Origin of the sequence: Pseudomonas fluorescens (genome assembly GCF_902497745.1) — a bacterium.
In the GTDB taxonomy this organism is placed as follows: Bacteria; Pseudomonadota; Gammaproteobacteria; order Pseudomonadales; family Pseudomonadaceae; genus Aquipseudomonas; species Aquipseudomonas fluorescens_BM.
In genome coordinates, this window is the sequence record NZ_CABVHJ010000021.1 from 1 (window position 1) to 113951 (window position 113951).

The following is a 113951-nucleotide window of genomic DNA, read 5'->3' on the forward strand; positions in this document are numbered from 1 at the left end:
GGCCGGGGGTGCGCTAGGTGTGGCTGGTGCGGCAGGCGCCGCGGGTTGCGCCGGAGCGGGCGGCGCTTTCGGCGGCTCGACCTTCTTTACCGGTTTCGGCTTCTCGACCGGTTTCGGTTTTTCGATCGGCTTGGGCTTCTCCACCGGTTTCGGCGGTGGCTTGACCGCGTCTTCGTCTTCCACCGGTTGTTCAGGTTCCGGCGGCGGTGGCGGAGGGGGCGGCGGTGGCGGTTCCGGGGTGGGCGGTGCCGGTGGCGTCGGGCTGGTCAGCTCGACGGTCATTTCCGGAATCTGCGGCGGCGTTGGCAATGGCTCTGTTTTGGATTGCTGGAGAAACCACCAGGCGCCGCCATGTATCAGCGCCGACACAGCGACCAGCAACACCATTTGCTGTTTATTCAGGCTGCCGGGTTGCGAGGTATTGGCTTTGAATGCCGGCTTGCCCGGTGGCGGCGGGACTGGCGCTTCGCGCAACGGCCCCGGCAGGGATCTGTGCTTTACCGCATCGTTCATTAAAGCTCCCTCGGGTTGATGAAGGGCAATAAGGTGCCGTCCGAACATCCAGGGGATATTCGAGTGGGTGGGTGCAACTTTCTTCAAGGTGTGCAGAAGCCGATAGTTCAACTATCCGGTTAACAAGGCTTGTGCAAACTTACTGGCTTAGCGTCAGCGACTTCGAGTGTTCATTGGCCATTCCCTGGTTGTTCTTCTATTACGTGAGTGCACTGTCGGTGTCTCATGCTTGTTACATATAGCAACCGCTGTGCCACATGTTGCTGAAATGTAGAGTGCGTATTTCATGAGTGTTACCCATGTCGCATTTATATAAGTTTTACCCTTGTCGTGGTTTTTCCATGGCGCGCAGATTGCCGTTACTCCGGTTGAGGGAGCTTTTTCACAGGCGAGTCAGGCTGTGCGCCATATCACGCGGGTTGGCGGGATAGAGCGGCTGCGCAACTGGCGGCCAAGGCACTTGCTGGTGCGCGGCGGACTGAATTGGTGCGGGTCAATGTTTTAGCGGCTCACGGGGCATGTTCCTTGTTGTTGTTTAAATGAAATCACTGTTTTAAGTATTGAATAGTGCAAGCCCGTGGAGCAGTTTTGGTGCACTTGCAATGGCACTAAAAGTTATTGTTCGACAATCCTGCTGTCGTTCGATGCACACTGCATTTGTGCAATAACTGCCCGAGTCTTATTTAAAAAATAAATAGCACGCTGCCGTCGGCCAATAACTCATTGCCGAACGCAGTGCGCTGTCGAGGTGTCAGGTAATAAAGTAAGAGTGAAGGTAGCCGGGACTGTTCGGATGAACTCGGCGGCGAACGGATAAATGCAAAGAGGCTGTGATGCGGCAGAGCGTTTGAAGATTCACGCGGTGAACTCCTTGTTGCCAGCTCGGATACGCGAACTTTTGGTTCGGTATCGCACCTTACAAGAACGCGGATAACGTTCGATGATTGCTCTTGGTGCGGGATGGGCACCGCCAGCACTGTTTTGCGAGGTTTGAATTCGCAAGTCGCGAGTGCATGGGAAAACCGTGCCAAAACCGATACACAGACAGATTTTTTCTACACCCACGCTACAGCCATCTACCCTGTGGCAATGGTCTTTTCGGGGGGATTGGATATGTACCAGCTCTACGGGCACAGAAATTCAGGCGCAGCCGCCATCGAAGCGGCGCTGGAGCTGTGCCAGATCGCTTACCGTTTCATTGATATCGAGGCCAGCAGCGAAGCCGCCGAGGCGCTGGCCCAGCTCAATCCGCTCAAGCAGATACCGACCTTGCAACTGCCCGATGGCAGCGCCATCACCGAGAGCGCGGCGATCCTGATTCATCTGGGCCTGACGTTTCCCAAGTCCGGCCTGCTGCCGGCCAAGGCGAATGATCGTGATCAGGCGATTCGCGGTCTGGTCTACATCGTCAGCAACTGTTACGCGGCGATTGGCGTCATTGATTATCCAGAGCGCTGGCTGCTGATGCCTGACGAAGCCTCGCGGCAGAATCTGATCGCCGGAGCGCGTGAGCGATTGCACTGGAGTTGGGAGGTGTTTGCCGACCAGTTTTCTGCCGAGCTGTATCTGGATGACGAAACACCCGGTGCGCTGGATGTGCTGGCGGCCGTGGTGACACGCTGGGCGGGCAGTCGCGAGCATTTGCGTCAGACGCGACCGGGGTTTTATGCGTGGTTGCAGCGGATTGACCGGCACCCGGTGCTGGCACCGGTGTTCGCCCGGCATTGGCCCGCCTGAATTCACCACAAAACCAAATGTGGGAGCGAGCCTGCTCGCGAAAGCGTCTTGTCAGTCGCAGCATTTTTTACTGACAGACCGCTTTCGTCGGAACGCCGCCCGGAGCAGGCTCGCTCCCACAGGGGGTTGGGGGGAACTTGAGGGGTTATTCCCCGCGAATGTACTGCTCCAGCTGTTTGATCAGCTCCGCCTGCTCGGCAATCGCTTCCTTGACCAGGTCACCGATCGACAGCAAGCCAATTAACTTGCCGTTCTCTACCACCGGCAAGTGGCGCAGGCGTTTGTCGGACATGATGCCCAGGCAGGTGTCGACGGTTTGATGGGTGTCCACGGTGATCACGTTCGCCACCATGATGTCGCGCACCGGCGTGCCCACGGATGAGCGGCCATGCAGCACCAGTTTGCGCGCGTAGTCGCGTTCGCTGATGATGCCGACCACTTTTTCGTCTTCGACCACCAGCAAGGCGCCGACGTTTTTCTCGGCCATCTTCATCAGCGCTTCGAGCACCATGTGATCAGGCTTGATCTGGTGCACTTCCTGATTTTTCTGATCTTTGAGCTTGAGCAGTTGGGCGACGGTCTTCATGGCGGTTACTCAGGTGTTGTCGTTGTTATCCAAGCATCGTAGACGCAAGCACGCAGGGCAAGGTGGCAAAGCGGCAGATAACACGCAAAAAACGTCATTTACCGAATTTTTCCGTGGCTGGCGGGTATTTATCGCCAGAGTCATCCCAGGCAATGCCGCGTAGAATGCCCCTCTGATTCAATTCCTGAGGTTGCAGTGGTGGATCTACCGCAGGGCTTCGTCCTGACCCGGCATTGGCGCGATACCCCGGCCGGCACCGAAGTCGAGTTTTGGCTGGCGACTGACGCCGGGCCGCGCCGTGTGCGTTTGCCGCATCAGCCGTCGGTGGCGTTTATCCCCGCTGAGCAGCGCGAAGCGGCCGAACGCCTGCTGCATGGCGAGAAGAATGTCGAACTGCGCCCGCTGGCCCTGCAGGATTTCGAGCATCGCCCGGTGCTCGGTCTGTATTGTCAGCAACACGGCCAATTGATGCGCCTGGAAACCGCGCTCAACCGCAACGGGGTCGACGTCTTCGAAGCCGACGTACGCCCGCCGGAGCGCTATCTGATGGAGCGCTTTATCACCGCGCCGGTGCGGTTCAGCGGCACGCCTGATGCCGACGGCGTATTCCTCAACGCGCAGCTCAAACCTGACCCCGATTACCGACCGAAGCTGCGCTTGGTTTCGCTGGACATCGAAACCACCGAAACCGGAGAGTTGTATTCGATCGCCCTCGAAGGTTGCGGCGAGCGTCAGGTATACATGCTCGGCGCGCCGAACGGCGACGCCAGCCTCGTCGATTTCGATCTCGAATATTGTGACTCGCGCACGGTCATTCTGAAGAAACTCAACGACTGGTTCGCCCGCCACGACCCCGACGCGATTATCGGTTGGAATGTCGTGCAGTTCGATTTGCGCATCCTCCACGAACACGCGCGGCGCCTCGGTGTGCCGCTGAAAATCGGCCGTGGCGGCGAAGAGATGCAATGGCGCGAACACGGCAGCCGCAATCACTACTTCGCCTCGGCAGCGGGGCGACTGATCATCGATGGCATCGAATCCCTGCGTTCGGCGACCTGGAGTTTCCCTTCGTTCAGTCTGGAAAACGTCGCGCAGACCCTGCTCGGTGAAGGCAAGTCCATCGACAACCCGTACCAGCGCATGGACGAAATCAACCGCATGTTCGCCGAGGACAAACCGGCGCTGGCCAAGTACAACCTCAAGGACTGCGAACTGGTCACGCGGATTTTCGCCAAGACCGAGTTGCTGACCTTCCTGCTCGAGCGCGCCAGTGTCACCGGACTGCCGGCCGATCGCAGCGGCGGCTCGGTGGCGGCGTTTACTCATCTATATATGCCGTTGATGCACCGCCAGGGTTTTGTCGCGCCGAACCTCGGCACCAATCCGCCGCAGGCCAGCCCCGGCGGGTTTGTCATGGACTCGCAACCGGGGTTGTACGAATCGGTGCTGGTGCTCGATTACAAGAGTCTGTATCCGTCGATCATTCGTACGTTTCTGATCGACCCGGTGGGGTTGATCGAAGGTTTGCAGCATCCGGACGATGCCGACTCCGTGCCGGGCTTCCGAGGTGCGCGGTTCTCGCGTACCCGGCATTGCTTGCCGTCGATTGTCTCGCGGGTTGCCGAGGGCCGCGAGACCGCCAAGCGCGAGCACAACGCACCGCTGTCGCAGGCACTGAAAATCATCATGAACGCCTTCTACGGCGTACTCGGCTCCAGCGGTTGCCGCTTCTTCGATACGCGGCTGGCCTCATCGATCACCCTGCGCGGCCACGAAATCATGCTGCGCACGCGCAAGCTGATCGAAGAAAAGGGCCACGCGGTGATCTATGGTGACACCGACTCGACGTTTGTCTGGCTGCGTCGCCCGCACGGACAGGAAGAAGCGGCGAATATCGGTCATGCGCTGGTCAAGCACGTCAACGACTGGTGGCGCGCGCATGTGCGCGATGAATATGGGCTGGAAAGCGCCCTGGAGCTGCAATTCGAAATTCACTACAAACGCTTTCTGATGCCGACCATTCGCGGCGCGGAGGAGGGCAGCAAAAAACGTTATGCCGGCCTCGTCACCCGCGCCGACGGCAGCGATGAAATGGTCTACAAAGGCTTGGAGACCGTGCGCACCGATTGGTCGCTGTTGGCCCGGCAATTTCAGCAGGAACTCTACGAGCGGATTTTCCAGCGCAAGCCCTATCAGGATTACGTGCGCGACTATGTGCGTAAAACCCTCGCTGGCGAATTCGACGATCGACTGGTCTACCGCAAACGCCTGCGCCGCACTCTCGACGACTACGAACGCAACGTGCCGCCTCATGTGCGCGCCGCACGGCTGGCCGACGATTACAACGCGCAACACGGGCGACCGCGGCAATACCAGAACGGTGGCTGGATCAGCTACGTCATCACCCTGGCCGGCCCGGAACCGCTGGAAGTGCGCCGCGCCGCCATCGATTACGACCACTACATAACCCGGCAGCTGCAACCGGTGGCGGACGCGATTCTGCCGTTTGTCGACGACGATTTCTCAACCCTGATCGGGGGGCAACTGGGCCTGTTTTGAGTCGAGCAACTGCAGCGTCCATTCATCGAGAATTCCGTGAAAGTAGCGCTCCAGCGCTTGCGTGAACACACTGTCTTCAGCGGCAAACTGGGCGAACAGGGTCATCGAGGAATGAAATTTCAGGTCATCGGGATGGCCGAAAATCTCCGCGATCGAGCGCTGTTGCACCTTCAGCACTAACTGCGTGCAGGTACGCAGGCGCGCGCCGAGCAGCTCGTGGGCCAGATAAGCCCGGGCCTCCTCAGCCGAACCGATGGCGTAGCGCCGGGACATTTCACTGCCGCCCAGGCCCGCGAATTGCGGAAAGACAAACCACATCCAGTGGCTGCGTTTGCGGCCCTCGTCGAGTTCGCGTTGCACGCGCTCGAACACCGGTTCCTGGGCCTGGACAAAACGTTGCAGGTTGAACGGGTCGTACTGATCAGTGCTTCTCATCGCGAAGCCCTCGCCAGCCGCTGGCTCAGACCATGGCCAGCCGCTGCTTGCGTTGTGGCGCTTGAAACACCTGGTCCAGCGCCGCCAGATCCCCGGCCTCCAGTTGCAGTTGCGCGGCTTGTGCATTGAGTTGCACGTGTTCCGGCCGCACAGCCTTGGGAATCGCAATCACACCATCCTGACGCAGAATCCACGCCAGCGAAACCTGCGCGGGGGTTACGCCATGACGAGCGGCAATGTCTTTCAATACAGGCTCGGCGAGCATGGCACCGCCCTGGCCGATCGGACAGTAGGCCATCAGCGGCATGCGCTGATGTTGGCACCACGGCAGCAGATCGAATTCGATACCGCGCTCTTCGAGGTTGTAGAGCACCTGATTGGTCGCGCAGGCCGAACTGGAGAGCTCTTCGAGATCGTCGACATCGAAGTTCGACACGCCCCAACGGCCGATCTTGCCGTCCTCGCGCAGGCGTTCGAAGGCTTCGACGGTTTCTTCCAGCGGATACTGGCCGCGCCAATGCAACAGATAGAGGTCGATATAGTCGGTGTCGAGCCGCCGCAGACTGCGCTCGCAAGCTTGCGGGATGCCTTTGCGGCTGGCGTTGTGCGGGTAGACCTTGCTCACCAGAAAGACCTGATCGCGCAGGCCGGCGATGGCCTCGCCGACCACGGTTTCGGCACCGCCCTCGGCGTACATTTCGGCACTGTCGATCAGGGTCATGCCCAGCTCGATCCCCGTGCGCAGCGCCGCCACTTCACGCTTGTGCGCCGAGCGGTCTTCGCCCATGCGCCAGGTGCCTTGGCCAATGACTGGAACCTGGACGCCGGCCAATTCGAGGGTACGCATGCAAACCTCCTTGCTGAATGTGTCGATACCTTTTAGTGGGCAGCAGGATAGCTCAGGGGTTCAAAAAGCAAAGAGATCGCAGCGTGCCGCAGCTCCTACAGGAAAACGCTTAACTGTAGGAGCTGCGGCACGCTGCGATCTTTTGATCTTCGTTTTTACTTGGCGGAGAACTTCAACACCACGCTGTGGCTGTAGGTCTGCCCCGGATCAAGCCGAGTACTCGGGAAATCCGGCTGATTCGGCGAGTCAGGATAATGCTGAGTCTCCAGGGTGAACGCGCCCCAGTGCGGATACACCTTGCCACCCTTGCCCTTGACCGTACCGTCGAGGAAGTTGCTGGTATAGAACTGCACCCCCGGCTCCGTGGTGAACAGTTGCAGCACGCGCCCGGACTGTGGATCGCTGACCTCCGTGGCGACTTTCTTGATATCGCCCTTGGTATCCAGCGCCCAGTTGAAATCGAAGCCACCCTGTTTCGGTTCGGCAAATTTCAACTGCGGATGATCAGCCTTGATGTGCGTGCCAATCGCGGTCGGCTTGGTGAAGTCCATCGGCGTGCCAGCCACGGGTGCCAGTTCGCCGGTCGGGATCAGTTTGGCGGTGACCGGGGTGTAATGGCTGGCGTGCAGGGTGGCGACCTGTTTGAGAATGTCGCCATTGCCGGCGCCGGCGAGGTTGAAGTAGCTGTGGTTGGTCAGGTTGAGCACGGTCGGTTTGTCGGTGCTGGCCTTGTAGTCGATGCGCAGTTCGTTGTTGTCGGTGAGGCGATAGGTCACTTCGGTGGTGAGGTTGCCGGGAAAGCCCATTTCACCGTCCGCCGACAGATAGGTCAGGGTCACGCCGACTGAGTCCTTGTCCTTGGTTTCCTGGGCTTTCCAGACTTTCTTGTCGAAGCCCTGCGTGCCGCCGTGCAGTGCGTTGGTTTTGTCGTTCTGCGGCACTTGATAGCGCTTGCCGTCGAGTTCGAACGCGCCTTCGGCGAGGCGATTGCCGAAACGGCCGATGGTCGCGCCGAAGTAGGCGGTGCCTTTCTGATAGCCCTGCACATCGTCGAAGCCGAGCACGACGTCGTCGAGTTTGCCGTGCTTGTCCGCCACTTTCAGCGATTGCAGGGTCGCGCCGTAGGTGATGACGGTGGCTTGCATGCCGTGGCTATTGCGCAGGATGTATTGCTCGACGGGCGTGCCGTCATTGGTTTTACCGAAGGCTTTGTGTTCGGCGCTGAGGCCGGCCGCGTTGGCGGAGAGGGTGGCGATCATCAGGGACAGTCCGAGGCCGGAGAGCAGGTGACGGGATTGAAGCATGGTTGACCTTCCTTTTTGTTGTTGTTTTCAAATTGCTGCTGACCCTGTGTAGGAGCTGCCGGAGGCTGCGATCTTTTGATCTTGCTTCTAAACCCTAACGTCAAAAGATCGTCCGAACGTGGCCCGAGCCTTCGGCAGCTCCTACACGGCAACTAGTCATTCTATTTGTGGTTTGGAAGAAAATTTATAGCTGATTAGTCGTTTATTTCAACCATAAAGACAGACTAATTGGTTGGGGAGGCATTGCCGAAGGTCGGCTGGTCGTGCGCACCACTGCACTTTTTCGCAATCGGCGGCTCTATCCATGGCCAGGATGCGGTGACTCCCGCCGCACAGGAATGTGCCTGTTCGAGATTTCATGCCGAGAGTTTTTGCCCTGATCGCTGCTTTTTTCCGCCGCCCGTGCCTGTTGCTGGCCTGTTTGTCGTCGCTGCTGTTCAGCGGTTGCAGTCACCAGGACGGCAACGGCTTCTTCAATCAGATGCGTGACGGTCAGCCACAGGAATTCCTGCAGACCAGCGTCGACCGCATGGCCACGTTGGCGATGCGCGACAACCTCAGCAGTCTTTACCGCTTGCAAGCCAAGCTGTACTTGCGCAACCCGGACGAGCTGCGCAAGTCAGGCTTTCTCAACATCCATGCCGCTGTGAAGCAGGTGCGTATGGCCATCGAGCAGCAACAGCCGCTGCCGGTGTTGGGTGGTCGCAAGGACCTGGCGGCGCTCAGCTATGCGATGAGCCCGGAGTTTCTCGGCGATCGCGTCGGCGCGTTCATTTATGCGATCGGCAGCATGCTGGTCACCGCCCACGGCAATCGCACCGAGTTCTATATGACGGACGCGATCAACCCGACGTTCGTTCACAACGCTGCACGCAATATCGAAAAAGCCACGTGGATTTTGTCCCAGCGACAGAACAAGGAAGGTCAGCCGCTGCTGTTCTCCAATGAGATCTCGGAGGAGGGCACCAACCTGAGCTTCGCCACCGAGTTCAGCAAGATCGTTGCGCGCCTGGATCTGCTCACGCAGATGCTTGACGAGCGTTACCGGCGGATCGGCCTTAACTACGCGCAGAGTTTGCTGTTCCTGAATTTCTTGCCGGTGCAGTGAATTTGATGGGGCGGTGATGACGATCTATGCAGCTTCCACAATGGTTTGTGGTGTGCAGAGATCCAATGTGGGAGCGAGCCTGCTCGCGAATGCGGTCCTTCAGGAGCTGAAGTGTTGACTGAACTAGCGCATTCGCGAGCAAGCTCGCTCCCACATTGTTCGAATAGTGGAGGTTGTTTTTGTATACAATCCGTCACCGCTATTGATCAAAAAGGAGCCGCCCCCGTCATGACCGACCCCGCCAGCGCCGATTTCAGCCGCGTCGACCGCACCGCCCGTGTGGACAAACTGCCCTATGCCGCGTTGCTGGCGTTCGCCATGACCGGCTTCATCGCCATCCTCACCGAAACCCTGCCGGCCGGGCTACTTCCGCAAATCGGTGCCGGGCTCAATGTCAGCGAGGTGCTCGCCGGACAACTGGTGACGCTGTATGCGCTCGGTTCGATTGTCGCGGCGATTCCGCTGACCGTCGCCACGCGCGGCTGGCCTCGGCGCCGGGTGTTGTTGATGACGGTTGGCGGGTTTCTGATATTCAACACTGTCACCACATTCTCCAGCCATTACGGCCTGACCTTGGCTTCGCGCTTCCTCGCCGGGATGGCGGCGGGGTTGTCGTGGGGGATCATGGCGGGGTATGCGCGCGTAATCGTGCCGGTGCATCAACAGGGGAGGGCGCTGGCGATTGCCATGCTCGGCACGCCCGTAGCGTTGTCGCTGGGCACGCCGGCGGGGACGTGGCTGGGCAATCTGATCGGCTGGCGCGCGTCGTTCGGGATCATGTCGGCGCTGGCGCTGGTGCTTGCAGCGTGGATTGTTATCGCGGTGCCGGATCGTCCGGGGCAGGCCAGTAATGAGCGTCTGCCGTTGCTCGAATCAATGCGCCTGCCGGGCGTGCGGCCGGTGTTGTTCGTGGTACTGACGTGGATGCTCGGGCACAACATTCTCTACACATACATTGCGCCATTTCTGATGCAGGCCGGGCTGGCTGACCGGGTCGATCTGGTGCTGCTGGTGTTTGGCCTGTGTTCGCTGGTGGGGATCTGGATCATCGGCATGCTGGTGGATCGCTGGCTGCGCTGGCTGACGCTGATCAGCCTCGCGGTGTTTGCGCTGACGGCATTGGTGTTGGCGCTGGCGGCGCCTTCGCCGCTGATTATTTATGCCTGCATGGCGGTGTGGGGATTGTCGTTTGGCGGCTCGGCGACGTTGCTGCTGACCTCGGCGGCGGACTCGGCCGGTGATCACGTCGACGTGGTGCAGGCGATGCTCACGACGTCCTGGAACGTGGCGATTGCCGGGGGCGGGTTGTTTGGTGGCTTGCTGCTGGATCGGGCAGGGGCGATGTCGTTTCCGTGGGCATTGCTGATTCTGTCGCTGATTGCCCTGGCCACGGTGTGGATCAACAAAACCCACAGCTTCAAACCGGGACGGCGAGTGCACTGATTCATCAGCCACCCCACGACCCCTGTGGGAGCGAGCCTGCTCGCGAATGCGGTGGAACATTCAACTCATCTGTCGACTGACACACCGTATTCGCGAGCAGGCTCGCTCCCAAGTGATATGGGTTGATGAGTTCGATATGGCATAACGATAGACCGCATCGATATATGTGGTTATAAGAAAAATCGCTATGCTGCGGGCCAGATTTTTCCTGTCGTTTTTCTGGACGTGTTAATGGAATTGGCGAATTTCGGCCTGGTGATTGCCGGGCTGGTGGTGGGTTTTATTGTCGGCATGACCGGTGTCGGCGGTGGTTCGTTGATGACGCCGATTCTGCTGTGGTTCGGCATCAACCCGGCAACGGCGGTGGGCACTGACCTGTTGTACGCCGCCATTACCAAATCCAGCGGCGTCCTCGTTCACCGCAAGAACAAAAACATCGACTGGGCCATCACTGGCTGGCTGACCCTCGGCAGCGTGCCGGCGGTGGCCATGACCTTGTGGTTCCTCAGCACCCTGCACACCGCGCCGGACGCGATGAACGCCATCATCAAACAGGCGCTGGGCTTCGTCCTGTTCGCCACCGCGTTGGCGATCTTCTTCAAGAAGCGCTTGCTCGAATTCGCCCACAAACGCGCCGGTGGCAACTACAACCCGAGCGGTTCACGGTTGAACATGATGACCGTCATCACCGGTCTGATCCTCGGCACCATGGTTGCCTTGACCTCGATCGGTGCGGGCGCCCTCGGCACTGTCGCGTTGTTCATCCTTTATCCGCTGCTGCCGACCCGTCGCTTGGTCGGCACTGAAATCGCCCACGCCGTGCCGCTGACCCTGGTCGCCGGTCTGGGCCACGCGAGCATGGGCAACATGGATTGGGGTGTGCTGGGCTTTTTGCTGGTGGGTTCGTTGCCAGGCATCTGGCTCGGCAGCCACCTGACCGGGCGCATTTCCGATGAAGTACTGCGCCCGTGCCTGGCGACGATGCTGGTGCTGATCGGTTACAAACTGGCGTTTTAAGTGGTGTATTTCATCACCGTCACCGGCAAGTCCTCGTACACCAGTTCCTCAACCACTTCCCAGCCCAGCCGTGCATACAGCGACTGCGACGTGTCGGTGTACAGATACAACTCGGGCACGCCCAGCGCCGTCGCTTCTGCAACCACTCGATTGACCAGTTGCGAAGCAATCCCGCGATCGCGTTCCTCAGCCTTGACGTAAACCCCCGCCAGCCATGGCGTCAGGTTCGGGCGCAGCTTCAGATCATTTTCGATCAGCAGCGCGCCGCCCAGCAGTCGCGAACCCTCCAGCGCTACCACGACACTCGGCACTGCACCTTTGCCGCAGGATTCGCGCATGTGTTCGATACGGTCCTCGACGGTTTGTCCGGGACGGAACTCGCCCCATTCCTCGAAGTTGAGCGTGGCCAGTTCTTCGATCAATTCGGGGTGATCGCACAGGTAATCGATGTGCATGCGGGTGAACTCCATTTCATGGGCAGAACCACCACCCTAATGCGCTCATAAAAGGTAATCAAATCCGGGTTGCGATCACGTCGGCGATGTTGCGCAATGTCGTGCCTGTCCTAAGCTTCTGTACAGGCGATACCCATTTGCCGGGTTGTCCCGGAACAATCGCCACGATGCGCAATCAGTAGTGCGTGGATATCAAAAGGAGATGCGCATGCTCATCAGGTCACTGACCCTGACACTCTTGCTGGCGATCGCCGGCCCCTTGTTCGCCGCTGACAACGATTCGCCCATCGCCGGGGATATGGGCCGCGCCCGACCGCTGATCGTGATCGCACAAAGCACGGTCGACCCCGTGTGGGTAGCCCTGAAAAAGTCGCTGGAGGATCCCGCCAACAAAAAGGGCGTCACCGATCGCAACATCAAGGTCTACACCATCCTCAACATGGCCGGCCAGCTCGACGGCAAGGACATGGGCCAGCAAGACACCATGGCGCTGCTGCGCTCGCTGAAGCTCGGCGCCGGGGCGTATCCGAAAGTGTTCCTGGTGGGCAAAGACGGCGAGACCAAGCTCTCGGCCTCCGGGGATGAAGCGAAAGCAGTGGACTTGAAGAAAATCTTCGACACCATCGATGCCATGCCGATGGCCGAGAAGGAAGCGGCCGCTGCGGCGCAGGCGCCAGTTGCTGCTACGCCGGAACCTGCCAAAGGCGCGAAGAACGCCAAACCCGCCAAGCCTGCGAAACCAGCCAAGCCGCCGGAAATGCCGGATGACTGATTGGTTGTTGTAGAGACGATTTCACGTCAAAAGGGGCGAGAGGATTCAATCTTCTCGCCCCTTTTTTATTTCTGAATGCTCCGGCGCAATGCCCTTCAAACTCGTCGGATTTTTCCTGCAAGTCGCGGCGGCGGTGGTGAACTGGTGGGCTTGGGGGAGGAGGGATAGTCTTCTTTGGCCGCTGCAAAAAGCAGTGGTCGGACGTGGAAGTCCGGTTGTCGGTTACATCCATCAATGTCTCAAAAGCGTATGTCGACGTTATTTATGTCAACATCGCCGCGTTTTTGGCGGCTGTGCGCAGGGGCACTTTCGAGTGCGCCGGGTTTTGGTGGATTGGCCTGGTCTTCCACACCTGCGTACAGCTGCCACCCTCATGTGGAAGTGAGAAAGGTAGTTTTTCCTACAGTTCACTACGGTACTTCATACATGAAAAAACCAACGCCAAACCCTCCCGAATCCCCCATGGATTCAGGATCCTTCGACGCCCACAACCCCCGATTACGCAACCCGCATCACCCCGATCCCATCAGCCATCTCTTCACCATCCTCCCTGATATCGATACCCCCACGCCGCTCTGCCACGCTTGCGAAACCCTCGCTTCACTCAATGTCCTGACTACCGATCTGGCTGCAGAACTGCAAGGTTCACCGCGCAGTCTCGCCTTGTCGATTCAGCAGTTGGCCGTGCTCGGCGAGTTGCTGGTCAACCGCGCGCTGGACAATCTCGATCCACCTGCGGCGACGCAACATTGAACAGGGAGGTTCAAACATGACGCGATATATTCCGCTGACCGGGATTGACTGCAAGATTCCCGCTCTGCTGATCGACCGCGAAGCACCGGTAGATGTGCTGCATGGCACAGCGGCTTACCGTTTGCGCTGTGTCACGCAACTGATGGAGACACTGGCGCTCGGTGACGGCAAGGGCCACGACACCTTGCTGCTGCAGGATTTCGCCCGGGTGATAGCGATCCCGTTGCGCGATAGCTGCGACTTGATGGATGTCATCGGCTGGAAGTTGTAGGCTCAGCTTTAAAGGCTGAAACGAAAAGATCGCAGCCTGCGGCAGCTCCTACATCGACCGAGTGGAAACCCGATCCTGTAGGAGCTGCCGCAGGCTGCGATCTTTTGATTTTCAGTCAGTGACAGCGCTGAGGATTTTGTGGGCTATTTTCACCCGCTCAGGAATCAGGAAGTTCTTGTTGGCCATGATCACGATGCCAACGTCCTTGCTCGGCACAAACGCCACGTAAGTCCCGAAACCACCCGTCGAACCGGTCTTGTTGATCAACACCTCTTCCGGTTGCGGTTGCGGCGGATTCAGCCACTGCACCTTGTGCGCCTGCATGGCCATTTCCGTCGAGTTGCCCGCCAGCAAGCGATTGAGGTTGATCGGGTAGCGGTACATTTCCCAACCCAGACCTTGGGTCATGTCGCCAACCGTGTAGTAGCCGGTGTGGGTGTTGGCGATGGTTTTTTGCAGTACCGCTTCCAGCGTTTCAGGCTTCAGGTTGGCTTGCACGTAACGCAGCATGTCCACTGCACTGGTTTTCACGCCATAGGCCTGCGAATCCAGGGCGCCGGACGTGACGCGCACCGGTTTGCCGTTCTTGTCATAGCCTAGCGCATACAGTTCCATTTGCGCGGCAGGCACGCTGAGGTAGGTGTGCTGCAAGCCGAGTTTCGGCAGCAGGGTTTGCGTCATCGCCTGATCAAACGGCTGGCCGAGGCTTTTCGCGGCCAGATAACCGAACAGGCCCAGACTCGGGTTGGAGTATTGGCGATGGCTGCCTGCCGGATACACCGGTTTCCACTGTTGGAAATAGCCGAGCATCTTGTCAGACGAATCCGCGTTGTCCGGGAATTGCAGCGGCAAACCGCCAGCACTGTAGGTGCCCAGTTCCAGCACGCTGATAGTGTCGAAGGCGCTGCCTTTCAATTCAGGCCAGAGCTGACTGGCCTTGGTCGACAGATCGAGTTTGCCGGTCGCTTGGGCGTAACCGGCGAGGGTGGCGGTGAAGGTTTTGCTCACCGAGCCGATTTCGAACAGGGTGTTTTCGCTGACTTTCTGCCCGGTGTCTTTGCTGGCGACGCCGTAGTTAAAGTAATGCGCCTTGCCGTTGATGGTCAGCGCTACGGTGAGGCCGGGAATGTTCTGCTGCTGCATCACGGGCGTTACCGCGTCGTTGACCAGTGCTTGCAACTGCGCATCGTCGGGTACGCCGGCGAGACAGGATGTGGCGCCAAAAAACAGGCCGAAAGCAGCGCAGGAAATGACTTTGCTCGATTGAATGGATGACATGAATGAACCACTCTCCATGAGTGTTGATGACGTTATCCCGCTACACTGCGGGCGATTTCTTCGTTGGGCAACTGATCAGCGCCGCCAATCTAGTCAGCGCGACGCCAATCGACAAACGACGAAAACTCGCACGAGCCATTAGAAAAATTTGGGACTGGGCATGATTCGACCGCAATTGCCGCTCAACGCTCTACGCGCCTTTGAAGCCTCCGCACGTCATTTGAGCTTCACCCGCGCAGCCGTGGAGCTGTGCGTTACCCAGGCTGCTGTCAGCCATCAGGTGAAAAGCCTTGAGGCCCAACTTAACGTAACCCTGTTCAAACGCCTGCCCCGTGGGCTGATGCTGACCAGTGAAGGCGAAACCCTGTTGCCGGTGCTGAGCACCTCGTTCGATCACATCGCGCAGATTCTCGAACGCCTCGCCGGTGGTCAGTATCGCGAAATGTTGACCGTTGGTGCGGTGGGTACATTCGCCGTGGGCTGGTTGTTGCCGCGGCTGGCGGACTTCTGCGCGAAACATCCGCTCATAGATTTGCGCCTGTCGACCAACAACAACCGCGTGGATGTGGCGGCAGAAGGGCTGGATTACGCGATCCGCTTTGGTGCCGGGGCGTGGCATGGTATCGAGGCAACGCGGTTGTTCGATGCACCGCTGTCGGTGTTGTGCGTGCCGGAGATCGCCCGGCAATTGCATTCGCCGGGGGATCTTTTGCAGCAAACACTGCTGCGCTCCTATCGCACCGATGAATGGCCGGAATGGTTTCAGGCTGCCGGTCTGGCGACGCAGGCAGCACCGCCGCAGAGCATCGTTTTCGATTCATCGCTGGCGATGATGGAGGCGGCGTTGCAGGGCAGCGGGGTGGCATTGGCGCCGCCGCTGATGTTCGCCCGGCAACTGGCGGCGGAGGCGATTTGTCAGCCGTTTGCGATTGAGATTACGACGGGGAGTTACTGGTTGACGCGGTTGCAGTCGCGGCCGGAAACGGCGGCGATGATGGCGTTCAAAACCTGGCTGCTGCAACTCCCTGGTTAATACATAACCCCTGTGGGAGCGAGCCTGCTCGCGAAAGCGGTGTGTCAGTCGACAAAAATGTTGGCTGTTACATCGTATTCGCGAGCAGGCTCGCTCCCACAGGGGAGGGTGGTGGATGGAAGAGAACCTGTTACCGCACCAGACACGGCCGCTTGTTATCGAACTTCCAACCCGGAATCAAAAACTGCATCGCCACGCTATCATCCCGCGCGCCGAGGCCCATGCCTTTATACAGTTCATGAGCCTTGGCCACTTGATCCATATCCAGCTCGACACCCAGCCCCGGCTTCTCCGGCACCTGCACCAGACCATCGACAATTTGCAGCGGCGCTTTGGTCAAACGTTGGCCGTCCTGCCAGATCCAGTGGGTGTCGATCGCGGTGATCTCGCCCGGTGCGGCAGCGGCGACATGGGTGAACATCGCCAGCGAGATGTCGAAGTGGTTGTTGGAGTGCGAGCCCCAGGTCAGGCCCCATTCATGGCACATCTGCGCCACGCGCACCGAACCCTGCATGGTCCAGAAGTGCGGGTCGGCCAGTGGAATATCCACCGACTGCAACTGGATCGCATGACCCATCTCGCGCCAGTCAGTGGCGATCATGTTGGTAGCGGTTTTCAGGCCGGTAGCTCGGCGGAATTCGGCCATGACTTCGCGGCCGGAATAACCGTTTTCCGCACCGCACGGGTCTTCGGCATAGGCGAGCACATGATGCTGGTCGCGGCATAAGCGAATGGCCTCTTTCAGTGACCACGCGCCGTTCGGATCGAGGGTGATGCGCGCATCAGGAAAGCGTTCGGCCAGCGCTGTCACCGCTTCGATTTCCGCATCGCCGCTGAGCACGCCGCCCTTGAGTTTGAAGTCCTTGAAACCGTATTTCGTGTGGGCCGCTTCGGCGAGGCGCACCACGGCTTCGGCAGTCATGGCTTTTTCGTGACGCACGCGGAACCAGTCGTTGTCGGCGTCTGGTTCGCTGCGATAGGCGAGTCCGGTTTCGCGCTGATCGCCAACGTAAAACAGGTAACCGAGCATCTTCACTTCATCGCGTTGCTGCCCTTCGCCGAGCAATGCCGCCACCGGTACATCGAGATGCTGACCGAGCAGGTCGAGCAGCGCGGCTTCAAGGCCGGTCACGGCGTGAATGGTGATGCGCAGATCGAACGTCTGCAGACCACGACCGCCGGCATCGCGGTCGGCGAAGGTCTGGCGCACTTGATTGAGGATCTTCTGCCAAGTGCCGATCGGGCTGCCGACCACCAGGCTGCGCGCGTCTTCCAAAGTCTGGCGAATACGCTCGCCACCGGGAACTTCACCGACGCCGGTGTGACCGGAGTTGTCCTTGAGGATAACGATGTTGCGGGTGAAAAACGGCCCGTGGGCGCCACTCAGATTGAGCAGCATGCCATCGTGGCCGGCCACTGGAATGACTTGCATGTCGGTGATGATCGGGGCTTTGGCGGTGTCGTGTGCGGTCATGTTCTTATCCTTAATACGCAATCTTAAAAATGGACGTCAGGCGTGTTTCGGCGCGGTCTCGACCACGGCGATGTCGGCAGCAGGTTTCGGTGTGGTGCGGGCGAAGAAGACAATGATCGCGGCAATGATCGAGGTCGCGGCCAAGCCATTGAGGCCGCCCTGAATCGAGCCGGTGTGTTCTTCGAGCAGGCCGAACGTGGTCGGCGCGACGAAGCCGCCAAGGTTGCCCACCGAGTTGATCAACGCGATCACCGCTGCGGCGATGCGTGCATCCAGATAGGCCTGCGGAATCGGCCAGAACAGCGACGACGCGGATTTGAAACCCAGAGCGGCAAAACAGATCGCGACGAAAGCGAAGATTGGCCCGCCGGTGGTGGACATGAACATCCCCGCAGCAGCGATCAACAGTGCAGTGGCGACCCACGCCTGTTGGTGTTTCCACTTGGCCGAGAACGAAGCGAAGGCGTACATGCCAATGATCGACAGTAACCACGGAATCGAGTTGAACAGGCCGACCTGGAAGTCGCTCATCTCGCCCATTTTTTTGATGATGCTCGGCAGCCAGAAGGTTGCCGCGTAGATGGTCAACTGAATGAAGAAGTAGATCAGGCAGAACAGGATGATCTGGCGGTCCTTGAGCAGTTTGCCCATTGATGGCCGGATTGGCGTCGCGGCTTCGCGGGCCTTCTGTTCAGCGTCGATAGCGTTGACCAGTGCATCCTGTTCGGCGCGGCTCAGCCATTTCGCGTCGTGGGGTTTGGCGTCGAGCCAGAACCAGACAAATACGCAAAGGCACACCGAGAACATCCCTTCAATGAAGTACATCCATTGCCAGCCATGCATGCCCAGCCCGTTGATCTGCAGGAGCAGACCGGACAACGGCCCGGAGATCAACGAAGCCACGGCGGAGCCGCTGAGGAAGATCGCAATCGCCTTGCCGCGTTCGGCACCGGGCAGCCAACGGGTGAAGTAGTAGATCACCCCGGGAAAGAACCCGGCTTCGGCAACGCCGAGCAAAAAGCGCAGCACATAGAAGTGGGTTTCGTTCTGGATGAACGCCATACCGGCAGCAACCAGGCCCCAGGTGAACATGATGCGAGTCAGCCAGATGCGTGCGCCGACTTTCTGCAGAAGCATGTTGGAGGGGACTTCGAACAGCGCGTAACCGATGAAGAACAGACCGGCGCCGAAGCCATAAGCGGCGGCACTAATACCGAGGTCGTGTTCCATGTGAGTGCGGACGAAACCGATGTTCACCCGGTCAATGTAATTGACGATGAACATGATCACGAAAAGCGGCAGGACGTGGCGTTTCACTTTCGAGATGGCGGACGCGAGTGTCGAATCGACGCCCTCGTTCATCCCGGAGACGGAGGTTTTCACTTGGTTTTCTCCCACTGATTATTTTTATGCGGGGTAGGGCAGGTGCTGCGTTGTTGATAGACATCATACAACTGAGAATTTTTGTCCTACAAGTGGGGAGGAGTGATTAATTTTCTCTGAGAGGTCGGGTTTTTATGCTTTTTCGTATTCTTATCCAGTATTTGCTAGGGTTTGTGGCGGGCGGTACGTGATTTGTTTTTACGGTATACCGGTTCGGATCGCCAGAAAGATATGGAACTATTGCGCTCTGAATTGAGTGTTGTCATACAAGTTGCGGCGCTAGAATCAATCTCGTCAGCGCTCGCACAGTGCTACGATTCGCAAGCCCCGATCACCGGAACCGACCATGCAAGAAGACCTCGACGCTCCCGCTCGCAAACGTGCGCACAACCTCGCCCATGACCTGGTCGAGAAGCTCACGCAAAGCATCCTGCTCGGCCAGTTGTCGCCCGGCGACAAACTGCCGTCGGAGAATTCCATCGTTCAGGAGCACGGCGTCAGCCGCACTGTGGTGCGCGAGGCGATTTCCAAGTTGCAGGCTTCGGGACTGGTGGAGACGCGCCACGGCATCGGCACGTTCGTCATCGAGCGTGCGCCGGAACAGGGCTTGCGCCTGAATGTCGATACCGCGCTCGGTGTGCGCAGCATTCTTGAACTGCGCCTGGGCCTGGAAACCCAGGCAGCGGCACTGGCGGCGCAGCGGCGGAGCGAACAGCAATTGCTGCAAATGCGTCAGGCGCTGGATGACTACCAGCGGTTACTGGACAACAACGACAGTTGCGTCGAAGCCGATCGACGTTTTCATCTGCTCATCGCCGAGGCCACCGGCAACGTCTGCTTCAGTGAAATCATGCAGCACTTGGGCAGTGCGATGATTCCGCGCAACCGGCTCAACGCCGCCGAACGCGGCGCTGCGGATCTGAGCAAGCTCGGGCAACTGGCTCATCTGGAGCACGAGGCGATCTTGAATGCGATCAAGCGTCAGGATGCGGATGCCGCACGGGCGGCGATGTGGCTGCACCTGACCAACAGTCGCGACCGCTTTTCCGCTCAGGGTTGAATGCCGTTGGTCTGTTCGATAGCACGCCGTGTACTGGGCTGATTCAAAGTTGTACGGCCCGGGTATTCCGGACCTCCTGAGTGAGGTGCGTCATGGCTAACGATTTGCTGTTTCAGGGTGGTGTGCTGCCAACCGATCCAACCCGGCCGCTGCCCGGTACCGATGAACCGACCTTGGCCGATCATGATGCACCGCCGGGCATGAATCCTGGGCGTGATCCGTTGAGCGATGGTGATCGGCCGGAGGATTGGCAGGATCCGCCGGCTGATGATGAGGATGTGCCGCCCGCAGATGAGCCGACGCCGTTGTCGGATGATCGGCGCTGAATCCTGGTTGTTGTGCTGGATTTACCGGCCCCTTCGCGAGCAGGCTCGCTCCCACATTGGAACGCATTTCCCTGTGGGAGCGACGGTGCGACGACTCGACTTGCTCGCGAAGACGGCATACGCTTCAAAACAGATTTCAGATCAGATCCGGGCTGCCCTGACCACCCCAACCCGCCGCTCCAGATTCAACGCCAACACGCTGATCAACACCACCACCGACCCCACCAACACCAGCAACGTCGGCCGCTCGCCCAAACCAAACGAAGCAATCCCCATCGCCGTCGGCGGTATCAAATACAACGTCATCGTCGCCCGGCTCAAATCCACATGCTTGAGCACAAAGCCCCACGCCAGATAGGCCAGTGCACTGGGAAAAACGCCCAAGGCCAACACCGCCCACTGCACCCGCAACGGCGCATTCAGCACAGCTTGACCCAGCCCCGGCAGATAAATCAGCAGCAACAACGTCCCCGACCACACTGCGTAATACGCCAGACTGAAGCCGTCGTAACGCCGTGCGTGATGTTTTTGCAGAGCGAAATAGGCACTCCATGAAACTGCCGCCAACAGGATCAGCAGTGCATGCGCATCGATATCGCCCAAACCCTTATCGCCGCTGACCACGATCACCACGCCGACAAAACCAAGCAACACACAGCCCCAACGCCAGGCGCTGACCTGATCCTTGAACACAAACCGCGCCAGCAACGTGCTGAACAACGGGCTCGATTGCGCCAATACGCTGGAAGCGCCGGCACTGACGCTTTGCTGGCCGATGTTCAGCGCAACGTGATGCAGGCTGACGGCGAAGAAACCCAAGGCAAACAACAGCGGCACGTCGCGCCAATGCGGCAGGCGAATGCCCTTGAACGCGGCGATCAACGCCATGAACAACGACGCCAATAGAAACCGCAGCAACGCCAGATGCCCGGGTTCGTAAGCTTGCAATCCGATGTGAATGCCGGTCGGCGAATACGCCCAGCAAGCGACGACGAAGGCCATCGCCAAGAGGATTTTCAACGGGGAAGGGTGCGGCATGATCAGGCGCTCGGTGGTGTCGATGCGCCGAGTATCCGGGCGCGCAATCATTCGCCACAACTGACTTATACTGCGCGTAATGTTCACTCAGAGTGATGGGTATGGAGCTGGCACAAATCCGTATGTTCAAGACCGTGGCCGAGGTAGGCAGCATCGCTCGGGCGGCGGAAAAGCTGTTTTGCGTACCGTCGAACATCACCGCGCGGATCAAGGCGCTGGAGGCAGAGTTGGGTGTTGCGCTGTTTCTGCGCGAGGGCCGCGGGTTGCGCATCAGCCCGACGGGGCAGACGTTTCTCGCCTATGCGGAAAAGATTCTGGCGCTGACCGCTGAAGCGAAACGCGCGGTTGACCCTTCGGCCGAACCGTCCGGGCCGTTGCGCATTGGCGCGATCGAATCTTCGGCGACCGGGCGCTTGCCGCGATTGCTGGCGAAGTTTCACAAACGCTATCCGCAGGTGGCGCTGGAACTCACCACGGGCACTTGGGCGCAGTTGCTCGACGACACCGTCAGCCATCGCCTCGACGGCGCGATCGTCGCGGTGGATGTCGAGCGTTCACAGCTCAAACGCACGCCGATGTATCGCGAAGAACTGCTGCTGATCGCGTCGACGTCGTTCGGGCCGGTGCGTGGCATCGATGATCTGCAGGACAAAACCGTGTTCATGTGGCCGCAGGGTTGTCCGTATCGGGCGGCGCTGGAGCATTGGTTGTTGCGTCAGGGGTTGTCGCTGCCGATTGTAAGCCTGGCCAGTTATGGCGCGATTGTGGGTTGTGTGAGTGCCGGGGCGGGGGTGGCGCTGGTGCCCAAGGGCGTGTTTGAGCAGTATGCGAAAGGGGCTGGGTGTGTGGGGTATGAGTTTGCTGAGCTGACCGCCGTCGATAACTTGTTTTACTGGCATGAAAACGCCGGGGTGCATCCGGCGCGGGAGGCGTTTGTGGCGATGTTGCGGGAGGAGTTTAGTGTGTAGGAAAAGCTGACCCTCACCCCAGCCCTCTCCCAGAGGGAGAGGGGGCCGACCGCGGTGTCTCAGGTTATACGCCGACCTGAACAATCGAGTCGATTATGGATTCAGCCAAGCTGAACAATCGAGTCGATTATGGATTCAGCCAAGTCCAGTGTGCTTGATCGGAAGAGTTGATTATGGATTCGGCGCAGCACGGTCAGGTCGGTGAACTTCTCCAATATCCCCCAATCGGTTCCCTCTCCCTCTGGGAGAGGGCTAGGGTGAGGGGGCCATTTCAGGCAACACCGATATCCCGCATCAACAACCCAAACCGCAAATCCACAACCTCCGGAATCGGCAGATACACCGTATGCCCATCCCCCGGTGCCAAGTCGATCGCCTCACCCTTAACACTCTGCAACTCATGCAGATCAAAATGAAAATTGCCCGCGGGCGTCATCAACTCCAGATGATCACCCACGGCAAAACGGTTCTTCACCTTGACCTCGCACAGCCCCTCACGCCGCTCACCAGTCAGCTCACCCACAAACTGCTGACGCTCCGACACCGAACTTCCATTCTGATAATTCTGATACTCGTCATGCACATGCCGACGCAGAAAACCTTCGGTGTAGCCACGCTGTGCGAGTGACTCAAGATCGGTCATCAGGCTGCGATCAAACGCGCGCCCGGCCACGGCATCATCAATCGCCCGGCGATAAACCTGGGTAGTGCGCGCGCAATAGAAGTGCGATTTGGTCCGGCCCTCGATCTTCAATGAGTGCACGCCCATGCGCGTCAGGCGCTCGACGTGCTGCACCGCGCGCAGGTCCTTGGCGTTCATGATGTAAGTACCGTGCTCGTCCTCGAATGCCGGCATTAGCTCGTCGGGACGATTCGCTTCCTGCAGTAGAAACACCTGATCGGTGGGCGCGCCCAGACCCAGGGTCGGCTCAGGCTGGAACGTCTGGACGATCTCGCCGAGCTGGTTTTCCGTGGCTTGCTGCGCTGAGTATTTCCAGCGACAGGCGTTGGTGCAGCTGCCCTGATTGGCGTCGCGTTTGTTCATGTAACCCGATAGTAGACAGCGCCCGGAATAGGCCATGCACAGTGCGCCGTGGACGAATACTTCCAGCTCCATGCCCGGCACCTGTTCGCGGATTTCGCCGATTTCCTCCAGCGACAATTCCCGCGACAGAATGATCCGGCTCAAGCCCTGTTGCTGCCAGAACTCGACGCTCGCCCAATTCACCGTGTTGGCCTGCACCGACAGGTGAATCGGCATCTGCGGGAAATGCCGGCGCACCAGCATGATCAGGCCCGGGTCGGACATGATCAGTGCATCCGGCGCCATCTCGATCACCGGCGCCAGATCCTTGAGAAAGGTCTTCAGCTTGGCGTTGTGCGGGGCGATGTTGACCACCACGTAGAAGCGCTTGCCCTGCGCCTGCGCTTCGCGAATGCCCAGTGCCAGATTGGCGTGATCGAATTCGTTGTTGCGCACCCGCAGGCTGTAACGCGGCTGGCCGGCATAGACCGCATCGGCGCCGTAGGCGAAGGCGTAACGCATGTTTTTCAGGGTGCCGGCGGGGGCGAGCAGTTCGGGGGCGGCGAGGATCGAGGTCATGGCAGTGTCGGTCGCAAAAGCGCGGCAGGGTAATGCAGATCCGGACGGGATTTATTGATCTGGATCTATGCCCAGTTGCCGGTTTTATAACTGGCTCGTGCCGATCCGCAACTATGCTCCATGAATAAAGATGGCACTCGTGCGCGCCGCGGCTGACTAAGGAGCGGGGCGTGCATGACGCCTGACTGACATGGACCGGACATGAACGAAAAAAGCCTTCAATTCAAATCTCTGACCGTGCTGCTGGTGCTGGTCACGGTGGCCTTTATCTGGATCCTGTTGCCGTTCTACGGTGCGGTGTTCTGGGCGGTCATCCTCGGCATTCTGTTTGCGCCGATGCAACGCAAGTTGCAGGCGAAATTCGGCTGGCAACGCAACCTGACCTCGCTGTGTACGTTGAGCATCTGTCTGGTCATCGCGATTTTGCCGGTGATCATCGTCAGCGTGTTGCTGGTGCAGGAGGGGGCGACGGTTTACAAGAATATCGAAAGCGGTGAGCTGGACATTGCCGCGTATCTGGCGCAGTTCAAGCACAGCCTGCCGCCATACTTTCAACACCTGCTCGACCGTTTCGGCATGGGGGAACTCAATGGCCTGCGCGAGAAAATCGTCAAATCGGCGATGCAGGGTAGCCAGGTCCTGGCCACTCAAGCGTTCAGTTTTGGTCAGGGTACGTTCGAGTTCGTGGTGAGTTTTTTCATCATGCTGTATCTGCTGTTTTTCTTTCTGCGTGACGGCGCCGAACTCGCGCGCAAGGTGCGGACGGCCGTGCCACTGGAGGAAGGCCACAAGCGGCGCTTGCAGTTGAAGTTCAACCGCGTGGTTCGGGCGACGGTGAAAGGCAACCTGGTGGTCGCGGTGACTCAGGGCGCATTGGGCGGGGCGATTTTCTGGTTTCTCGACATCCCCAGCGCGTTGCTGTGGGCGGTCTTGATGGGGTTCTTGTCGTTGCTGCCAGCGGTGGGCGCGGGGATTGTCTGGGCGCCGGTGGCGGTGTATTTCCTGCTCAGCGGAATGATCTGGCAAGGCGTGGTGCTGGGCTTGTTCGGGGTTTTCGTGATCGGTCTGGTGGACAATGTGCTACGACCGATTCTGGTGGGCAAGGACACCAAAATGCCCGATTACTTGATTCTGATCTCGACCCTTGGCGGTCTGGCAGTGTTCGGCCTCAACGGTTTTGTGATCGGGCCGCTGATCGCGGCGTTGTTCATGTCGAGCTGGGCGTTGTTCGCCGAGACCAAGCCCAAGGTGCAACTGCCTTAAGCGTGGAACGGCTCGCTGACGATCTTCTGCGACAGTGCCTGCGCAGCGGGCAGGGAAGTGAGCGGGCCGCTGATCGCTTCACCGTCGCGCATCAGATACCAGCAGGCGAGCAAGCCCGATGCTCTGAGCGAGGCGGGAACGGCGCTGCCGATAACGGACATGATTTGGACCTGAGCCATGACGAGTACCTCCATCTATCAATGGAGCTACCTTAGAGATTCGCCGCTTCTACGGACAATCAACGCTTTCGATAGTGGTCATTGACGCCGTTGAGGGCTGGCTCAATCGACCACTTGATCGAGCATGTGCATGACTTCGCGCTCATTGAGCAAACCTTTGTGCACGAGGTTTTCCGCCAGCAGCGAAAGGAACTTGGCGCAGCGATGGCCTTCCAGGTGCTTGAGTTCGGTCAGCGCGCTGTACACCTTGCTGGAGGTGCACAGGCCGACGATGCGGTGCGGGTTTTGTGTTGGCATACAGTCGTCCTTGTTCTTATCAACCTGTTGTTTACGGACGGATTCAGATTGCGGTTCCGTCATGACAAATAAATGACCGTTTTGTGGAATGTACATAACGGTCACTCAATCATGCCGACTTTAGCCGGTGAAACTGTCCTCACAGCGACCTTGGCGAGATTTTTTCAGACGCTGGCCGACCAACGGTCATAAAAAAGCCCCGCTATAAAAGCGGGGCTCTGGGTGGCGATTACCAGCGTGGCCCGCCGTAATAGCCATGTGGCCGGCCGTAATAACCGCGAGGCGGGCCGTAGTAGACGGGGGCCTGTTGAATGTACACCGGTTGCTGCACATACACCGGCGCCGGCTGGTAGTAGACCGGTGGTGGCGGCTGCTGCACGTAGACCGGTTGCGGCTGAACATAAACCGGCTGTTGTTGCACATACACCGGCCGATCCTGGTTGATCAGTGCCGAGCCGATGATGGCCGAGCCGACGATCGCGCCAAACACCGCAGGGCCTTGCCAGCCGTGGCCACCACCGGCTTCTGCCTGACCTGTGACAGCGAGTGCGCCAATCAGCAAGGCCAGAATGGGGAGTTTACGAATCATGATAAGTCCTCGGTTCTTCGACCCGGCGGCAGGGCCTGCACCAGGCCCACAGTTGTCGCGGGGATACTTCTAAGACAGCGAAATTCTGAAAATCAGCACAGCCGCTGGGTAAATTTTGTGTAAGGTCTGTACCGGCTTCTTTACCGGGCCAGGCAAGGGCCAAAAGACACCTTTAAAACAGGCCTCAATGATCGTTCAGAACCCGATGGGCTGGCTAATCCCGTCTATCCGAAAGTGCGTTTGAAGGAGAAGTTTCATGCAGATGAACCCGAACAAAGACACCCAACTGTGCATGTCCCTGTCGGGGCGTCCAGGCAATTTCGGTCTGCGGTTTCATAACCATTTGTATGAACAACTGGGCCTGAATTTCTACTACAAGGCATTCAGCAGTAAAGACCTGACCGGCGCAGTCGGCGGCATTCGCGCCTTGGGCATTCGCGGCTGCGGCGTGTCGATGCCGTTCAAGGAAGCGTGCATTGCGCTGGTCGATGAGCTGGATGCGTCGGCGGCAGCGATCCAGTCGATCAACACCATCGTCAACACCGACGGCCATCTCAAGGCTTACAACACCGATTACATTGCTGTCGCGCAGTTGCTGGAAACCCACGCGGTGCCCAAGGATTCGACCTTCGCCCTGCGAGGCAGCGGCGGGATGGCCAAAGCGGTGGCCAGTGCCTTGCGTGATGGCGGTTACAAAAACGGTTTGATTGTCGCCCGCAACGAGCGCGCCGGGCGTGCATTGGCGGATTCACTGGGTTATCGCTGGCAGGCGGAACTGGGCGAGGAGCGTCCACAGATGCTGATCAATGTGACGCCGGTGGGCATGGATGGCGGGCCGGAGGCGGGGCAACTGGCGTTCGAACCTCAAGTTATTGCTGCGGCTGAGACGGTATTTGACGTGGTCGCGATTCCGTCGGAGACGCCGCTGATCGTGCGCGCTCGGGCCGAAGGCAAAAAGGTGATTACCGGGCTTGAGGTGATTGCGATTCAGGCGCTGGAGCAATTTGTCTTGTACACCGGCGTGCGCCCGAATGAAGCTCAGTTTGCGGCGGCGGTGGCGTTTGCCCGGAGCTGATTCTTTGGTTTTGTGTTGATCTGGCGGGCCTCTTCGCGAGCAAGCTCGCTCCCACATTGGAATGCGTTCCCCTGTGGGAGCGAGCTTGCTCGCGAAGGCCGCGACTCGGTTTCAAACTTCGATTGCCTATACTGCCTCCCCAGCAAGCACAGACTTGCCCATTCCACAAAAACCGTGACCGAGGCCCCCATGCACCCACCCATCCTCAATCTGCATCAGGTCGAACTCGAACCCCTGCCCGAAGCCCTGGCCCCGGAAGGCGAAACCGCCGGTCGCTATCAGCAGCGCATGGCTCGTGTCGGCCAGCAAGTGGGTTCGCAGAAACTCGGTTATCGCCTGTACGCGTTGCCGCCGGGTATGCGCGGCAGCCCGTTTCACAGTCATCGGGTCAACGAAGAGATGTTTTATGTGGTGGCCGGGGAGGGTGAGGTGCGTCTTGGCGCCGAGCGTTTTCCGATTCGTGAGGGCGATGTGATCGCTTGCCCCCCGGGTGGCCCGGAGAAGGCCCATCAGATCATCAATACCAGCCAGGCCGAACTGCGTTATCTGGCGGTGAGTACCCAGCAGCAGCCGGAAATTTGCGAATATCCGGATTCGAACAAATATGCGGTGATGGATAATTTCAACGTCGATGCCGAGGGCAATGCCTCGGGTTTTGTGGCGGTGGCACGGCAGGCGGATGGGGTGGATTACTGGGATGGTGAATAACCCCAGATTTTGAAACCTGATGAATAACCCCTGTGTGCGAGCCTGCTCGCGAATAGGCCGTGTCAGTTACATCATCGTTGAATGACACACCGCGTTCGCGAGCAAGCTCGCTCCCACAATGTATTTGTGGTGATTATTCGAGGCGGGCCAGGCGTTCTTCCAGCGCGGCGATTCGCGCTTCGAGCTCTTCGATGCGCTCGATCGAGACGCCACTGCTTGCACCGCGATCCGATGGATTCTGCCGCGCCGCCAGGATGACCTCGATATCCGCTGGATCACCCAGCGCATGGGTGTAACGATCTTCACGTTGCCCGGCCTGGCGCGGAATCAACACCGCCAGCCCCCGCGCAATCAAGCGCTCAAGCTGATGCACCACTTGCTCGGCATCTTCGAAATCATGCATGCGCCCGCTCCGGGTCAGCAGTTCATTGACGGTCTGCGGGCCACGCAAAAACATCAAACCGCTGAGAATCACCTGCGCCGGCACCAGTTCCAGTGCCTTGTCGACCTTGTGCTCCCAGCGGTCAGCGCGACTGCCCATCACCAGTTTGGCGAAACCGCGACCTTCCAGGGCGCGCAAACTCTGCCCGACCTGACCCTGAGTCAGGTTCATCACCGGTTCGCGGCTGGTTTTCTGGTTGCACGCCGTGACCAGCGCATTAAGGGTCAGCGGATAGGTTTCCGGACTGGTTGCCTGTTTCTCGATCAACGAGCCGAGGATGCGGATTTCCGTGGCATTGAGCCGTGGTTCGTCGAAGGTGGATTCTGGTTCAGTGGTCATCGCGCGTTCCCTTTGCAGTCGAAGGCGCCTAGCCTAATCCTTGCCAAACAAAAGGCAAGCCGTGTGGTCATCAAGCATGGCTATAATCGCCTCCTTGTTCCACCCAGCCACTACTCGAGATCGCCATGACCATTTCCCTGTACGCCGCATCCGTCCCGGTTTTTCAACAGATGCTCAACGCCCTGAGCGATGTACTGAAAAAGGCTGAAGCCCACGCCACCGAGAAAAACATCGACCCGAACGCCTTCCTGCAGGCACGTCTGTACCCGGACATGTTCCCGCTGACCCGCCAGGTGCAGATCGCTGTCGACTTCGCCAAGGGCGTTTCCTCACGCCTGGCTGAAGTCGAAGTGCCGAAGTACGACGATACCGAAACCACCTTCGCCGAGCTGCAAGCCTTGATCGCCAAGGTGCTGGCCTACATTGGCGAGATCAAGCCAGAGCAGATCGATGGCAAGGAAGGCATCGAAATCGTCACCCGTCCGGGCACGCCGAAAGAGAAGCGCTTCAGTGGCCAGTCGTACCTGCTGACTTACGGCTTGCCGCAGTTCTTCTTCCACGTCACCACCACCTATGCGCTGCTGCGTCATAACGGTGTTGAAGTGGGCAAGCGGGATTACATGGGCGCGTTCTAAATCGCCAGAAGCCCCTCCCCCAAAGGGAGAGGGGACTGACCGAGTTGTCTGTTCGAGATACGCCGACCTGAAACATCAAGTCGAACTCAGGTTTTGAACAGCACTCGGTCTGCCCCCTTTCCCCCTCGCCCCCCTTGGGGGGAGAGGGTTGGGGTGAGGGGGGAAAAGATCTCAGCCACAAAAAAGCCCGCCAAGGTTCACACCATGGCGGGCTTTTCATTTCATTACAGCGAATATCAAGCCGTGCGTTGGGCTTTCGCTTCTTCACCCAGACACGCCGCTGCGGTAAACAACACGTCAGTCGACGAGTTCAGCGCCGTCTCTGCCGAATCCTGCAACACGCCAATGATGAAACCGACCGCCACCACCTGCATGGCGATCTCGCTCGGAATGCCGAACAGGCTGCACGCCAACGGAATCAACAGCAATGAACCACCGGCCACACCCGAAGCGCCACAGGCGCAAATGGCGGCGACAACGCTGAGCAGAATCGCCGTCGGAATGTCCACGGCAATGCCCAGCGTATGCACCGCAGCCAGGGTCAGCACGGTAATCGTGATCGCCGCACCGGCCATATTGATAGTCGCGCCCAGCGGGATCGACACCGAGTAAGTGTCTTCATGCAGGCCCAGACGCTTGCTCAATTCCAGATTCACCGGAATATTCGCCGCCGAGCTGCGGGTGAAAAATGCAGTGATACCGCTTTCACGCAGGCACTTGAGGGTCAGCGGGTACGGGTTGCGACGCAGCTTCCAGAACACGATCAGCGGGTTCATCACCAGCGCCACGAACAGCATGCAGCCGAGCAACACGGCCAGCAGGTGCGCGTAACCGATCAGTGCGCCGAAACCGGAGGTGGCCAGTGTCGAAGCCACCAGACCGAAAATGCCCAGCGGTGCAAAGCGAATCACCACGCGCACGATCAAGGTCACGCCGTTGGACAGATCCCCCAGCACTTCGCGAGTGGTGTCGCCGGCATGGCGAATCGCGACGCCCATGCCGATCGCCCAGGCCAGAATGCCGATGAAGTTGGCCTCGATCAGCGCCTTCACCGGATTGTCCACCACGCTCAGCAGCAAACTTTGCAAGACATCACCAATGCCGCCCGGCGCCGTTACCGAGACGTTTTCAGTGGACAGCACCAGATGCGACGGGAATGCCATGCTCGCAACGACGGCCACCACCGCTGCGGCGAAGGTGCCCAGCAGATAGAGGAACAGAATCGGGCGGATGTGGGTTTCCTGGCCGTGCTTGTGGTTGGCAATCGAGGCCATGACCAACACGAACACCAGGATGGGTGCCACGGCTTTCAGCGCTGAAACAAACACCTTGCCGATAAACGCAGTGTCTTTCGCCACTTGCGGGGCAAACAACGCCAGGGCGATACCGGCAATCAGGCCGATCAGGATCTGTGCGACCAGGCTCAGGTTCTTCAGGCGTTGCAATAGAGAAGGGGATGAAGCAGTCATAACGGCATCTCTGATTTTTTATAGGGTGCGAGGTGGCGTGAGGGCGGTGGACATCGGGGGCAGACCACCGTCACGCACCGAAAGGGCTGACGCGAGATCAACGCCAATAAACCGGTCGTTGAATAAGCTGTACGTTTTTCAGGGCGCGGACTTTATCACAGCGTAGGCCTTATCCTTCAGGCCTGTGACGATCTGCCACCGGATCAGGCAACAAAGTCGACAGGTTTGTGCAAGTCAGCCCGGACACACTCTGTTAAGATTGCGCATCCTAATTTTCAAGTCATGCCAGCGGGCCTCCGGGTCAACGCTGGTGTCGTCGTTTTGCTGGAGTTGCGCATGCTGTTGCCCATTCTTCTGTTGTCCGCCGCCGGGTTCACGGTGCTGACCACGGAATTCGTCATCGTCGGCCTGTTGCCGGCGATTGCCCGAGACCTCGCAGTCACCATCCCGCAGGCCGGGTTGCTGGTGACACTGTTCGCTTTCACCGTAGCGATGTTCGGGCCTTTCCTGACCGCATATTTCGCCCGCTTCGAGCGGCGCAAACTGTTTATCAGCATCCTGATCATGTTCGGTTTGGCCAATACCGTGGCGGCGTTGGCGCCGAACATCTGGGTGATGGCGATTGCCCGCTTGATTCCGGCGCTCGGTCTGCCGGTGTTCTGGGCCTTGGCCAGTGAGACTGCCGTGGACATCGTCGGCCCGGATTTCGCCGGTCGCGCGATCGCCAAGATCGGCTTCGGCATTGTCTGCGCCACGGTGTTCGGCATTCCGGTCGGCACGCTGATTTCCGACGCCTTCGGCTGGCGCAGTGCCTTCGGCATTCTCGCGGTGATCGCATTTGCCAAAGCCTTGCTGCTATTTGTTTACCTGCCGAAAACCAGTCTGCACCAGCATCAGGTCAGCTTCCGCTCACAGTTCAAGATCCTGCGCAGCCCGTTGATGATCGGCCACATTGTGCTGTCGATCCTGGTGTTCAGCGGCATGTTTACCGCTTACACCTATCTGGCCGACATTCTTGAGCGCCTCGCCGGATTCAACGGTACTGTGGTCGGTTGGTGCCTGATGGCCTTCGGCGCGGTCGGGTTGATCGGCAACTCGCTAGGCGGCCGCGCGGTCGACCGGCATCCGCTGGGGGCGTCGGTGTTGTTCTGTGCGTTCATGATTTCCGGCATGGTCTCGCTGGTGCCGAACATTCATTCGCCGCTGGGGCTGGCGGTGGCGATGGGGATCTGGGGCATCACCCAGGCTGCATTGTTCCTGGTCAGCCATGTGCGCCTGATGAAAGCCGCGCCGGAGGCGCCGGCCTTTGCTGCTTCGCTGAACATCGCCGGGGCCAATCTGGGGATTGGTCTGGGCGCCATCGTCGGTGGCCGGGTCATCGACAGCGCGGGTCTGGGCTTCCTTGGCTTTGCCGCCGCCGGCTTCATTCTGCTGTCGGTGTTCCTCGCCATGGTGTTGATGACGCTCAAGCCGCGCGAAATGTGCGCCGAGGCCTCATAACGCGGTAAACAGCTCGCGTCGGGCACCTTCGGTAATCGCAACGATGCCGGGGTGCTTGACCTTGCGCTCCACCGAAATGGCATAGAACGACTCGGTCACCGCGTCGGTCTGGCCAATCAGCTCGACGCCGTACTGGCGCTTCACTTCATCGGCAATCACGCTCGGGCCGATAAAAATCCCGCTGCCGGATTGGCCGAACGCCTGCATCAAGGCACTGTCATCAAATTCGCCGACGATTTGCGGCTGGATCTGCTGCTCGGCAAACCAGCGCTGCAAGCGGCTGCGCACCACGGTTTCCGGTCCGGGAATCAACAGCGGCGCGCCATGCAGGCTGCGCGGGAAGTCCTGACCGTATCTGGCTGCCAGTACCGGGGTGGCGAAGAAACTGATCCCGCATTCGCCAAGCTTCTGGCTGTAGCCCTTGATATCGAGGTGCGACGGCATCGGGCTGTCGGAGATCACCAGGTCCAGGCGCTGGATGGCCAGATCTGCGAGCAAGCGCTCGAGTTTGTCTTCGCGGCAGGTAATGCGCAGCGGCTCGTTCAATTCCATGGTCGGTGCGATCAGGCGATAGACGATGGATTTCGGCACCACGTCTGCCACGCCGACGCGGAACAGAATCTGCTGTTCGTTGGGTTGGGCGCGTAGCATCAGTTCCAGTTCGCCGCCCAGTTGAAACATTTGCTCAGCGTAGGGCAAGGCTTGTCGGCCAGCCTCGGTCAATTCGAGTTGCCGGCCAACCCGTCTGAATAATTCGATGCCGTAAGTTTGTTCGAGCAAAGAAATCTGCCCGCTGATGGTCTGTGGCGTCAGGTTCAGTTGCTCGCAGGCGCGCACGATGCTGCCGGTCTTGGCCACGACCCAGAAGTAATGCAGTTGTCGGTAGTTGAGCATGACGGTCTACAGTTCGTGAAAACCGAAGTATAGCCGCTAAAAATACGAATTTTCCTGAAGTGTTTGTCTCCCTAGAATGCCCAGCCATCGACGGCCGGTCTGTGAGCCTGTCTGTTCATTCGAAGGAAACCTTATGAAATATACAATTCCAGCATTGATGTTTACGTCTTTACTGCTTCTTGCCGGTTGCGATCAGGCTGAAAAAAGCGCTCAGCAACTGATGGGCAAAGCCGCCGAAAGCGCCAAGCAAGCGATTGACGACACGCATAAAGCTGCCGAGCAGGCACTCAGCGATGCCACCGGCGGGTTGATCGAGAAAAAAGAAGTACCGGAAAAAGACACGGAAAAATCCGAATCTTCCTCCAAGACCATCTAATTCGTCTTACACAGAGTCAGGACTGACCCATGGAATATCTGTTACAGCTCGCCGCCAGCCCCACCGCTTGGGTTGCTTTGGCCACATTGGTGGTGATGGAAATCGTGCTCGGCATCGATAACCTGATCTTTATCTCGATCCTGACCAACAAATTGCCTAAGCAATACCAGCAGAAGGCGCGCCGCATCGGTATCGGCATGGCGTTGATCCTGCGTCTGGCGCTGTTGAGCACCATCGCCTTCATCGTGCAACTGACTGCGCCGGTGATCGAAATCCTGGGTCAGGCGTTCTCCTGGAAGGACATGATCCTGATTGCCGGTGGTCTGTTCCTGGTCTGGAAAGCCACGACCGAGATCCATCACAGCATGGACCCGGCACCGGAGGATCCGAAGTCGGCGACCTCGACGGTTACCCTGGGTTTCGCTGCCGCTATCGGCCAGATCCTGATGCTCGACATGGTGTTCTCGATCGACAGCATCATTACTGCCGTCGGCATGACTGAACACTTGCCGATCATGATCATCGCGGTGGTGGTGTCGGTATTGGTGATGTTGTTTGCTGCTGAGCCGCTGGCCAAGTTCATCAACGACAACCCGACGGTGGTGATGCTGGCCCTGGGCTTCCTGATCATGATCGGTATGACCTTGATCGCTGAAGGCTTCGGCGCCCATGTACCGAAAGGTTATGTGTACGCGGCCATGGCGTTCTCGGCAGCGATTGAAGTGCTAAACATGATGTCTCGCAGGGCGAGGCAGAAGAAGCTGGCTGAGCAGGCGTAACTGCTGAAAGTACAAAAAACCGCCTGAACTCTTAGAGGTCAGGCGGTTTTTTTTGATTCAAGATTTGCCGTGTGGAATAGAACCCGCCCCTCACCCCAGCCCTCTCCCGAGGGAGAGGGCGCCGATTTTTGTGGTTTTCAAACTTGAGTTCAGCTCGGTATTTCAGGTCGACGTAATTCGAGCATGCCACTCGGTCAGTCCCCTCTCCCTCTGGGAGAGGGCTAGGGTGAGGGGCTTTTCGCTTTTGACGTTAATCCTCAATGCGCGGCGGCGTGTCGTACCCGGTGCTTCTCGTTTTTCTCAACCGCAGCAGGCTGAACCGGATGGTGATGGTGGCGCCGCGAAACCCGCAGCACACCCCACAACATGGCAGCGGCCACGGCCAGCCAGCCGGCAATCAACATTACGATGGTCATGGTCAGGCTCATCAGTGCCTCCTCTTCGCCCTGCATCGGGCGCACACTTTTTCAATTCGCTCTGTTTCAGTGACAGTCTAGACAATGGGGTGTTTCAGACTATTGACCAAAGGTCGATTGCGACCAATCAGTTTGCTCTATGCAATCGGCGTGTCTGCCGCTTAAGGCTATACCGCAGCCGGGCGCGGCCCTATGATCGCAGGCGTTGCCGGAGCACGATGACCGGCGTCTGAACAGAGAGTGATGATGGTGCAGGTATTTTCTCGAATTCGTGCGGCGCTGCTGGTGGCCGGTTGCGCGGCGGTGTTGGCCGGATGTGCAGGCAGTGTGGCGCCCGAGGTCAAGCGTCTGCCGGAGCGAGTTGAACTGAGCGGTACGTTCTATCGCGGCGAAGCCAATCAGAGCGGGCCGCAAGTGCTGGCCAGTCTCCTGTCGCAGCAAGGCATCGTGATCACCCCGGGCTTGCTGGAAAAACCACTGCGCCTGCCGGGCGCCGAAGACAAACTGCAGCAGAATATCCAGCACCTTGCCCGCGACTACGGCATGGTGGTTTATCCCCTGGACAGCAATCTGCCGGCGCTGTTGACGCAAGTGGCGGCGGGTTATCCGGTGATGGTGCGCTTCAGTGAGGGTTCTGCATTCTGGGCCGAGCCGCGTTACGCGATTCTCTCCGGCTATGACCGCAATAAACAGAAGGTTCTGCTGCGTGCCGGGATGAACCGCCGCGAACTGATGAGTTTCAGCTCCTTTGAGTCGGCCCTGGAAAAGTCCGGTGGCTGGGCTGTGCTGATTCAGAAACCGTCGCAGATTCCGGCCGCCGTCGACCGTCAGCGCTGGCTCAAAGCAGCGGATGAGCTGGCTCAGGCCGGGCAGGAAAACGAAGCGGCGCAGGCGCGCAAGGCGCTGGCCGCACACTGAGTTTTCCGTTCGTCATCTGCCGGGCACGACGGCGCCCGGCAAGCCTCCTATTTATACATCCCGTGTTTTGCGGGTGAATCAGGAGGCGATATGAAAGATTCCCCAGCAGCGAAAGGCCCGCATTCCTCTGAGCATTCCTCGGGAGACGATTTGGGGTTCGATCCGGACTCGCCCGATCTTGATGATCCGCAGGTCGATCCTGTCGGCCCCGCCAAGGCGCCTCTCGACGTCGAGCCCGGCGAGGATGCCAAGAAGCCGGCCAAGCCTTATGACCCGTTAGCCAATCTGAAACCTTGATGCGAGGTGCGTATGAGTACCGATTCAAGCTTCGATGACCAAAAACCTGACAGTGTGCCAACCACGCCAGAACCGGATATTGATCCGGTGCTGGACCCGGAGAGCCCGCTGCGCGATCCGATGGCCCGGCCCAATGTGTTGACGCCGGAGCCTGCGCGGGATCCAAGTGCGGGGGATGGCATCCCCGATGACGACAAGATGCCGCTGCCCAATGACTGAAATGCAGGCGAAAAAAAGCCCCGAGGATTCGGGGCTTTTTCTTGGGTGGCGGGTTACTTGGACGCTTCAACCACGCCGCTCTGGCGCGATTTCAGGTTTTTCTGCGCCTTGTATTGCTGAGCCACAGCAGGAACGTTGGCGCTTCGGCCGGTTTCCACCCAGCTGCGAATGCGGCTGGCGTCGGCAAAATGGGTGTATTTGCCAAACGCATCGAGAATTACCAGTGCGACCGGACGATTACCCATTCTCGTCACCAGGACCAGGCAATGACCTGCCGGATTGGTGAAACCGGTTTTGGTGATCTTGATGTCCCAGTCGGCTTTATTGACCAAGTGATCGGTGTTGCGGAAACCCAGGGTGTAATTGGGTTTGCGGAACGACACGGTCTTTTCCTTGGTGGTGGTGAGTTCGCTGAGAAGCGGGTACTTATGCGCGGCCACCAGCAGCTTGCTGAGGTCACGGGCGGTGGAAACGTTACGCTCCGACAGACCTGTCGGCTCGACGAAGTGCGTACTGGTCATGCCCAGTGCCTTGGCCTTGGCGTTCATCGCCGCGATAAAGGCGGCATAGCCTCCGGGATAGTGGTGGGCGAGGCTGGCGGCTGCGCGGTTCTCCGAAGACATCAAGGCGATCAGCAACATCTCGCGACGCGGCAGTTCACTTTTGAGTTTGACTCGGGAGAACACGCCCTTCATTTCCGGTGTGTTGCTGATATCGACATTGATCCATTCGTCCATGTTCTGCCGGGCTTCAACCACTACCAAACCGGTCATCAACTTGCTGACAGAGGCGATCGGCACGATCACGTCAGGGTTGCTGGAGTAGATGACTTTGTTGGTCTGCATATCCATGAGCAGGGCGCTGCCGGAGGCGATCTTCAGGCTCGAAGCGTCACGTGGGGCAGCGGTGGTTTCCGCAGCGTTGATCGTTGGCGTGATGAAAGTGCCTGAAACTGCAAAAAACAGGCTCAGAATCGAAAGACGAATTTTCACGCGGGCGAACTCATAAAAGTTGGATATTCCGTTAGTTTGTAACGGGTTATTTCTTCAAAGCGTCGCATTCTAGGAGTATGGCTGAAGATCTGTCGATGGTTGTTTGAGTGACCTGAAAATCTCGTGAAAAGGCCTGTAAAAAGAGGGGTTTCCGGCGAACGGTTACAGTTTTTTCTCAGGCATGAAAAAACCCGCACAAGGCGGGTTTTTCTTATTGCTGAAAGTACCGATCAAGCGTGCAGGGTTTCTGCCGCATACAGGGTGTTTTCCAGCAGGCAGGCACGGGTCATCGGACCAACGCCACCCGGCACCGGCGTGATCCAGCCAGCGCGGGGCAGGGCGGTTTCGTAAACAACGTCACCGACCAGTTTGCCGTCGTCCTGACGGTTGATGCCGACGTCGATCACGATCGCGCCTTCCTTGATCCACTCGCCTTTGACCAGGCCCGGCTTGCCGGCGGCCACGACCACCAGATCGGCACGACCGACGTGGCCGGCCAGATCCTTGGTGAAGCGGTGAGTCACGGTCACGGTGCAACCGGCCAGCAGCAGTTCCATCGCCATCGGGCGACCGACGATGTTGGAAGCGCCGACGACCACTGCGTCCATGCCATAAAGATCAGCGCCAGTGCTTTCCAGCAGCGTCATGATGCCTTTAGGCGTGCAGGGACGCAGCAGCGGAATGCGCTGGGCCAGGCGGCCGACGTTATAAGGATGGAAACCGTCGACGTCTTTGTCCGGGCGGATACGCTCCAGCAGTTTGGAGGCGTCCAGGTGCTCGGGCAGCGGCAACTGAAGCAGGATGCCGTCGATTGCAGGGTCGTCATTGAGGCGATCGATCAGATCGGTCAGCGCGTCTTGCGTGGTGTCGGAGGGCAGGTCGTAGGCTTGAGAGAGGAAGCCAACCTCTTCACAGTCTTTACGCTTGTGCGAGACATAAACCTGAGAGGCAGGATCGCTGCCGACCAGGATCACCGCGAGGCCGGGAGTGCGCAGGCCTTGCTGGCGACGCTCGGCAACTCGTTGGGCGATCTGCTGGCGCAGGCTGGCGGCGATCGATTTGCCGTCGATTAGTTGTGCAGTCATTGCGCGTGATTAACCATCGAGAGGGGAAAAAATGAGAGCGCATTCTCGCATGTCGAGCGGTGAGGGCAAAGGCGCTTGGTCAGCAAATTCTTCTAACTCCTTTAATTAAATGAATTTTTTTCAAAAAGGATTTGACGACCTTCGGAGCGCTCTATACTATTCGTCGCACTTGTCGGGCACAGCCTAGCACTGGTTAAGAAGGTGAGGCGGAATCAAGGTTCTGCGACACTGGAAAGCACTTAGTTTGTAGTCCTTTAAGAGTACAGATTAACAAGGCGCCCGTAGCTCAGCTGGATAGAGCATCCGCCTTCTAAGCGGATGGTCGCAGGTTCGAGTCCTGCCGGGTGCGCCATTAGGCAGCTTTGGCACAAGTAACGCGATATGGTGGGCGTAGCTCAGTTGGTAGAGCACGGGATTGTGACTCCCGTTGTCGTGGGTTCGATCCCCATCGTCCACCCCATATTTCGAAAGGCGCCAGATGTAACAGTCTGGCGCCTTTGCTTTAAAGCTTCACCTGCGGATGTGGTGGAATTGGTAGACACACTGGATTTAGGTTCCAGCGCCGCGAGGCGTAAGAGTTCGAGTCTCTTCATCCGCACCAATTAAAGCTTCATTCATGTCTTCGGGCTGGTGAGGTTTCAACAAAGAAGTTGTTTGGCTTTTTTGTTACGCAATATGGTGGGCGTAGCTCAGTTGGTAGAGCACGGGATTGTGACTCCCGTTGTCGTGGGTTCGATCCCCATCGTCCACCCCATATTTCGAAAGGCGCCAGATGTAACAGTCTGGCGCCTTTGCTTTAAAGCTTCACCTGCGGATGTGGTGGAATTGGTAGACACACTGGATTTAGGTTCCAGCGCCGCGAGGCGTAAGAGTTCGAGTCTCTTCATCCGCACCAATTAAAGCTTCATTCATGTCTTCGGGCTGGTGAGGTTTCAACAAAGAAGTTGTTTGGCTTTTTTGTTACGCAATATGGTGGGCGTAGCTCAGTTGGTAGAGCACGGGATTGTGACTCCCGTTGTCGTGGGTTCGATCCCCATCGTCCACCCCATATTTCGAAAGGCGCCAGATTTAACAGTCTGGCGCCTTTTTTGTTTTAGCGGTTCTGAAAACCGGCGATTGTCGGTTTCGGGGCGCAGGGGCAGGGCGCTTCGTCGTATTTATGTTGCTCGATGATGCTGCGCTGCTCGCCGGGCTTGCTTGCAAGAACGGCCGTCAGGGCGTGATTGGCAGTCTCTTCTATATATAGAAGCGGTTGGCGCAGAGCCCTGGCGAGGTTGGTTGTATTCGCCTGTGGGGCGCGCTGCACTAGTGTGGCGGTCCCGATAAAATGCCTGCTGTTTTTTTACCCGTTTTCAGTAGGGTGACTTCTTGAGTTTGACCCACTAGAATGCATGCCCTTGATTCTGGGGTCGGAAACGGCCGGCTAACGTCTGTGCAACGAGGAATATCCATGCAAGTTTCTGTTGAAAATACTACTGCTCTCGAGCGCCGCATGAGCGTCACCGTGCCGGCTGAGCGCATCGAGACTCAGGTCAACAAGCGTCTGCAGCAGACTGCCCAAAAGGCCAAGATTGCTGGCTTCCGTCCAGGCAAAGTGCCAATGAGCGAAATCAAGCGCCGTTTCGGTGCTGATGCTCGCCAGGAAGCTGTAGGCGACGTGATCCAGTCCTCCTTCTACGAAGCTGTGGTTGAGCAGAAGCTGAACCCTGCTGGTTCGCCATCGATCGAGCCCAAGTCGCTCGAAGCTGGCAAGGATCTGGAATACGTTGCTGTATTCGAAGTGTTCCCTGAGTTCACCGTTGCCGGTTTCGAAGGCATCACCGTTGAGCGCCTGAGCGCTGACGTGGCTGACGCTGACCTGGACAAAATGCTCGACATCCTGCGCAAGCAGAACACTCGTTTTGAAGTGGCCGATCGCGCTGCCCAGAACGAAGACCAACTGAACATCGATTTCGTTGGCAAGGTTGACGGCGAAGTCTTCGCTGGTGGCTCCGCCAAAGGCACTCAGCTGGTACTGGGTTCCGGCCGCATGATCCCGGGCTTCGAAGAAGGCCTGGTTGGCGCTAAAGCTGGCGAAGAGCGCGTTCTGAACCTGACCTTCCCTGAGGACTATCAGAACCTGGACCTGGCTGGCAAAGCCGCCGAGTTCACCGTGACCGTCAACACTGTGTCCGAGCCTAAGCTGCCAGAGCTGAACGAAGAGTTCTTCGCTCAATTCGGCATCAAGGAAAGCGGCATCGACGGTTTCCGCACCGAAGTTCGCAAGAACATGGAGCGTGAACTGCGTCAGGCGATCAAATCCAAGGTCAAGAATCAGGTAATGGACGGTCTGCTGGCCACCAACCCGATCGAAGTGCCTAAGGCTCTGCTGTCCAACGAAGTTGACCGTCTGCGCGTGCAGGCTGTTCAGCAGTTCGGCGGCAACATCAAGCCTGATCAGCTGCCGGCCGAGCTGTTCGAAGAGCAAGCCAAGCGCCGCGTTGTGCTGGGTCTGATCGTGGCCGAAGTGGTCAAGCAGTTCGACCTGAAGCCTGACGAAGCTCGCGTTCGCGAAATGATTCAGGAAATGGCTTCGGCTTACCAGGAGCCTGAGCAGGTTGTGTCGTGGTACTACAAGAACGAGCAGCAACTGAACGAAGTGCGTTCGGTTGTGCTGGAAGAACAAGTTGTGGATACTGTTCTGCAGAAAGCTAGTGTGACCGATAAAGCGGTCTCTTACGAAGAAGCAGTCAAGCCGGTAGAAGCTCCAAAAGCCGACTGATTGATTCCGCGTTAAGAAGTACACACCATAAGCCAGCTCTCGAGCTGGCTTATGCGTATTCAAGACATAACTATTTGGGAGCGACTGCAGAGCATGTTCCGTAATTCTTATATTCAGCAGAACTCTGATATCCAGGCCGCCGGCGGCCTGGTCCCGATGGTTGTCGAGCAATCTGCTCGTGGCGAACGCGCCTATGACATCTATTCGCGCCTGCTCAAGGAGCGAGTGATCTTTCTGGTTGGTCCGGTAGAGGACTACATGGCCAACCTGATCTGCGCGCAACTGCTGTTCCTTGAAGCGGAAAACCCGGACAAGGACATCCATCTCTACATCAACTCTCCGGGCGGTTCGGTGACAGCGGGCATGTCGATCTACGACACCATGCAGTTCATCAAGCCGAACGTATCGACCACCTGCATCGGTCAGGCTTGCAGCATGGGCGCGTTCCTGCTGACTGCAGGTGCCCCGGGCAAGCGTTTCTGCCTGCCGAACTCGCGCGTGATGATTCACCAGCCACTGGGCGGTTTCCAGGGCCAGGCGTCGGACATCGAAATCCACGCCAAGGAAATCCTCTTCATTCGCGAGCGTCTGAACACGCTGATGGCCAAGCATAGCGGGCGTACTCTGGAAGAAATCGAGCGCGATACCAATCGCGACAACTTCATGAGTGCAGAAGCTGCGAAGGAATATGGCCTGATCGACGAAGTGATCAACCAGCGCCCAGCTTAAAATAAGCAGCTCAAAATAGGCTTGGTCGGCTTGTCTGATCAGCGGCGGGCTTGAAAAAGCCCGCAATAGCCTTCATCTTGTGTTGCAAGCCTATCGGATTTGGATCGAACGAATGACTGACACCCGCAACGGCGAGGACAACGGCAAGCTGCTCTATTGCTCCTTCTGTGGCAAAAGCCAGCATGAAGTGCGCAAATTGATTGCCGGCCCCTCGGTCTTTATCTGCGACGAGTGCGTCGACCTGTGCAATGACATCATCCGTGAGGAGGTGCAGGAAGCCCAGGCCGAAAGCAGCGCGCATAAATTGCCTTCGCCTAAAGAAATCAGCGGCATCCTTGACCAGTACGTCATTGGTCAGGAACGTGCGAAAAAGGTTTTGGCCGTAGCGGTGTATAACCACTACAAGCGCCTGAACCAGCGTGACAAAAAGGCTGACGACGTCGAACTCGGCAAGAGCAACATCCTGCTGATCGGCCCGACAGGCTCCGGTAAAACCCTGCTGGCCGAAACACTGGCCCGCTTGCTGAACGTTCCGTTCACTATCGCTGACGCAACCACCCTCACCGAGGCGGGTTATGTAGGTGAAGATGTCGAGAACATCATTCAGAAGCTGCTGCAGAAGTGCGATTACGACGTAGAGAAGGCCCAGATGGGTATTGTCTACATCGATGAAATCGACAAGATTTCCCGCAAGTCCGACAACCCGTCGATCACCCGGGATGTTTCCGGTGAAGGCGTGCAGCAGGCCTTGCTCAAGTTGATCGAAGGCACGGTCGCTTCCGTACCGCCGCAAGGTGGCCGCAAGCATCCGCAGCAGGAGTTCCTGCAGGTCGACACCCGTAACATCCTGTTCATCTGCGGTGGTGCGTTCTCCGGTCTGGAAAAGGTTATTCAAAACCGTTCCACCAAGGGCGGCATCGGTTTCAACGCAGAAGTGCGCAGCAAGGAAGAAGGCAAGAAAGTCGGTGAATCCCTGCGTGAAGTCGAGCCTGACGATCTGGTCAAGTTCGGTCTGATCCCGGAATTCGTCGGTCGTCTGCCGGTCCTCGCGACGCTGGACGAACTGGATGAGGCTGCGCTGATGCAGATCCTCACCGAGCCGAAAAATGCTCTGACCAAACAGTATGCCAAGCTGTTCGAGATGGAAGGCGTGGATCTGGAGTTCCGCACAGACGCGCTGAAATCGGTCGCCAAGCGTGCCCTGGAGCGTAAAACCGGTGCCCGTGGCCTGCGTTCGATTCTCGAAGGTGTACTGCTCGACACGATGTATGAAATCCCCTCGCAGTCCGAGGTGAGCAAAGTCGTGATCGATGAAAGCGTGATCGAAGGCAAGTCCAAGCCACTGTATATCTACGAAAACAGTGAGCCGACGGCCAAGGCAGCGCCGGACGCGTAAGCGTCCAGTCTGCTGGAATAAAGAAGGGGCCTTCGGGCCTCTTTTTTTTTATGTCATTTTTTACATCCGCTTTGCGCTTGTTTTTTTTCAAGGCAGCCCCCATCTTGGTTTCAAGCTCAATTCCATCTGATTACGGCCATATGGCCGCCGTAGAGGCGAAATCATGAAGACAACCATCGAATTGCCTCTCCTGCCATTGCGTGATGTCGTGGTTTATCCGCACATGGTTATCCCGCTGTTCGTGGGGCGCGAGAAATCCATCGAAGCCCTCGAGGCCGCGATGACGGGCGACAAGCAGATCCTGCTGCTGGCCCAGAGAAACCCGGCTGACGATGATCCCGGTGAAGACGCTCTCTATCGCGTAGGTACCATCGCCACTGTTCTACAGCTGCTCAAGCTGCCTGACGGCACCGTCAAGGTGCTGGTCGAGGGTGAGCAGCGCGGCACCGTCGAGCGCTTCAGCGAAGTCGACGGCCACTGCCGTGCCGAAGTCTCTTTGATCGAAGAAGTCGACGCTGCCGAGCGCGAATCCGAAGTATTCGTGCGTACACTGCTGTCGCAATTCGAGCAATACGTACAGTTGGGCAAGAAAGTCCCGGCTGAAGTCCTGTCGTCGCTCAACAGCATCGATGAGCCGGGTCGACTGGTCGACACGATGGCAGCGCACATGGCGCTGAAAATCGAGCAGAAGCAGGAAATCCTCGAAATCATCGATTTGTCGGCTCGTGTCGAACACGTTCTGGCTTTGCTGGACGCCGAGATCGACCTGCTGCAAGTCGAAAAACGCATTCGTGGTCGCGTCAAAAAGCAAATGGAGCGCAGTCAGCGCGAGTACTACCTGAATGAGCAGATGAAGGCCATTCAGAAAGAACTCGGCGACAGCGACGAAGGCCACAACGAAATCGAAGACCTGAAAAAGCGTATCGACGCTGCCGGTCTGCCGAAAGACGCGTTGGCCAAAGCCACTGCCGAGCTGAACAAGCTCAAGCAAATGTCACCGATGTCCGCTGAGGCCACCGTGGTGCGCTCGTACATCGACTGGCTGGTGCAGGTGCCGTGGAAGGCTCAGAGCAAGGTACGCCTGGACCTGGCGCGCGCAGAAGACATTCTCGATGCCGATCACTACGGTCTCGAAGAGGTCAAGGAACGTATCCTTGAATACCTCGCCGTGCAAAAACGCGTGAAGAAAATCCGTGGCCCGGTGTTGTGCCTGGTCGGTCCTCCGGGCGTGGGTAAAACCTCGCTGGCCGAGTCGATTGCCCACGCTACCAACCGCAAATTCGTGCGCATGGCCCTCGGTGGCGTGCGTGATGAAGCGGAAATTCGTGGTCACCGCCGGACTTACATCGGTTCGATGCCGGGAAGATTGATTCAAAAGATGACAAAGGTGGGTGTGCGCAACCCGCTGTTCTTGCTCGATGAAATTGACAAAATGGGCAGCGACATGCGTGGCGACCCGGCGTCGGCGTTGCTGGAAGTGCTCGATCCAGAGCAAAACCACAACTTCAACGACCACTATCTGGAAGTCGATTACGACCTATCCGATGTGATGTTCCTGTGCACGTCGAACTCGATGAACATTCCGCCGGCGCTGCTCGACCGGATGGAAGTCATTCGTCTGCCGGGCTACACCGAAGACGAGAAGATTAACATCGCTGTCAAATACCTCTCGCCAAAACAGATCGCCGCTAACGGTCTGAAAAAGGGCGAGTTGGAATTCGACGCTGAAGCGATCCGTGACATCATCCGTTACTACACCCGCGAAGCCGGTGTGCGTGGCCTCGAACGTCAGATCGCCAAGGTTTGCCGCAAAGCGGTCAAAGAGCACGCGATGGAAAAACGCTTCTCGGTGAAAGTGACAGCTGACCTGCTGGAACATTTCCTCGGTGTGCGCAAATTCCGTTATGGTCTGGCCGAGCAACAGGATCAGATCGGTCAGGTGACCGGCCTTGCCTGGACTCAGGTGGGCGGCGAATTGCTGACCATCGAAGCCGCTGTTGTGCCGGGTAAAGGTCAGTTGATCAAGACCGGTTCGCTGGGCGACGTGATGGTCGAATCGATCACTGCCGCGCTCACCGTCGTGCGCAGCCGCGCCAAGAGCCTGGGCATTCCTCTGGACTTCCACGAGAAGCGCGACACGCACATCCACATGCCGGAGGGGGCGACGCCGAAAGACGGCCCTAGCGCCGGTGTAGGCATGTGCACGGCATTGGTGTCGGCATTGACCGGCATTCCGGTGCGCGCTGATGTCGCGATGACGGGCGAGATTACTCTGCGTGGTCAAGTACTGGCGATTGGTGGTCTGAAGGAAAAACTGCTGGCGGCTCACCGCGGCGGAATCAAGATTGTGATTATTCCGGAAGAGAACGTGCGCGATCTGAAGGAGATTCCTGACAATATCAAGCAGGATCTGCAGATTAAACCGGTTAAATGGATTGACGAGGTCCTGCAAATTGCGCTGCAATACGCGCCGGAGCCCTTGCCGGATGTGGCTCCGGAGATAGTTGCCAAGGACGAAAAACGTGAGTCTGACTCTAAGGAAAGAATTAGCACGCATTAATATGCTTTTGCCTGGGGGGCTTCCTTGACAGTTTTTTAGAGCCCTTGTTATAAAGCGGCTCTTAAGTGTCTGTAGGCCATTCAGCACTCGTTTTTGCTTTCACCAAAAAACTTAGAATCATCTCAAAATAGATATAAGGGGACTTAGAGTGAACAAGTCGGAACTGATTGATGCTATCGCTGCATCCGCTGATATCCCGAAAGCTGCTGCTGGCCGTGCGCTGGACGCTGTAATCGAATCCGTCACTGGCGCTCTCAAGGCTGGCGACTCCGTTGTTCTGGTTGGTTTCGGTACTTTCTCCGTGACTGACCGTCCGGCTCGTACCGGTCGTAACCCTCAGACCGGCAAGACTCTGGAAATCCCGGCTGCCAAGAAGCCAGGTTTCAAAGCCGGTAAAGCACTGAAAGAAGCTGTTAACTAAGTTTTCAGGTTTTTACCCATCCGGGTCGGGGTCATGCCTGACTTGGCAGCGGAGCGGTAGAGCAGGTCGCTGAAACAGTGGCCTGTAACGCCGGGATCGAGGGTTCGAGCCCTGTCCGCTCCGCCAGTTACGAGAAGGCGCATCCTCGGATGCGCCTTTCTTCTATCCGGATTCTACCCACGCTCCACGGTTGCCTAATTTTGAAGTTCAACCGTTTCTGGGGGACGCATGCTGCAGAATATCAGGGACAATTCACAAGGCTGGATTGCCAAGACCATTATCGGGGTCATCGTTGCACTGATGGCTCTGACCGGTTTCGACGCCATTTTCCAGGCCACGACTCACAAGAATGAGGCGGCCAAGGTCAACGGTGAAGAAATCAGCCAGAACGAACTGAGCCAGGCCGTTGATATGCAACGCCGTCAGTTGATGCAACAACTGGGCAAGGACTTCGATGCTTCCTTGCTCGACGAGAAAATGCTGCGCGAATCGGCCCTCAAGGGGTTGATCGATCGCAAGCTGCTGCTGCAAGGCGCCGAGCAAGCGAAGTTCGCTTTCTCCGAAGCCGCACTGGACCAAGTGATCCTGCAGACGCCTGAGTTCCAGGTGGACGGCAAGTTCAGCTCCGAGCGTTTCGACCAGGTAATCCGTCAACTGGGTTACAGCCGTATGCAGTTCCGCCAGATGCTGGCTCAGGAAATGCTGATCGGCCAACTGCGTGCCGGCGTGGCAGGCAGCGGTTTCGTCACCGACGCTGAAGTGCTGGCATTTGCCCGTCTGGAAAAACAGACCCGCGATTTCGCCACCCTGAACGTCAAGGCTGACCCGGCAGCGGTCAAACTGACCGACGACGAAGTCAAGGCGTACTACGACGAGCACGCCAAAGAGTTCATGACTCCGGATCAAGTGATCATCGATTACGTAGAACTGAAGAAGTCTTCGTTCTTCGATCAGGTTGCGGTCAAGGACGAAGACCTGCAGGCGGCGTATCAGAAAGAGATCGCCAACCTGTCGGAACAGCGTCGTGCCGCGCACATTCTGATCGAAGTGAACGACAAGACCACCGAAGCTCAGGCCAAGGCGAAGATCGACGAAGTCCAGGCGCGTCTGGCCAAGGGCGAGAAATTCGAGGCGCTGGCCAAAGAGTTCTCGCAGGATCCGGGTTCGGCCAACAATGGCGGTGACCTCGGTTACGCAGGTCCTGGCGTTTATGATCCAGCGTTCGAAAAAGCCTTGTACTCCCTGTCGAAAGACCAGGTGTCCGAGCCGATTCGTACTGACTTCGGTTACCACTTGATCAAGCTGTTGGGTGTGGAAGCGCCTGAAGTGCCGACCCTGGCCAGCCTGAAAGACAAGCTGACTCGCGAGCTGAAAGCCGCGCAGGTCGAGCAGCGTTTCGTCGAGGCGACCAAGCAACTGGAAGACTCGGCGTTCGAAGCGTCTGACCTGGCTCAGCCAGCGGCGGATCTGAAGCTGACCGTGCACACCTCCAAGCCATTCGGCCGTGAAGGTGGCGAAGGTGTTGCGGCCAACCGTGCCGTTGTCACCGCTGCGTTCAGCACTGAAGTGATCGACGAGGGTGCCAACAGCACCGCCATCGAACTGGATCCGGAAACCGTGATCGTGCTGCGCTCCAAGGAGCACCTCAAGCCTGCGCAATTGCCATTGGAAAGCGTGAATGCGGCAATTCGCACGCAGCTGACCAAAGAGCATGCCAGTGCTGCAGCCAAGACCAAGGCCGAGAAGCTGATTGCTGATCTGCGTGACGGCAAGGCGCCGTTGGACAAGGCGGTTGACGGGCAGAACTGGAAAGCTACCGAAGCGGCCACCCGTGGTCAGGAAGGTGTTGATCCGGCGGTGCTGCAAGCGTTGTTCCGTATGCCGAAGCCGGCTGCGAAGGATAAGCCGACGTTCACAAGCGTGACGTTGGCGGATGGCAGTCTGATGATCGTGCGTCTGAATGGCGTTAACGAAGCGGCTGCGCCGACGGATGAAGAGAAGGTTCAGTACCGTCGTTTCCTTGCTTCGCGTGAGGGGCAGCAGGACTTTGCGGCGTATCGCAAGCAGTTGGAAGCTCAGGCTGAGATCAAGCGGTTTTGATGTTTGATTGAGCTTTGATGTGATGTGATGTGAAAGCCCCGGCCTGTATAGGTCGGGGCTTTTTTTTGGGCGTTGGGTCGTGGCGGCCTTTGGGCCGACCATGTTCTTGGGGGTTTTTGGGGTATATCCGTTGCTTCGGGTGTTGCTGCTGGCGGTTTCGCCCTTACGGCGAGGCACTTTTTCCAGACGCCGAAAAAGTACCCAAAAAGGCTTGTCCCAACGTTCGGCCCGCTCGCTGGGGCTCGGGGTTCCTTCGCTCCGGGATTCATCCGGGGGCATCGCCTACGGTTTGCTTCGCTGCACCTCCTCTCGATGTGTTCGACTTCGTCGAACGGTCGCTACGCTCCCACCCCCGGATAAATCCCTCCACTCAGCCTGCCGACGGGACCGGTGGATCAAGATCAAAAGCTGCAGCCGAGCTAACGCTCATCCTGTTGAGTGGGGCGGCTTCGCCGCGTGGGCGGTACACAAATTAACTGTGGGAGCGAGCTTGCTCGCGAAGGCGGCCTGACAGCCGACCAATCTTCTGTCTGATGTACTCAGTTCCACTGTAGGAGCGAGCCTGCTCGCGATGGCGGCCTGCCAGCCGACCAATCTTCTGTCTGATGCACTCAATCCAATTGTGGGAGCGAGCTTGCTCGCGAAGACGGCCTCCCAGTCGGCCAATTTTTTGTCTGATGTACTCAATCCAATTGTGGGAGCGAGCTTGCTCGCGAAGACGGCCTGCCAGCCGACCAATCTTCTGTCTGATGCACTCAATCCAATTGTGGGAGCGAGCTTGCTCGCGAAGACGGCCTCCCAGTCGGCCAATTTTTGTCTGATGTACTCAGTCCAATTGTAGGAGTGAGCCTGCTCGCGATGGCGGCCTGTCAATCGACCGGTTTCCAGTCGTCTGGCCTCAATCCAACAGCTCATTCGGTCTCATTCGGCTCTGGGAAAACCGTGGCTCCGAGCTTTGGTCGTTACTGACAGAGTCAATACCAGCAATCCTGCAACAATCCACGGGAATGCCCCCATCCCAAGGTTGCCCAGCAACAAGCCTCCAACCAAACCACCCCCCGCAATCCCGACATTCCACAGCGTAACCAGCATCGATTGCGCCGTATCGGCGGCCTTTTTCGCAGTTTTCGCCGAGGCGGTTTGCAGCAGCGACGGCATTGCACCAAACGCCAGTCCCCACACAGCGGTGGCGATGTACACCACGCTCGGCGAGTCGCGCCACAGACCCAGTGCTATCGCTGACAACATGAACAACCCGGCACTGATCAACACCAGTTCGCGCAGCCAGCGATCAATCAGGCTGCCGACGATCCACAGGCTCAGCACTGAAGCGAGGCCGAATACCAGTAGAACGCGGTCGACACTCGCATCTAGTCCGGAGGGTTGCAGGAAAGGCGCGATGTAGGTGTACAGCAGATTGTGCGCAACGACGTAAGTGAGGGTGACAAACAATACCGATCGCACGCCCGGCAAGGTAAACACCTCACGCAGCGGCAGGCGGTTTCCCTCGCGTTCTCCGGCGAAGTCCGGTACTTGCCAGCGCACCCAGATCACCAGCACAACGGTCAGCGCGGTCATGATGGCAAAGCTCAAGCGCCACCCGACGAGGGTGCCGAGCAGGGTGCCTGCCGGTATCCCTAATGACAGCGCAAGCGGCGCGCCGAGCATGGCCACGGTAATGGCGCGGCCTTGCAAGTGAGGCGCGACCATTCGGCTTGCGTAACCTGCCAGCAGCGCCCACAGCAACCCGGCAAATACTCCGGCGATAAAGCGTGCGATCAAGGTTAGCCAGTACAGATCCGACAGGGCGGTGATGCTGTTGGCAATGGCAAAGCCACTGATGGCGGTCAGCAGCAGCGGTCTGCGTCGCCAGCCGCGGGTGGCGATCGTCAGCGGTATCGCTGCCAGGATCGAGCCGATCGCGTACAGCGTGACCAATTGCCCGATCAGCGCCTGGGAAACGTTCAGGCCGCTGCTCATTTGTGGTAACAGACCGGCGGGCATGGCTTCGGTCATGACCGTAATGAATCCGGCGGTGGCCAGTGCCAGGAGCGCGGCGAGGGGTAATCGCTCGCGGCGATCTGCGGGTTGTTCAAGTGCGGGGCAACTGAGTTGGGCATCGTTCATGAGCCGGCATCCTTGTGCAGTGTTGACGAGGAGCACAGGGTAGGGCGCTGCACATCGGCGAAAAACGGGTTAAGGTTCCGAACATATCGGACACGGATGTCAGCAATGGGAGGGTGGTATGGATAGCCTGGGCAGTATTTCGGTGTTTGTTCAGGTCGCCGAGACGCGCAGTTTCACTGAGGCTGGCCGGCTGCAAGGGGTGTCATCGTCGGCGGTGGGCAAAAGCATTGCGCGGCTGGAAGCGCGACTGGGCGTGCGTTTGTTTCAGCGCACCACCCGCAGCGTCACGCTGACCAGTGAAGGGGCGCTTTTTCTCGAACGCTGTCGCAAGATCCTCGCGGAAGTCGAGGCGGCGGAGTTCGAACTGTGCGATGCCGCTGCCAAACCCCACGGCAAATTGCGCATCAGCCTGCCGCAGGTGCATGGTTTGGTGATGCCGGTCATGACTGAGTTCCTGGCCTTGTACCCGCAGATCGAGCTGGATCTGGATTTGACCGATCGCATGGTCGATGTGGTTGAAGAAGGTTTCGACGCCGTTATCCGCACCGGCAAGCCGCGGGATTCACGACTGATGGCGCGACCGTTGGGCGAGTTTCACATGGTGCTGGTGGCCAGCCCGGCTTATCTGGCGCAACGCGGTGTGCCGCAGACGCCCGCCGATCTGGCGGCTCACGCGTGCCTTCGGCATACGTTTCATGCCACCGGCAAACTGGAAACCTGGCCGTTTATCCGCGAGGAGGGCGCCGCTGAGCCGACGTTGCCGACCCGCTTGGTCAGCACGTCGATCGAAGCGGTGAGTCATGCGGCGCTGGCCGGTATGGGCATTGCCTGTCTGCCTGATTTCATGACGCGTGAGGCCGAGGCGCAAGGCCGCTTGCATCGGGTGCTCGACGCGCATCTGGAGCACACCGGGCAGTTCTGGGTGCTGTGGCCATCGAGTCGCCACGCCACGGCGAAATTGCGCGTGTTCATCGATCATCTGGCGTTGCGACTTTTTCCCGCAACGCGCGGTCGATAGAGTTGTAACTGCTTTAAGACACTAATCCATGCGCAGCGCGGCAGCGATCTGTTGCACAATACGCCCCGGACTGTTTTCTCTCAGGATGTTCAATGTTGATTTCCACTCCCATGCGTGTAGTCGGGTTGGCGCTGTTGTTGACCGCTGTAGCCGGCTGTTCGAAAGACAAGCCGATGTATGAGCATGAGAACTTCGATGACTCCGGTACGTTTTCGCGCAATTACCCGGTGACCGACTCGGTCAGTTGCGAAGCGGCCCGTCGTGCGTTGCTCAGCCAGGGCTACATCATTACCAGCAGCGACCCGAAACTGGTCAGCGGCCACAAGAGTTTTCAGCAAACCGGCGACACCCACATGGAGATCAGCTTCAACGTGGTCTGCGCCGATGACGGCAGCGCCGGGCACCATGCGACGATGTTCGCCAACGCCTTGCAGGATCGCTACGCGCTGAAGAAAACCAACAACTCGGCCAGTCTCGGCGTGGGTGTGTTGGGTTCGGTGTCGATGCCGATCGGCTCGTCCGACGATTCGATGGTCAAGGTTGCCAGCGAGACGGTGACGTCGCAGAAGTTCTATGAGCGTTTTTTCACGTTAGTGGAATTGTTCCTGCCGGCGGATGCGAAGAAAGCGGCGCATATCGAAGAGAAGCCGAAGGCTGATCTGGGTGTGCCTGAGGTGAAGGCAGCTCCGGCAGCGCTGGCACCTGCACCGACGCCAGCACCTGCGCCCGCCGCAACGCCTGCACCTGCTGCTGAGCCGGCTCCGGCACCTGCCGAGGTCGCGCCAGTGACGTCGGAACCGGTCGCGCCACCCGCAGAGGCGGCGCCGATCACTCCGGCACCAAGCGCTGAGCCGGCACCGGCCACCGAAACCATCACGCCACCGGCCAACCCGGACATCCCGCCGCCATCCGAGCCGATTCCGGCGATGCCTGCGTCCGGCCAATAATCAGCCTGACCCCAAATCCCTGTGGGAGCGAGACTGCTCGCGAAGACGGACTTTCAGTCACCTGTGTGCTGAAGGGGCTGACGCCTTCGCGAGCAAGCTCGCTCCCACAGTGATTTTTGGGTTGCTTTAAATTTCGTTACATTCCCCGGACAAAAGTCCCGCGATAAATTCCTGACCGTCTGCTACGTTTTATTCATGAAGGCCGGGTTTCACTTTTCCTTCACACGAGCACGTTAAGCTCGAGGCACTGGGCATTTGCTCAGGCCCATTCAAGAGAGCAGCAGGGGGATTACGCGATGGATGAATATCAAGAAGAGCTGCTTGAGTACCAGGCCTTTGAACTGGATCAACCCGAGCCCGCCGAAGACGCCACCGAGCTTTAACTCGCAGCCGCTTTTATGCCGTTTTGCGGTGGCTGCGGCGGAATTCGCCGGGGGTCTGACCGCTCCAGCGTTTGAAGGCTCGCTGGAACGCTTCGGCTGAAGCAAAACCCAGCAAGTACGCGATTTCGCCGAAGGCCAGTTCAGTATCGCGGATATACGTCATCGCCAGATCCCGGCGCGTGTCGTTGAGGATCGCGCGAAACTGCGTGCCTTCCTCGGCCAGTTTGCGCCGCAACGTCCAGGTCGGCAGCTTCAGGCGTGCCGCCACTTCTTCCAGGTCGGGTTCCCGGCCACCATTGAGCAACGGTCCTAGTAGCTGAGTAATGCGTTCGCGCAGGCTGCGGGTGCGAGTCAATTGCTCCAGTTCCCGTTCACACAGTTGCAGCAGATGCCGCCAGGTACTCGGGCAATGCTCGGGATTACGCAGTGCGAGGCTGTTGAGGTTCAGGCGCAGTTGATTGCGCTCGGCGCCGAACTGGATCGGGCAATCACCCAGCGCACTGTAGGCCTCTCGGTAATCCGGTTCTTCAAACTCGATCTCGATTCGATCAGCGCGCAGCGGTTCACCGCTGACACTGGAGAGCTGATGCAGCCACCCGGCGATGATTGAGTCCACGACAAAACGGTTATAGGCGTTGTACGGGCTGATCGAATAGAAACGCAGCCACGCGCCATGGGCGTCTTCGTGAAAACTCGACTGGCCGCGATAGTTGGAACCGTACAGCGCCTCGAAACGGATCAGACAGCGCGCGGCTTCGCGCACGGTTGGCGCCTGTGCGGCGGTAACGCCGGCCAGTCCGGCCTGACTAAGGCGACTGAGCTGGCCCATGCGCAGACCCAACGCCGAATTGCCGGTCAACTGAATCGCCGCGTGGCCCAGGCGCATATAGCGCGGAATCGACAAGCGTGCCCCGGCCTCAGCCAGCCGTGCGGCGTCGAGGCCATATTGCTCGAGCAACGGCTGCGGGTCGGCCGCATGACTGCGCACGGCATCGGCGAGGCTGTGCACAAAGCCCACCGACAGATCCCCGAGGCGCATCGGCAGGGGTTTCATGGCTTACAACCAGATGTTCAACAAACGCGCGCCACGGGCCTCGCCATCGGCGAACTGCTGGCCGTTGCTGCTGAGGAAACTCTGACCGGAACTGGCCTTGTCCCAGAACTGCCCGCGCAGGAACACACTGACGCCGGCAGTCGCCCGACTGCTCGGCGGTTGTGCAGTCAGCGTCAGCCGATGCCAGGCTTGTCCTTCGGTGACATCGCCGGGTTTGAGACTGACCGATCCCGGTGTACTTGAACCTTTGTAGCCGCGCCACGGTTGGTTCCACGCACCCTGGCCGAACACTTGCGCCGGCACCGCGACCAATTGCGCGCCTTGCTCGTTGAGTTGGCGGTAGTTGTCCGGATACCAACTGTCGCTGCCAATCAGCACGCCAAGGCGTCCGGCCGGAGTATCGACCACGTTGATCTGGTGTTTGCCTGCGCCTTCGATCACTTCACGCTGATCGAACACCGGGTGCATCTGCCGCTGTGGCTGGCCAAGCGGCACGCCGTCACGGCCGAACACCACGCTGCTGTTGAACAAGGCGCCGCTGCCGGGTTTCAGCCGCCCGTCACGGATGCTCGGTTCCGGCAGCACGATCGAACCGGCCACCAGTGTCACGTGAAACTCCTTGGCCAGGCCGCCGAACAGGGCTTGGTAATCCTTGGCCATCGCCTTGGATTTCATGCGCAGGTACGCGTCGTTGAGGCGATCGCTGCCGTTGGCGCTGAGCCAGGCGCGGGCGAACAACAACGGGTTGCTCGCCGCTAGCCAGTTCATCGCCTCGGCGAGGGACGGCGCTTGATACAGCTCGTCTTTCTCGCCGCTGAGCAGCAGCCAGGTACCGACATTCTCCGGCAGCACTACGACGGTTTTGTCGTTCAGCAGGCCTTGATCCTGCGCTTGCTGCAGATAGGCTGCGAGTTTGCGGTGCAAGCGCTCGGGGCTTTGATAGTCGGTGGGAAACAGCTCGGGCTGGACGCCCAGCAGATTGCCGCGATCGGCGGGAGTGCCCTGATCGACCGCCACTTTTATGCGCAGGTCCGACAGGTAATGCCCCGCCGGCCGGTCCGCTGCCCACATGGCGTAGGTAGTAAGGACAGCCACCAGGGCCATGGAAAACGTCAGGTACAAAAGTTTGCGCATGAAAACCAACAACAACCGGGTACAGGGTGTGGCGCCTAGGGTAGGGCCCATGGCGCTGGTTGCCAAGGGGCGCTGCGCATTTGGATCAATAAGTTGTCAGTTACGGTCATTGAGTGACAGCGATGCGACTCTTAGTCTGTGGCACATGATTGACGGGGGCCGCAGAGCGCCCGCAACTTTTTCCGTGATCGCTCGTTGTGGAGTTACCGATGACCGCCGCTCATTACCCGCACCTGTTGGCCCCGCTGGACCTGGGATTCACCACGCTGCGCAACCGCACCCTGATGGGCTCGATGCACACTGGCCTGGAGGAGAAACCGGGTGGTTTCGAGCGCATGGCGGCGTACTTCGCCGAACGTGCCCGTGGCGGTGTCGGCCTGATGGTCACCGGCGGTATCGGTCCGAACGACGAGGGTGGGGTGTACTCCGGTGCGGCCAAGCTGACCACCGAGGAAGAAGCGCTCAAGCACCGCATTGTCACCCGCGCGGTGCACGAGGCGGGCGGCAAGATCTGCATGCAGATCCTCCACGCCGGGCGTTATGCCTACAGCCCGAAGCAGGTCGCGCCGAGTGCGATCCAGGCGCCGATCAACCCGTTCAAGCCTAAAGAGCTGGACGAAGAAGGCATCGAGAAACAGATCAGCGATTTCGTCACCTGCTCGGTACTGGCGCAGACCGCTGAGTACGACGGTGTCGAGATCATGGGCTCGGAAGGTTATTTCATTAACCAGTTCCTCGCCGCGCACACCAACCACCGCACCGACCGTTGGGGCGGCAGCTACGAAAACCGTATGCGCCTGCCGGTGGAAATCGTTCGCCGAGTACGTGAAGCCGTTGGCCCGAACTTCATCATTATCTTCCGTCTGTCGATGCTCGATCTGGTCGAGGGCGGCAGCACCTGGGACGAGATTGTCACCCTGGCCAAAGCCATCGAGCAGGCCGGTGCGACCATCATCAACACCGGCATCGGCTGGCACGAAGCGCGGATTCCGACCATCGCCACCAAAGTGCCGCGTGCCGCATTCAGCAAGGTCACGGCCAAGCTGCGTGGCTCGGTGAAGATCCCGTTGATCACCACCAACCGCATCAACACCCCGGAAATCGCCGAGCAGATTCTTGCCGAAGGCGATGCCGACATGGTCTCGATGGCGCGGCCGTTCCTCGCCGATCCGGACTTCGTCAACAAGGCTGCTGAAGGTCGCGCGGACGAGATCAACACCTGTATCGGTTGCAACCAGGCGTGCCTCGACCACACCTTTGGCGGCAAGCTCACGAGTTGCCTGGTCAACCCGCGTGCCTGCCACGAAACCGAACTCAACTACTTGCCGGCGCAACAGATCAAGAAGATTGCCGTGGTGGGCGCTGGCCCTGCGGGTCTGTCTGCCGCGACCGTGGCGGCCGAGCGTGGCCATCAGGTGACCTTGTTCGATTCGGCCAGCGAAATCGGTGGCCAGTTCAACATCGCCAAACGCGTGCCGGGCAAGGAAGAGTTCTTCGAAACCTTGCGTTACTTCAAGCGCAAGCTGCAGACCACTAACGTTGAGGTGTGCCTGAACACCCGCGTCGATGTGGCGAAACTGGTTGAAGGCGGTTATGACGAGATCATCCTCGCCACCGGTATTGCGCCGCGTGTGCCGGCAATTCCGGGTGTCGACAACGCCAAGGTGCTGAGCTATCTGGACGTGATCCTTGAGCGCAAACCGGTTGGCAAACGCGTGGCGGTGATCGGTGCTGGCGGCATCGGTTTCGACGTCTCGGAGTTCCTTGTTCACGAAGGCGTAGCGACCAGTCAGGATCGTGCCGCATTCTGGAAAGAGTGGGGCATCGATACGCAACTCGAAGCCCGTGGTGGCGTGGCGGGTATCAAAGCCGCACCGCATGCGCCGGCCCGCGAAGTGTTCCTGTTGCAGCGCAAGAAAACCAAGGTTGGCGATGGCTTGGGCAAAACCACCGGCTGGATTCACCGTACCGGTCTGAAAAACAAGCAGGTGCAGATGCTCAACAGCGTCGAATACCTGAGCATTGATGACCAAGGCCTGCACATTCGTATTGGCGAAACCGGCGAGCCGCAAGTGCTGGCGGTGGACAACATTGTGATTTGCGCGGGGCAGGATCCGCTGCGTGAATTGCACGACGGCCTGGTTGAAGCGGGGCAGAACGTGCACCTGATCGGTGGTGCCGATGTCGCGGCCGAGCTGGATGCAAAGCGTGCGATCAACCAAGGCTCGCGTCTGGCGGCTGAGCTCTAAGCTCCACCGCTGAACCTGTGGGAGCGAGCTTGCTCGCGAAGGCGTGGTGTCAGTCGACATATGTATTGGCTGATACTCCGCTTTCGCGAGCAAGCTCGCTCCCACAGGATTTGTGCACACCGCAAACCTTGTGAGCCTGCTCGCGATGGCGGCTTGTGAGCGACTAGAATGCCGGCTCTGTCCAGATCGAATCGCCGCCCATGCTTTTGCCTCCCTCCGATTGGCTACCCCAAGCCCCCCTCGAACACCTTCATCTGGACTGGCTCGCAACAGCCGGCATTGAAGTCGCCCTCCTGCGCCTCGACCAGATCGACCCGCTGATCAGCGGCAACAAATGGTTCAAACTCGTCGAACACCTCAAAGCCGCCGATCGCGCGGGTGCGGAGGGCATCATCAGCCTCGGTGGTGCTCACTCCAATCATCTGCACGCGTTGGCGGCGGCGGGGAAACGGCTGGGCTTCCAAACCGTGGGGCTGCTGCGGGGACATGCGCAGGAAACACCGACCGTCCAGGATCTGCAGGCGTTCGGCATGCAGTTGCATTGGTTGGGTTACGGCGGCTATCGCGCGCGCAATGAGCCGGAATTCTGGGCGCCTTGGTATGAGCAGTATCCGCAGTTGCATGCAGTGCCTGAGGGTGGCGGCGGTTTAATGGGGGCACTTGGTTGCGCGGCCATCAAAGAACAGGCGCAAGCGCAATTGCACACACTGGGCTGGAGCGACTATCACGCTTGGTGGCTGGCTTGCGGGACCGGGACGACACTCGCCGGGCTGGTTCTCGCCGAGGCGGGTGCGCACCCGGTCTATGGCGCGTTGGCAGTCCCTGAGGATCACGGCGTGGCGCCGCAGGTCGAGTCGATCATGCAGTCAGCCGGACTGGCCACTGCCGACTATGAGCTGATCGACGCCAGCCGTGGCGGTTTCGCCAAGGTTGATCCGGCGTTGCTTGAGTTCATCGAACAAACCGAGCAGGCCAGCGGCGTGCCTCTGGAGCCGCTGTACACCGGCAAGGCATTGCTGGCGCTAAAGCAGCAAGTCGAGGCGGGCAGATTCGCAGCTGGCACGCGGTTGATCTTCATTCATACCGGTGGTTTACAGGGGCGGCGCGGTTTTATCGCCAGCCCCTGACGTTCAACCGCGCTTGGGCATCATCCGTAGCAGGGTGTTATCGCGCACCACATAATGGTGATAGATCCCCGCCAGCGCATGTAGCCCGATCAGCCAGTAGCCAATCGTGGCAATGAGCACATGCCAGCCCTCAACCTGTTTGGCGAAATCCTTGTTCTCCGCGACCAGCAGCGGCAGATCAAAACCATAGAACATCACCTGATGCCCTTCGGCGCTGGTAATCAGCCAGCCAAGGATCGGCATGCTGATCATGAACAGGTACAACGCCCAGTGCATCAGCCGCGCCAGCACGGTTTGCCATTGCGGCGAGGCGGGGAAGATTTTCGGCGCCGGGCCAATGCTGCGCGCGAGCAGGCGAAACCACACCAGCACAAACACGGTCAGGCCGAGCATGTAATGCACTTCGCGGATCAGCGTGCGCCCGCCGCTGCCTTTGGGAAATAGCCCACGCAACTCCATGCTGGCGTACACCAGCACCAACAACACCAGCATCAGCCAGTGCAACAGGACCGATACGGTGCTGTAACGCGATTCTGAGCTTGTCCACGGCATAAGAAATTCCTCGGGATCAGAGTGCAATCAGGCCGTCGTCACGGCACTTATTTCACTGTAAACCTGCCGGGATGTTTTTGCCCGGAGCTCGTGATGTTTTTTGCAAGAAAGAAAAGTGTTCAATGCCCGGTTTTGATTAGGTTGTTACTTAAAGCTCAGGTTTGTATGTGGTCTTGCCGGGCGTAACTTTGTGTTGTTTATATCTTGTGTTTTGTTTTGGTTTGAATGGTTTGTTCTGGGTGGTTATTGTCAGGTCGAATCTTTATTGAGTTATTGAAGATTAAAAATATATTTCCCAAGTTGAGTATTAATATGAAAAGACCGATTTCGAAACCTCGCCCTACTACTACAACACCAAAGCCAGCAGTTCCAACCAGGCCGGTTGTGCCGACCAAACCGGTAGCACCGACCAAGCCAGTGGCGCCGACCAAACCGGTAGCACCGACCAAGCCAGTGGCGCCGACCAAACCGGTAGCACCGACCAAGCCAGTGGCACCGACCAAACCGGTAGCGCCGACTAAGCCAGTGGCGCCTTCCCAACCTGTGGCACCGACCAAACCAGTGCGTCCGACCAGTCCTGCCACGCCGACCGAGGCCAAACGGCCGCCAATGCCGTGGCCGACCATCAACGTCAACGTCGATCCGGTGGCATTGATAGCGCTAATCCAGACACTCGGTGCGACAGTCAATGTCGATAGGTCGACCACACTGCCTGACGGTAGTGTGATCGACGCCGATAGAACTTCAATCAAGCGTCCCGATGGCATCATTCAATATGAAGATGGCCGGGTAGAGTATCCGGACGGGCGAATCATCTGGCCGGATAATACCGTTGAATATCCGGATGGACGTATTGTTTGGGAAGATGGAACTGAACAGTTGCCGGATGGAAGTATTAAACATCCCGATGGCCTGGCGTACGATGCAGAGGGCAATCTTGTTTCGGAGTAATTGATTGCCGAGCGTTGTCCTGGGTATATACAGCGCAAAAAAACACCGCTGATTGTCATGCATCAGCGGTGTTTTCGTTTTCTGCCTCAAGCGTTTTGCGGCATCTCACCGTTGGCCAGGCGCTTGTTGATGTCGGCAATCACTTCCGGCAGATCGGTGATGGTGTCGATCATGTAGTGCGGGCGCGAGCCTTCGAACAGCGCGTGAATACGCTTGCGTTCGCTGGCCAGCTCATCGCTGCCCAAAGCACGGAAACCGGCGTAATCCAGGCCCAGCGCATTGCCCGAGCAGATCAGCGCAACCGTCCACATCCCGGCGCGGCGGCCTTCAAGTATGCCCGGCACGGTGTCGTCGATCTTCACGCACGCCGCGACATCGTCGATGCCCAGCGCGATCACGTTGGCCAGCGCCTGAGCCGGCCACGGGCGGCCGTTCGGTACTTCGTCAGTGGCAACCACGTGGTCAGCGACGTAGCCGTTGCTGGCGGCCAGTTCGACGACCTTGTCCATCACTTGCTTCGGGTAGCCGGAGCAGGAGCCGATCTTGATGCCTTGCTGGCGCAGGTTGGCGATGGTTTCCAGCGCGCCGGGAATCAGCGCCGAATGCTCGGCGATCTTCTCGATCTGCAGCGGCATGAAGCGGTTGTAGATCGCGGTGACGTCGTCATCGGTCGGCGTGCGGCCGAACGCCTTGCGATAACGCTCGGCCACTTGCGGCTGATCGCAGAGCGTGCGGATGTGATCCCACTTGCCCATCCCCATCGGGCCACGGGCTTCTTCGATGGAGACCTGCACGTCGAACTCGGCGAAGGCTTCGACGAAGATCTGCGTCGGTGCGAAAGAACCGAAATCGACCACGGTGCCGGCCCAGTCGAGGATCGCGGCTTGCAGCTTGTTTGGGTTTTCGTAGTTCATGGCAATTAAATTCCTGATTAGGCAATGCAATTCAAAAATGTGGGAGCGAGCCTGCTCGCGAAGGCGTCGTGTCAGTCGACATCTATGTTGTATGTGCGACCGCTTTCGCGAGCAGGCTCGCTCCCACAGGGATCGTGGTGATTCAGATTTCGAGGACTTCCATCTCGCGCAGCACTTCGCCGACCGCCGCTACGGCTTCGCGCATTTGCGCCGGGCTGACATGGCCGATACAGCCGACGCGGAAGGTTTCGACCTGAGTGAGCTTGCCCGGATAAAGGATGTAACCCTTGGCCTTGACCCGTTCGTAGAAGTCCTTGAACTGATAACGCGGATCTTGCGGCGCATGGAACGTGGCAATGATCGGCGCCTGAATCGCCGCCGGCAGGAAACTGCGCAAACCGAGTTTGCCCATCTCTTCCATCAATGCCTGGCAGTTGCCGGCGTAACGCGCATGCCGCGCCGGCAAGCCACCTTCTTCGTTGTATTGCAGCAGCGCTTCGTGCAGCGCCGCGACCACGTGAGTCGGCGGGGTGAAGCGCCATTGGCCGGTTTTCATCATGTAGGCGTGCTGGTCGTACAGGTCCATCGCCAGCGAATGCGAATTGCCAGCGGCAGCGGCCAGCGCCTCTTTACGTGCGAAGACAAAACCCATCCCCGGTACGCCTTCCAGGCATTTGCCGGACGCGGCGATCAGCGCGTCGAACGGCACTTGTTGCGCATCCACCGGCAGTGCGCCGAAGGAGCTCATGGCGTCAATGATCAGGCGTTTGCCGTGTTGCGCTACGACCTGGGCAATCTCCGGCAGCGGATTGAGAATCCCGGTGCTGGTTTCGCAGTGGATCAGCGCGACGTGAGTGATGTCGCTGTCGGCGCGCAGCAGGCGGTCGACGTCGGCGGCGGTGGTCGGTTCGTCTTCAGCCGTTTCAAAAGTGCTGAACGAGCGGCCGAGCACTTCGCAAATCTTCGCCAGACGCTTGCCGTAGGCGCCGTTGATCAGCACCAGCACTTTGCCGTCACGTGGCACCAGGGTGCCGATCGCCGCTTCAACAGCGAAGGTGCCGCTGCCCTGCAATGGCACGCAGTGGTGAGTGGCGGCGCCGTTGAGGATCGCCAGCAATTGTTCGCACAGGCTGGCGGTCAGTTGGTTGAAGCGGTCATCCCATGACCCCCAGTCGACCATCATCGCCTGGCGGGTGCGGGCCGAAGTGGTCAACGGGCCGGGAGTGAGCAGGATGGGTTCGGCGATACTCATTCGTGTGTCCTCGGATTGCGCTGTGGGATGAAGCTACGGGGCATACGTTGCAATTCGCCGTTGCATCAATCAAATTGTTTGTTGTTATGCCAGCCATCAGCGAGAGTTATTCATGAACCTATTCCAGCTCCGCGCGTTCGACGCCGTGGCCCGTGAAGGCAGCTTCACCCGCGCCGCCGCGCGCTTGTTCATCAGTCAGCCGGCGGTCACCGGGCACATCAAAGCGCTGGAGGAGCACTACCAGATCACTTTGTTGCGGCGCACCGCGCGACGGGTGGAACTGACCGAGGAGGGCACCAAACTCGCGGCGATCACCCGCGCGATGTTTGGTCTGGCGGAAGAGGCGCAGACAATGCTCGAGGCCAACCGGCAGTTGTTGACCGGACGGCTGGAAGTGGCGGCTGACGGGCCGCACATGGTCATGCCGATGCTCGCCAGCCTGCGTGCGCGGTATCCGGGGATCACCGTGAATCTGCGTTTGGGCAATGCCCAGGAAACCCTCGCGGCGTTGTTGTCGGAACACGCCGATGTGGCGGTGTTGACCGAAGTGGAGCCGCGCAAAGGCCTGCATCTGCAAGCGTTGAGCGAATCACGGATTTGCGCGTTGGTGCCGGCAGGGCATCCGTGGGCGGTGCGGGCCGGTGAAGTGAAACTCAAGGAACTGGATCAGGTGATCATGGTGCTCCGTGAACCGAGTTCGATCACCCGGCGTACGTTTGATGAAGCCTGTGCGCAGGCGTCGATCCATCCGCGCGTCTTGCTGGAACTGGACAGCCGTGAGGCGGTGACCGAAGCTGTTGCCGCTGAGTTGGGCGTTGGTGTGGTGTCGTCGGTTGAGGTTAGTCATGACCCGAGGGTGGTGGCGATTCCGATTGTCGGGGCTGGGTTGGTCAATCGGCACATGATCGGCTGCATGGAGCGGCGGAGGGAGTTGCGCCTGATTCAGGCGTTCTTTGGCTTGGCGCCGGCCTGATACACCGAGTCGCCCCCTTCGCGAGCAAGCTCGCTCCCACAATGGAATGCATTTCAACTGTGGGAGCGAGCTTGCTCGCGAAGGGGCCAGAACTGTTCACACAAGACTGTCGCGAACCATATCGAGGAAGGTCGACACCACCCGTCGATTGCTCTGCTCACGCAAACACACCAGCGTTTCCGTCAGCCGTCGCGTGCAGTCGATAATCGGCAACGCACACACCCGCGAATCCGCGCCAAACTCTGCTGCCGAAACCACGCCGACACCAATCCCGACCACCACCGCCTCGCGCGCCGCTTCCCGTCCTTCGACCTGAATCGCCGGGCGAATGCGAAACCCGGCCCGGGCCATTTCTTCTTCCAGCGTCTGCCGCGTCACCGAACCGTGCTCACGCAACACCAGCGGCGTGTCATCCAGATCTTGCAGGCAGATCGATTCGCGCTCGGCCCACGGATGATTGCGCGAAACGAACGCCACCATCGGGTCATTACGCAATGGAACGCACAACAAGCGTTCATCGCTGACATCACGCCCGAGCAACGCCAGATCGGCCTGATAGTTGAACAGACGAAACAGCGATTCATCGGTATTGCCCGTCTCGATCTTCACGCTGATCCCCGGATAACGCTCACAGAACCGCGCGATCTGCGGCAGCACGTGCACTGGCGCATCCACTGCGAGAATCAGGCTGCCGGTCTGTAAAGCCTGAGATTCCTGCAGCAACTCCTGCGCTTCGGCTTCAATCACGAACAGGCGCTGGGTGATCGCCAGCAAGCGTTCGCCCAGGTCGGTCAGGCGCACGGAACGTTTATTGCGGTGGAACAGCAAAACGCCGAAACGCTCTTCGAGTTTGCGCACTTGGTCGGATATCGCCGGTTGCGTGAGAAAAAGGCGCTCGGCGGCTTTGGTGAAGCTTCCATGCACGGCCACGGCGTGGAAGGCTTTGAGTTGGGCGTGAGACACCGACATGAAGTCACCTGATCGATAAGTCAGTAACAAGCTGAGCTTATGTGTGAAATACGATAAATCGATTTTATTTATTAAACAGTAATTGCTTTGATCGGCTCACGCCATCGCTGACTGCCCGCTCGGGCAGCACGGTGGCCATGAGCCTGTGCGTGCAACAGCAGGACTCATCTGACCGATATCGCCGTAGGGACGGGGTGATATCGCAGTGCTCAACAATAAAAACACAGGCGTTTTTCTTAACGATTCTGCCGGCACACTCACACCCTGAGGTCAGAACCACCATGAACAAGCACATCGGCACCATTGCGCGTTGGCGCGTGCAGATTTTCGCGATTACCTGGCTGGCGTACGCCGCTTTCTACTTCACCCGCAAAGCGTTTTCGGTGGCCAAACTCGGCATCGCCGAAGACCCTACCTTCATGCTCGACAAGATGGCCATGGCCAACCTCGATGCGATCTATCTGGCGGCTTATGCCCTCGGCCAGTTCACCTGGGGCATGCTCGCCGACCGCTTTGGCCCACGGGTCGTGGTGCTCGGCGGCTTGCTGATTTCCGCCGCAGCGGCGCTGGTGATGGGCAGTTACGCCACGTTGCCGATCTTCGCCACTTGTATGTTGATTCAGGGTTTGGCGCAGTCCACCGGATGGTCGGGATTGTGCAAAAACCTCGGCAGTTTTTTCCCCTCCCAGCAGCGCGGGCGAGTGCTCGGGTTATGGAGTTCCTGCTACGCGTTCGGTGGTCTGGTGGCGTCGCCGTTCGCTGGCTGGTGGGCGTATACCTTGATGGGCACCTGGCACGCGGCGTTCATTTCCAGCGCGGTGGTGGTTGCTGTGGTCGCGGTGTTGTTCTTTATCTTCCAGCGCAACAAACCGGAAGACGTCGGCTTGCCGGCGGTCGAGCCGGAACCTGAACTGACGGCGGCAGAAACCGAAGCCAACAGCAAGCTCAGTGTCTGGGAGCCGTTGAAGGAAATCCTGCGTAACCGCACGGTGCTGGTGCTGGGCCTGGCGTATTTCATGTTGAAACCGGCGCGTTACGCGATTCTGTTGTGGGGCCCGGTGATTGTCTTTGAACAGATGCCCAGTGTCGGCAAGGTCGGCGCGGCGATCATTCCCACCTCGTTCGAACTGGCCGGGTTGCTCGGGCCGATCCTGATCGGCCTGGCCTCGGACAAACTGTTCGGTGCCCGGCGCATGCCGGCCTGCGTGTTGAGCCTGTTGGCGCTGACCGTGACGCTGGCGCTGTTCATGGGCGCGCTGCACACCGGCAGTGTCTTGCTGGTGGTCGCGTTGCTGTTCGTCATGGGCCTGACCCTGTACGGCCCGGATTCAATGATCAGCGGTGCCGCCGCGATCGACTTCGGCAAAGCCAAGGCTGGCGCCACGGCGGCCGGTTTCGTCAACGGCTGCGGCTCGGTCGGCGCGGTGCTCGGCGGTTTGCTGCCGGGTTACTTCGACTCGGTGACGGTGTTCATCGTCTTCGCCGGTTGTGCGCTGTTCTCGGCGCTGGTGCTGATTCCGCACTGGAACAGCCGCCCGGTCGGGGTGATGGAACCGCGCGCCGCGATCCCCAATTGCCCGCTGACGATCAAACCCCTGCGTTCCTGAAACCCTTTGCCTCGCGGCCTGCTGCGGCGCTCGCGGCAGGCTGGGTCGTGGCCATCTGACTGGAGAAACCCCATGAGACCGTTTTGGCTTGAGCAGGCCTTGCAGGCCGATACCTCGCAAACCTGCCCGCCGCTGCACGGCGAAGTCCGCACTGATGTGTGCATTGTCGGCGGCGGCTATACCGGGTTGTGGACGGCGATCATGCTCAAGCAACAGAACCCCGAACTCGACGTGTTGCTGATCGAAGCGGACATCTGCGGTGCCGGCGCCAGCGGGCGCAACGGTGGTTGTGCGCTGTCGTGGTCGGCGAAGTATTTCACCCTCGAGCGCCTGTTTGGTGTCGAGGAAGCGGTACGTCTGGTCAAGGAATCGGAACGCAGCATCCATGCGATCGGCGAGTTCTGTGAGCAGTATGGCGTCGATGCCGATTACCGCCTCGACGGCACGTTGTACACCGCGACCAATCGCGCGCAAGTCGGCTCGACCGATGCGGTGATCGCCGCACTGAAGCGTAATGGAATCAACTCGTTCACTCAGCGTCCAGTGGCTGATGTGCAGCGCATGGCCGGTTCGAGCAAGCATCTGGAAGGCTGGTTCTCGCCGGCGGCGGCCAGTGTGCAACCGGGCAAACTGGTGCGCGGGTTGCGTCGGGTGGCGCTGCAATTGGGCGTGAAGATTCACGAAAGCACGGCAATGACCGGGCTGGAAGAAGGGCGTCCCGCACGCCTGCGAACACCGGGCGGCAGCATCGTTGCTGACCGCGTGGTGCTGGCGATGAACGCCTGGATGGCCCGTGCCTTCCCGCAGTTCGAACGCAGCGTGGCAATCGTTTCCAGCGACATGCTGATCACCGAGCCGCGCCCGGAGCTGTTGCAGGAAATCGGTTTGACCAGCGGCGTGACCGTGCTCGATTCGCGGATTTTCGTGCACTACTACCACAACACCCCGGACGGCCGGATCATGCTCGGCAAGGGCGGCAATACCTTCGCGTTTGGTGGGCGCATGCTGCCGGTGTTCGATCAGCCGTCGCCGTATGCCGGCCTGCTGAAAAACAGCCTCGCGGACTTTTTTCCGGCCTTTGCCGATGTGAAAGTCGATGCTACCTGGAACGGCCCCTCCGATCGCTCGGTCACTGGATTGCCATTCTTCGGCCAGATGCGCAGCGCTGGCAATGTGTTTTACGGTTTCGGTTATTCGGGCAGCGGCGTCGGCCCGTGCCACATGGGCGGGCAGATTCTTGCCGCCCTGGTGCAAGGTCTCGATAACCCGTGGACGCGCTCGCCGCTGGTCAACGGGCCGTTGGGTTACTTCCCGCCGGAGCCGATCCGCTATCTCGGTTCGCTGATGGTGCGCAACGCCATCCGCCGCAAGGAACGCGCCGAGGATCACGGGCGGCGACCTCGGCATCTGGATGTGCGTCTGGCGAAATTCGCCGCGGCGGCGGGCAAGGCTGACAAAGGTTAATCGATGACCTCCACTGGGGAGTCAGCGGGCATCGCTATTGAACAGCCAGTCCAGCAACAAGCTGTTGTCGCGCGCGGGCGGTGGCTCGCGAGGCGTAGGGTTGCGTGAGTTGCTCAGGCACAGAATCGGCCGGTCCGGATCGCTGTCGAGGAAACTCACCCACACTTCGCTGCCGGTGCAGGGCAATTCGTCCTGTGCGATTCGGCGATGGCTCCGGGTCATGGCGATGGGCAGCCAGATCGCGTGCTGATCAAGCGTGTGCTCGGTATCCGACGGCCACAGGCGCACGGCGACTCGGCCCTGGTCATCGAGTTGCGCCGGTTGCCCGGCAGGCCCGAGCACCCGGGCCAGGTGATAGCCGGCGACGCTGGGCCGGGGTTGTCTGAGCGCCGGGCGAAAGTCGGATGACCAGGGCTGGGCGCTGAAGTCGTTGTGGTAACGATGGACGTTTGGGCCAGGGTCAAGAATCGACGGATGCTGCCCGTGATGGCGCAGGGCGGTGAGCCGCCATTGTTCATTGAAGTGGCTGACCGGATGCGCCGACACTTGTAGCAGATGCCCACTGAGCAAGCCGACCCGGTCACTGCGGCCGTTGATCGTCCGATGTTGACCGCGTTGCCTCTCCAGATGTCGACGGCTGCGTTGTTCGTGGTGACGTTGTTCGAGGGAGGGTATTGGCGGCAGGGCAATTGGCGTGACGTGGTTGGCTGCATCGTCACGGCTTGTCTGCTGCCCTCGATTGCGCACGGTATGCAGCGTGGCGATGGGCGCGGCGTGATGGTGCTGAAACAGCGCACTGACGCAGGGTGACGGTGTTTGCTCGCACACCTTGAACGGCAGCAGCGCCGGCATTTGTGGCAGGCTCAGGCTGTCATCGGCAAACACGACAACGTGACCGTCGACCCGGTGTTCGAAGTGATAGTGAATGCCTTCTTCTTCACAAAGCCTGTCCAGCAGCGCCAGATCGCTTTCTTCGTACTGGATGCAAAACGGCCGGGCCGGGTATTGACCGACGGTCATTTCAATCCGGTAACCATCAACGGGCAGGGCATTTTCCGTGAGCAATTGCTGGAGAATCTGCGGCACGCTCAGTTGCACAAACACCCGCCGCTTGCCCGGTTGGGCCAGCCTTTGCAGACGTGGCACCAAGGTCAGTCGATAGCCGATCCGGTGCGTGCCGCGATGTTCGCAACTGGCGCTGTCGATCATGCCGTGAACCCCATGATGATCGTCCAGACGCAAAAAGGCCGGTTGGTGCAGGAATGTACCCGGCGCCATGGCGGGCGCGAGGCCGATCAGTTCGATGTCGAAACGGTAAGGCTGGTTGAGCGCTTCTTCGCCTTGAAAACGCAGCACCGGCAGGCTCAGGCCGCTATCGGTCAGGGTCAGGGTAAAAGGACTTTCCTTGTCATTGAGCATTCGAACAGGCTCTGTCAGGCAATACGGGCCTGAGAGGGTACGAAACCACAGCGCTGAATGGTCATGTCAAAGCCGTTTTTCAGAATCCCCCTACAAGCTCTAGTGAAGATGTCGATTCTGCATTGCATTTTTTTGGTCGATTGCCGACTTTAGGCCGTATAAACTTGGCGCCACGCGTCGGCCAATAGATGTCTCGGCGCCACAGATCAAGAGAGTGAGTAATGGGCGCACAGTGGAAGGTTAAACACAAAGAAGCGGCAGCTAACGCCAAGGGCAAGATCTTCGGCAAACTGGTGAAGGAAATCACCATCGCTGCCCGCAACGGTGCCGATACCACCACCAACGCACATCTGCGTCTGGTGGTCGAGCAGGCCAAGAAAGCCTCGATGCCAAAAGAAACCCTGGATCGCGCGATCAAGAAAGGCGCCGGTCTGCTGGGTGAAACCGTGCAATACCATCGTGTCACCTACGAAGGGTTCGCTCCGCACCAGGTGCCGCTGATCGTCGAGTGCGTGACCGACAACATCAACCGTACCGTCGCCGAAATCCGTGTGGCGTTCCGTAAAGGCCAACTGGGTGCCTCCGGCTCCGTGGCCTGGGACTTCAACCACGTCGGCATGATCGAAGCCTCGCCGGACACCCCGGACGCCGATCCGGAAATGGCCGCGATTGAAGCCGGTGCCCAGGATTTCGAGCCGGGCGAAGACGGCGCGACGCTGTTTCTGACCGATCCTACCGATCTGGATTCGGTGCAGAAGGCGCTGCCAGAGCAAGGTTTCACCGTGCTGTCGGCCAAGCTGGGTTACCAGCCGAAGAACCCGGTCAGCGGTTTGAGTGATGAGCAGATGGCTGAAGTTGAAGCGTTCCTCGAAGGCCTCGACAACCATGATGACGTGCAGGACATGTTCGTTGGCCTGGCGGGCTGATCGACTGCGTCATTGATGGCCTCATCGCGAGCAGGCTAGCTCCCACAGGGGATTTGTGAACACCACAGATCCAGTGTGCGAGCTAGCCTGCAAGCGATTGACCGCGCAGCGGTCACAGATTCTCAAGCTGCCGCATGACCTCAGCGAACCCCGGCCGCGCCAGCACATCCACCTGACAGCAACGCCGCTCCAGCTCCTCTAACGCCTCACGCCGCTCATCACTCAACCCCGAGTCGATGCGCGCCAGCAATTCCCCGAGCAAAATCCCGAACGCACGCACTTCGATGCGTTGCAACGCGCGGGTTTCTACTGTGTCGGCGACTGCATGGAACGACGCCCCGCCAAAGTCCCCAAGCAGGCAATCGCCGCGCTCGTTCAACAGAATGTTGTGCCCGTAGAGGTCGCCATGGGTGATGCCCTGCTGGTGCAAGTGATCGGCTGCCGAAGCGATGCCTTTGGCAATGTTCAGCGCAACTTCGCCGCTGAACCGGCAATCATCGGCATACACATCTCGCGAGCAGGATGCCAGGCTTGGCAGATCAGCGAGGTTGCCGAACGACGGATCGATCAGTTGCATCACCAATCCCTGCTGGCCCTGGGGATGGTCACTGATGCGCCCTTCGATGCGGATCAGATTGGGATGAAGACCTGCGGTGATGCAGGCATTCATTTCGTGCAGCGGCGAGCCGTCGCTGGTCATTTCACCTTTGTACAGTTTCACCGCGACCGGCGTCACGGAGCCATCGTCGCGCTGCCAGCTCGCCCGGGAAATCACCCCCGAGGCGCCTTCACCCAAGCGTTGCTCCAGACGCAGCGCCGACCAGGGGATTTGCGCCGTCGCCTGCAGCGCGGCGGCGTCCGCCTCGGTTTCCAGCGGGTTACCGGCGTAGGCCAGCCAGCTCAGGCTCGGCAGCGCGAGCAGCCACTGCGGCAGTTCGGTCAGGCGGTTGGCGGAAATGCGCAGCAGCTCCAGCCGATGGCAGTTGCTCAGCGAGGCGGGCAGCGTTTGCAGACGGTTGCCGGACAGCATGAGTTTCTGCAGGGCAGGACGTTCACCCAGTTCGCTCGGCAGGTGTTCGATGCGATTGTCGGTCAGGATCAGCCAGCGCAGCTGTGGCGGCAAGGCAGCACCGGGTACGTTGACGATGCGATTGGCCCTGAAGCCGACCATCGTCAATGCCGCGCATTGGCCGAGGCAGGCTGGCAGTTCAGTGAACGGGTTGTCGGAACAGAACAGCACGCGCAGGCGCGTCAGACGGTGCAAGTCATCCGGCAGACTGCTCAGGGCGTTGCCGCTGAGGTTGAGGATTTCCAGCGTATCGGCCAGGTCGAAAATCTCGCGCGGGAATTCGGTCAGGCCACAAGACAGGTCCAGTCGCGTAATGCCCGACAACTCGCCGGCGCGTAATTGAGCAAGGGTGTGCATGTTGGTGTTCGCTATTGATCAGGGGCGCGCCGCTGGGGCGCTGAGGATGGGCGACATGATAACGGCAATACCCGGATTTGAAATTGGGTAGGTGGCGAAACTTCAGCTGCCTTTTGTGGGAGCGAGCCTGCTCGCGAAAGCGGAATGTCGGCCGCTTATGTATTGACTGACACCCCGTCTTCGCGAGCAGGCTCGCTCCCACATGAGCTGTGTGATCAGTCGTTATCGTGTATCTCTTGCAATTGCCCCAACCGGCTGCGTGTGCGCGCCAGGTCTATGGCATGGCCGTCGAGGCTTTCACGCAACGGCAGTCGACCGAGCAGCGTCAGGTGTTTGTCCTGGTCGTACAGCACGTCGATCAGGTTGATGAAGCGTTGTTGCGCAGCGATCGAGCATTCTCCCAGTTCCGGAAGATCATCAATGATCCAGCGGTCGAAACGTCGGCACAGCTCCAGATAATCCATGACCGCCGTTGGCTGTTCACACAGATCGTTGAAGGTAAAACCAACACGCCGCTCTTCACACAATCGAGCCTGAAACTGCCGGGTGCCGACGGATAACTGAATGGCTGGCGTATCAGCCGGCGGCAGCTCCAGAGCGGTGCGTTGCGCTGGCGTGGCCGGCCACACGTAATGCCCTTGAGTGAATATCTGCTGCGCAGAGTGGCGCGTGTGACTGCGGTAATCATGCGGGCCGCCAACTTCCATCACTTGCATGTGCGCATTGATCAGCTCGATCACTGGTTTGAAACGGGCGTGATAGAGCGGATTGGGTAGCAGGCCTTCAGGCGCATAGTTGGAGGTCACCAGCAGCAGAATCCGCCGTTTGAACAATGCCTTGAACAGTCGGGTGATGAGCATGGCATCGCCGATGTCATGCACATGAAATTCGTCGAAACACAGCACCCGGCAATCCTGCAGCAGTTCGTCGAGGGTCGATTCGAGAGCATCGTCCTGCGCGCGATGGCTGAACATGCCTTGATGCAATTGCGCGAAGAACTGATGGAAATGCAGGCGCCGTTTCTGGGTGATCGGCAGGGCCTGAAAGAAGCCGTCGAGCAGCCAGCTCTTGCCACGTCCGACGGCGCCGAACAGATACAGGCTCGGCGCGGTTCGGCTACTGGCGCCAATCAGCAGACTGGCCTGCTGCGCCATGCAATCGATGACGCGCTGCTGGCTATGGCTGAGGGTGTAGCCCTGAGCGCTGGCCTTGTCCCGGAAGTAATCGCGGATCGACTGGGCACTGGCGTCACGCCCGGCACTGGCCGGAAAACCTTTGCCGAGCCAGCGGCGCAACGCCGGCCAGCGCTGGATCAGTCGCGATCGTTTCGGCAGGTGGGCAGGCACTGTGGGCGTCTCCGTGTTCGTCAAAACCGCTCCCGGGAGCGCGGCGACACAGTGTAACCAGACGCCGGGTTGGCCAGCCACCACGGCGGATCGAGAGTGGGCGGTTATTGAACAAATTTGTCCGGCACGTACAGCTATTTTCAATGACTTGGCCCGACCACTTGCCAACCTTTCGAAACATATCCCGGGCGATCCATGGATCCAATCGACTGGCGGAATCGTCGACCGTTGCTAACCTCAATCACAGAAACGACGTCGCAAGCGATCGCTGACAAGGAACGGCGCAGTGAATATACGGGTGGTCATGGGCCTGCTGGGGGTACTCGTTACGCCTGTTTATGCGGCAGATCTTCAGGTTGAAGTGCGCGTCGATGTGCAGCGCGGCTGCCAGTTGGTGGGCCAGCAGCGGCAGGCCGGCATCGAGCAACTGGGTGTGCTCGACTTCGGCAGCACCGCGCGCCTTGACGACCCGGCGGGGCCTTTGGCAGCGGCGCTGACCAATCAACGTCTGCCACGGCTGGAGTGCAACCCGGACACGCCGTACCAGATGCGCGTCGACGGCGGTCTGCACGGCGGTGTCGGGGAAGTCCGTTACATGGCGGGGGCGGCTGGCAGCAAGCCAATTCCGTACCGCTTGTATCAGGACGCGGCCAGGCGGGTGCCGCTGGTGGTGGATGTACCGGTCAGCGGGCGGGTGCCGGACAGCGGCACCGTGGAATTACCGTTGTACGCGCGGATCGAGCCGCTGGCCGAAGTGCCACAGGTCAGCCGTTACTCGGATCTGGTCAAGGTGACGGTCACCTGGTGATCGTGGTTTCAAGGCAGCCGATGGACGCGGGTGCGCAAGGAAGGCGTTCGATGATGAGCGCGGTGATCGAGTCAGCGTAAAGGAGCAGGGACGGGCGCAATGACAGGTAAACACTGGATAGTGGTGGCAGCAGGTACGCTGGCCTTGCTCGCCGAAGACGCGCAAGCGGCGATGAGCGGGCAGATCAATGCGCGGCTGATCCTGATTGCCGGCTGCGAAGTCACCAACACCAGCACTCCCGCCAGCCCGGTCAGCGACCTCGGCACCCTCGATTTCGGCTTGCAAGGGCCCACCTGGAACGCGCCGATCAAGGCCAGTCTTGACGGCGGCAGCAGCGGCAAGCTCAACGTCGCCTGCAATCCGTCGGTCACTGGCTTCACCGTCACTATCGATGGCGGCACCCACGGTGACGGCAACACCCGGCGCCTGAGCAACGGTCGCCAGACCATTCCCTATCAGCTGTTCGTCGATCCCTCCGGCGCCCGGAGCTACAGCATCGGCCAGCAACACAATTTCGCTGTCACCAGCGCTGCGCAGATACCCATTCCGGTATTTGGCTCGGTGGTGGCGAATACCCGCGCGGTGCCGGCAGGGGTCTATACCGACACCCTGACGGTGACGCTCGACTGGTAACCCCGTAGAGGACGGACACCATGCGTATGTTTGCATCAAGGATAGGTTTGTCACTGCTCGGCCTGGCGCTGGTTTCCAGTGCCAACGCTGCCACCACGGTCACCGGCCAGATCACCTCCAGCCTGATTCTGATCAGCAGCTGCCAGGTCAACGGCGCCGGCGGTTCGACCGGTCTGAACTTCGGTGCGTTGAACTTCGGCACCGCCAACAGCCTGTTCACCACCGCCACCGGGCAAGTGTTGGGCGGTGGCGGCGGAGCGCTGTCGATTCTCTGCTCCAGCGGCACCACGCCGACGGTCAAAGTGCGCGCCGGTGCCCATGACGGAATGTCGCCGGGCGGCACGCGGGCGCTGTACGACGGCGTTGCCAATTACGTGCCGTACGACTTGTACACCGACGCCGGGCACTCGCAACTGCTGGCGATCGACGGGACGATCAACCTTGCCGCCAGCACTGGTGTCGCGCAGACGGTGAACATCTACGGTCAGGCGGTGGGCAAGGCCGGTTTACCGGCGGGGACTTACACCGACACCGTCGCTGTTGAACTGACGTTCTGATGCCATGCGCCGCCATGGCTGTGCCGCGCTGCTCCTGTTCTGTGCGGGGAGTGCGCCGCTGCCGCTGACCGCCGCGACCAGCCAGAGCTTTCAGGTCAGCGCCACGGTCACGGCGGGATGTCTGGTGGTGGGCGGGGTGTCGAACTATGGCGGGCTGAATTTCGGTTCACGTTCAGCGTTGGCCACCGGCACGGTGCAGGTCGCGCTGACGGGGGGTGTGCAATTGCAATGTACGCCGGGCGTGACCTTGAACATGAGCGTCGATGGCGGCCAGTACAACAACAGCGGCCGGCACATGCAGGTCAACAGCGGCAGTGCGCGGGTGGCCTATGCACTGTTTCGCGATGCGGCCTACAGCCAGAGCCTGGGCATTGGCCAGAGTGTGGCGGTGGCGTATAGCGATGCAAACAACATCAGCCTGCCGATCTACGGTCAGGTGCAATTGCCGGGCAATCAGCCTGGGGGGACATACAGCGACGTGTTGCAGGTGCAACTGTCGTGGTGAGGCGAAGTCAGGATTGCCGACAAGGAGCAGGTTTATGCAGTGTTACACGTCAGGGCGTTCGCTTGGGATTTGCGCGATAGCAGCCTTGCTCATGCTGGGGATGAGTTCTGTAAACGCTGCAAGTTCGGTGCTGATCTGGCCGATCGATCCGGTGCTGGAGGCCGATCAACAGGCCAGTGCGCTGTGGCTGGAGAACCGCGGCAGCGAAACCGCCAATCTGCAGATCCGCGTATTTGGCTGGAGCCAGAGTGGTTTCGCCGAACAGTACCAGAATCAGCGCGACGTGATCGGCAGCCCGCCAGTGGCGAAGATCGAACCGGGGCAGAAACAATTGGTGCGTCTGACCCGGACCAAAGAGGTGCCGCCGGGGCAGGAACTGGCCTACCGCATCATCATCGATGAAATTCCTTCCGCACAACCAGCGAGCGCTGACGGTGGCAAAACCGCTGCGGCGATCCGTTTCCAGATGCGTTACTCGGTGCCGCTGTTTGCCTATGGCGCCGGGCTGTGGAGCAAAGAAGACAGCACCCGCGCGCGCGACCCCAAAGGTGTCGGCCTGCCGCAGTTGAGCTGGCGCACGGTGGCGGTGGACGGCAAGCCTTATGTCGAAGTACGCAATCAGGGCGCGGTGCATGCGCGGTTGACCGACGTGGCAATCAAACAGGCCGGGCAGAGCAAACCGTTGGCCGAAGGGCTGTTGGGTTACGTGCTGCCGGGCGCGGTGATGCGCTGGCCGGCACCGACGCCGCTGACCAATGATTCGGCGTTGCAGGTACGAGTAAATGGCGCGGCACAGGTGCAGAACATCCCGCCCGCCAAGTGAGTGAGTCGTAGCGCGGGCATCTGGCGGCGGCTAAAGCGGTATCAGGAGGATTCAGTCCATTGACGGACGTAAAACGCGTATGAACCCAGGACGGGTTCGCCGTATTCAGCGTCCGTTGTGGCTCATCACCGGCGCGTGTTGCCTGATGTTCATTCAACCATCCGGGGCCGGCGATCTGCCGCCGCCGCCCAGCGGCATGGAGGCCGTGAGTGATGCACAGTTGTTTCTGGAACTGGTGGTCAACCAGATGAATACCGGACGCGTCGTGGCAGTGCAGCAGCGCGACGGGCGCTTGTTTGTACCGGCGACGGCGTTGCGCGAAACCGGCATGAAGCTGCCCGACAACCTCGCCGTTGAAGTCGATCTCGACAGCCTGCCGGGGCTGCACAGCGACTATGACAGTGTCGGTCAGCGCCTGCTGCTGGACGTTCCGCCGGACTGGCTGCCGGAACAGTTCATCGGTAATCGCCAGGCTTACCCGCGCACTCCGGCGCTGAGCAGTTTCGGCGCGCTGTTCAACTATGACCTGTACCTCAACGACACCGACGATGCCGGCACCTATCTGGCGGCGTGGAACGAAGTGCGGCTGTTTGACAGTTGGGGCACGTTGTCCAACACCGGGCAATACCGGCGCACCTTGTCCGGTGATTCACTCAACACGCTGGACAACGGCTACCTGCGTTACGACACCACCTGGCGTTACTCCGATGACGAGCGAATGCTCACCTACGAGGCCGGTGACGTGATCAGCGGTGCGTTGCCGTGGAGCAGTTCGGTGCGTTTGGGCGGCGTGCAGTTTTCTCGGGATTTTGCGGTGCGCCCGGATCTGGTGACTTATCCGTTGCCGCAATTTGCCGGTGAAGCGGCGGTGCCGTCCTCGGTGGATCTGTTCATCAATGGCTACAAGTCCAGCAGCGCAGATTTGCAACCCGGGCCCTACACGCTGACCAACATTCCGTTCATCAACGGCGCGGGCGAAGCGGTGGTGGTGACCACCGACGCATTGGGCCGGCAGGTGTCGACCACGGTGCCGTTCTATGTCACCAGCACCTTGCTGCAAAAAGGCTTGAGCGATTTTTCCGTGGCCGCCGGTACGTTGCGCCGCGACTACGGCTTGAAGGATTTCAACTATGGCCCGGGTGTCACGTCCGGCAGCTTGCGTTATGGCGTCAGCGACGGTTTTACCCTGGAAAGCCATGCCGAAGCAGCCGACTCGCTGACCCTCGGTGGCCTCGGTGGCAACCTGCAACTGGGCAATTTTGGCGTGCTTAACAGTGCGTTGAGCCAGAGCCGTTTCGACGGCGAGGGCGGTCAACAAATCAGTTTGGGCTATCAGTACAGCAACCAGCGTTTCAGCTTTTCCTACCAACGCCTGCAACGCCACGATCAATACGCCGACCTGACCGTGGTCGACAGCCCTTACATCAGCCTGAGCCGGCGCAGCGAACAGGCGACCCTGAGCCTCAACCTCGACCGCTGGGGCAGCCTCGGCGCGGGTTATTTCGATGTGCGCGCGGCGGACGATTCACGCACGCGTCTGCTCAACCTGAGCTGGAGCAAGCCGCTGTGGCGCAACAGCAGTTTCTACCTCTCGGCCAACCGCGAGATCGGCGACAGCAACTGGGCCGTGCAGGCGCAACTGGTGGTTCCGTTCGATTTGCGCGGCAGTCTGGCGATCAGCACCGAACGCAGTAAAACCGGACAGAGCCAGCAGCGGGTCAACTACAGTCGTGCGGTGCCGACTGAGGGCGGCGTAGGTTTCAATCTGGGTTACGCCAAGGGTGACGGCGCCGATTATCGTCAGGCTGACGTGACCTGGCGCCTGCAATCGGTGCAGTTGCAGGCCGGGGTCTACGGCACTTCCGACGCCGAAACCCGTTGGGCCGACGCCAGTGGTTCGCTGGTGTGGATGGATCGCCAAGTGTTCGCCGCCAACCGTATCGACGACGCTTTTGTGGTGGTCAGCACCGATGGTTTTGCCGACATTCCGGTGCGCTACGAAAATCAGCAGGTCGGCCAGACCGACAAGAACGGTCATTTGCTGGTGCCGTGGAGCAGCGCGTATTACCGCGGCAAGTATGAAATCGATCCACTGAATCTGCCGGCCAACGTGCGCAGCCCCAACGTCGAACAGCGCATTGCCGTGCGCCGAGGCAGCGGTTATCTGCTGGAGTTTCCGCTGAGCCGGGTGATCGCCGCGAGCATCGTGCTGGTCGATGCGCAGCAGCGAGAGTTGCCGCTGGGCGCGGGCGTGCTGCATGAGCAGAGCGGCACGCGGACGGTGGTCGGTTGGGATGGGCTGGTCTATCTGGAAAACCTGCAGGCGCAGAACTCGCTGCTGGTCACACTGGGCGATGGCAAGACCTGTCGGGCACAGTTCAGCGTCGACCTGAATCAGGATCAGGTGCCGTTGCTCGGGCCGTTGGTGTGTCAATGATGTTCAGGCGATGGCTATTGGCGCTGGCGCTGATGTTGCCGGGGGCGGTGCAGGCCGCGTGTTCGGTGGTCAGCACCACGCCGGCGGCGTTCGGTACGCTCAGTTCGATTGCCGTGCGCACGACTTCGCAGCCCAGTTCCACATTGAATGCGGGTTTGAGTTGCACCGGTTCGCTGCTGTCCCTGCTGACCAGTAACGACCACTTCTGGGGCACTGTGTCTTCGACTCAAGGGGGGCTGGTCGGGCCGACCGGCGATGTCATCAACTACACGATTTACGCCAACAACAGCACCAGCTACCCGCTGACCCGCGGCACGGCCTATGACTTTGCGCGCAACGGGATCATCGATGCCCTTGGCCTGCTCAACGGTACGACGCCGAAAACGGTGCCGCTCTACCTCGGTACAACCATTGGCAGCAACGTTGCCGCCGGGGTGTACACCGAGACGCTGAGCATTTTCTGGAACTGGAATTACTGCTCGGGAATCGGCATTGGTGCTATCTGCCTCGGGCGCGATATCGCCAACGGCACGACCTCGCTGACGGTGAATCTGACGGTGTCCAATGACTGCACGATTACTGCGCCGAACATCGCGTTCGGCAGCGCGCCGGTGGTCAGCGCGTTCACCCCGGTGACCGGGCAGACCATCAATCTGGCGTGCACCAAGGGCAGTGCTTACACCGTGGGATTGAGCGACGGGCAGAACGCGGTGAGTGTCGGCGGCCGGCGACGGATGATTTCCGGGAGCAATTATCTGACCTACGACATTTTCAAAAGCGCCGGTACTACGCGCTGGGGCAGTGTCGGCGCGGCGAGGCGGGCGAGTACCGATGCCGAGGTCAATCCGGGAAACGGCTTGGGCACGGGCAGCCAGATCTTCAACTACAACGCGAAGATCTACACCGACCAGGCCACGCCACCGGCGGGCACTTATCTGGATAATGTAGTTTTGGACGTAGGTTTCTGAGCTGACACGATCCTTTGTAGGAGCTGTCGAGTGAAACGAGGCTGCGATCTTTTGATCTTGCCCTTAAGAACAAGATCAAAAGATCGCAGCGTGCCGCAGCTCCTACATAGAACAGTGGTGTTTTCAGAATTGCAGCGATTGCTTGAGCTGTTGCGCCGCCGGCGTATCAACCGGGCTGACCATGGCGTAGTTGTACCCGCCGCCCGACCAGTACTCGGCCTGCAAGTCTCCGTCACTGCGGCGCCCGCGCGGCAAAAAGGTGTTCTTCGGTCCCGGCGGGCGCACGTAGAAACTCACCTTGTGCCCGCTGCCATCCTCATACATGACCATCGCCGCCGGGCCTTCGTCAGTGCTGAGCAGGCGTCCGCTGACCGGTTCGAACCCGGCCGCTTTCAGATCGGGCAAGCGACTGGCTTTGGTGAAGTAGCGGTCGAGCCAGCGTTGCATGTCGCCGTCATTGTCGACCTTGTAATCGGCCGGCAGCATGTCTTGCTGGGCGATCAAGCGATAGGCTTGCAAGGCGTCGGTCATCGGTAACATGGATGGGCGCACGAGAGTCATTTCGCGAGCCTGCCAGCCACTGAAGCCACCGATGCTCACTGCAATCAGCAACACCGCGGCGCTGGCCAGATGACGCCGTGAATGACGCTGGCGGCGCTGGCGAATCATGGCAGGGTCAAGGGCCGGATTGGCCGGTTGCTGCAACGCGCCGCTGAGTGCTGCGCGCAATTGCTGGGCATCCTGTTGCCAGGCGCGAACCTGCGCCGCTTCGTCCGGATGGCTGGCCAGCCAGGTCTCCAGTACACGCCGATCGGCATCGCTGAGCTGGTGGTCGACATAGGCGTGCAGGTCACGCTCGTTGGGAGGCAGGCTGATCATTTGAGTATCCGCAAAGAAGGGCTGCTGATTTCGCCGTCGCTGAGCTGGCGCAAGGCCTGGCGGGCGCGGGACAGGCGCGACATCACGGTGCCGATCGGGGCGTCGAGAATCTCGGCGACCTCTTTATAGGAAAGGCCTTCCACCGAGACCATCAGCAGCAGGGCGCGCTGTTCGGTGGGCAGGCGGTCGAAGGCTTGCAGGGTCGACTGGGCGATGACGGTGCGCTCGACCGAGGGCTCGGCGTCGTCGCGACCGGTGAAGAATTCGAGCATGCGCGCATAGCGTCGGGAGCGACGATGGGCGTCGAGAAACTGCCGATAGAGGATCGCAAACAGCCAGGCACGCAAGTCGCCGTCGGCGCGTTTATCGCCCCAACTCGACAGGGCCCGCTCTAGGCTGGCCTGCACCAGATCGTCGGCGCTGCTGCTGTTGCGTGTCAGTGACACGGCAAAGCGGCGCAATCTGGGAATGATTTCTCTCAACTGTTCGTCGAATTCGCTCATGAAATTCTGCTAGTCACTACGCTGTGGACTAGGGAGACGTCCGTCGTTGGAGGTTATTCCACGTTCGGAAAAATAAATACCGAGGCGTGGAATAAACCCGGACGAGGCGCGTCTTGCTGATTCTTCCTACTTGTGGCCGATGGCCCTGGAGTTTTTCATGGTTGATCGTTCATCACCCGATTCTGCACCGCCCGGCGGCCCACAGCGCCCGCCACTGAGTGCGGCGAGCCTGGTTCTGCGTCTGGGCGGCATTGCTGTGGTAGTCGCCGCGGTGGCCGGGGCGTTTGCCTACGTTCACGGTAACTTTGACCCACAACGCCTGACGCCAAAAGCGCTGGTCGATGTGCTGGAGAAGAACAACGGCGTACACCCCGGTTTTCGCCGTAACCACGCCAAGGGCGTGTGCGTGATCGGGCATTTCGAGAGCAGTGGTGAGGCTCGGGTGTTTTCGACCGCGCAGGTGTTCAACGAGCCGCAGACTCCGGTGGTCGGGCGTTTCGCGCTGCCGGCGGGCAATCCGTATGCACCGGACAGCAGCGTGCCGATTCGCAGTCTGGCGTTGCGTTTCACCCAGGCCAACGGGCAGCAATGGCGCACCGGGATGAACAGCATGCCAGTGTTTCCGGTCGGTACGCCTGAGGCGTTTTATCAATTGCAGCAGGCACAGTCGCCGGATCCAGCCACGGGTAAACCTGATCCGAGCAAGGTCCCGGCATTCTTTGCCTCGCACCCGGAAGCCGTGCCGTTTCTGACCTGGGTGAAAACCGCCAAACCCTCGGCCAGTTACGCCACCGAAACCTACAACAGCGTCAACGCGTTTTATCTGGTCGACGCCAGTGGCAAAAAGCAGGCCGTGCGCTGGAGCATGACGCCGTTGGCGCGCGATGCTGCGGGCGCCACCGCGCCTGAGGGTGGCGATTTTCTTGAGAAGGATCTGGTGCAACGTTTGGCCTCAGCGCCGCTGCGCTTTCAGTTGAACATCACCCTGGCCAATCCTGAGGATCCGGTGAATGACGCCAGCAAGACTTGGCCTGAGGGGCGCAAAGTATTGAACGCTGGCACGCTGGTGCTGGAAAAAACCCAGCCACAACTGAGTGGCGAATGCCGTGATATCAACTACGACCCGCTGGTGCTACCGGCCGGGATTCAAGGTTCCGACGACCCGTTGCTCGCGGCCCGTTCCGCCGGTTACGCCGATTCCTATCTGCGTCGCACCAGCGAAGTCAGCCAGTTGCCCGCCGCCAAACAGGAGGCTCGTCCATGAGAACTCAACCGACGCATTTCGCCCTGTTGGCGCGACTGCTGCATTGGCTGATGGCGCTGATGATCATTGCCATGCTGTTTATTGGAGCCGGCATGGTCACTTCGGTTTCCGAGCGGCATGAATGGCTGATCCATCTGCACAAACCGCTGGGTATCGCGATTCTGGCACTGGTGATTGTGCGTTTGCTGGTGCGGCTCACCACGCGCCAGCCACCGTTGCCCGCGGATCTGCCAGGCTGGCAAGTGCTGGCGGCGAAGGCTTCACATCTGTTGTTGTACGCGTTGATGCTGGTGTTGCCGTTGCTGGGCTGGGCGATGATCAGCGCTTCGGGTGAGCCGGTCATGCTCAGCACAACGCTGCAGTTGCCGGCGATCGTTCCGGCCGATGCGCAGTTGTTCGCGTTTTTGCGTAAGGCTCACGGGTATCTGGCCTATCTGCTGTTTTTGACGGTGTTGCTGCACTTGGCGGCGGCGCTGTTTCATGGCTGGATCCGCCGCGACGAGGTGCTCAACAGCATGTTGCGCGGTCGCGATCGCGGCTAACCCGTTTGCGTGGCGCATCGTGCCGGTGCGCCGCTTTTCAGGGTCAGCCACCAGTACGCCAGCGCCACGGCGTTGATGCCGGCGCCGAGCAGGCACACGCCGATCCAGCCGGCCCACGCATACATCGCGGTCGAGCCGATTGAGCCGAGCGCGCTGCCGATCGAGTAGAACAGCATGTAACCGGCGGTGAGGCGGCTTTGCGCTTCTGGGCACACACTGTAGATCATGCTCTGGCTGGTGACGTGTACGGCTTGCAGACCCAAATCGAGGGTGATCACCCCCAGCAGTAATGCCCACAACGAGGATTGGGTGAGGGCGATCGGCAACCAGGAGGCGAGCATCAGCAATAGCGAAAGACCACTGACCCATTGGCCGAGGCCGCGATCCGCCAGATGCCCGGCCCGTGCGGCGGCCAGCGCACCCGCTGCGCCGGCCAGTCCGAACAGACCAATTTCACTGTGCGACAGGGACAGCGGCGGCGCGGCCAGTGGCAACACCATCGGCGTCCACAACACCATCGCGCTGGCGAAGGTCAGCAGGGCGAGGAATGCGCGTTGACGCAGCACCGGTTCTTCTTTGAACAGACTGAATACCGAGGCGATCAGTGCGATGTAGCCAGTCGCCGGTTGTGGAGATTCGTGCTTGGGCAGGACGCGAAACAGCAGCAACGCCATCAACAGTGTCAGCCCTGCTGACAGAAAGTAGATTGCACGCCAGCCGGCCAGATCGGCCATGCCGCCGGCGACTGTGCGAGCCAGCAAAATGCCGACGACGATGCCGCTGGTCACCACACCGACCACGCGCCCGCGTTGTGTCGGGATCGCCAGTGTGGCGGCGTAAGCCACCAGCACCTGCGTCACCACGGCGAGCAGCCCCGTCAACGTCATGCCGAGCAGCAGCCAGACACTGCTGGGCGCCAGCGCGATCATCAATAAGGACGCTGCTGACAGCAAGGTTTGAGTGACGATCAATCGGCGTCGATTGAGCAGATCGCCGAGGGGCACCAGCAACACCAGACCGATGCCGTAACCGATTTGCGTCAGGGTGATGACGATGCCGATAGTCGCCGGCGACATTGCAAACGCCTCGGCCATGGCGTCCAGCAATGGCTGGGCGTAATACACGTTACCCACGGCCAGACCACAGGCCACAGAGAACAGCAAAACGGCGCTGCTTTTAAGAGGTTTCATATCCCGCATCCTTTTAGGTTTCAAAATAAAACCTTGATCACAGTATTGATTCAGGTTTTATTTTGCAACCCGCTTGCGCGAAAGCACGAATGGCAGAAAGCAAAAGATCGCAGACAAGCTGCGATCTTTTGAGGGACGGAGGAGGGGATCAGCGCAGGGTATCAACCATGTCAGCAATGGTGGTCAGCACGTCTTTGCCCAGCTGTTTTGAGCGTTTGCCCGACCAGCCGGTTTCCTTGTCGGGATGGTCGTCGTGATCCTTGAACGGCATTTCCAGGGTCAACGACAGGCAGTCGTATTTCTGGCCGACGCTGTTGCACGCCAAAGTCATGTTGGCCTGACCCGGTTCGTCGCGGGTGTAGCCGTACTTGGTCTGGAAGTCTTTGGTGGTGTGTTTCAGGTGATTGCGGAAGTGCTCTTCGAGCTTCTCGATGCGCGGCGTGTAGCCCGGATTGCCTTCGCAACCTGCGGTGAATACGTGAGGAATGGTTTCATCGCCATGGGCGTCCAGGAATAGATCGACGCCATACTTTTCCATTTGCTGCTGGACGAAAAGCACTTCAGGACTGATCTCTTGGCTGGCGTTCTGCCAGGCGCGGTTCAAATCCTGACCCATGGCGTTGGTGCGCAGGTGACCGTGGAACGCGCCGTCCGGATTCATGTTCGGCACCAGGTACAAATCAGCGCTGGCGAGCAGTTTGTTCAGCACGGGATCGTCGTGTCTTTCCAGGCGTTCGATGACGCCTTCCATGAACCACTCGGCCATGTGCTCGCCCGGATGCTGTTGAGCAATGATCCAGATTTTGCGCTGGCCTTCGGCGCCGGTGCCTTTGCGCAGCAACTGAATGTCGCGACCTTCGACGCTTTTACCGGTTGCCAGCAGTTCGGTGCCAGCCTTGCTCAGGGCCTGATCGATCAGCCAGTCGTGACGGCCACGGCTGTAGGGTTCGAAGTAGGCGAACCAGGCGTGGGTCTGGGTGGCTTCGAGGCAGAAACGCAGACAGTCGCCTTCGAAAATGGTCGGCACGCGGAACCAGTTGACATGATCGTAGGACGCTACCGCCTGATAACCCGGCCAGCCCTTGCTGTACGTGGATTGGCTGGCGTTGTTCAGGCGGAACCAGTGTTCCTGGCCGACGTGCAGACCGCTGGCCTTGAAGTGGAACCACTGAAAATGGGCGCTGCGGGTATCCGGGCGAATGGCCAGAACCGGATTGAGCGGATTGCTGATGTCGATGACTTGGATGTTGCCGCTGTCGAAGTTGGCACTGATGTCGAACGAGGATTTGGCCACGGTCATAATCGATTCCTGAATATGATTTTTATGGCCGTTACTTTACACGCAGGCAGGTCTGAAACCGAGGGGAATTGCGGGGTGTAGCGGGGGGCGTCCTCCATGACGCGGATGCAGCTTAGAGAGTGTGCGATTGATTCTCAAGTGCTAATTGTCATTAGTTTGCCCCAATGTGGCCGGGCTCGGCTTGCCAAGCGATATTCTTTTGATATTATCCGCGCCACCGAATTGGCAACACCTAAAGACTTCATTAGCCTGAAGCCACAAGCCCGAAAAACGGGCAAAAAAAAGACCCGGCAAAAAGCCGGGTCAAAAACCGTGATTAGCCTGATGAGGAGATAGTCCAGAAGACCGACCTAAGGTCTCTGGTCCATCGACTGATCTCGCGACCAGCTGCATGCAATAATAATCATTATCATTTGCAAGTCAAATGTTTTTATCTCCGCGATTGGAAAATTCTTTCCTGTCCGTCCGTTGTCCCGTTGTTCAAGCTTCATCGCCATCGAGCGAATGGTCGACCATTGCCCGCGCCATATCCACCATGTGCACCACTGAAAACGCCAGATCGCGACTCGCGCCTTGCAGGTTTTCCGCTGCCTTGAACGCTGTGGCTGCGGCACAGCGCAACAGATCCGAGGCGTGCACCAGGGCTTCTTCGCCGCTCAGATGGCGCCTGACATCGAAAAATCGTTCGTCGACCTCGGGTTCTGAAACAGCTGGTTTCAAGTAATAGTCCAATGCTCGCTGCGCCGCCGCATTGCCCTGAGGCGAAGTGAAGGTGGTGTCCATTTGCAGATCGGGCAAGTCTTTGCTGCTGATATTCATGATGAAGAGGCACTCCTTGGTCGATTGAAAATCCGTGCTTGCAGAATAGTACTCTGCGTAGTTGTGACCAGAATTTAAATACTACAATATGTGTTTTGTCGGCCGAAGGCGTCCACGTAAGGTGCTGCACATGGATAAATGGATTGAGTTGGTCAAGGCCAAGATGAGTGAACTCAAAATCACTCAAACAGAGCTCGGAGAGCGCGTCGGCATGTCCCAGGGCGGGATCGGCCATTGGCTGAACAAGCGTCGCGAACCCGGCATCACGCAAATGAATCGCGTGCTGCAAGCGCTGGGCATGGATTTTCTGGAAGTGGTGCTGGTGATCCGGGAACCGCAAATAACACCTGACGACGACATGCCGCTGGCGCAGAAGTACAACCCGTATTTCCGTTACCCGGTCAGTGATTGGCAGACGACCTGCGAGGTACGCGAGAGCGACGCTACTTCCTACGCCAGGCCGTCAGGCAAACAGCGCTTCGAACTGACGGATTATCACGCGCGTGGGCCGGCGTTCTGGTTGACGGTGACGGGGGATTCGATGACCGCGCCCAGTGGCCAGAGCATCGCCGAAGGCATGCTGATTCTGGTCGATCCGGCAGCGGAGGCGGTGCCCGGCAAACTGGTAATCGCCCAATGGCCCGACAGCCCTGAAGCGATTTTTCGCAAGCTTGACGAAGAGGGCGGCCAGCGTTACCTGGTACCGCTCAATCCGACGTGGCCGAAAGCCCTGCTGACCGATGAGTGTCGAATCATCGGTGTTGTGGTTCAGGCAACGGCGCGTTACTAGTCAGATCGATCCTCGCCAGGCGTAGGATCGATCTTCACATTCACACTTCTTCCAGTTCAACCAAAGCGCTGCCTTCGCCGACCATTTCGCCTTCCTGGCAATACAGCGCTTTGATCACCCCGGCATGCGGCGCACGGATGCTGTGCTCCATCTTCATCGCTTCCAGCACCACCAGTTGCGCACCGGCCTCGACCGATTGCCCGGCCTCGACCAGTACGCGGACAATGCTGCCGTTCATGGGCGCGGTCAGACCGCCCTGATGGCTGTGGCTGGCTTCGACGGCACTGATCGGGTCGTACGTCTCGATGCGCCGCAACTCGCCTTCCCATTGCAGATAGAGCGCATCGCCCTGGCGAATCGCGCGCAACGTACGACGGACGCCGTCGCGCTCGACGATGAGTGTTTCACCGGACAGTCTGGCGTGATCAGCGGCGTTCAGCGTCAAGGCGCGATGCTGGCCCTCGCAACTCAAATGCAGGGTGATTTCCGCTGGCAAACCCGCGCGCAAACCACTACTGAACGACCACGGCGAAGCAGGGTCATCGTTGCGCGATAGCTGTGGCAAGCTTTGCGCCACCGCTTGAGCCGCCGCGCTCCAGAATGCATCGCTCAACGTGCCCGGAGCTGGCAGCAATTGCTCCTGATAACGCGGAATGAACCCGGTATCCAGTTCCGCCGCCGCAAACGCCGGATGGGCGATGATCCGCCGCAAAAAGTTGATGTTGGTCTTCAATCCGCCAATCGCGAATTCGTCGAGCATGCCCAACAGACGCAGGCGCGCCTGTTCACGATCCTCGCCCCAGGCAATCAACTTGCCGAGCATCGGGTCGTAGAACGGTGAAATTTCATCACCTTCTTCGACCCCGCTATCCACCCGGCGCCCTGGCCCTTCGGCCGATTCGCGATACAACGCTAAACGCCCGGTCGCCGGCAGGAAGTCATTCGCAGGATCCTCGGCATACAAGCGCACTTCAATCGCATGACCGTTCAACGGCACTTGCGCTTGAGTGATCGGCAGCGCTTCACCACGGGCAACGCGGATCTGCCACGCGACAAGGTCCAGACCGGTGATGGCCTCGGTCACTGGATGCTCCACTTGCAGGCGCGTATTCATCTCCATAAAGAAGAACTCACCGCGCGCATCCAGCAAAAATTCCACCGTACCGGCGCCGACATAGCCGATTGCTTGCGCCGAACGCACAGCCGCTTCGCCCATCGCCCGACGCAGTTCCGGGGACAGGCCCGGTGCCGGTGCTTCTTCGACGACTTTCTGATGGCGTCGTTGAATCGAGCAGTCACGCTCGTTGAGGTACAGGCAGTTGCCATGCTGATCGGCGAATACCTGGATTTCCACGTGACGCGGCTTGAGCAGGTATTTTTCCACCAGCATCCGCGAATCGCCAAACGATGACTGCGCTTCACGCTGTGCCGAGGCGAGGGCTTCGGCCAACTGGCTGACGTCCTCGACTACTTTCATGCCTTTGCCGCCACCGCCGGCCGTAGCCTTGAGCAGCACCGGATAACCGATACGCTCGCAAGCATCGCGGAAGGTCTCGAGATCCTGCGCTTCACCGTGATAACCCGGCACCAGTGGCACGCCGGCGGTTTCCATCAGCGCTTTGGCGGCGGATTTGCTGCCCATGGCATCGATGGCCGAAGCGGGCGGGCCGAGGAAAATCAAACCGGCCGCTTCGATAGCGCGGGCGAAACCGGCGTTTTCCGAGAGAAACCCGTAACCCGGATGAATCGCCTGCGCGCCGCTGGCCTTGGCCGCCGCGATCAGTTTGTCGATTTGCAAGTAACTGTCGGCGGCTTTGCTGCCACCGAGATCGACGCGTATGTCCGCTTCACGGCTGTGTCGCGCTTCGCGGTCGGTGGCGCTGTGCACGGCGACCGTGGTCAGGCCCAAGGCTTTAGCGGTGCGCATTACGCGGCAGGCAATTTCGCCACGGTTGGCCACCAGCAGGGTGGTGAGAACAGGTGCGCTCATCAACGCGACTCCTTGGTGGTGGTTGCGGCTTGCCAGCTCGGCGGGCGTTTTTGCAGAAAAGCGCGCAGACCTTCCTGGCCTTCCGGGCTGACCCGGATGCGGGCGATGGCGTTCTCGGTGTAGCGGCGCAACGCCGGGGTCAGCGCGCCGTTGCCGACTTCACGCAACAAGTCTTTGCTGGCGCGCATCGCGGCGGGGCTGTTGAGCAGAAGGTTGTTGATCCACTGTTCGACGTGCTGATCCAGTTCAGCGGCCGGATAGCTGTCGGACAACAAACCGATTTCCCGCGCCCGCTGACCGCCAAAACGTTCAGCGGTCAGTGCATAACGCCGCGCTGCACGTTCGCCAATCGCCTGCACTACGAACGGACTGATCACCGCTGGCGCCAGACCAATGCGCACTTCCGACAGGCAGAATTGCGCATCATCGGCGCCAATCGCCATGTCGCAGCAACTGATCAACCCCAGCGCGCCACCGAACGCCGCGCCTTGGACCACGGCCACTGTGGGAATTTTCAGCTTGGCGAGGTTGTACATCAGCTCCGCGAGTTCGCGGGCGTCGTCGAGATTGGTGTGGTAATCGAGCTCGGCCGATTGCTGCATCCACGCCAGATCGGCGCCGGCGCTGAAATGTTTGCCGCGTCCGCGCACCAGCAGAAAGCGCAGGTTGGCATCACTGGCAACCTTGTCGAGAGCAAGGATCAACTCGCGGATCATTTCGGCGTTGAACGCGTTGTTCTTTTCCGGGCGGTTAAGCCACAGCGTCGCGAAACCCCGTGGGTCGGTTTGCAGTTCGAGGGTATTGAAGTCGCTCATGAGATTCTCCCGATCACATCCGGAACACGCCGAAGCGGCTCGGTTCGATTGGCGCGTTCAACGACGCGGACAAGGCCAGGGCCAGTACATCGCGGGTCTGCGCCGGGTCGATGACGCCGTCGTCCCACAGCCGTGCGCTGGAATAGTAGGGATGACCCTGTTCTTCGTACTGGTCGAGGATCGGTTGCTTGATCTCGGCTTCCTGCTCGGCACTGAACGCCTGACCGCTGCGTTCAGCCTGTTCGCGTTTGACTTGCACCAACACGCCCGCTGCCTGTTCGGCACCCATCACGCCGATCCGCGCGTTCGGCCACATCCACAGGAATCGTGGATCATAGGCGCGCCCGCACATGCCGTAGTTGCCGGCGCCAAAGCTGCCGCCGATGATCACGGTGAATTTCGGCACTTTCGCGCAAGCAACGGCGGTTACCAGTTTTGCGCCGTGCTTGGCGATGCCGCCGGCCTCGTATTTCTGGCCGACCATGAAGCCAGTGATGTTTTGCAGGAACAACAGCGGTATGCCGCGCTGGCAGGCCAGTTCGATGAAGTGCGCGCCTTTCTGCGCGGCTTCGGCGAAGAGGATGCCGTTGTTGGCCAGAATCGCGATCGGGTAACCGTGCAGATGCGCAAAGCCACAGACCAGCGTGGTGCCGAACAAAGCCTTGAACTCATCGAACACCGAACCGTCGACCAGTCGCGCAATCACTTCGCGCACGTCGAACGGCTGCTTGGCATCGGCGGAGACAACGCCATACAACTCATCGCTGGCGTACAGCGGCGCAATCGGTGCGCGCTGTTGCACTTCGCCGAGCTTGCGCCAGTTGAGGTTGGCAACGCTGCGGCGGGCGAGAGCGAGGGCATGTTCGTCGCTCTCGGCGTAGTGGTCGGCGACCCCGGAAATCTTGCAGTGCACATCGGCGCCGCCCAGATCCTCGGCGCTGACCACTTCTCCGGTCGCGGCTTTTACCAGTGGCGGGCCGGCGAGGAAAATCGTCGCCTGATTGCGCACCATGATTGCTTCGTCGGCCATCGCCGGCACATACGCGCCACCAGCGGTGCAGGAGCCCATGACTACGGCGATCTGCGGAATGCCCATCGCGCTCATGTTGGCCTGGTTGAAGAAGATCCGCCCGAAGTGTTCGCGATCCGGGAACACTTCGTCCTGACGCGGCAGGTTGGCGCCGCCGGAATCCACCAGATAGATGCACGGCAGGCGATTCTGTTGAGCGATGGTCTGTGCGCGCAGGTGTTTTTTCACGGTCAGTGGATAGTACGAGCCGCCCTTAACCGTCGCATCGTTGGCGACGATCATGCACTCGACGCCTTCGACCCGACCGATCCCGGCGATCACACCAGCGGCGGGTACGTCTTCGCCGTAAACCGCGTGGGCGGCCAATTGGCTGATTTCCAGAAACGGCGAACCCGGATCAAGCAAGCGGTTGATGCGCTCACGCGGCAGCAATTTGCCGCGCGAGGTGTGGCGCTCCTGAGCTTTCGCGCCGCCGCCCTGCGCCACTTGGGCGAGCAGGGTGTGCAGCGCGTCGACCTGTTTGAGCATCGCCGCGCTGTTGGCGGCGAATTCCGCCGAACGAGGATTGAGCTGAGTGTGCAGGGTAGCCATGGCCAGCTCCGTTTAGCGGGTTTCGTTGAACAGTTCGCGACCGATCAGCATGCGACGGATCTCACTGGTGCCGGCGCCGATTTCGTACAGCTTGGCGTCGCGCAGCAGACGACCCGCCGGGAATTCGTTGATGTATCCGTTACCGCCGAGAATCTGGATCGCGTCGAGGGCCATTTGTGTGGCGCGTTCGGCGGTGTAGAGGATCACGCCGGCGGCGTCTTTGCGGGTGGTTTCGCCGCGCTCGCAGGCTTGGGCGACTGCATAGAGGTAGGCGCGGCTGGCGTTTAGTTGGGTGTACATGTCGGCGACTTTGCCCTGGATCAGCTGGAATTCACCGATGCTTTGGCCGAACTGTTTGCGGTCATGGATGTACGGCACGATCAGGTCCATGCACGACTGCATGATCCCGGTCGGGCCACCGGAGAGAACCACGCGCTCGTAATCGAGGCCGCTCATCAGCACCTTTACGCCGCCGTTGAGTACACCGAGGATATTTTCTTCCGGTACTTCGACGTCATCAAAGAACAGTTCGCAGGTGTTGGAGCCGCGCATGCCGAGCTTGTCGAATTTGTTGCTGCGGCTGAAGCCTTTCCAGTCGCGCTCGACGATGAACGCGGTGATGCCGTGCGGGCCTTTTTCCAGATCGGTCTTGGCGTAGATCACGTAGGTATTGGCGTCTGGGCCGTTGGTGATCCAGGTTTTGCTGCCGTTGAGGACGAAACGGTCGCCGCGTTTGTCGGCGCGCAGTTTCATCGAGACCACGTCGGAACCGGCGTTTGGCTCGCTCATCGCCAGCGCCCCGACGTGTTCGCCGCTGATCAGTTTCGGCAGGTACTTGGATTTCTGTTCGTGATTGCCGTTGCGGTTGATCTGGTTGACGCAGAGGTTGGAATGCGCGCCGTAGGACAACGCCACCGAGGCTGAGCCGCGACTGATTTCTTCCATCGCCACAACGTGCGCCAGGTAACCCAGACCAGCGCCGCCGTACTCTTCGGGTACGGTAATACCGAGCAGGCCCATGTCACCGAACTTGCGCCACATGTCGGCGGGGAACAGGTTGTCGCTGTCGATCTGCGCCGCGCGCGGGGCGATTTCCTTGGCGACGAAGGACTGAACCTGATCGCGCAGCATGTCGATGGTTTCACCGAGGGCGAAGTTCAGGGATGGATAGCTCATGGGTCACCTTTTGGCTTTTTTGTAGGGTGGGGAGGGCGGTCACTCGGCTCTCACCTTTACGTTAACGTAAGCCTGCTATGGATGGCTGTCAATCACCCTTTACGTTAACGTCAACTTGAGCGAGAGTAGGGGCAGTTCAAGATTGAAACGGAGCGAAACTTGTGGGAGCGAGCTTGCTCGCGAAAGCGTCAGATCAGTCAACACGGATGTTGAATCTGCTGGCCTCTTCGCGAGCAAGCTCGCTCCCACAGGGAATGAATCCGGCAAAACCCACTAATAAAGACAATAGGGGTCGTCATGGATCAATCCAGTGCAAACCCGCAGCGCAGCTACACCCGTGGCTCTCAGGACAAAGCCTTGCTGGCGATGACCATCGGGCAGAAGTTCGATCAGACTGTTGCGCAATACCCGGACGGTGAAGCGCTGGTGGTGCGCCATCAGCAGTTGCGCTACTCATGGCGGCAACTGGCCGATGCGGTGGATCTGCACGCCAGAGCGCTGCTGGCTTTGGGTTTGCAGAGCGGCGATCGGCTCGGTATCTGGGCGCCGAACTGCGCGCAGTGGTGCATCAGCCAATTCGCTACGGCGAAAATCGGCGTGATCCTGGTCAACATCAACCCGGCCTATCGCAGTTCCGAACTCGAATACGTGCTCAAGCAATCCGGCTGCCAATGGCTGGTCTGCGCCGGGGCATTCAAGTCCTCCAACTACCACGGCATGTTGCAGGGCCTGGTGCCGGAACTGGCCGAGCAGTCCATTGGCCAATTGCGCAGTGAGCGTTTGCCGCAGTTGCGCGGGGTGATCAGCCTCGACCCGCAGCCACCGTCAGGTTTCCTGCCGTGGTCGCAATTGTCCGGCATGGCGGCCAATGTTACCCCGCAACAACTCAGCGAACGCAGCAACAGCCTGCACTTCGATCAACCGGTCAACATTCAGTACACCTCCGGCACCACCGGTTTCCCCAAGGGCGCGACCCTCAGCCACTACAACATCCTCAATAACGGTTACATGGTCGGCGAAAGCATCGGCCTGACCCCGCATGATCGTTTGGTGATCCCGGTGCCGCTCTACCACTGCTTCGGCATGGTCATGGGCAACCTCGGCTGCATCACCCACGGCAGCACGATGATTTACCCCAACGACGCTTTCGATCCATTGCTGACCCTGCAAACCGTCGCCGAAGAAAAAGCCACCGGTCTCTACGGCGTACCGACCATGTTCATCGCCATGCTCGACCAGCCGCAACGCGGCGAATTCGATCTGTCGAGCCTGCGCACCGGCATCATGGCCGGCGCGACGTGCCCGATCGAAGTGATGCGCCGGGTCATCAGCGAGATGCACATGAGCGAAGTGCAGATTGCGTATGGCATGACCGAAACCAGCCCGGTGTCGCTGCAAACGGGGCCGAACGATGAGCTGGAATTGCGCGTGACCACCGTTGGCCGTACGCAGCCGCAACTGGAAAGCAAGATCATCGACGAGGCCGGCAACCTCGTGCCGCGCGGCGCCATCGGCGAACTCTGCACCCGGGGTTACAGCGTGATGCTCGGCTACTGGAACAATCCGCAGGCCACCGCCGAAGCCATCGATGAGGCGGGCTGGATGCACACCGGCGACCTGGCGAGCATGAACGAGGAGGGTTACGTCAACATCGCCGGGCGTAACAAGGACATGATCATTCGCGGTGGCGAGAACGTTTATCCGCGTGAGCTGGAAGAGTTTTTCTTCACCCATCCGGCGGTGGCGGATGTGCAGGTGATCGGCATTCCGTGCTCGCGTTACGGCGAAGAGATTGTCGCCTGGATCAAATTCCACCCCGGCCACAGTGCTTCCGAACTGGAACTGCAAACGTGGTGCAAGGAGCGCATCGCGCACTTCAAGACGCCACGGCACTTCAAGTTCGTTGAAGAGTTTCCGATGACGGTGACGGGCAAGATTCAGAAATTTCGCATGCGGGAAATGAGCATCGAAGAGCTACGCGAAAAGCACGCCTGACGAGGATTCAATGTGGGAGCGAGCCTGCTCGCGAATGCAGTGTGTCATTCAGGGCAGATGTGTCTGATACAACGCTTTCGCGAGCAGGCTCGCTCCCACAGGGGATACGCAGTGAAAACACAAATCACAGAAAGCACAAAGGGGAGCCGAGGCTCCCCTTTAATTTTGTCGTCGCGTGCTCTTTTTTATTATTTGAGGGTCGGTCTGTTGTTGTTTTTGGCAACCGTGGCCCTTTACCGCTGTTTTTGGCGACCCCCATCCGGGGTCAAGAGCAAACGTATTTTTTTGAGCGCTGATCTACTTTCTCGCTAAGCGATCCAACCGATTCGGGAGCTACCTGAAGGTAGTTTTATTGTTCTCTGCCCGGTTGCGGGTCACTCCTGAGAGCACCCTGAAAAGCACACCTTCTCCAAAAAAATCTGTTAGCTGCGTCTCTGCCGTGTTGTTTTTGTTATGTCAGAGTCGGTACGTCTTGTTTTTATTGGTTTGCTGCTTTTTATTCTTGTTATGCCATAGAGATAGCAGAAGCCATGCCAACTTTTAAAATCCTTTATAAATCAATAGCTTGAAAATTAAGGCGTTTTTTCAGTCCGGCGAAACCAGACAATTTGTTTCCGTGTTACTCGCTTGAACCCCACATTCCCGACACAGCGGTAACACCTTCCCCCCTCACTGAGCGCTACGAGCCTTGGCCACGCGCGAACCGCTTGGGCGGCCGAGCACCGCGCTGATCTGCTGACCCGCGGCAATCAAGGCGTCCAGGTCGATTCCGGTCTTGATACCCAAGCCATTGAGCAGGTACACCACATCTTCGGTAGCAACGTTACCGCTCGCGCCTTTGGCGTACGGGCAGCCGCCGAGGCCCGCGATAGAGCTGTCGAACACTGAAATGCCTTCAAGCAGACTGGCATAGATATTGGCCATGGCCTGACCGTAGGTGTCGTGGAAATGCCCGGCGAGCTTGTCCCGTGGCACTTGCGCCGACACCACCTCAAACAAGCGGCGAGTTGCGCCAGCGGTGCCGGTGCCTATGGTGTCGCCCAGCGAAACCTCATAGCAGCCCATCGCATACAACTCGCGCGCGACCATCGCCACTTGTTCCGGCGCGACCGTGCCTTCGTACGGGCAACCGAGCACACAGGACACGTAACCGCGCACGGTAACGCCGTGCTGCTGCGCGGCCTCCATGATCGGCGCAAACCGCGCCAGGCTTTCGCTGATCGAGCAGTTGATGTTGCGCTGCGAGAACGCTTCGGAGGCGGCAGCGAACACCGCGACTTCCTTGACCCCGGCCGCGATGGCGTCTTCAAACCCGCGCAAGTTCGGCGCCAGTGCACCGTAGGTCACGCCGGGTTTGCGCTGGATCTGCGCGAAGACCTCGGCAGAACCGGCCATCTGCGGCACCCATTTCGGTGAGACGAAACTGCCGACTTCTATATAGCCGAGGCCAGCGGCGCTCAAAGCATCGACCAGTTGCACCTTGTCAGCGACGCTGATCGGTTGGGCTTCGTTCTGCAGGCCATCGCGCGGGCCGACTTCGATCAGGCGTACTTGGGAGGGGAGGGACATGGCGGTTGACCTGTTGTAGTTATCTGAAGTCTGCGGATATCCCCCTGTGGGAGCGAGCCTGCTCGCGAATGCGCCGGGTCAATCAGCATAGATGTCGAATGACAAATTGCATTCGCGAGCAGGCTCGCTCCCACAGGGAACAGTGTTTGATCCGTTAGATGGCCTGCTGGCTCTTGAGCGTCTGCTCCAGCGCCTGCACGCAGCGCTCTTCAGCGGTATCGAGTTCGAGCTTCATCTGTTCGATATCCAGCAACTGCTGTTCCAGTTGCTCGCGGCGTTCGGCAATTTTCGCCAGCATGCTGTTGAGCTGTTTGGTGTTACCGCTGGAGGGGTCGTAGAGCTCGATCAGTTCGCGGCACTCGGCCAGCGAGAAACCGATGCGCTTGCCGCGCAGGATCAGCTTCAGGCTGACCTTGTCGCGGGGAGAGTAGATGCGTTCCTGGCCACGACGCTCAGGACTGAGCAGGCCTTGCTCTTCATAAAAGCGGATCGCCCGGGTGGTGATGTCCAGCTCGCGGGCGAGGTCGGAGATGCTGTAAGTCTGGCTGCTCATGGAAGCGCTCGGAAAAAGGTCTTGGCGCTAAGCTAATGGCAGGTTGACGTTTACGTCAAGCGGGATGATCTGTGGTGTATTTGATGGCCCCTTCGCGAGCAGGCTCGCTCCCACATTCGACCGCGTTTCTCCAGCTGAAATGCGATTCAATGTGGGAGCGAGCCTGCTCGCGAAGAACGATAACGCGGTGTAATTTCTTACACCTTATCCAGCTTCTTCTCCTGCGCCGTCACCTGCTGGCACAACTCGATCATCTGCTCGCGCATCCAGCGGTTCGCCGGGTCCTGGTCAGTGCTTTCATGCCAATACAGATGCGTCTCCACCGGCGGCACATCATTGACCGGCAGATTAAACGCCTGCAGCTCATGGCGACGGGCAAAGCGCTCCGGCACGGTCATGACCATGTCGGTCTGCTGCATCACCTGCGATGCCATCAAATAATGCTGTGAGCGCAGGGCAATCTTGCGCTGAATGCCCATTTTGCCCAGGGCCAGATCAACATAACCCAAACCACTGCGGCGGCTGGAAATGTGGATATGCGTCAGCGACAGATAGTCATCCAGCGACAGCTTTTCCTTGCCCGCCATCGGATGACCCTTGCGCATCGCGCACACGTAACGGTCTTCCATCAGCTTGACGTGGCGCACCTGCGGGTCGGTGTTAAGCGGCGCATCCACGGCAAAATCCAGACGCCCGGCGGCCAGTTCCTTGGTGGTTTCCCGGCGTTTGGACAGAAAACTTTCGATGATCACCGTCGGCGCCAAACGGCGCAAACGCTGGAACAGCGGCGGCAGAATCACCGCTTCGGTGAGGTCGGTCATGCTGATGCGGTAGGTCTTGACCGCTTGTGCCGGGTTGAAAATGCGGCTTTCCTGAACCGACACGCGCAGCAGCGACAGCGCGTTGCGCACCGGGCCGATGATGTTCTGCGCCATCGGCGTCGGCACCATGCCCTGCGCGGTGCGCACGAACAGCGGATCGTTAAAGGTCTCGCGCAACCGCGCCAACGCGTTGGACACCGCTGGCTGGGTAATGCCGACAATCTGCCCGGCGCGGGTCAGATTGGCTTCGGTGTAGATCGCGTCGAAGACGATGAAAAGGTTGAGGTCGACCTTGCTCAGATTCATAACGCGGCTTCTCTTGTTTTTAAGGGCTGGCGATCACTGGATCATATATCGGTGATGAATGTTTATACACGCCGAGAATAGGCTAGGTAAATTATCAGCGCTGTTCTAGCATCGATTGCATGACTTGAACAACCTCTGCCCAAGAAGGTAATTGATCATGGATTTCGCTTATTCGCCCAAGGTGCAAGAACTGCGTGAGCGCGTGACCGCGTTCATGGACACTTACGTTTACCCGGCCGAGGCCGTGTTCGAGCGCCAGGTTGCCGAAGGCGATCGCTGGCAGCCGACCGCGATCATGGAAGAGCTCAAAGCCAAGGCCAAGGCCGAAGGCCTGTGGAATCTGTTTCTGCCGGAATCGGAGCTCGGAGCCGGTCTGACCAACCTCGAATACGCGCCACTGGCAGAAATCATGGGCCGCTCGTTGCTCGGCCCGGAGCCGTTCAACTGCTCGGCGCCGGACACCGGCAACATGGAAGTGCTGGTGCGCTACGCCAACGAAGAGCAGAAACAGCGCTGGCTCGAACCACTGCTGCGCGGTGAAATCCGCTCGGCATTCGCCATGACCGAACCCGACGTTGCTTCGTCTGACGCCACCAACATGGCCGCCCGCGCCGTGCGTGATGGCGACGAGTGGGTGATCAACGGCAAAAAATGGTGGACCTCCGGCGCCTGCGATCCGCGCTGCAAGATCCTCATCTTCATGGGCCTGAGCAATCCCGATGCACCACGCCACGCCCAGCACTCGATGATCCTCGTGCCGGTCGACACCCCCGGGGTGAAAATCGTCCGTCCGCTGCCAGTATTCGGTTACGACGACGCACCACACGGCCACGCCGAAGTACTGTTCGACAACGTACGTGTACCGTACGAAAACGTCCTGCTCGGTGAAGGTCGCGGCTTCGAAATCGCTCAAGGTCGCCTTGGCCCAGGCCGCATTCACCACTGCATGCGCTCGATTGGCATGGCCGAGCGGGCCCTGGAATTGATGTGCAAACGCGCGGTGAGCCGTACCGCATTCGGTAAACCGCTGGCGCGTCTGGGCGGTAACGTCGACAAGATCGCCGACTCGCGGATGGAAATCGACATGGCACGTCTGCTGACGTTGAAAGCGGCGTACATGATGGACACCGTTGGCAACAAAGTGGCGAAAAGCGAAATCGCGCAGATCAAGGTTGTTGCGCCGAACGTCGCACTGCGCGTGATCGACCGGGCGATCCAGATGCATGGCGGGGCAGGGGTATCGAACGATTTCCCGCTGGCTTACATGTACGCCATGCAACGCACGCTGCGCCTGGCCGACGGCCCCGACGAAGTGCACCGCGCGGCGATCGGCAAGTTCGAGATCGGCAAATATGTGCCGAAGGAGATGCTGCGTAGCGGTCATTAAGACTTAAGACCGCGTCGCCCCCTTCGCGAGCAGGCTCGCTCCCACATTGGATCTGTGGCGTTCACAAATCGAATGTGGGAGCGAGCCTGCTCGCGAAGGGGCCTGAACATTCAGTACATAACCATCAGGTTCAATACACCCAAACCTCAACCCGCCGATTCTTGATCCGCCCCTCATCCGCATTGTTCGCCGCCACCGGCATCAACGCGCCAAAGCCGCGCACCTCACGCAACACCACGCCGTTCTTCACCAACTCGCGCCGCACCGCCATCGCCCGCAGCTTCGACAGCAAATCCGCCCGCGCCGGGTCATCCTTGGCATCACCAAACCCAACCAATGTCACCGCGCGCTCGGTCTTGTCGTGGCGCTTTATATAGTCGAACACTCGCGCCAGATCCTGACGCGCCTTGTTGTCGAGGTTCGCGCTGCCTTCTTCAAAACGGAAGTTCACCGTCAGACGCTGGGCGTGGCGGCTGAGGGATTGATAACCCTCGGGCATCAGCGCATTCGGCGCGACGCTCATGGCATGCACGGTCTGACTGATAAAACCGTTTGCCGCCACGATCGCCTGGCCCTGACGACTTTGCGCGAACGTCACCAACGCCTTCGCCCAAGGATTGTTGCTGTCGGGCGGCAGATAGAAGAACAAGCGCCGCGACAGCGGATAGTCCTCGGTGGCGATCAGGCTGTTCAGCGGCAACATCGATTGCGACGCACCATCGGTAATGGCCACGGCTTTGGCCTGACGCACGTAAGGCAAACCGATGAAACCGATACCTTGCGGATCCGCGCTGACGGCGTCGGACAATTGCTCGCTGGACTCGAACCTTTTCGCCGCGTTGCTCAGACTTTTCCCACGACGACTGAGGACCAGCTCCTTAAACGTGTCGTACGTGCCGGACTGATCATCGCGCGCATATAAATGAATCGCACCGCCACGCCCGCCGAGGTCTTCCCAGGTTTTCACTTCGCCGGCAAAGATCCGCGCGAGTTGCTCGGTGTCGAGTTGCTGCAATGGATTGTCGGGATGAAGAATGATCGCCAGACCATCGATGGCAATGACTTGCTCGGCGGCGGGACTTTTCAGATCGCCCAGTGATTGCAAGGCCTGCAATTCGCTGTCCTTGATCTCGCGGGAAGACGCGGCCAGATCGGCGCTGGCGTTTTTCAACGCGGTGAAACCGGTGCTGGAACCGTGGGCGGCGACTTCCACGACCACGCGTTTGCCTTCGCTGGTCTGGCCGACGATGCGCAGTTCGTTGGCGGTGTCCGGGGTTTCGCGGTGGATTTTCAGCAGACCCTGTTCTTGCAACAGGCCTTCGACCAGCGCCGGGCCGAGTTCGGCGCCGATGGTGTTGGAGCCTTGAATGCGCAGCGCCGGACCGTTTTCAGGAAGGGGCAGGGCGGCGGCCGAAACCGACAGCCACGCACTCAAGAGAAAAACGCACAGAACACGCAGGGTCATGCCGGCACCGAATCAAGCCAAGGGGATTGCCGGGGAGATTAAGTCAGGCGCATGACCGAAAGATGACAGAGATCGAGTGTGGGAGCGAGCTTGCTCGCGAATGCGCTGTATCAGAAACATCTCTGGTTACTGACACTCCGCTTTCGCGAGCAAGCTCGCTCCCACAGGGGATTTCAAGAGATTCGAAGATCAGGCCAGTTCAAGCCAGATCGGCGCATGATCGGACGGTTTTTCCATCCCGCGCAATTCATAGTCCACGCCCGCCGCCTTCACCCGAGGCAACAAACCATGCGACGTCAGAATCACGTCAATGCGCAGCCCGCGCTTCGGCTCATCTTCAAAGCCACGACTGCGGTAGTCGAACCAGCTGAACATGTCGGTCACGTCCGGGTTCAGGTGCCGATAGCTGTCGGTCAGGCCCCAATTCTTCAGGCGCGCCATCCACTCGCGCTCTTCCGGCAGGAAGCTGCATTTGCCGGTTTTCAGCCAGCGCTTCATGTTGTCCGGGCCGATGCCGATGTCGCAGTCTTCCGGGGAAATGTTTACATCGCCCATCACCACCAGCGGCTGTTCGTTGTGGAACTGGCTTTCCAGCAACGCTTGCAGATCGCTGTAAAAACGCTGCTTGGCGGGGAATTTGGTTGGGTGGTCGCGGCTTTCGCCCTGTGGGAAGTAGCCGTTCATGATCGTCACCGGCACGCCATTGGCGTCGGCGAAGGTGCCCCAGATAAAGCGACGCTGGGCGTCTTCTTCATCGGTGGCGAACCCTTTGTGGATCGCAATCGGTTCCTGACGCGAGAGCATCGCCACGCCGTAATGGCCTTTCTGGCCGTGGAAGTACACGTGGTAGCCGAGGGCGCGGACTTCTTCGAGCGGGAACTGGTCGTCGTGGACTTTGGTTTCCTGCAGGCCGATCACGTCGGGCTGGTGTTTTTCGATCAGCGCTGCCAGCTGATGCGGACGGGCGCGCAGTCCGTTGATGTTGAAGGAAACGATCTTCATGGTCGGCAGTCCTGGCAAAAGGGCGATGCTAGCTGACATGTGGGATGGGGGCCAGTGTGGGGTGGGAGAAATCACTTTTGTCTGTGGGATTTGTGTTGCCTGTAAGTGCCTCTTCGCGAGCAAGCTCGCTCCCACAGGGGAATGCGTTCCAAATGTGGGAGCGAGCCTGCTCGCGATTGACGGCCGCCTGGTCGATGAAGATCCCGAGTTGGTCTATACCTGTGGGGAACTGTGCCAACGTCAAAAGGTTCGTACCAACAAGAGCGCCGCCATTTGAACGCGCCCCGGGGAGAATCACCGTCATGCCTGAAACCCAGACCGCCATCGCCGACATTCATATGCTCGACCGCGGCTATTCCCGCGAAGCCCGCTCGCTGCTTTATCAGGCCTATCGCCACGAACCGACCTTCGGCTACCTGTTCGAAGCCGAACGCCCCGGTTACGAGCAACGTGTGCGGGCGACGGTGCGCGAACTGGTCAAGCAACACTTTCTGCAGGATCTGCCGGCCATCGGCCTGCTGGTCAACGACCGCCTGATCGGCATCGCCCTGATCGCGCCGCCGCAACGCCGTTTGGGCATCACCGAAAGTTGGGCGTGGCGTTTGCGCATGGTGCTCAGTACCGGTTTTCGCTGCACCCGCCGCTATCTCGATTACCACGACGCCGTCACCGCGTGTGTGCCCAGTGATTCGGTGCACATGCTGCCGCTGCTGGGGATTCATCCGCAGTTCCAGGGCAAACACTTCGGCGAACAATTGCTCACAGCCGTACACAACTGGTGCGCCGTCGACGAAACCTCGCAAGGCGTGGTGCTCGACACCGGCAACCCGCGCTATCTGGAATTCTATAAAAGGCAGGGTTACGAGGAGATCGGCGAGGTTGCCGTCGGGCCCGTACGTGAACACGTGTTTTTCCACGCCAATCCGCAGGTGTTACAAACTGCAACAGCATGACAATCGAACTTCTTGGGAAATTTCCTGTTCTATCACGCTCCCAAGCCCGTGATAGCATCCGCGCCTATGAAGTTTCCAGGAAGATTTACCAGTGGCGTGCTCATGCTGTTAACCAGCTGCGCGGCGCTGGCGCAAAGTGAATTGGATGTGCGGATCAAACCGTCCAACGATGAACTCAAGGCCAATATAGAAGGCTATATCGGCAGCCTCGGCGATCGTGACGAAGAAGCCCTGCAGCGCTTCAGTCGCGGTGCCGAAGAGCAGGCGCGCAAAGCGGCTCAGGCGTTGGGCTACTACCAGCCGCAGATCGAAAGTGACGTCAAGGGCGGCAAAAAACCGCGTCTGGTGCTGAACATCGATCCCGGCGAGCCGATCCGCCTGCGCAACGTCACCATCCGTGTTGACGGTCCGGCTGCCTCCCTCAAATCCTTTCGTGTACCGAAAAGCGACGTGCTCAAGTCCGGCGCCGTGCTCAATCATGGCCGTTACGAAGACGCCAAAAGACTTATTCAGAATCAGGCCTCGCGCTTCGGTTTCTTCAGTGGCCATTTCACCAGTCAGAAACTCATGGTCGACCCTCGCGCCGGTGTGGCCGACGTCGAACTGATCTACGAAAGCGGCCCGCGTTATGCGCTGGGCAAAGTCAAATTCGAAGGCGATACACCGTTCGACGAAGACTTGCTGCAACGCATGGTGCCATTCAAGGAAGGCGAGCCGTACGACTCCGAGCTGATCGCCGAACTCAACCGCGATCTGCAATCGAGCGGCTATTTTGAAGGCATACGCGTCGATGCCGCGCCGACCGCCGCGCAGAACGACGTGATCCCGGTGGAGGTCAAACTCGACACGCGCAAGCCGCGCACCATGGGTCTGGGCCTCGGTTATTCGACCGACGTCGGCCCGCGCATCAAAGCCAACTGGACCCGCCACTGGGTCAATCCGCAAGGCGACAGCTATGGCTGGGAAGCCGAACTCTCGGCACCGCGGCAAAACGTCGGGCTGTTCTACGACATCCCGCTCGATCCGCCACTGACCGACAAACTGCGTTGGGCCGGCGGTTATCAGTTCGAAGACATCGACGGTTCCGACACGCTGAGCAAACTGCTGACCTTCGGCCCGGAATGGCACAGCAAATTGCCGAGCGGCTGGCAACGGGTGATCTCGCTGAAATGGCAGCGCGAAGAATATGAGCTGGGCGACGACTCCGGCCTGAGTACCTTGCTGATGCCCGGTATCAGCTATTCCTACCTGAAAAGCGACAACCGCATCGACCCGCACAACGGCTATCGCCTGAGCTTCGAAAGCAAAGTGGCGAAGGAAGGCTTGGGTTCGGACAACAACCTTCTATATGGCACGGCGTTGGTCAAAGGCCTGACCACGGTATTCGACAAACACCGTTTCCTCGGTCGTGTACAGGTCGGCGGCAGCGCCACCAACGGCTACAACTCGATTCCGCCGTCGCTGCGTTTCTTCGCCGGTGGCGATCAGAGCGTGCGCGGTTACGACTATCAGAGCCTGTCGCCGAAAAACTCCGACGGTGACCGGATCGGCGGCCGTTACATGATCGCCGGTAGCGTCGAGTATCAATACTCGATCGCCGAGAAATGGCGCGTGGCGACCTTCGTCGACCAGGGCAACTCCTTCAATAAACTCGAACTGCCGAACCTCAAGACCGGGGTCGGTATTGGTGTGCGCTGGGTCTCCCCGGTGGGGCCGATCCGCCTCGACCTGGCCCACGCACTCGACGACGATGGCGGCATCCGGCTGCACTTTTCCATGGGGCCTGAGCTGTGAAGCGTGGTTTGAAAATTACGGCGCTGGCGTTGTTGGCGCTGCTGTTGTTGATTGTATTGAGTGTCACCGCCGTACTCGGCACGGCGGCTGGCAGCCGCTGGGTGCTGGGCCTCGTGCCGGGCTTGAGCGTGGAAAATTTTCAGGGCCGCCTCGGCGGGCAGTGGAGCGCCGATCACCTGTTGTGGCAGCAGGACAGCAGCCGCGTCGAGCTGAACAAGGCGATCTTCGCCTGGTCGCCGCTGTGCCTGACCCGTATGACCTTGTGTATCGAACAGCTCAAGGCTGATCAGGTGATTCTGCAATTTCCACCGAGTGAAGAAACCACTGAAAGCGGCCCGATCAAATTGCCGGATCTGCAATTGCCGGTGGCCATCGAGCTGGGCGACGTGCAGGTCGGCAGTCTCTTGTTCAACGGCAGCGAACAGCTCAAGGGCTTGCAACTGGCGGCGCACTGGACTGCCCAGGGCATGCAGATCGACAGTGTGAAATTGCAGCGCGACGACCTCAGCCTGAACCTGTCTGGCACACTTACGCCGACCGGCAACTGGCCGCTGAACATCGCCGGTGACCTGACCTTGCCATCGCCGGGCACGGGGCCGTGGACACTGGCGTTGAAGATCGACGGCGATCTGTTGAAAACCCTCAACCTGCACGCCGACAGCCGGGGTTACCTCGACGGCCAGTTGAGCGGTGAATTGCAACCGCTGGCGGAAAACCTGCCGGCCAAGGTGCGCATCACTTCCGACGCGTTCAAGCCGAGCGCCGATCTGCCCGACACTCTGCAACTCAATCAATTGCTGTTGACCGGCGAAGGCGACCTGAAAAACGGTTACCAGCTCAATGGCAACGCCACGCTGCCCGCCGATAAAGGCCCGGTGGCGCTGCTGCTCCAAGGCAAAGTCGACGCCAGCGGCGCGCAGATTGCCGGCCTCGACCTGACGGCCAACGACAAGCAAAGCCTGAAACTCACTGGCAGTGTCGACTGGAGCAAAGGCCTCAGCGCGCAAGCCAATATCAACTGGCAGGATTTCCCGTGGCATCGGCTCTATAACGAAATCGACGAGCCAGAGGTCGCCTTGCGTACTTTCACTGGCGAAGTTTCCTACACCGACGGTCAATACCTCGGTAACTTCGCCGCCGCGCTGGATGGCCCGGCGGGTGCGTTTACCCTGAGCAGTCCGTTCAGCGGCAGCCTTAAACAGATCGCTTTGCCGCAGTTGAAAATGGAAGCCGGGCAGGGCAAGGCTGAAGGGCACGTCAACGTACAGTTCGCCGATGGCATCGCTTGGGACACGGCGCTGGATCTGTCGGCGCTGAATCCGGCTTATTGGGTTGCGGAATTGCCGGGCACTTTGGCCGGGCCGCTGAAGAGCAAGGGCGAAATGAAGAACGAGCGCCTGAGTCTCACCGCCGACCTCGACTTGAAAGGCAAGCTGCGCGGTCAACCAGCGATCTTGCAGGCCAAGGCCGACGGCGCTGGCGAGCAGTGGAATCTAAACGCCCTGCAAATCCGTCTCGGCGACAACAGCATCAGCGGCAAGGGCAGTCTGCAACAGAAACTCACCGGGCAGATCGACATCAAGCTGTCGCGTCTGGCCCAGCTCTGGCCGCAACTGCGCGGGCAGGTCACCGGTCAGGTCAGTGTGGCCGGTACGCTGCAAGCGCCGCAGGGCAAACTCGGCCTGCAAGGTTCGCAACTGGCGTTCCAGGACAATCGCCTGCAAAGCCTCAACCTCGATGCCACCCTCGACAGCGCACAGCGGGCGAAGATCGATCTGAAAGGTGCCGGCATTCAGGCGGGTGACACTTCATTGGGCACGCTAACCGCCAGCGCTCAGGGCGATATCAAAAAGCAGAAACTCGACCTCGATCTGATCGGGCCGAAGCTGAAACTGGCCCTCGGTCTGGATGGCAATCTGGACAAGGGCAACTGGCGTGGTCGTCTGGCCAGTGGCGACATTCAGGCCGGTGGCCAGGACTGGAAACTGCAAAACCCGGCCAGACTCGAACGTCTGGCTGACGGCAAAATCAACTTCGGCGCGCATTGCTGGATGTCCGGCAATGCCAGCCTGTGCGGTGAAGATCAGCGCCTGATGCCAGAGCCGAAACTGCGCTACCACCTCAAGCAATTCCCGATCGAAAGTCTGGCGCAATGGTTGCCGAAAGACTTCGCCTGGCAAGGCAAACTCAACGCCGATCTGCAACTGGATCTGCCGGCCAGCGGCCCGAACGGTGTGGTCAGCGTTGACGCCAGCGGCGGCACCTTGCGCATGAAGGAAAAGGATCAGTGGCTGGATTTCCCCTACCAGACCCTGAAACTCACCAGCAAACTCACGCCCAAGCGTGTCGACACCGAACTCAATTTCGTTGGCGGCAAACTCGGCGAATTGATGGTGCAGGCGCAGCTCAATCCACTGCCGAAAAACAAACCGCTGAGCGGCTCGTTCCGTCTCAGTGGGCTGGATTTGTCGGTGGCGCGGCCGTTTGTGCCGATGGTCGAGAAACTCACCGGGCGCCTCAACGGCAGCGGCACCATTTCCGGCGGATTGCTGGCGCCGCTGGTCAACGGCACCGTGCAACTCAGCGACGGCGAAGTGTCCGGCGCCGAGTTGCCGATGGAGCTGCAGAACCTGCAACTCACCGCCCTGATTGCCGGCGAATCGGTACGCCTCGACGGCGGCTGGAAAAGCGGCAAGAGCGGGCAGGGCAGCCTCAACGGTAACGTTGCCTGGGGTCAGGCGCTGGTGGTCGATCTGGCGTTGAAAGGCACGCAGTTGCCGGTCACCGTCGAGCCTTATGCCAAGTTGGAAGTGGCGCCGGACCTGAAGATTTCCATGGCCGGCGACGAGCTGAAAATCGCTGGCAAAGTGCAGGTGCCCAAAGGCGAAATCACCGTGCGTGAATTGCCGCCATCAACGGTGAAAGTCTCCGACGACACGATCATCGTCGGCGCGCAGACCGAAGAGGGTAAACCACCGCTGGCGATGAAAATGGACATCGACGTGGTGGTCGGCGAAGACAAACTGGCCTTCGCCGGTTTTGGCCTGACCGCCAACGTGCAAGGCCATGTGCACATCGGCGACAACATGGACACCCGTGGCGAACTGTGGCTTAACGACGGCCGCTACAGTGCCTACGGCCAGCGCCTGCAAGTGCGCCGTGCGCGTCTGATGTTCGCCGGCCCCCTCGATCAGCCGTATCTGGACATCGAAGCGATTCGCCAGACCGACGACGTGATTGCCGGCATTCGCCTGAGCGGCAGCGCCGAACAGCCGACTACGCAGATCTTCTCGGAACCGGCGATGAGCCAGGAGCAGGCGCTTTCCTATCTGGTGTTGGGCCGTCCGCTGAGCACCAACGGCGAAGACAACAACATGCTCGCGCAAGCGGCGTTGGGGTTGGGCTTGATGGGCAGTTCCGGGGTCACCAGCAGCCTGGCCAAGGATCTGGGGATTCAGGATTTCCAGCTCGACACTGCAGGCAGCGGCGATGCCACGAGTGTTGTGGCCAGCGGCAATATTACCGAGAAGCTCAGTTTGCGTTATGGCGTTGGCGTGTTTGAACCGGCCAGCACCATTGCGCTGCGCTACAAGCTGAGCAAGAAGGTGTATGTCGAAGCGGCCAGTGGCGTGGCCAGTTCGCTGGATATTTTCTACAAACGGGATTTCTAGATCGCACCTGTTTTATTTGAACCGAGGCGCGGCCTTCGCGAGCAGGCTCGCTCCCACAGGGATCTCCGGCTGACATGAATGTGTGCCTGCCGCAGATCAAATGTGGGAGCGAGCCTGCTCGCGAAGGCGGCTTTCCAGCCAACAGAGAGGGTGCGGCTGACAGCTCTTCGCGAGCAATCTCGCTGCTAGTTTTGATCCGGGCGACATATCAAGGATGCGCGCTCGTAATTCAGCGCCTTGTCACGTTCGGGCAGTGCATACGACGCCTCGCAGCGCTGGCCTTGCCAGTTGATGGTCAGGGTGCCGGCGTCGTCCTCGACCAGCGCCAGTGCCTTGCCACTCGGGTCGGAGATAGCCAGTTGCTTGCCCGCGCCATCTTCAAGTGACGCGCCGAAGGGAATCGGCTGGTGCTGCGCATCGAACAAGGCAAATTGCACGCGGCGCCCGGTCTTGCTCGCATAGCGCGCGAGAACCACCGCACCGCGGCGCGGAACCACTTGCCGGGTCGCGTTATCGATTTCTATATCGCCGCCCAGATCGCGGGTGTCGAGGTTGATCCAGTTGACCCGATAGGGTTGCGCATTGGACACCACGGCGAAGCCGTTGCCAGCGGTTTTGGCCCCGGAGAAACTGGCGATCTTCACGCCTTCCACACCCTCGACCTGCGCGAGAGCGAAAGTTTCGCCGACGGTTTGCCCAAGGTTGATCCCGCCCGCGTGGCCGACCACGGAACCGGCAACATTGAGACTCTGCGAATTGTAACCGCGACCCTGGCTGTAGCCGGCGCTGATGTCCATTACCGACGTGCGGGTAGTGAGGTTGGCCGATCCGCTGCTGCCGCCGGTGCTGCTGTTGCCACCTTGCACCGAGTAATAGGTGTCGCTGTCTTCGGACAGGTAACCATTGATGCCGACCTGAGTGCTGCTGTTGTCCTTCTGCGTGCTGGCCGAGACGAACGCGCGCGGTGCCCGGGGCTTGGAGCCCAGCGGGAAAGACAACGAGAGGTTGAATAACGTGTCGTTGTTCGCCGGTCCATAGTTGCCGACATCCTTGGTGTAAGTCGCGCTGAGGTTGTAGCTGACGTCGCGCCAGTAGTTGCTGTATCCGGCCGACAGACTTTGCGAGCCACCGCGTCCCCAGTAGCGCTGGTCGGAGGCGTTGAGGTAGAGGCTGCCGAATTCCTGGTTGCGTCCCAGACTCTGGTTGATGGTCAGGTCAGTGCGGGTTTTCGAATTGCCGGTGCGCTGCTCACCCTCACGGCTCAGTTCTTCGACGTGTTCGCTCAAGGTGCGATAGCCCTCGGTCGAATAGCGATAAGCGGCGAGGGTGAAGTTGGTGTCAGTACCGGTGAATGTCTTGGCGTACAACGCGCGCAGGCTATTGCCCTTGAGCGTCTGGCCGAAGGTGCGACTGCTGGAGTGGGTCAGGTCAAGCGAGATCGCGCCGAGGGCGGTGTTGCGACCGGCACCGACCGACAGCGCCTGGAATTTATCGGTGACCTGAGTGCCGACAATGGCGGACAGGTTACTGCTCACGCCATAGGCCACGGTGCTGCTGACAAATTCCGGTGTTTGCTGGTCATCGCTGTTGCTGTTGTAGCGACCCGCCGAGACGCTGTACTTGAGCTGACCTTCGCGCACCATGATCGGCAGGCTGGAAAACGCCTGCACCGTGACACGGCGTCGACCGTCGGCCTCGATAACCGTTATTTCCAGATCGCCATTGGAGCCGCTGGGGTAAATGTCGCTGATCTCGAACGGGCCGGGCGGCACGTTGGTGGTGTACAGCAGGTAATTGTTCTGGCGGATTTCCACGGTGGCGCTGGATTGCGCAATCCCGCGAATCACCGGTGCGTAGCCGCGCTCGCTGTCGGCGCGCATGCCGTCGTCCGACGCCAGTTTCAAGCCGCGATAGCGCACGCTGTCGAACAGGTCGGCGTCGGAGAAAATATCCCCGGCACTGAACTGGCCTTTCAACGCGGTGACGTCATGTTGCAGATAGCTGCGGTTGCTCTTGAAGGTACTCGGCCGGCCGGTGCTGCTGTTGAAGTTGGATTCGTTGCGCAGGCGCCAGCCGCCGAGGTTGATGCCATTGCGCAGGCCAATGTTATTGGCAAACGTGGTCTCTGCATCGGTGCTGTTGCGGTTGCTGCTCACCTGATAATTGATGAACGCCGCCGGTACACCTTCGTCCCACAGCGCCGGGTCGACATAACCACGGCGGCCACGCTCCATGGCACTTTGCGGCACGCTGACCAGCAAACGCAGGCGCGGCACGTCATAGCGCACGGTGGCATGGTCGATCAGCGCGGGCAGATCGAGGCAGGCATCCGCATCGGCGACGTCGAGTTTGCCGCTGGCCTGCAGCTTGTCAATATCCACGCCCACTTGCTTGAGCATGTCCAGGGTCAGGCAGGCCTCGACCTTGTGGCTGCCAGTTGGCCGCCGAAAATCGATGTCACGACGGCCGACCAGCGTGTCGTTGGCGTACAGGTCGACCCGGTAAGTACCGGGGAGTACGCGGCTGCCGGCGAGCAGCGATTGCAGATCGACGGCGGATGTCGCGCCTTGCAGAAACGAAATATTGAACTGTTCATCGGCGTCGGCCAGACATGTCGTGCTGAACACCAGGGCAACCGAAAGCGGCGCCAGGCCATCGCGCTTGAATAAAAACATGCAGGAACCCTATATCACCTCCGGTACGAACTAACGGAGCGAAGAGAAATACAGTGAAAGTGCGGCTGTTAAAGCGGCACGCGAGTTATGGTGTTTGTTTATCCAGACTGGCGCTAACTTCGGCGCTGCTGGAAAGTTGCGCGACATAACGGTCTCGGGCGCCATAGTCGTTGATGCTGCTGAATAACAGGCGGGGCGAATTGATTGCGTGAAGTTGTTTGAGCACGAACTCTTTTTGTTCCCCCGGGGCAATCATCATTGAATCAAAGGGATGCTCGCTGGTTGCGCCGGATTGCACGGTGATATCGGCAATCGACACGTGATACAGGCCCGGATTTTTTACCAGCAGCACACTTTTACCGGCACGCTCGATCAGTCTCCAGGTCAGCTCGGCCGGGGCTTGATAGGCGTTGTTTTTCAAACCGGCAGGGCGGAAGAACACCTTGATGCGCTGACGCACCGCCAACTGCAGGGTATTGGCGGTTTTTGCCGATTGCGGGATTTCCTGCACGTTCAGCCACACCACCGACTCTCGGTCTGTGGGCATGCCGGTGCCTTCGTAAATAACCCGCAAAATCTGTTGCTCATCACCACTGACGCGCACCAGCGGCGGGGTTACGGCGAAAGGCACCGTGCCGGTTTCGTTGCTGTCGGTATCGACCCAGGACTGAATCAACACGTCTGCGCCGCTGTTGCGCACGGTGATGCCGGCTTCCTTATGCTTGCCGTCGAAAATCAACCGGGTGCTGCTCAAGGAAATACCGGCCATGGCCTGATCGACGGCAAACAGGCCCAGAAGGCCGACGCAAAGGGACAGGGAAGAACGTAAAAACATGAAGAGTTTCCGCGCAGAGTGAAGGAAAGTGCAGGGCCGTCAGGCCCCGCACAGTGTTCGCTGAATCGCGCGGGTTATTCGTATTGCAGGGTGAACGGCAGGGTCGCGTCGCCACGGCCGGCTACCGCCAGTTTCGGGTCAACGGTGGTGACGTAGGCTGCCGAGAATTTCAGTGTGGTGTTGCTGTCCTGCAGGGTGTTTTCGATGCGGGCGGTGGTCGGCGAAGTCAGGTCGATCACGGCGCCGTTGGCATCCAGCAAAGCGATGCCGATGCCTTTCGCAGAACCCAGACCGTCGATCAGTTTCAGGACCTTGGTACCGGTTTCGATCCCCGAGCCTGCGCCCTTGGTCGGTTCAAAGATCATCGCCACTTTGGTCCCGGCGTTGCAGTTGATCTTCATGTCGAAGTTCTCGACGCTGAGCGTACCGTTGCCTTTTGGCGCAGTGGCGGTGCCCATGTCTTTGATCGACACTTCACCCATGTTTACCGAAATGGTTTTGTCCTTGCCGGCGCCTTCCACCGAGCAGGCATCGTTGTTGATGGTGCCGGTAAAGTTGATAGTGCCACTGCCAGCTTTGGTCGGCACAACCGGATCGGCCGCCAGGACATTACCGGCAGCGAAGATAGACAAGGCGAGAAGTGTGCGAGACAGTTTTTTCATGTTGCTTTTCCATTGGTGGGGTTAAAGCAACACAATAAAACCCGGGCTCGCGGTGGAACATCAGACGATTCCTAGATACGCGGATGTTACGCACAAGTGCGCAGTTGTTTATTTGAACAAGTTGCGTTCGATGCAATAAGCCAGTAACTCTTGATCGCTATTGACTTCAAGTTTGCGCATGGCCGAGATTTTTTGCGTACTGATGGTTTTGGCACTTCTGTTCAATCCCCTGGCAATTTCGTTAACGCCTTGGCCTTGAACGAACAGTCGCAGAATTTCATGTTCCTTGGGCGACAGTCGGGAAAAACGTTCATCCAGATCGGCGCCATCGTTCAGCACGGACGTGGGGGCCGGTTCTTTGTGGCGTACCCGGCTGCCTTTGGCAATGGCTTTGAGCGCCAATTCTATTTCGACGTGCAGCTGGCTTTTCTGAATCACCGCAAGCACACCGAGCTCCTGCAGGCGTGTCAGGATCAGAGGATTGGAAATCATGGTCAGGACCAGCACTCTCACTTCGGGAAAATGCCGCGTCACGTATTCCACCAGCTTCAGGCCGTCACCGTAGGGCGAGTCACCGGGCATGTTGAAATCGGTGATCAACAGGTCCACCGCCTGAGACTTCAGCAACTCGATCAAGCCATCGGAACACACCGCTTCGCCCACCACGTTGAAGCGTCGGTCGCGCTCGACCAGTTCCCGTACCCCCAGGAGAACGATGGGATGATCATCGGCGATGACAACGTTGAAGGTTTCCATGGGTGCTTTATCCAGAGTGAAATTATTCAAGGGTGTCGAGCAGGTCAGTCAGACGCGCCAGCTGTTGGCGCACTTGCGTGACCAGTGCCGGGGTGATCGTCATGCCGGTCAGGCGACATTCCAGTTCGACAAACGCACTGGCCAGGGCTTCGACCCGCACGGCGCCCAGTGCCCCGGCCATGCTGTGCAGTTGCTGGGCGACGCCACTGGCGTCGGCCGCATCCAGCGCGGTGAGGGTGGTCTGGACATCGCCGCGCAGGGTCGAGACAAACAGCTCGCGCATTTTTGGTGAGAGGGTCGGTGCAGCGTCAGCGACTGGCGCGATCGCTGTCTGGCAGTGGCTTTGCAGCTGCGTGCGCAGTGTCGTCAGGTTCAACGGCTTGACCATCCACGCGTTCATGCCGACGGCGGCGCAGCGTTCGCCTTCTTCGCGCAGGGCATTGGCGGTAACGCCGATAATCGGCAGCGTCGCATCCTGCTCGCGCAGTGCGGCGGCCAGTTGGTAGCCGTTCATGACCGGCATGTTGACGTCGGTCAGCAGCAGATCGAACCGTCCGGGTGCCCATTGCACCAGCGCCTGTTCGCCATTGGCGGCGACCACGACCGAACAGCCCAGCGCCTCCAGTTGTTCCTTGATGATCGCCGCGTTGATCGTATTGTCTTCGGCCACGAGCACGCGCAGATTCAGCGCTAGGCTGTTTTGCGCCTGCGCAGTCACACGTTGGTGACTGGCGCCGTGTCGGGCCAGCGCAATCGCCCAGCCAATGGCGCGTACATCGTCGGCATCGACCTGCCAGCCACTGCCACGTACCTGTGCCGGATTGGGACCGCCCGCAGTGGCGACAATGCGCGGGCCATTGAATACCGTGGCGTTGGCCAGCGGCGCAAAGTCCACCAGCAGCGCTGCAGGCGGTGGCAACTCGTGCGTCACCAGACGACAATCGAGTCCAAAGCGGTGAAGCCAGGCGCTCAGATGCTGCGCCAGTTCGGCCACCGGTGCCCGTACATAAACGGCGGCGCCGCCGGCCACGAACGCCGGGCAATCGGCGAGACTGCCCGGCGCGCAATCCAGGGTCAGTTGCAAGTTGAAACGGCTGCCCAGTCCCGGCTCGCTGACCACGTTCAACTGGCCCTGCATCAATTCACACAGCCACTTGCAAATGGCCAGACCCAGACCGGCGCCGGCATGGCTGTCGGCTTCGTTGACTTGATAGAACGGGTCGAACAACTGCTGTTGCTGCGCCCGGGAAATGCCCACGCCCGAATCGCTGACCTGCCACAGCACCTCCGCGCGACCGCCAGTGCTTTGCAGCACACGAACGCGCATGACCACGCGGCCGTTGTCAGTGAACTTGATCGCGTTGCTCAGCAGGTTGTTGAGGATCTGCCGAATGCGCTGCGCATCACCGAGCAGTTGATCCGGCAGCGCCGCATCGATGCAGGCATACAGCTGCAAACCTTTGCCACGGGCAAACGCGCCGTAGCTGCGCACAACGTCTTCGGTCAGTTCCAGCGGACAGAACGGCTGAAGCTCGAGATTCATTTGCCCGGCCTCGATCTTCGACACATCCAGCACATCGCTGATCAGCTTGAACAGACTGGCCGACGAGCGCTGAATGGTGTCCAGATAAGCTTGCTGACGCGGAT

Annotated in this window: 101 protein-coding genes, 6 tRNA genes and 1 pseudogene (1 of these 108 running past the window's edge); 59 read left to right on the forward strand and 49 right to left on the reverse strand. The window is 59.4% G+C overall.

From position 1 onward, the window contains the following. Positions 1-513 (reverse strand): annotated as a pseudogene (locus F8N44_RS25415) (energy transducer TonB); the annotation flags it as partial. 1113 nt (positions 514-1626) lie between these two features. Between F8N44_RS25415 and F8N44_RS25420 the strand changes: the two are divergent. Next, a complete protein-coding gene (locus tag F8N44_RS25420; protein WP_150652231.1) occupies positions 1627-2250 on the forward strand; it encodes a glutathione S-transferase N-terminal domain-containing protein in 624 nt (207 codons plus the stop codon). Between the two features lie 145 nt (positions 2251-2395). Here F8N44_RS25420 and F8N44_RS25425 read toward each other — a convergent pair whose 3' ends face one another. Then, positions 2396-2836 carry a CBS domain-containing protein gene (locus F8N44_RS25425; RefSeq protein ID WP_007918278.1) on the reverse strand — a complete coding sequence of 147 codons (441 nt, stop codon included), beginning with the start codon at positions 2834-2836 and terminating at the stop codon, positions 2396-2398. A 198-nt stretch (positions 2837-3034) separates the two neighbouring features. Between F8N44_RS25425 and F8N44_RS25430 the strand changes: the two genes are divergently transcribed. After that, positions 3035-5395, forward strand: coding sequence for a DNA polymerase II (locus F8N44_RS25430; protein WP_191630950.1), 2361 nt, complete (start codon positions 3035-3037; stop codon positions 5393-5395). On the opposite strand, the gene F8N44_RS25435 is transcribed toward F8N44_RS25430, so the two are convergent. From F8N44_RS25435 to F8N44_RS25445, 3 genes are all read right to left on the reverse strand, one after another. Then, a complete protein-coding gene (locus F8N44_RS25435; RefSeq protein ID WP_150652233.1) occupies positions 5360-5830 on the reverse strand; it encodes a DUF1810 domain-containing protein in 471 nt (156 codons plus the stop codon). The genes F8N44_RS25430 and F8N44_RS25435 overlap by 36 nt on opposite strands. Before the next feature lie 25 nt (positions 5831-5855). Beyond that, positions 5856-6677 (reverse strand): aldo/keto reductase, encoded by an 822-nt coding sequence (locus tag F8N44_RS25440; protein WP_150652234.1) that lies wholly within the window; start codon positions 6675-6677, stop codon positions 5856-5858. Between the two features lie 155 nt (positions 6678-6832). Further along, the gene (locus tag F8N44_RS25445) at positions 6833-7981 is read right to left on the reverse strand and encodes an aldose epimerase family protein (protein WP_150652235.1); all 1149 of its coding nucleotides are present in this window, start codon (positions 7979-7981) and stop codon (positions 6833-6835) included. Positions 7982-8339: 358 nt separating this feature from the next. On the opposite strand from F8N44_RS25445, the gene F8N44_RS25450 reads away from it, so the two are divergent. The 3 genes from F8N44_RS25450 to F8N44_RS25465 all read left to right on the forward strand — a co-directional run bounded on the left by F8N44_RS25450 (position 8340) and on the right by F8N44_RS25465 (position 11549). Next, positions 8340-9089 carry a hypothetical protein gene (locus F8N44_RS25450; protein ID WP_150652236.1) on the forward strand — a complete coding sequence of 250 codons (750 nt, stop codon included), beginning with the start codon at positions 8340-8342 and terminating at the stop codon, positions 9087-9089. A 228-nt stretch (positions 9090-9317) separates the two neighbouring features. Continuing rightward, the gene (locus F8N44_RS25455) at positions 9318-10532 is read left to right on the forward strand and encodes an MFS transporter (protein WP_150652237.1); all 1215 of its coding nucleotides are present in this window, start codon (positions 9318-9320) and stop codon (positions 10530-10532) included. A 231-nt stretch (positions 10533-10763) separates the two neighbouring features. Beyond that, positions 10764-11549 carry a sulfite exporter TauE/SafE family protein gene (locus F8N44_RS25465; RefSeq protein ID WP_150652239.1) on the forward strand — a complete coding sequence of 262 codons (786 nt, stop codon included), beginning with the start codon at positions 10764-10766 and terminating at the stop codon, positions 11547-11549. Here the strand turns inward: F8N44_RS25465 and F8N44_RS25470 are convergent. Then, positions 11546-12004, reverse strand: coding sequence for a GNAT family N-acetyltransferase (locus F8N44_RS25470; protein ID WP_150652240.1), 459 nt, complete (start codon positions 12002-12004; stop codon positions 11546-11548). The genes F8N44_RS25465 and F8N44_RS25470 overlap by 4 nt on opposite strands. A 208-nt stretch (positions 12005-12212) precedes the next feature. Between F8N44_RS25470 and F8N44_RS25475 the strand changes: the two genes are divergently transcribed. The 3 genes from F8N44_RS25475 (at position 12213) to F8N44_RS25485 (ending at position 13800) form a co-directional block, all read left to right on the forward strand. Then, a complete protein-coding gene (locus tag F8N44_RS25475) occupies positions 12213-12776 on the forward strand; it encodes a DUF4174 domain-containing protein (RefSeq protein WP_150652241.1) in 564 nt (187 codons plus the stop codon). Positions 12777-13238: 462 nt separating this feature from the next. Then, positions 13239-13529: a DUF6124 family protein gene (locus F8N44_RS25480; protein ID WP_412071554.1), complete on the forward strand. Its 291-nt coding sequence runs from the start codon at positions 13239-13241 to the stop codon at positions 13527-13529. 16 nt (positions 13530-13545) lie between these two features. Continuing rightward, positions 13546-13800, forward strand: coding sequence for a hypothetical protein (locus tag F8N44_RS25485; RefSeq protein ID WP_150652243.1), 255 nt, complete (start codon positions 13546-13548; stop codon positions 13798-13800). A 111-nt stretch (positions 13801-13911) separates the two neighbouring features. On the opposite strand, the gene ampC is transcribed toward F8N44_RS25485, so the two are convergent. Further along, positions 13912-15078: a class C beta-lactamase gene (gene ampC, locus F8N44_RS25490; protein WP_150652244.1), complete on the reverse strand. Its 1167-nt coding sequence runs from the start codon at positions 15076-15078 to the stop codon at positions 13912-13914. Positions 15079-15238: 160 nt separating this feature from the next. Between ampC and F8N44_RS25495 the strand changes: the two genes are divergently transcribed. Next, on the forward strand, positions 15239-16111 hold the full coding sequence (locus F8N44_RS25495) for a LysR family transcriptional regulator (protein ID WP_150652245.1): 873 nt from the start codon (positions 15239-15241) through the stop codon (positions 16109-16111). 130 nt (positions 16112-16241) lie between these two features. Here F8N44_RS25495 and gudD read toward each other — a convergent pair whose 3' ends face one another. Continuing rightward, complete coding sequence (gene gudD / locus F8N44_RS25500; protein WP_150652246.1) at positions 16242-17585, reverse strand: glucarate dehydratase; 1344 nt, start codon at positions 17583-17585, stop codon at positions 16242-16244. 36 nt (positions 17586-17621) lie between these two features. Continuing rightward, positions 17622-18968, reverse strand: a complete 1347-nt coding sequence (locus F8N44_RS25505; protein ID WP_150652247.1) for an MFS transporter — start codon at positions 18966-18968, stop codon at positions 17622-17624. 346 nt (positions 18969-19314) lie between these two features. On the opposite strand from F8N44_RS25505, the gene F8N44_RS25510 reads away from it, so the two are divergent. Beyond that, the gene (locus tag F8N44_RS25510; RefSeq protein WP_127929029.1) at positions 19315-20028 is read left to right on the forward strand and encodes a FadR/GntR family transcriptional regulator; all 714 of its coding nucleotides are present in this window, start codon (positions 19315-19317) and stop codon (positions 20026-20028) included. A gap of 92 nt (positions 20029-20120) precedes the next feature. Beyond that, positions 20121-20354 carry a hypothetical protein gene (locus F8N44_RS25515; RefSeq protein WP_150652248.1) on the forward strand — a complete coding sequence of 78 codons (234 nt, stop codon included), beginning with the start codon at positions 20121-20123 and terminating at the stop codon, positions 20352-20354. Positions 20355-20495: 141 nt separating this feature from the next. On the opposite strand, the gene F8N44_RS25520 is transcribed toward F8N44_RS25515, so the two are convergent. After that, positions 20496-21443: a DMT family transporter gene (locus F8N44_RS25520; protein WP_150652249.1), complete on the reverse strand. Its 948-nt coding sequence runs from the start codon at positions 21441-21443 to the stop codon at positions 20496-20498. 50 nt (positions 21444-21493) lie between these two features. On the opposite strand from F8N44_RS25520, the gene F8N44_RS25525 reads away from it, so the two are divergent. Then, the gene (locus tag F8N44_RS25525) at positions 21494-22360 is read left to right on the forward strand and encodes a LysR family transcriptional regulator (protein WP_150652250.1); all 867 of its coding nucleotides are present in this window, start codon (positions 21494-21496) and stop codon (positions 22358-22360) included. A 271-nt stretch (positions 22361-22631) separates the two neighbouring features. Here F8N44_RS25525 and yegQ read toward each other — a convergent pair whose 3' ends face one another. Next, positions 22632-23963: a tRNA 5-hydroxyuridine modification protein YegQ gene (gene yegQ / locus F8N44_RS25530; RefSeq protein ID WP_150652251.1), complete on the reverse strand. Its 1332-nt coding sequence runs from the start codon at positions 23961-23963 to the stop codon at positions 22632-22634. 201 nt (positions 23964-24164) lie between these two features. Between yegQ and F8N44_RS25535 the strand changes: the two genes are divergently transcribed. Beyond that, the gene (locus F8N44_RS25535; RefSeq protein WP_064389213.1) at positions 24165-25226 is read left to right on the forward strand and encodes an AI-2E family transporter; all 1062 of its coding nucleotides are present in this window, start codon (positions 24165-24167) and stop codon (positions 25224-25226) included. On the opposite strand, the gene F8N44_RS25540 is transcribed toward F8N44_RS25535, so the two are convergent. The 3 genes from F8N44_RS25540 to F8N44_RS25550 all read right to left on the reverse strand — a co-directional run bounded on the left by F8N44_RS25540 (position 25223) and on the right by F8N44_RS25550 (position 26291). Next, complete coding sequence (locus F8N44_RS25540; RefSeq protein WP_007917359.1) at positions 25223-25405, reverse strand: hypothetical protein; 183 nt, start codon at positions 25403-25405, stop codon at positions 25223-25225. The genes F8N44_RS25535 and F8N44_RS25540 overlap by 4 nt on opposite strands. A gap of 102 nt (positions 25406-25507) precedes the next feature. Beyond that, positions 25508-25702, reverse strand: coding sequence for a hypothetical protein (locus F8N44_RS25545; protein ID WP_016984641.1), 195 nt, complete (start codon positions 25700-25702; stop codon positions 25508-25510). A gap of 229 nt (positions 25703-25931) precedes the next feature. Then, entirely contained in the window at positions 25932-26291 is a 360-nt protein-coding gene (locus F8N44_RS25550) for a hypothetical protein (RefSeq protein WP_007917357.1), read from the reverse strand. 256 nt (positions 26292-26547) lie between these two features. On the opposite strand from F8N44_RS25550, the gene F8N44_RS25555 reads away from it, so the two are divergent. Both F8N44_RS25555 and F8N44_RS25560 read left to right on the forward strand, forming a co-directional pair. Then, the gene (locus tag F8N44_RS25555; RefSeq protein ID WP_150652252.1) at positions 26548-27366 is read left to right on the forward strand and encodes a shikimate 5-dehydrogenase; all 819 of its coding nucleotides are present in this window, start codon (positions 26548-26550) and stop codon (positions 27364-27366) included. A gap of 189 nt (positions 27367-27555) precedes the next feature. Then, a complete protein-coding gene (locus tag F8N44_RS25560; protein ID WP_150652253.1) occupies positions 27556-28074 on the forward strand; it encodes a cupin domain-containing protein in 519 nt (172 codons plus the stop codon). A gap of 133 nt (positions 28075-28207) precedes the next feature. On the opposite strand, the gene F8N44_RS25565 is transcribed toward F8N44_RS25560, so the two are convergent. After that, positions 28208-28855: a YceH family protein gene (locus F8N44_RS25565; protein ID WP_150652254.1), complete on the reverse strand. Its 648-nt coding sequence runs from the start codon at positions 28853-28855 to the stop codon at positions 28208-28210. A 125-nt stretch (positions 28856-28980) separates the two neighbouring features. Between F8N44_RS25565 and F8N44_RS25570 the strand changes: the two genes are divergently transcribed. Then, entirely contained in the window at positions 28981-29490 is a 510-nt protein-coding gene (locus F8N44_RS25570; RefSeq protein WP_150652255.1) for a DUF1993 family protein, read from the forward strand. A gap of 236 nt (positions 29491-29726) precedes the next feature. On the opposite strand, the gene sstT is transcribed toward F8N44_RS25570, so the two are convergent. Next, positions 29727-30959 carry a serine/threonine transporter SstT gene (sstT, locus tag F8N44_RS25575; RefSeq protein WP_150652256.1) on the reverse strand — a complete coding sequence of 411 codons (1233 nt, stop codon included), beginning with the start codon at positions 30957-30959 and terminating at the stop codon, positions 29727-29729. Between the two features lie 336 nt (positions 30960-31295). Between sstT and F8N44_RS25580 the strand changes: the two genes are divergently transcribed. Next, on the forward strand, positions 31296-32459 hold the full coding sequence (locus tag F8N44_RS25580; protein ID WP_016986873.1) for an MFS transporter: 1164 nt from the start codon (positions 31296-31298) through the stop codon (positions 32457-32459). Here F8N44_RS25580 and nhaR read toward each other — a convergent pair. Then, on the reverse strand, positions 32454-33353 hold the full coding sequence (gene nhaR, locus F8N44_RS25585) for a transcriptional activator NhaR (RefSeq protein WP_150652257.1): 900 nt from the start codon (positions 33351-33353) through the stop codon (positions 32454-32456). The two genes, F8N44_RS25580 and nhaR, sit on opposite strands and share 6 nt — an antisense overlap. Before the next feature lie 133 nt (positions 33354-33486). Between nhaR and F8N44_RS25590 the strand changes: the two genes are divergently transcribed. Both F8N44_RS25590 and F8N44_RS25595 read left to right on the forward strand, forming a co-directional pair. Further along, on the forward strand, positions 33487-33729 hold the full coding sequence (locus F8N44_RS25590) for a hypothetical protein (protein ID WP_095123384.1): 243 nt from the start codon (positions 33487-33489) through the stop codon (positions 33727-33729). A 29-nt stretch (positions 33730-33758) separates the two neighbouring features. Next, positions 33759-34508, forward strand: a complete 750-nt coding sequence (locus F8N44_RS25595; RefSeq protein ID WP_007917342.1) for a TerC family protein — start codon at positions 33759-33761, stop codon at positions 34506-34508. Positions 34509-34765: 257 nt separating this feature from the next. On the opposite strand, the gene F8N44_RS31420 is transcribed toward F8N44_RS25595, so the two are convergent. Next, positions 34766-34936 (reverse strand): hypothetical protein, encoded by a 171-nt coding sequence (locus F8N44_RS31420; RefSeq protein ID WP_166675008.1) that lies wholly within the window; start codon positions 34934-34936, stop codon positions 34766-34768. A 234-nt stretch (positions 34937-35170) separates the two neighbouring features. On the opposite strand from F8N44_RS31420, the gene F8N44_RS25600 reads away from it, so the two are divergent. From F8N44_RS25600 to F8N44_RS25610, 3 genes are all read left to right on the forward strand, one after another. Next, a complete protein-coding gene (locus F8N44_RS25600; protein WP_150652258.1) occupies positions 35171-35842 on the forward strand; it encodes a peptidase C39 family protein in 672 nt (223 codons plus the stop codon). A 90-nt stretch (positions 35843-35932) separates the two neighbouring features. Then, the gene (locus tag F8N44_RS25605; protein ID WP_034154676.1) at positions 35933-36139 is read left to right on the forward strand and encodes a DUF6021 family protein; all 207 of its coding nucleotides are present in this window, start codon (positions 35933-35935) and stop codon (positions 36137-36139) included. A gap of 12 nt (positions 36140-36151) precedes the next feature. Further along, complete coding sequence (locus F8N44_RS25610) at positions 36152-36358, forward strand: hypothetical protein (protein WP_150652259.1); 207 nt, start codon at positions 36152-36154, stop codon at positions 36356-36358. A 53-nt stretch (positions 36359-36411) separates the two neighbouring features. On the opposite strand, the gene pbpG is transcribed toward F8N44_RS25610, so the two are convergent. Both pbpG and folD read right to left on the reverse strand, forming a co-directional pair. Further along, a complete protein-coding gene (gene pbpG, locus F8N44_RS25615) occupies positions 36412-37350 on the reverse strand; it encodes a D-alanyl-D-alanine endopeptidase (RefSeq protein ID WP_150652260.1) in 939 nt (312 codons plus the stop codon). 230 nt (positions 37351-37580) lie between these two features. Beyond that, a complete protein-coding gene (folD, locus tag F8N44_RS25620) occupies positions 37581-38435 on the reverse strand; it encodes a bifunctional methylenetetrahydrofolate dehydrogenase/methenyltetrahydrofolate cyclohydrolase FolD (protein ID WP_038362797.1) in 855 nt (284 codons plus the stop codon). A gap of 275 nt (positions 38436-38710) precedes the next feature. Between folD and F8N44_RS25625 the strand changes: the two genes are divergently transcribed. The 12 genes from F8N44_RS25625 (at position 38711) to F8N44_RS25680 (ending at position 48402) form a co-directional block, all read left to right on the forward strand. Beyond that, a tRNA-Arg gene (locus F8N44_RS25625) sits at positions 38711-38787 on the forward strand. Positions 38788-38819: 32 nt separating this feature from the next. Then, positions 38820-38895, forward strand: a tRNA-His gene (locus F8N44_RS25630). Between the two features lie 56 nt (positions 38896-38951). Then, positions 38952-39036: transfer RNA gene (locus F8N44_RS25635), tRNA-Leu, on the forward strand. Positions 39037-39113: 77 nt separating this feature from the next. After that, positions 39114-39189, forward strand: a tRNA-His gene (locus tag F8N44_RS25640). A gap of 56 nt (positions 39190-39245) precedes the next feature. Further along, positions 39246-39330, forward strand: a tRNA-Leu gene (locus tag F8N44_RS25645). Positions 39331-39407: 77 nt separating this feature from the next. Continuing rightward, positions 39408-39483 (forward strand) — tRNA-His (locus F8N44_RS25650). Between the two features lie 402 nt (positions 39484-39885). Beyond that, the gene (gene tig / locus F8N44_RS25655) at positions 39886-41196 is read left to right on the forward strand and encodes a trigger factor (protein WP_150652261.1); all 1311 of its coding nucleotides are present in this window, start codon (positions 39886-39888) and stop codon (positions 41194-41196) included. A 93-nt stretch (positions 41197-41289) separates the two neighbouring features. Continuing rightward, entirely contained in the window at positions 41290-41925 is a 636-nt protein-coding gene (clpP, locus tag F8N44_RS25660) for an ATP-dependent Clp endopeptidase proteolytic subunit ClpP (protein WP_007951559.1), read from the forward strand. A gap of 112 nt (positions 41926-42037) precedes the next feature. Further along, positions 42038-43321: an ATP-dependent Clp protease ATP-binding subunit ClpX gene (gene clpX, locus F8N44_RS25665; protein WP_003223632.1), complete on the forward strand. Its 1284-nt coding sequence runs from the start codon at positions 42038-42040 to the stop codon at positions 43319-43321. Positions 43322-43484: 163 nt separating this feature from the next. Further along, on the forward strand, positions 43485-45881 hold the full coding sequence (lon, locus tag F8N44_RS25670; RefSeq protein WP_016986884.1) for an endopeptidase La: 2397 nt from the start codon (positions 43485-43487) through the stop codon (positions 45879-45881). A gap of 148 nt (positions 45882-46029) precedes the next feature. After that, positions 46030-46302, forward strand: coding sequence for an HU family DNA-binding protein (locus tag F8N44_RS25675; protein ID WP_003183171.1), 273 nt, complete (start codon positions 46030-46032; stop codon positions 46300-46302). A 228-nt stretch (positions 46303-46530) separates the two neighbouring features. Next, complete coding sequence (locus tag F8N44_RS25680) at positions 46531-48402, forward strand: SurA N-terminal domain-containing protein (protein WP_150652262.1); 1872 nt, start codon at positions 46531-46533, stop codon at positions 48400-48402. A gap of 921 nt (positions 48403-49323) precedes the next feature. Here F8N44_RS25680 and F8N44_RS25685 read toward each other — a convergent pair. After that, a complete protein-coding gene (locus tag F8N44_RS25685) occupies positions 49324-50529 on the reverse strand; it encodes an MFS transporter (RefSeq protein WP_150652263.1) in 1206 nt (401 codons plus the stop codon). 118 nt (positions 50530-50647) lie between these two features. Between F8N44_RS25685 and F8N44_RS25690 the strand changes: the two genes are divergently transcribed. Further along, positions 50648-51547, forward strand: a complete 900-nt coding sequence (locus F8N44_RS25690; protein WP_150652264.1) for a LysR family transcriptional regulator — start codon at positions 50648-50650, stop codon at positions 51545-51547. Positions 51548-51639: 92 nt separating this feature from the next. Next, positions 51640-52494: a DUF2242 domain-containing protein gene (locus tag F8N44_RS25695; protein WP_150652265.1), complete on the forward strand. Its 855-nt coding sequence runs from the start codon at positions 51640-51642 to the stop codon at positions 52492-52494. A 396-nt stretch (positions 52495-52890) separates the two neighbouring features. On the opposite strand, the gene F8N44_RS25700 is transcribed toward F8N44_RS25695, so the two are convergent. Further along, positions 52891-53931 carry an AraC family transcriptional regulator gene (locus F8N44_RS25700; protein ID WP_150652266.1) on the reverse strand — a complete coding sequence of 347 codons (1041 nt, stop codon included), beginning with the start codon at positions 53929-53931 and terminating at the stop codon, positions 52891-52893. Positions 53932-53934: 3 nt separating this feature from the next. After that, entirely contained in the window at positions 53935-55065 is a 1131-nt protein-coding gene (locus tag F8N44_RS25705) for a carbon-nitrogen hydrolase family protein (protein WP_150652267.1), read from the reverse strand. A 209-nt stretch (positions 55066-55274) separates the two neighbouring features. On the opposite strand from F8N44_RS25705, the gene F8N44_RS25710 reads away from it, so the two are divergent. Together F8N44_RS25710 and F8N44_RS25720 are read left to right on the forward strand one after the other, a co-directional pair. Continuing rightward, on the forward strand, positions 55275-57314 hold the full coding sequence (locus F8N44_RS25710) for an NADPH-dependent 2,4-dienoyl-CoA reductase (protein WP_150652268.1): 2040 nt from the start codon (positions 55275-55277) through the stop codon (positions 57312-57314). Between the two features lie 200 nt (positions 57315-57514). Continuing rightward, on the forward strand, positions 57515-58441 hold the full coding sequence (locus F8N44_RS25720) for a 1-aminocyclopropane-1-carboxylate deaminase/D-cysteine desulfhydrase (RefSeq protein WP_150652269.1): 927 nt from the start codon (positions 57515-57517) through the stop codon (positions 58439-58441). A 3-nt stretch (positions 58442-58444) separates the two neighbouring features. On the opposite strand, the gene F8N44_RS25725 is transcribed toward F8N44_RS25720, so the two are convergent. Continuing rightward, positions 58445-58993: a cytochrome b gene (locus tag F8N44_RS25725; RefSeq protein WP_038362764.1), complete on the reverse strand. Its 549-nt coding sequence runs from the start codon at positions 58991-58993 to the stop codon at positions 58445-58447. A 384-nt stretch (positions 58994-59377) separates the two neighbouring features. Between F8N44_RS25725 and F8N44_RS32050 the strand changes: the two genes are divergently transcribed. Beyond that, the gene (locus tag F8N44_RS32050; protein WP_263597112.1) at positions 59378-59944 is read left to right on the forward strand and encodes a hypothetical protein; all 567 of its coding nucleotides are present in this window, start codon (positions 59378-59380) and stop codon (positions 59942-59944) included. An 86-nt stretch (positions 59945-60030) separates the two neighbouring features. Here F8N44_RS32050 and phnX read toward each other — a convergent pair whose 3' ends face one another. Together phnX and F8N44_RS25740 are read right to left on the reverse strand one after the other, a co-directional pair. Then, positions 60031-60858 carry a phosphonoacetaldehyde hydrolase gene (gene phnX, locus F8N44_RS25735; RefSeq protein ID WP_127929002.1) on the reverse strand — a complete coding sequence of 276 codons (828 nt, stop codon included), beginning with the start codon at positions 60856-60858 and terminating at the stop codon, positions 60031-60033. Positions 60859-61000: 142 nt separating this feature from the next. After that, on the reverse strand, positions 61001-62110 hold the full coding sequence (locus F8N44_RS25740) for a 2-aminoethylphosphonate--pyruvate transaminase (protein ID WP_150652271.1): 1110 nt from the start codon (positions 62108-62110) through the stop codon (positions 61001-61003). A 112-nt stretch (positions 62111-62222) separates the two neighbouring features. Between F8N44_RS25740 and F8N44_RS25745 the strand changes: the two genes are divergently transcribed. Further along, positions 62223-63083, forward strand: a complete 861-nt coding sequence (locus F8N44_RS25745; RefSeq protein WP_150652272.1) for a LysR substrate-binding domain-containing protein — start codon at positions 62223-62225, stop codon at positions 63081-63083. A gap of 96 nt (positions 63084-63179) precedes the next feature. Here F8N44_RS25745 and F8N44_RS25750 read toward each other — a convergent pair whose 3' ends face one another. Then, on the reverse strand, positions 63180-64052 hold the full coding sequence (locus tag F8N44_RS25750) for a LysR family transcriptional regulator (RefSeq protein ID WP_150652273.1): 873 nt from the start codon (positions 64050-64052) through the stop codon (positions 63180-63182). A 281-nt stretch (positions 64053-64333) separates the two neighbouring features. Between F8N44_RS25750 and F8N44_RS25755 the strand changes: the two genes are divergently transcribed. Continuing rightward, positions 64334-65659, forward strand: a complete 1326-nt coding sequence (locus F8N44_RS25755; RefSeq protein ID WP_150652274.1) for an MFS transporter — start codon at positions 64334-64336, stop codon at positions 65657-65659. Positions 65660-65731: 72 nt separating this feature from the next. After that, positions 65732-67123, forward strand: coding sequence for an FAD-dependent oxidoreductase (locus F8N44_RS25760; protein ID WP_150652275.1), 1392 nt, complete (start codon positions 65732-65734; stop codon positions 67121-67123). Between the two features lie 21 nt (positions 67124-67144). Here the strand turns inward: F8N44_RS25760 and F8N44_RS25765 are convergent, their stop codons facing one another. Beyond that, the gene (locus tag F8N44_RS25765) at positions 67145-68542 is read right to left on the reverse strand and encodes a type VI secretion system Vgr family protein (protein ID WP_150652276.1); all 1398 of its coding nucleotides are present in this window, start codon (positions 68540-68542) and stop codon (positions 67145-67147) included. Between the two features lie 221 nt (positions 68543-68763). On the opposite strand from F8N44_RS25765, the gene F8N44_RS25770 reads away from it, so the two are divergent. Beyond that, on the forward strand, positions 68764-69468 hold the full coding sequence (locus F8N44_RS25770; protein ID WP_099756686.1) for a YebC/PmpR family DNA-binding transcriptional regulator: 705 nt from the start codon (positions 68764-68766) through the stop codon (positions 69466-69468). A gap of 112 nt (positions 69469-69580) precedes the next feature. On the opposite strand, the gene F8N44_RS25775 is transcribed toward F8N44_RS25770, so the two are convergent. Next, positions 69581-70894, reverse strand: a complete 1314-nt coding sequence (locus F8N44_RS25775) for a leucine-rich repeat-containing protein kinase family protein (RefSeq protein ID WP_150652277.1) — start codon at positions 70892-70894, stop codon at positions 69581-69583. Positions 70895-71109: 215 nt separating this feature from the next. Further along, a complete protein-coding gene (zapE, locus tag F8N44_RS25780; RefSeq protein WP_150652278.1) occupies positions 71110-72240 on the reverse strand; it encodes a cell division protein ZapE in 1131 nt (376 codons plus the stop codon). 304 nt (positions 72241-72544) lie between these two features. Between zapE and F8N44_RS25785 the strand changes: the two genes are divergently transcribed. The 7 genes from F8N44_RS25785 to F8N44_RS25815 all read left to right on the forward strand — a co-directional run bounded on the left by F8N44_RS25785 (position 72545) and on the right by F8N44_RS25815 (position 78971). After that, positions 72545-73048 (forward strand): spore coat U domain-containing protein, encoded by a 504-nt coding sequence (locus F8N44_RS25785; protein ID WP_412071555.1) that lies wholly within the window; start codon positions 72545-72547, stop codon positions 73046-73048. Positions 73049-73147: 99 nt separating this feature from the next. Then, a complete protein-coding gene (locus tag F8N44_RS25790; RefSeq protein ID WP_150652280.1) occupies positions 73148-73681 on the forward strand; it encodes a spore coat U domain-containing protein in 534 nt (177 codons plus the stop codon). Between the two features lie 20 nt (positions 73682-73701). After that, positions 73702-74238 carry a spore coat U domain-containing protein gene (locus F8N44_RS25795; protein WP_150652281.1) on the forward strand — a complete coding sequence of 179 codons (537 nt, stop codon included), beginning with the start codon at positions 73702-73704 and terminating at the stop codon, positions 74236-74238. Between the two features lie 4 nt (positions 74239-74242). Beyond that, entirely contained in the window at positions 74243-74743 is a 501-nt protein-coding gene (locus F8N44_RS25800) for a spore coat U domain-containing protein (protein ID WP_150652282.1), read from the forward strand. A gap of 34 nt (positions 74744-74777) precedes the next feature. Continuing rightward, positions 74778-75566 carry a molecular chaperone gene (locus F8N44_RS25805; RefSeq protein ID WP_150652283.1) on the forward strand — a complete coding sequence of 263 codons (789 nt, stop codon included), beginning with the start codon at positions 74778-74780 and terminating at the stop codon, positions 75564-75566. Positions 75567-75645: 79 nt separating this feature from the next. Further along, positions 75646-78003, forward strand: a complete 2358-nt coding sequence (locus F8N44_RS25810; RefSeq protein ID WP_150652284.1) for a fimbria/pilus outer membrane usher protein — start codon at positions 75646-75648, stop codon at positions 78001-78003. Continuing rightward, positions 78000-78971 carry a spore coat protein U domain-containing protein gene (locus F8N44_RS25815; protein ID WP_150652285.1) on the forward strand — a complete coding sequence of 324 codons (972 nt, stop codon included), beginning with the start codon at positions 78000-78002 and terminating at the stop codon, positions 78969-78971. Before F8N44_RS25810 ends, F8N44_RS25815 begins: the two co-directional genes overlap by 4 nt. Positions 78972-79094: 123 nt before the next feature. On the opposite strand, the gene F8N44_RS25820 is transcribed toward F8N44_RS25815, so the two are convergent. Both F8N44_RS25820 and F8N44_RS25825 read right to left on the reverse strand, forming a co-directional pair. Continuing rightward, positions 79095-79850 (reverse strand): anti-sigma factor family protein, encoded by a 756-nt coding sequence (locus F8N44_RS25820; protein ID WP_150652286.1) that lies wholly within the window; start codon positions 79848-79850, stop codon positions 79095-79097. Beyond that, complete coding sequence (locus F8N44_RS25825) at positions 79847-80353, reverse strand: RNA polymerase sigma factor (RefSeq protein ID WP_150652287.1); 507 nt, start codon at positions 80351-80353, stop codon at positions 79847-79849. Before F8N44_RS25825 ends, F8N44_RS25820 begins: the two co-directional genes overlap by 4 nt. A 157-nt stretch (positions 80354-80510) precedes the next feature. Here F8N44_RS25825 and F8N44_RS25830 point away from each other — a divergent pair, with 157 nt between their 5' ends. After that, the gene (locus F8N44_RS25830; RefSeq protein WP_150652288.1) at positions 80511-81617 is read left to right on the forward strand and encodes a catalase family peroxidase; all 1107 of its coding nucleotides are present in this window, start codon (positions 80511-80513) and stop codon (positions 81615-81617) included. Beyond that, positions 81614-82159, forward strand: a complete 546-nt coding sequence (locus F8N44_RS25835; RefSeq protein WP_150652289.1) for a cytochrome b — start codon at positions 81614-81616, stop codon at positions 82157-82159. The genes F8N44_RS25830 and F8N44_RS25835 overlap by 4 nt, the downstream gene beginning before the upstream one ends. Here the strand turns inward: F8N44_RS25835 and F8N44_RS25840 are convergent. Together F8N44_RS25840 and F8N44_RS25845 are read right to left on the reverse strand one after the other, a co-directional pair. Further along, positions 82156-83349, reverse strand: coding sequence for an MFS transporter (locus tag F8N44_RS25840; RefSeq protein WP_150652290.1), 1194 nt, complete (start codon positions 83347-83349; stop codon positions 82156-82158). The genes F8N44_RS25835 and F8N44_RS25840 overlap by 4 nt on opposite strands. Before the next feature lie 148 nt (positions 83350-83497). Then, a complete protein-coding gene (locus F8N44_RS25845) occupies positions 83498-84649 on the reverse strand; it encodes a M14-type cytosolic carboxypeptidase (protein WP_150652291.1) in 1152 nt (383 codons plus the stop codon). Positions 84650-84745: 96 nt separating this feature from the next. Here F8N44_RS25845 and F8N44_RS25850 point away from each other — a divergent pair, with 96 nt between their 5' ends. Further along, positions 84746-84985, forward strand: a complete 240-nt coding sequence (locus F8N44_RS25850) for a hypothetical protein (protein ID WP_150652292.1) — start codon at positions 84746-84748, stop codon at positions 84983-84985. 144 nt (positions 84986-85129) lie between these two features. Here F8N44_RS25850 and F8N44_RS25855 read toward each other — a convergent pair whose 3' ends face one another. Continuing rightward, complete coding sequence (locus F8N44_RS25855) at positions 85130-85468, reverse strand: DUF6124 family protein (RefSeq protein ID WP_093434137.1); 339 nt, start codon at positions 85466-85468, stop codon at positions 85130-85132. A gap of 130 nt (positions 85469-85598) precedes the next feature. Between F8N44_RS25855 and F8N44_RS25860 the strand changes: the two genes are divergently transcribed. Further along, on the forward strand, positions 85599-86258 hold the full coding sequence (locus tag F8N44_RS25860) for a LexA family protein (protein WP_150652293.1): 660 nt from the start codon (positions 85599-85601) through the stop codon (positions 86256-86258). 40 nt (positions 86259-86298) lie between these two features. On the opposite strand, the gene F8N44_RS25865 is transcribed toward F8N44_RS25860, so the two are convergent. The 4 genes from F8N44_RS25865 to F8N44_RS25880 are packed head-to-tail and all read right to left on the reverse strand — an operon-like array spanning position 86299 to position 91860. Beyond that, on the reverse strand, positions 86299-88248 hold the full coding sequence (locus F8N44_RS25865; protein WP_150652294.1) for an acetyl/propionyl/methylcrotonyl-CoA carboxylase subunit alpha: 1950 nt from the start codon (positions 88246-88248) through the stop codon (positions 86299-86301). Continuing rightward, complete coding sequence (locus tag F8N44_RS25870; RefSeq protein WP_150652295.1) at positions 88248-89063, reverse strand: gamma-carboxygeranoyl-CoA hydratase; 816 nt, start codon at positions 89061-89063, stop codon at positions 88248-88250. Before F8N44_RS25870 ends, F8N44_RS25865 begins: the two co-directional genes overlap by 1 nt. 13 nt (positions 89064-89076) lie before the next feature. Next, positions 89077-90684 carry a carboxyl transferase domain-containing protein gene (locus F8N44_RS25875; RefSeq protein WP_016983930.1) on the reverse strand — a complete coding sequence of 536 codons (1608 nt, stop codon included), beginning with the start codon at positions 90682-90684 and terminating at the stop codon, positions 89077-89079. Between the two features lie 12 nt (positions 90685-90696). Beyond that, positions 90697-91860: an isovaleryl-CoA dehydrogenase gene (locus F8N44_RS25880; protein WP_007917237.1), complete on the reverse strand. Its 1164-nt coding sequence runs from the start codon at positions 91858-91860 to the stop codon at positions 90697-90699. Positions 91861-92157: 297 nt separating this feature from the next. Between F8N44_RS25880 and F8N44_RS25885 the strand changes: the two genes are divergently transcribed. Next, positions 92158-93855: an AMP-binding protein gene (locus tag F8N44_RS25885; RefSeq protein WP_150652296.1), complete on the forward strand. Its 1698-nt coding sequence runs from the start codon at positions 92158-92160 to the stop codon at positions 93853-93855. A gap of 669 nt (positions 93856-94524) precedes the next feature. Here the strand turns inward: F8N44_RS25885 and F8N44_RS25890 are convergent. The 3 genes from F8N44_RS25890 to F8N44_RS25900 form a co-directional block, all read right to left on the reverse strand. After that, positions 94525-95424 (reverse strand): hydroxymethylglutaryl-CoA lyase, encoded by a 900-nt coding sequence (locus tag F8N44_RS25890; protein WP_150652297.1) that lies wholly within the window; start codon positions 95422-95424, stop codon positions 94525-94527. Positions 95425-95578: 154 nt separating this feature from the next. Then, on the reverse strand, positions 95579-95977 hold the full coding sequence (locus F8N44_RS25895) for a MerR family transcriptional regulator (protein ID WP_034154720.1): 399 nt from the start codon (positions 95975-95977) through the stop codon (positions 95579-95581). A 197-nt stretch (positions 95978-96174) separates the two neighbouring features. After that, positions 96175-97104, reverse strand: coding sequence for a LysR family transcriptional regulator (locus F8N44_RS25900; RefSeq protein ID WP_016986544.1), 930 nt, complete (start codon positions 97102-97104; stop codon positions 96175-96177). 157 nt (positions 97105-97261) lie between these two features. Here F8N44_RS25900 and F8N44_RS25905 point away from each other — a divergent pair, with 157 nt between their 5' ends. After that, the gene (locus F8N44_RS25905; RefSeq protein WP_093434163.1) at positions 97262-98491 is read left to right on the forward strand and encodes an acyl-CoA dehydrogenase; all 1230 of its coding nucleotides are present in this window, start codon (positions 97262-97264) and stop codon (positions 98489-98491) included. Between the two features lie 130 nt (positions 98492-98621). Here the strand turns inward: F8N44_RS25905 and F8N44_RS25910 are convergent, their stop codons facing one another. Together F8N44_RS25910 and xthA are read right to left on the reverse strand one after the other, a co-directional pair. Then, on the reverse strand, positions 98622-99956 hold the full coding sequence (locus F8N44_RS25910) for a substrate-binding domain-containing protein (protein ID WP_150652298.1): 1335 nt from the start codon (positions 99954-99956) through the stop codon (positions 98622-98624). Positions 99957-100145: 189 nt separating this feature from the next. Continuing rightward, a complete protein-coding gene (gene xthA, locus F8N44_RS25915) occupies positions 100146-100958 on the reverse strand; it encodes an exodeoxyribonuclease III (protein ID WP_150652299.1) in 813 nt (270 codons plus the stop codon). Positions 100959-101260: 302 nt separating this feature from the next. Between xthA and F8N44_RS25920 the strand changes: the two genes are divergently transcribed. The 3 genes from F8N44_RS25920 (at position 101261) to F8N44_RS25930 (ending at position 107376) form a co-directional block, all read left to right on the forward strand. Beyond that, positions 101261-101911 carry a GNAT family N-acetyltransferase gene (locus tag F8N44_RS25920; protein WP_150652300.1) on the forward strand — a complete coding sequence of 217 codons (651 nt, stop codon included), beginning with the start codon at positions 101261-101263 and terminating at the stop codon, positions 101909-101911. 66 nt (positions 101912-101977) lie between these two features. Further along, on the forward strand, positions 101978-103705 hold the full coding sequence (locus F8N44_RS25925; RefSeq protein WP_150652301.1) for an autotransporter assembly complex protein TamA: 1728 nt from the start codon (positions 101978-101980) through the stop codon (positions 103703-103705). Beyond that, positions 103702-107376 (forward strand): translocation/assembly module TamB domain-containing protein, encoded by a 3675-nt coding sequence (locus F8N44_RS25930; RefSeq protein ID WP_150652302.1) that lies wholly within the window; start codon positions 103702-103704, stop codon positions 107374-107376. Before F8N44_RS25925 ends, F8N44_RS25930 begins: the two co-directional genes overlap by 4 nt. 185 nt (positions 107377-107561) lie before the next feature. Here the strand turns inward: F8N44_RS25930 and F8N44_RS25935 are convergent, their stop codons facing one another. From F8N44_RS25935 to F8N44_RS25955, 5 genes are all read right to left on the reverse strand, one after another. Then, positions 107562-110051: a fimbria/pilus outer membrane usher protein gene (locus F8N44_RS25935; RefSeq protein WP_150652303.1), complete on the reverse strand. Its 2490-nt coding sequence runs from the start codon at positions 110049-110051 to the stop codon at positions 107562-107564. A gap of 85 nt (positions 110052-110136) precedes the next feature. Further along, a complete protein-coding gene (locus tag F8N44_RS25940) occupies positions 110137-110886 on the reverse strand; it encodes a molecular chaperone (RefSeq protein ID WP_150652304.1) in 750 nt (249 codons plus the stop codon). A gap of 74 nt (positions 110887-110960) precedes the next feature. After that, the gene (locus F8N44_RS25945) at positions 110961-111548 is read right to left on the reverse strand and encodes a fimbrial protein (RefSeq protein WP_150652305.1); all 588 of its coding nucleotides are present in this window, start codon (positions 111546-111548) and stop codon (positions 110961-110963) included. Between the two features lie 108 nt (positions 111549-111656). Continuing rightward, entirely contained in the window at positions 111657-112304 is a 648-nt protein-coding gene (locus tag F8N44_RS25950) for a response regulator (protein WP_150652306.1), read from the reverse strand. A 22-nt stretch (positions 112305-112326) separates the two neighbouring features. Continuing rightward, positions 112327-113951, reverse strand: the 3' portion of a protein-coding gene (locus F8N44_RS25955; protein ID WP_150652307.1) for a hybrid sensor histidine kinase/response regulator. It continues 1537 nt past the right edge of the window; 1625 of the gene's 3162 nt are visible here — the last part of the coding sequence; its start codon lies beyond the right edge, outside the window — the gene reads right to left on this strand; its stop codon occupies positions 112327-112329.

Excerpts from the sequence above, each read along its gene's own strand:
- F8N44_RS25420 (WP_150652231.1), top strand. The coding sequence starts at position 1,627 with ATGTACCAGCTCTACGGGCACAGAAATTCAGGCGCAGCCGCCATCGAA.
- F8N44_RS25425 (WP_007918278.1), bottom strand. The coding sequence starts at position 2,836 with ATGAAGACCGTCGCCCAACTGCTCAAGCTCAAAGATCAGAAAAATCAG.
- F8N44_RS25435 (WP_150652233.1), bottom strand. The coding sequence starts at position 5,830 with ATGAGAAGCACTGATCAGTACGACCCGTTCAACCTGCAACGTTTTGTC.
- F8N44_RS25440 (WP_150652234.1), bottom strand. The coding sequence starts at position 6,677 with ATGCGTACCCTCGAATTGGCCGGCGTCCAGGTTCCAGTCATTGGCCAA.
- F8N44_RS25445 (WP_150652235.1), bottom strand. The coding sequence starts at position 7,981 with ATGCTTCAATCCCGTCACCTGCTCTCCGGCCTCGGACTGTCCCTGATG.
- F8N44_RS25450 (WP_150652236.1), top strand. The coding sequence starts at position 8,340 with ATGCCGAGAGTTTTTGCCCTGATCGCTGCTTTTTTCCGCCGCCCGTGC.
- F8N44_RS25455 (WP_150652237.1), top strand. The coding sequence starts at position 9,318 with ATGACCGACCCCGCCAGCGCCGATTTCAGCCGCGTCGACCGCACCGCC.
- F8N44_RS25465 (WP_150652239.1), top strand. The coding sequence starts at position 10,764 with ATGGAATTGGCGAATTTCGGCCTGGTGATTGCCGGGCTGGTGGTGGGT.
- F8N44_RS25470 (WP_150652240.1), bottom strand. The coding sequence starts at position 12,004 with ATGCACATCGATTACCTGTGCGATCACCCCGAATTGATCGAAGAACTG.
- F8N44_RS25475 (WP_150652241.1), top strand. The coding sequence starts at position 12,213 with ATGCTCATCAGGTCACTGACCCTGACACTCTTGCTGGCGATCGCCGGC.
- F8N44_RS25480 (WP_412071554.1), top strand. The coding sequence starts at position 13,239 with ATGGATTCAGGATCCTTCGACGCCCACAACCCCCGATTACGCAACCCG.
- F8N44_RS25485 (WP_150652243.1), top strand. The coding sequence starts at position 13,546 with ATGACGCGATATATTCCGCTGACCGGGATTGACTGCAAGATTCCCGCT.
- ampC (WP_150652244.1), bottom strand. The coding sequence starts at position 15,078 with ATGTCATCCATTCAATCGAGCAAAGTCATTTCCTGCGCTGCTTTCGGC.
- F8N44_RS25495 (WP_150652245.1), top strand. The coding sequence starts at position 15,239 with ATGATTCGACCGCAATTGCCGCTCAACGCTCTACGCGCCTTTGAAGCC.
- gudD (WP_150652246.1), bottom strand. The coding sequence starts at position 17,585 with ATGACCGCACACGACACCGCCAAAGCCCCGATCATCACCGACATGCAA.
- F8N44_RS25510 (WP_127929029.1), top strand. The coding sequence starts at position 19,315 with ATGCAAGAAGACCTCGACGCTCCCGCTCGCAAACGTGCGCACAACCTC.
- F8N44_RS25515 (WP_150652248.1), top strand. The coding sequence starts at position 20,121 with ATGGCTAACGATTTGCTGTTTCAGGGTGGTGTGCTGCCAACCGATCCA.
- F8N44_RS25520 (WP_150652249.1), bottom strand. The coding sequence starts at position 21,443 with ATGATTGCGCGCCCGGATACTCGGCGCATCGACACCACCGAGCGCCTG.
- F8N44_RS25525 (WP_150652250.1), top strand. The coding sequence starts at position 21,494 with ATGGAGCTGGCACAAATCCGTATGTTCAAGACCGTGGCCGAGGTAGGC.
- yegQ (WP_150652251.1), bottom strand. The coding sequence starts at position 23,963 with ATGACCTCGATCCTCGCCGCCCCCGAACTGCTCGCCCCCGCCGGCACC.
- F8N44_RS25535 (WP_064389213.1), top strand. The coding sequence starts at position 24,165 with ATGAACGAAAAAAGCCTTCAATTCAAATCTCTGACCGTGCTGCTGGTG.
- F8N44_RS25540 (WP_007917359.1), bottom strand. The coding sequence starts at position 25,405 with ATGGCTCAGGTCCAAATCATGTCCGTTATCGGCAGCGCCGTTCCCGCC.
- F8N44_RS25545 (WP_016984641.1), bottom strand. The coding sequence starts at position 25,702 with ATGCCAACACAAAACCCGCACCGCATCGTCGGCCTGTGCACCTCCAGC.
- F8N44_RS25550 (WP_007917357.1), bottom strand. The coding sequence starts at position 26,291 with ATGATTCGTAAACTCCCCATTCTGGCCTTGCTGATTGGCGCACTCGCT.
- F8N44_RS25555 (WP_150652252.1), top strand. The coding sequence starts at position 26,548 with ATGCAGATGAACCCGAACAAAGACACCCAACTGTGCATGTCCCTGTCG.
- F8N44_RS25560 (WP_150652253.1), top strand. The coding sequence starts at position 27,556 with ATGCACCCACCCATCCTCAATCTGCATCAGGTCGAACTCGAACCCCTG.
- F8N44_RS25565 (WP_150652254.1), bottom strand. The coding sequence starts at position 28,855 with ATGACCACTGAACCAGAATCCACCTTCGACGAACCACGGCTCAATGCC.
- F8N44_RS25570 (WP_150652255.1), top strand. The coding sequence starts at position 28,981 with ATGACCATTTCCCTGTACGCCGCATCCGTCCCGGTTTTTCAACAGATG.
- sstT (WP_150652256.1), bottom strand. The coding sequence starts at position 30,959 with ATGACTGCTTCATCCCCTTCTCTATTGCAACGCCTGAAGAACCTGAGC.
- F8N44_RS25580 (WP_016986873.1), top strand. The coding sequence starts at position 31,296 with ATGCTGTTGCCCATTCTTCTGTTGTCCGCCGCCGGGTTCACGGTGCTG.
- nhaR (WP_150652257.1), bottom strand. The coding sequence starts at position 33,353 with ATGCTCAACTACCGACAACTGCATTACTTCTGGGTCGTGGCCAAGACC.
- F8N44_RS25590 (WP_095123384.1), top strand. The coding sequence starts at position 33,487 with ATGAAATATACAATTCCAGCATTGATGTTTACGTCTTTACTGCTTCTT.
- F8N44_RS25595 (WP_007917342.1), top strand. The coding sequence starts at position 33,759 with ATGGAATATCTGTTACAGCTCGCCGCCAGCCCCACCGCTTGGGTTGCT.
- F8N44_RS31420 (WP_166675008.1), bottom strand. The coding sequence starts at position 34,936 with ATGAGCCTGACCATGACCATCGTAATGTTGATTGCCGGCTGGCTGGCC.
- F8N44_RS25600 (WP_150652258.1), top strand. The coding sequence starts at position 35,171 with ATGGTGCAGGTATTTTCTCGAATTCGTGCGGCGCTGCTGGTGGCCGGT.
- F8N44_RS25605 (WP_034154676.1), top strand. The coding sequence starts at position 35,933 with ATGAAAGATTCCCCAGCAGCGAAAGGCCCGCATTCCTCTGAGCATTCC.
- F8N44_RS25610 (WP_150652259.1), top strand. The coding sequence starts at position 36,152 with ATGAGTACCGATTCAAGCTTCGATGACCAAAAACCTGACAGTGTGCCA.
- folD (WP_038362797.1), bottom strand. The coding sequence starts at position 38,435 with ATGACTGCACAACTAATCGACGGCAAATCGATCGCCGCCAGCCTGCGC.
- tig (WP_150652261.1), top strand. The coding sequence starts at position 39,886 with ATGCAAGTTTCTGTTGAAAATACTACTGCTCTCGAGCGCCGCATGAGC.
- clpP (WP_007951559.1), top strand. The coding sequence starts at position 41,290 with ATGTTCCGTAATTCTTATATTCAGCAGAACTCTGATATCCAGGCCGCC.
- clpX (WP_003223632.1), top strand. The coding sequence starts at position 42,038 with ATGACTGACACCCGCAACGGCGAGGACAACGGCAAGCTGCTCTATTGC.
- lon (WP_016986884.1), top strand. The coding sequence starts at position 43,485 with ATGAAGACAACCATCGAATTGCCTCTCCTGCCATTGCGTGATGTCGTG.
- F8N44_RS25680 (WP_150652262.1), top strand. The coding sequence starts at position 46,531 with ATGCTGCAGAATATCAGGGACAATTCACAAGGCTGGATTGCCAAGACC.
- F8N44_RS25685 (WP_150652263.1), bottom strand. The coding sequence starts at position 50,529 with ATGAACGATGCCCAACTCAGTTGCCCCGCACTTGAACAACCCGCAGAT.
- F8N44_RS25690 (WP_150652264.1), top strand. The coding sequence starts at position 50,648 with ATGGATAGCCTGGGCAGTATTTCGGTGTTTGTTCAGGTCGCCGAGACG.
- F8N44_RS25695 (WP_150652265.1), top strand. The coding sequence starts at position 51,640 with ATGTTGATTTCCACTCCCATGCGTGTAGTCGGGTTGGCGCTGTTGTTG.
- F8N44_RS25700 (WP_150652266.1), bottom strand. The coding sequence starts at position 53,931 with ATGAAACCCCTGCCGATGCGCCTCGGGGATCTGTCGGTGGGCTTTGTG.
- F8N44_RS25705 (WP_150652267.1), bottom strand. The coding sequence starts at position 55,065 with ATGCGCAAACTTTTGTACCTGACGTTTTCCATGGCCCTGGTGGCTGTC.
- F8N44_RS25710 (WP_150652268.1), top strand. The coding sequence starts at position 55,275 with ATGACCGCCGCTCATTACCCGCACCTGTTGGCCCCGCTGGACCTGGGA.
- F8N44_RS25720 (WP_150652269.1), top strand. The coding sequence starts at position 57,515 with ATGCTTTTGCCTCCCTCCGATTGGCTACCCCAAGCCCCCCTCGAACAC.
- F8N44_RS25725 (WP_038362764.1), bottom strand. The coding sequence starts at position 58,993 with ATGCCGTGGACAAGCTCAGAATCGCGTTACAGCACCGTATCGGTCCTG.
- phnX (WP_127929002.1), bottom strand. The coding sequence starts at position 60,858 with ATGAACTACGAAAACCCAAACAAGCTGCAAGCCGCGATCCTCGACTGG.
- F8N44_RS25740 (WP_150652271.1), bottom strand. The coding sequence starts at position 62,110 with ATGAGTATCGCCGAACCCATCCTGCTCACTCCCGGCCCGTTGACCACT.
- F8N44_RS25745 (WP_150652272.1), top strand. The coding sequence starts at position 62,223 with ATGAACCTATTCCAGCTCCGCGCGTTCGACGCCGTGGCCCGTGAAGGC.
- F8N44_RS25750 (WP_150652273.1), bottom strand. The coding sequence starts at position 64,052 with ATGTCGGTGTCTCACGCCCAACTCAAAGCCTTCCACGCCGTGGCCGTG.
- F8N44_RS25755 (WP_150652274.1), top strand. The coding sequence starts at position 64,334 with ATGAACAAGCACATCGGCACCATTGCGCGTTGGCGCGTGCAGATTTTC.
- F8N44_RS25760 (WP_150652275.1), top strand. The coding sequence starts at position 65,732 with ATGAGACCGTTTTGGCTTGAGCAGGCCTTGCAGGCCGATACCTCGCAA.
- F8N44_RS25765 (WP_150652276.1), bottom strand. The coding sequence starts at position 68,542 with ATGCTCAATGACAAGGAAAGTCCTTTTACCCTGACCCTGACCGATAGC.
- F8N44_RS25770 (WP_099756686.1), top strand. The coding sequence starts at position 68,764 with ATGGGCGCACAGTGGAAGGTTAAACACAAAGAAGCGGCAGCTAACGCC.
- F8N44_RS25775 (WP_150652277.1), bottom strand. The coding sequence starts at position 70,894 with ATGCACACCCTTGCTCAATTACGCGCCGGCGAGTTGTCGGGCATTACG.
- F8N44_RS25785 (WP_412071555.1), top strand. The coding sequence starts at position 72,545 with ATGGGCCTGCTGGGGGTACTCGTTACGCCTGTTTATGCGGCAGATCTT.
- F8N44_RS25790 (WP_150652280.1), top strand. The coding sequence starts at position 73,148 with ATGACAGGTAAACACTGGATAGTGGTGGCAGCAGGTACGCTGGCCTTG.
- F8N44_RS25795 (WP_150652281.1), top strand. The coding sequence starts at position 73,702 with ATGCGTATGTTTGCATCAAGGATAGGTTTGTCACTGCTCGGCCTGGCG.
- F8N44_RS25800 (WP_150652282.1), top strand. The coding sequence starts at position 74,243 with ATGCGCCGCCATGGCTGTGCCGCGCTGCTCCTGTTCTGTGCGGGGAGT.
- F8N44_RS25805 (WP_150652283.1), top strand. The coding sequence starts at position 74,778 with ATGCAGTGTTACACGTCAGGGCGTTCGCTTGGGATTTGCGCGATAGCA.
- F8N44_RS25810 (WP_150652284.1), top strand. The coding sequence starts at position 75,646 with ATGAACCCAGGACGGGTTCGCCGTATTCAGCGTCCGTTGTGGCTCATC.
- F8N44_RS25815 (WP_150652285.1), top strand. The coding sequence starts at position 78,000 with ATGATGTTCAGGCGATGGCTATTGGCGCTGGCGCTGATGTTGCCGGGG.
- F8N44_RS25820 (WP_150652286.1), bottom strand. The coding sequence starts at position 79,850 with ATGATCAGCCTGCCTCCCAACGAGCGTGACCTGCACGCCTATGTCGAC.
- F8N44_RS25825 (WP_150652287.1), bottom strand. The coding sequence starts at position 80,353 with ATGAGCGAATTCGACGAACAGTTGAGAGAAATCATTCCCAGATTGCGC.
- F8N44_RS25830 (WP_150652288.1), top strand. The coding sequence starts at position 80,511 with ATGGTTGATCGTTCATCACCCGATTCTGCACCGCCCGGCGGCCCACAG.
- F8N44_RS25835 (WP_150652289.1), top strand. The coding sequence starts at position 81,614 with ATGAGAACTCAACCGACGCATTTCGCCCTGTTGGCGCGACTGCTGCAT.
- F8N44_RS25840 (WP_150652290.1), bottom strand. The coding sequence starts at position 83,349 with ATGAAACCTCTTAAAAGCAGCGCCGTTTTGCTGTTCTCTGTGGCCTGT.
- F8N44_RS25845 (WP_150652291.1), bottom strand. The coding sequence starts at position 84,649 with ATGACCGTGGCCAAATCCTCGTTCGACATCAGTGCCAACTTCGACAGC.
- F8N44_RS25850 (WP_150652292.1), top strand. The coding sequence starts at position 84,746 with ATGACGCGGATGCAGCTTAGAGAGTGTGCGATTGATTCTCAAGTGCTA.
- F8N44_RS25855 (WP_093434137.1), bottom strand. The coding sequence starts at position 85,468 with ATGAATATCAGCAGCAAAGACTTGCCCGATCTGCAAATGGACACCACC.
- F8N44_RS25860 (WP_150652293.1), top strand. The coding sequence starts at position 85,599 with ATGGATAAATGGATTGAGTTGGTCAAGGCCAAGATGAGTGAACTCAAA.
- F8N44_RS25865 (WP_150652294.1), bottom strand. The coding sequence starts at position 88,248 with ATGAGCGCACCTGTTCTCACCACCCTGCTGGTGGCCAACCGTGGCGAA.
- F8N44_RS25870 (WP_150652295.1), bottom strand. The coding sequence starts at position 89,063 with ATGAGCGACTTCAATACCCTCGAACTGCAAACCGACCCACGGGGTTTC.
- F8N44_RS25875 (WP_016983930.1), bottom strand. The coding sequence starts at position 90,684 with ATGGCTACCCTGCACACTCAGCTCAATCCTCGTTCGGCGGAATTCGCC.
- F8N44_RS25880 (WP_007917237.1), bottom strand. The coding sequence starts at position 91,860 with ATGAGCTATCCATCCCTGAACTTCGCCCTCGGTGAAACCATCGACATG.
- F8N44_RS25885 (WP_150652296.1), top strand. The coding sequence starts at position 92,158 with ATGGATCAATCCAGTGCAAACCCGCAGCGCAGCTACACCCGTGGCTCT.
- F8N44_RS25890 (WP_150652297.1), bottom strand. The coding sequence starts at position 95,424 with ATGTCCCTCCCCTCCCAAGTACGCCTGATCGAAGTCGGCCCGCGCGAT.
- F8N44_RS25895 (WP_034154720.1), bottom strand. The coding sequence starts at position 95,977 with ATGAGCAGCCAGACTTACAGCATCTCCGACCTCGCCCGCGAGCTGGAC.
- F8N44_RS25900 (WP_016986544.1), bottom strand. The coding sequence starts at position 97,104 with ATGAATCTGAGCAAGGTCGACCTCAACCTTTTCATCGTCTTCGACGCG.
- F8N44_RS25905 (WP_093434163.1), top strand. The coding sequence starts at position 97,262 with ATGGATTTCGCTTATTCGCCCAAGGTGCAAGAACTGCGTGAGCGCGTG.
- F8N44_RS25910 (WP_150652298.1), bottom strand. The coding sequence starts at position 99,956 with ATGACCCTGCGTGTTCTGTGCGTTTTTCTCTTGAGTGCGTGGCTGTCG.
- xthA (WP_150652299.1), bottom strand. The coding sequence starts at position 100,958 with ATGAAGATCGTTTCCTTCAACATCAACGGACTGCGCGCCCGTCCGCAT.
- F8N44_RS25920 (WP_150652300.1), top strand. The coding sequence starts at position 101,261 with ATGCCTGAAACCCAGACCGCCATCGCCGACATTCATATGCTCGACCGC.
- F8N44_RS25925 (WP_150652301.1), top strand. The coding sequence starts at position 101,978 with ATGAAGTTTCCAGGAAGATTTACCAGTGGCGTGCTCATGCTGTTAACC.
- F8N44_RS25935 (WP_150652303.1), bottom strand. The coding sequence starts at position 110,051 with ATGTTTTTATTCAAGCGCGATGGCCTGGCGCCGCTTTCGGTTGCCCTG.
- F8N44_RS25940 (WP_150652304.1), bottom strand. The coding sequence starts at position 110,886 with ATGTTTTTACGTTCTTCCCTGTCCCTTTGCGTCGGCCTTCTGGGCCTG.
- F8N44_RS25945 (WP_150652305.1), bottom strand. The coding sequence starts at position 111,548 with ATGAAAAAACTGTCTCGCACACTTCTCGCCTTGTCTATCTTCGCTGCC.
- F8N44_RS25950 (WP_150652306.1), bottom strand. The coding sequence starts at position 112,304 with ATGGAAACCTTCAACGTTGTCATCGCCGATGATCATCCCATCGTTCTC.